The 115,343-nt window shown below is 32.8% G+C and carries 103 protein-coding genes and 1 tRNA gene (2 of these 104 running past the window's edge); 52 read left to right on the forward strand and 52 right to left on the reverse strand.

The window, feature by feature from the left end; genetic code table 11:
- The 19 genes from U5A88_RS07730 to U5A88_RS07820 form a co-directional block, all read right to left on the reverse strand.
- A protein-coding gene (locus U5A88_RS07730) for a GH92 family glycosyl hydrolase (protein ID WP_354205257.1) crosses the window boundary here: on the reverse strand, window positions 1-735 show its beginning. 1,590 nt of this gene lie to the left of the window's left edge; 735 of the gene's 2,325 nt are visible here — the first part of the coding sequence; its start codon is at window positions 733-735; its stop codon lies off the left edge, out of view.
- Window positions 736-880: 145 nt separating this feature from the next.
- Window positions 881-2,995 (reverse strand): FN3 associated domain-containing protein, encoded by a 2,115-nt coding sequence (locus U5A88_RS07735; RefSeq protein WP_354205258.1) that lies wholly within the window; start codon window positions 2,993-2,995, stop codon window positions 881-883.
- Between the two features lie 11 nt (window positions 2,996-3,006).
- Window positions 3,007-3,813: a chitobiase/beta-hexosaminidase C-terminal domain-containing protein gene (locus U5A88_RS07740; protein ID WP_354205260.1), complete on the reverse strand. Its 807-nt coding sequence runs from the start codon at window positions 3,811-3,813 to the stop codon at window positions 3,007-3,009.
- Window positions 3,810-4,862: an NHL repeat-containing protein gene (locus U5A88_RS07745; RefSeq protein WP_354205262.1), complete on the reverse strand. Its 1,053-nt coding sequence runs from the start codon at window positions 4,860-4,862 to the stop codon at window positions 3,810-3,812. Before U5A88_RS07745 ends, U5A88_RS07740 begins: the two co-directional genes overlap by 4 nt.
- Window positions 4,863-4,886: 24 nt before the next feature.
- Window positions 4,887-6,344, reverse strand: a complete 1,458-nt coding sequence (locus U5A88_RS07750; RefSeq protein ID WP_354205264.1) for a DUF1501 domain-containing protein — start codon at window positions 6,342-6,344, stop codon at window positions 4,887-4,889.
- Window positions 6,345-6,348: 4 nt separating this feature from the next.
- Window positions 6,349-8,712, reverse strand: a complete 2,364-nt coding sequence (locus U5A88_RS07755) for a PSD1 and planctomycete cytochrome C domain-containing protein (RefSeq protein ID WP_354205266.1) — start codon at window positions 8,710-8,712, stop codon at window positions 6,349-6,351.
- A 137-nt stretch (window positions 8,713-8,849) separates the two neighbouring features.
- Window positions 8,850-9,755, reverse strand: a complete 906-nt coding sequence (locus U5A88_RS07760) for an endonuclease/exonuclease/phosphatase family protein (protein ID WP_354205268.1) — start codon at window positions 9,753-9,755, stop codon at window positions 8,850-8,852.
- A 48-nt stretch (window positions 9,756-9,803) separates the two neighbouring features.
- Window positions 9,804-10,877, reverse strand: coding sequence for a metallophosphoesterase (locus U5A88_RS07765; protein WP_354205270.1), 1,074 nt, complete (start codon window positions 10,875-10,877; stop codon window positions 9,804-9,806).
- A 41-nt stretch (window positions 10,878-10,918) separates the two neighbouring features.
- Entirely contained in the window at window positions 10,919-12,253 is a 1,335-nt protein-coding gene (locus U5A88_RS07770; protein WP_354205272.1) for a vanadium-dependent haloperoxidase, read from the reverse strand.
- 12 nt (window positions 12,254-12,265) lie between these two features.
- Window positions 12,266-15,529 carry a VCBS repeat-containing protein gene (locus U5A88_RS07775; protein ID WP_354205273.1) on the reverse strand — a complete coding sequence of 1,088 codons (3,264 nt, stop codon included), beginning with the start codon at window positions 15,527-15,529 and terminating at the stop codon, window positions 12,266-12,268.
- A gap of 151 nt (window positions 15,530-15,680) precedes the next feature.
- Window positions 15,681-16,040 carry a hypothetical protein gene (locus tag U5A88_RS07780; RefSeq protein WP_354205275.1) on the reverse strand — a complete coding sequence of 120 codons (360 nt, stop codon included), beginning with the start codon at window positions 16,038-16,040 and terminating at the stop codon, window positions 15,681-15,683.
- Between the two features lie 18 nt (window positions 16,041-16,058).
- Window positions 16,059-17,528 carry a Gfo/Idh/MocA family protein gene (locus U5A88_RS07785; RefSeq protein WP_354205277.1) on the reverse strand — a complete coding sequence of 490 codons (1,470 nt, stop codon included), beginning with the start codon at window positions 17,526-17,528 and terminating at the stop codon, window positions 16,059-16,061.
- A gap of 11 nt (window positions 17,529-17,539) precedes the next feature.
- Complete coding sequence (locus U5A88_RS07790) at window positions 17,540-18,364, reverse strand: 3-keto-disaccharide hydrolase (protein ID WP_354205279.1); 825 nt, start codon at window positions 18,362-18,364, stop codon at window positions 17,540-17,542.
- Between the two features lie 86 nt (window positions 18,365-18,450).
- Window positions 18,451-20,766: a glycoside hydrolase family 20 protein gene (locus U5A88_RS07795; protein ID WP_354205281.1), complete on the reverse strand. Its 2,316-nt coding sequence runs from the start codon at window positions 20,764-20,766 to the stop codon at window positions 18,451-18,453.
- Between the two features lie 2 nt (window positions 20,767-20,768).
- Window positions 20,769-22,976: a GH92 family glycosyl hydrolase gene (locus tag U5A88_RS07800; RefSeq protein ID WP_354205283.1), complete on the reverse strand. Its 2,208-nt coding sequence runs from the start codon at window positions 22,974-22,976 to the stop codon at window positions 20,769-20,771.
- Between the two features lie 6 nt (window positions 22,977-22,982).
- Entirely contained in the window at window positions 22,983-24,053 is a 1,071-nt protein-coding gene (locus tag U5A88_RS07805; RefSeq protein ID WP_354205285.1) for a carbohydrate-binding family 9-like protein, read from the reverse strand.
- Window positions 24,050-25,042, reverse strand: a complete 993-nt coding sequence (locus tag U5A88_RS07810; RefSeq protein ID WP_354205286.1) for a glycoside hydrolase family 130 protein — start codon at window positions 25,040-25,042, stop codon at window positions 24,050-24,052. The genes U5A88_RS07805 and U5A88_RS07810 overlap by 4 nt, the downstream gene beginning before the upstream one ends.
- A gap of 70 nt (window positions 25,043-25,112) precedes the next feature.
- On the reverse strand, window positions 25,113-26,990 hold the full coding sequence (locus U5A88_RS07815) for a sodium:solute symporter family protein (RefSeq protein WP_354205288.1): 1,878 nt from the start codon (window positions 26,988-26,990) through the stop codon (window positions 25,113-25,115).
- Window positions 26,990-29,239, reverse strand: a complete 2,250-nt coding sequence (locus U5A88_RS07820) for a GH92 family glycosyl hydrolase (RefSeq protein WP_354205290.1) — start codon at window positions 29,237-29,239, stop codon at window positions 26,990-26,992. Before U5A88_RS07820 ends, U5A88_RS07815 begins: the two co-directional genes overlap by 1 nt.
- A gap of 148 nt (window positions 29,240-29,387) precedes the next feature.
- Here U5A88_RS07820 and U5A88_RS07825 point away from each other — a divergent pair, with 148 nt between their 5' ends.
- Together U5A88_RS07825 and U5A88_RS07830 are read left to right on the forward strand one after the other, a co-directional pair.
- Window positions 29,388-30,458 carry a sensor histidine kinase gene (locus U5A88_RS07825; protein ID WP_354205292.1) on the forward strand — a complete coding sequence of 357 codons (1,071 nt, stop codon included), beginning with the start codon at window positions 29,388-29,390 and terminating at the stop codon, window positions 30,456-30,458.
- Window positions 30,458-31,156, forward strand: a complete 699-nt coding sequence (locus U5A88_RS07830) for a LytR/AlgR family response regulator transcription factor (protein WP_354205294.1) — start codon at window positions 30,458-30,460, stop codon at window positions 31,154-31,156. Before U5A88_RS07825 ends, U5A88_RS07830 begins: the two co-directional genes overlap by 1 nt.
- Window positions 31,157-31,161: 5 nt before the next feature.
- On the opposite strand, the gene nagB is transcribed toward U5A88_RS07830, so the two are convergent.
- Window positions 31,162-33,075, reverse strand: coding sequence for a glucosamine-6-phosphate deaminase (nagB, locus tag U5A88_RS07835; RefSeq protein WP_354205296.1), 1,914 nt, complete (start codon window positions 33,073-33,075; stop codon window positions 31,162-31,164).
- A gap of 537 nt (window positions 33,076-33,612) precedes the next feature.
- Between nagB and U5A88_RS07840 the strand changes: the two genes are divergently transcribed.
- Both U5A88_RS07840 and U5A88_RS07845 read left to right on the forward strand, forming a co-directional pair.
- Entirely contained in the window at window positions 33,613-34,413 is an 801-nt protein-coding gene (locus tag U5A88_RS07840) for a polysaccharide biosynthesis/export family protein (RefSeq protein WP_354205298.1), read from the forward strand.
- Between the two features lie 13 nt (window positions 34,414-34,426).
- A complete protein-coding gene (locus U5A88_RS07845; RefSeq protein ID WP_354205299.1) occupies window positions 34,427-36,853 on the forward strand; it encodes a GumC family protein in 2,427 nt (808 codons plus the stop codon).
- Between the two features lie 76 nt (window positions 36,854-36,929).
- Here the strand turns inward: U5A88_RS07845 and ppk2 (U5A88_RS07850) are convergent, their stop codons facing one another.
- The 9 genes from ppk2 (U5A88_RS07850) to U5A88_RS07890 form a co-directional block, all read right to left on the reverse strand.
- Window positions 36,930-37,718 carry a polyphosphate kinase 2 gene (gene ppk2 / locus U5A88_RS07850; RefSeq protein ID WP_354205301.1) on the reverse strand — a complete coding sequence of 263 codons (789 nt, stop codon included), beginning with the start codon at window positions 37,716-37,718 and terminating at the stop codon, window positions 36,930-36,932.
- A 3-nt stretch (window positions 37,719-37,721) separates the two neighbouring features.
- Window positions 37,722-38,585, reverse strand: coding sequence for a polyphosphate kinase 2 (gene ppk2, locus U5A88_RS07855; RefSeq protein WP_354205303.1), 864 nt, complete (start codon window positions 38,583-38,585; stop codon window positions 37,722-37,724).
- Between the two features lie 2 nt (window positions 38,586-38,587).
- Window positions 38,588-39,064: a nuclear transport factor 2 family protein gene (locus tag U5A88_RS07860; RefSeq protein ID WP_354205305.1), complete on the reverse strand. Its 477-nt coding sequence runs from the start codon at window positions 39,062-39,064 to the stop codon at window positions 38,588-38,590.
- A 2-nt stretch (window positions 39,065-39,066) separates the two neighbouring features.
- The gene (gene rocD, locus U5A88_RS07865; RefSeq protein WP_354205307.1) at window positions 39,067-40,308 is read right to left on the reverse strand and encodes an ornithine--oxo-acid transaminase; all 1,242 of its coding nucleotides are present in this window, start codon (window positions 40,306-40,308) and stop codon (window positions 39,067-39,069) included.
- A 65-nt stretch (window positions 40,309-40,373) separates the two neighbouring features.
- Complete coding sequence (gene lgt, locus U5A88_RS07870; RefSeq protein WP_354205309.1) at window positions 40,374-41,288, reverse strand: prolipoprotein diacylglyceryl transferase; 915 nt, start codon at window positions 41,286-41,288, stop codon at window positions 40,374-40,376.
- A gap of 390 nt (window positions 41,289-41,678) precedes the next feature.
- A complete protein-coding gene (locus U5A88_RS07875) occupies window positions 41,679-42,389 on the reverse strand; it encodes a head GIN domain-containing protein (protein ID WP_354205311.1) in 711 nt (236 codons plus the stop codon).
- Window positions 42,390-42,413: 24 nt separating this feature from the next.
- Window positions 42,414-43,496 carry a DUF4097 family beta strand repeat-containing protein gene (locus U5A88_RS07880; RefSeq protein ID WP_354205313.1) on the reverse strand — a complete coding sequence of 361 codons (1,083 nt, stop codon included), beginning with the start codon at window positions 43,494-43,496 and terminating at the stop codon, window positions 42,414-42,416.
- Window positions 43,477-44,034 carry a hypothetical protein gene (locus U5A88_RS07885; protein WP_354205315.1) on the reverse strand — a complete coding sequence of 186 codons (558 nt, stop codon included), beginning with the start codon at window positions 44,032-44,034 and terminating at the stop codon, window positions 43,477-43,479. Before U5A88_RS07885 ends, U5A88_RS07880 begins: the two co-directional genes overlap by 20 nt.
- Window positions 44,024-44,542, reverse strand: a complete 519-nt coding sequence (locus U5A88_RS07890) for an RNA polymerase sigma factor (protein WP_451963078.1) — start codon at window positions 44,540-44,542, stop codon at window positions 44,024-44,026. The genes U5A88_RS07885 and U5A88_RS07890 overlap by 11 nt, the downstream gene beginning before the upstream one ends.
- A gap of 177 nt (window positions 44,543-44,719) precedes the next feature.
- Between U5A88_RS07890 and U5A88_RS07895 the strand changes: the two genes are divergently transcribed.
- The 4 genes from U5A88_RS07895 (at window position 44,720) to U5A88_RS07910 (ending at window position 49,534) form a co-directional block, all read left to right on the forward strand.
- Complete coding sequence (locus U5A88_RS07895; RefSeq protein WP_354205319.1) at window positions 44,720-45,208, forward strand: hypothetical protein; 489 nt, start codon at window positions 44,720-44,722, stop codon at window positions 45,206-45,208.
- 268 nt (window positions 45,209-45,476) lie between these two features.
- On the forward strand, window positions 45,477-47,906 hold the full coding sequence (gene lon, locus U5A88_RS07900) for an endopeptidase La (RefSeq protein WP_354205321.1): 2,430 nt from the start codon (window positions 45,477-45,479) through the stop codon (window positions 47,904-47,906).
- A 219-nt stretch (window positions 47,907-48,125) separates the two neighbouring features.
- Entirely contained in the window at window positions 48,126-48,944 is an 819-nt protein-coding gene (locus tag U5A88_RS07905; RefSeq protein WP_354205323.1) for a sterol desaturase family protein, read from the forward strand.
- Window positions 48,944-49,534: a hypothetical protein gene (locus U5A88_RS07910; protein ID WP_354205325.1), complete on the forward strand. Its 591-nt coding sequence runs from the start codon at window positions 48,944-48,946 to the stop codon at window positions 49,532-49,534. Before U5A88_RS07905 ends, U5A88_RS07910 begins: the two co-directional genes overlap by 1 nt.
- 8 nt (window positions 49,535-49,542) lie before the next feature.
- Here the strand turns inward: U5A88_RS07910 and U5A88_RS07915 are convergent, their stop codons facing one another.
- Complete coding sequence (locus U5A88_RS07915; protein WP_354205327.1) at window positions 49,543-50,034, reverse strand: hypothetical protein; 492 nt, start codon at window positions 50,032-50,034, stop codon at window positions 49,543-49,545.
- Between the two features lie 137 nt (window positions 50,035-50,171).
- Here U5A88_RS07915 and U5A88_RS07920 point away from each other — a divergent pair, with 137 nt between their 5' ends.
- The 7 genes from U5A88_RS07920 (at window position 50,172) to U5A88_RS07950 (ending at window position 57,423) form a co-directional block, all read left to right on the forward strand.
- Window positions 50,172-52,115: a BatA domain-containing protein gene (locus U5A88_RS07920; protein WP_354205329.1), complete on the forward strand. Its 1,944-nt coding sequence runs from the start codon at window positions 50,172-50,174 to the stop codon at window positions 52,113-52,115.
- A 2-nt stretch (window positions 52,116-52,117) separates the two neighbouring features.
- On the forward strand, window positions 52,118-53,374 hold the full coding sequence (locus U5A88_RS07925; protein ID WP_354205331.1) for a dihydroorotase: 1,257 nt from the start codon (window positions 52,118-52,120) through the stop codon (window positions 53,372-53,374).
- 40 nt (window positions 53,375-53,414) lie between these two features.
- The gene (locus U5A88_RS07930) at window positions 53,415-53,732 is read left to right on the forward strand and encodes a hypothetical protein (protein ID WP_354205333.1); all 318 of its coding nucleotides are present in this window, start codon (window positions 53,415-53,417) and stop codon (window positions 53,730-53,732) included.
- Between the two features lie 29 nt (window positions 53,733-53,761).
- A complete protein-coding gene (locus U5A88_RS07935; protein ID WP_354205335.1) occupies window positions 53,762-54,091 on the forward strand; it encodes a DUF4870 domain-containing protein in 330 nt (109 codons plus the stop codon).
- 75 nt (window positions 54,092-54,166) lie between these two features.
- Window positions 54,167-54,817, forward strand: a complete 651-nt coding sequence (locus U5A88_RS07940) for an alpha/beta hydrolase (protein WP_354205337.1) — start codon at window positions 54,167-54,169, stop codon at window positions 54,815-54,817.
- Between the two features lie 37 nt (window positions 54,818-54,854).
- Window positions 54,855-55,709 carry a metallophosphoesterase gene (locus U5A88_RS07945; protein ID WP_354205339.1) on the forward strand — a complete coding sequence of 285 codons (855 nt, stop codon included), beginning with the start codon at window positions 54,855-54,857 and terminating at the stop codon, window positions 55,707-55,709.
- A 73-nt stretch (window positions 55,710-55,782) separates the two neighbouring features.
- On the forward strand, window positions 55,783-57,423 hold the full coding sequence (locus tag U5A88_RS07950; RefSeq protein ID WP_354208161.1) for a phytoene desaturase family protein: 1,641 nt from the start codon (window positions 55,783-55,785) through the stop codon (window positions 57,421-57,423).
- 7 nt (window positions 57,424-57,430) lie between these two features.
- Here the strand turns inward: U5A88_RS07950 and U5A88_RS07955 are convergent, their stop codons facing one another.
- The gene (locus U5A88_RS07955; protein WP_354205341.1) at window positions 57,431-58,192 is read right to left on the reverse strand and encodes an MBL fold metallo-hydrolase; all 762 of its coding nucleotides are present in this window, start codon (window positions 58,190-58,192) and stop codon (window positions 57,431-57,433) included.
- An 84-nt stretch (window positions 58,193-58,276) separates the two neighbouring features.
- Here U5A88_RS07955 and U5A88_RS07960 point away from each other — a divergent pair, with 84 nt between their 5' ends.
- Window positions 58,277-59,734, forward strand: a complete 1,458-nt coding sequence (locus U5A88_RS07960) for a TonB-dependent receptor (protein WP_354205342.1) — start codon at window positions 58,277-58,279, stop codon at window positions 59,732-59,734.
- 200 nt (window positions 59,735-59,934) lie between these two features.
- On the opposite strand, the gene bcp is transcribed toward U5A88_RS07960, so the two are convergent.
- Window positions 59,935-60,387: a thioredoxin-dependent thiol peroxidase gene (gene bcp / locus U5A88_RS07965; protein ID WP_354205344.1), complete on the reverse strand. Its 453-nt coding sequence runs from the start codon at window positions 60,385-60,387 to the stop codon at window positions 59,935-59,937.
- Window positions 60,388-60,423: 36 nt separating this feature from the next.
- Here bcp and U5A88_RS07970 point away from each other — a divergent pair, with 36 nt between their 5' ends.
- The gene (locus U5A88_RS07970; protein WP_354205346.1) at window positions 60,424-61,074 is read left to right on the forward strand and encodes an endonuclease III domain-containing protein; all 651 of its coding nucleotides are present in this window, start codon (window positions 60,424-60,426) and stop codon (window positions 61,072-61,074) included.
- A 34-nt stretch (window positions 61,075-61,108) separates the two neighbouring features.
- Here U5A88_RS07970 and U5A88_RS07975 read toward each other — a convergent pair whose 3' ends face one another.
- Both U5A88_RS07975 and U5A88_RS07980 read right to left on the reverse strand, forming a co-directional pair.
- On the reverse strand, window positions 61,109-61,252 hold the full coding sequence (locus U5A88_RS07975; RefSeq protein ID WP_354205348.1) for a hypothetical protein: 144 nt from the start codon (window positions 61,250-61,252) through the stop codon (window positions 61,109-61,111).
- A gap of 58 nt (window positions 61,253-61,310) precedes the next feature.
- Window positions 61,311-61,895 carry an RNA polymerase sigma factor gene (locus U5A88_RS07980; RefSeq protein WP_321976420.1) on the reverse strand — a complete coding sequence of 195 codons (585 nt, stop codon included), beginning with the start codon at window positions 61,893-61,895 and terminating at the stop codon, window positions 61,311-61,313.
- A 264-nt stretch (window positions 61,896-62,159) separates the two neighbouring features.
- On the opposite strand from U5A88_RS07980, the gene uvrA reads away from it, so the two are divergent.
- Complete coding sequence (gene uvrA, locus U5A88_RS07985) at window positions 62,160-64,937, forward strand: excinuclease ABC subunit UvrA (RefSeq protein ID WP_354205350.1); 2,778 nt, start codon at window positions 62,160-62,162, stop codon at window positions 64,935-64,937.
- 41 nt (window positions 64,938-64,978) lie between these two features.
- Here the strand turns inward: uvrA and U5A88_RS07990 are convergent, their stop codons facing one another.
- Both U5A88_RS07990 and U5A88_RS07995 read right to left on the reverse strand, forming a co-directional pair.
- Window positions 64,979-65,800 carry a trypsin-like serine protease gene (locus U5A88_RS07990; protein ID WP_354205352.1) on the reverse strand — a complete coding sequence of 274 codons (822 nt, stop codon included), beginning with the start codon at window positions 65,798-65,800 and terminating at the stop codon, window positions 64,979-64,981.
- An 18-nt stretch (window positions 65,801-65,818) separates the two neighbouring features.
- Window positions 65,819-67,249, reverse strand: coding sequence for a serine hydrolase (locus U5A88_RS07995; protein ID WP_354205353.1), 1,431 nt, complete (start codon window positions 67,247-67,249; stop codon window positions 65,819-65,821).
- Between the two features lie 221 nt (window positions 67,250-67,470).
- Between U5A88_RS07995 and U5A88_RS08000 the strand changes: the two genes are divergently transcribed.
- Genes U5A88_RS08000 through U5A88_RS08010 form a run of 3 tightly spaced genes read left to right on the forward strand, consistent with a single transcriptional unit; the run spans window position 67,471 to window position 68,704 of the window.
- Window positions 67,471-67,797, forward strand: a complete 327-nt coding sequence (locus U5A88_RS08000; protein ID WP_354205355.1) for a DUF6249 domain-containing protein — start codon at window positions 67,471-67,473, stop codon at window positions 67,795-67,797.
- Window positions 67,794-68,357, forward strand: coding sequence for an RNA polymerase sigma factor (locus U5A88_RS08005; protein ID WP_354205357.1), 564 nt, complete (start codon window positions 67,794-67,796; stop codon window positions 68,355-68,357). Before U5A88_RS08000 ends, U5A88_RS08005 begins: the two co-directional genes overlap by 4 nt.
- Window positions 68,354-68,704: a hypothetical protein gene (locus U5A88_RS08010; RefSeq protein WP_354205359.1), complete on the forward strand. Its 351-nt coding sequence runs from the start codon at window positions 68,354-68,356 to the stop codon at window positions 68,702-68,704. The genes U5A88_RS08005 and U5A88_RS08010 overlap by 4 nt, the downstream gene beginning before the upstream one ends.
- Window positions 68,705-68,754: 50 nt before the next feature.
- On the opposite strand, the gene U5A88_RS08015 is transcribed toward U5A88_RS08010, so the two are convergent.
- Window positions 68,755-69,450: a hypothetical protein gene (locus tag U5A88_RS08015; RefSeq protein ID WP_354205361.1), complete on the reverse strand. Its 696-nt coding sequence runs from the start codon at window positions 69,448-69,450 to the stop codon at window positions 68,755-68,757.
- Window positions 69,451-69,759: 309 nt separating this feature from the next.
- Window positions 69,760-69,835: transfer RNA gene (locus U5A88_RS08020), tRNA-His, on the reverse strand.
- Window positions 69,836-70,035: 200 nt separating this feature from the next.
- Between U5A88_RS08020 and U5A88_RS08025 the strand changes: the two genes are divergently transcribed.
- Window positions 70,036-70,740 (forward strand): tetratricopeptide repeat protein, encoded by a 705-nt coding sequence (locus U5A88_RS08025; protein ID WP_354205363.1) that lies wholly within the window; start codon window positions 70,036-70,038, stop codon window positions 70,738-70,740.
- On the opposite strand, the gene bshB1 is transcribed toward U5A88_RS08025, so the two are convergent.
- Window positions 70,737-71,453 carry a bacillithiol biosynthesis deacetylase BshB1 gene (gene bshB1 / locus U5A88_RS08030; protein ID WP_354205365.1) on the reverse strand — a complete coding sequence of 239 codons (717 nt, stop codon included), beginning with the start codon at window positions 71,451-71,453 and terminating at the stop codon, window positions 70,737-70,739. The genes U5A88_RS08025 and bshB1 overlap by 4 nt on opposite strands.
- A 132-nt stretch (window positions 71,454-71,585) precedes the next feature.
- On the opposite strand from bshB1, the gene U5A88_RS08035 reads away from it, so the two are divergent.
- From U5A88_RS08035 to U5A88_RS08050, 4 genes are read left to right on the forward strand one after another with little or no spacing between them, the layout of a single operon-like run.
- Complete coding sequence (locus tag U5A88_RS08035; protein ID WP_354205367.1) at window positions 71,586-72,716, forward strand: efflux RND transporter periplasmic adaptor subunit; 1,131 nt, start codon at window positions 71,586-71,588, stop codon at window positions 72,714-72,716.
- Window positions 72,717-72,718: 2 nt separating this feature from the next.
- Window positions 72,719-75,910, forward strand: a complete 3,192-nt coding sequence (locus U5A88_RS08040) for an efflux RND transporter permease subunit (protein ID WP_354205369.1) — start codon at window positions 72,719-72,721, stop codon at window positions 75,908-75,910.
- Entirely contained in the window at window positions 75,900-77,213 is a 1,314-nt protein-coding gene (locus tag U5A88_RS08045; RefSeq protein ID WP_354205371.1) for a TolC family protein, read from the forward strand. The genes U5A88_RS08040 and U5A88_RS08045 overlap by 11 nt, the downstream gene beginning before the upstream one ends.
- A gap of 2 nt (window positions 77,214-77,215) precedes the next feature.
- Window positions 77,216-77,401, forward strand: coding sequence for a CPXCG motif-containing cysteine-rich protein (locus tag U5A88_RS08050; protein WP_354205373.1), 186 nt, complete (start codon window positions 77,216-77,218; stop codon window positions 77,399-77,401).
- On the opposite strand, the gene U5A88_RS08055 is transcribed toward U5A88_RS08050, so the two are convergent.
- The 9 genes from U5A88_RS08055 to ccsA form a co-directional block, all read right to left on the reverse strand.
- Entirely contained in the window at window positions 77,402-78,397 is a 996-nt protein-coding gene (locus tag U5A88_RS08055; RefSeq protein ID WP_354205375.1) for a sterol desaturase family protein, read from the reverse strand.
- 36 nt (window positions 78,398-78,433) lie between these two features.
- The gene (locus tag U5A88_RS08060) at window positions 78,434-79,231 is read right to left on the reverse strand and encodes an endonuclease/exonuclease/phosphatase family protein (RefSeq protein ID WP_354205377.1); all 798 of its coding nucleotides are present in this window, start codon (window positions 79,229-79,231) and stop codon (window positions 78,434-78,436) included.
- 2 nt (window positions 79,232-79,233) lie between these two features.
- A complete protein-coding gene (locus tag U5A88_RS08065) occupies window positions 79,234-80,010 on the reverse strand; it encodes a hypothetical protein (protein WP_354205379.1) in 777 nt (258 codons plus the stop codon).
- 20 nt (window positions 80,011-80,030) lie between these two features.
- The gene (locus U5A88_RS08070) at window positions 80,031-80,909 is read right to left on the reverse strand and encodes a DUF2911 domain-containing protein (protein WP_354205380.1); all 879 of its coding nucleotides are present in this window, start codon (window positions 80,907-80,909) and stop codon (window positions 80,031-80,033) included.
- A gap of 105 nt (window positions 80,910-81,014) precedes the next feature.
- Window positions 81,015-82,160 (reverse strand): trans-sulfuration enzyme family protein, encoded by a 1,146-nt coding sequence (locus U5A88_RS08075; protein WP_354205382.1) that lies wholly within the window; start codon window positions 82,158-82,160, stop codon window positions 81,015-81,017.
- A 38-nt stretch (window positions 82,161-82,198) separates the two neighbouring features.
- Window positions 82,199-83,608: an MATE family efflux transporter gene (locus U5A88_RS08080; RefSeq protein WP_354205383.1), complete on the reverse strand. Its 1,410-nt coding sequence runs from the start codon at window positions 83,606-83,608 to the stop codon at window positions 82,199-82,201.
- A 158-nt stretch (window positions 83,609-83,766) separates the two neighbouring features.
- Window positions 83,767-84,222, reverse strand: a complete 456-nt coding sequence (locus U5A88_RS08085) for an SRPBCC family protein (protein WP_354205385.1) — start codon at window positions 84,220-84,222, stop codon at window positions 83,767-83,769.
- A gap of 118 nt (window positions 84,223-84,340) precedes the next feature.
- Complete coding sequence (locus U5A88_RS08090; RefSeq protein ID WP_354205387.1) at window positions 84,341-84,955, reverse strand: glutathione peroxidase; 615 nt, start codon at window positions 84,953-84,955, stop codon at window positions 84,341-84,343.
- Window positions 84,952-88,152, reverse strand: a complete 3,201-nt coding sequence (gene ccsA / locus U5A88_RS08095) for a cytochrome c biogenesis protein CcsA (protein WP_354205389.1) — start codon at window positions 88,150-88,152, stop codon at window positions 84,952-84,954. The genes U5A88_RS08090 and ccsA overlap by 4 nt, the downstream gene beginning before the upstream one ends.
- Before the next feature lie 105 nt (window positions 88,153-88,257).
- Here ccsA and U5A88_RS08100 point away from each other — a divergent pair, with 105 nt between their 5' ends.
- The 4 genes from U5A88_RS08100 to U5A88_RS08115 are packed head-to-tail and all read left to right on the forward strand — an operon-like array spanning window position 88,258 to window position 90,937.
- On the forward strand, window positions 88,258-89,019 hold the full coding sequence (locus U5A88_RS08100) for a Rossmann-like and DUF2520 domain-containing protein (protein WP_354205391.1): 762 nt from the start codon (window positions 88,258-88,260) through the stop codon (window positions 89,017-89,019).
- Window positions 89,003-89,530: a KdsC family phosphatase gene (locus U5A88_RS08105; protein ID WP_354205393.1), complete on the forward strand. Its 528-nt coding sequence runs from the start codon at window positions 89,003-89,005 to the stop codon at window positions 89,528-89,530. The genes U5A88_RS08100 and U5A88_RS08105 overlap by 17 nt, the downstream gene beginning before the upstream one ends.
- 6 nt (window positions 89,531-89,536) lie before the next feature.
- Window positions 89,537-90,472: a YihY/virulence factor BrkB family protein gene (locus tag U5A88_RS08110; protein WP_354205395.1), complete on the forward strand. Its 936-nt coding sequence runs from the start codon at window positions 89,537-89,539 to the stop codon at window positions 90,470-90,472.
- Window positions 90,473-90,937 (forward strand): thioredoxin family protein, encoded by a 465-nt coding sequence (locus U5A88_RS08115; protein WP_354205397.1) that lies wholly within the window; start codon window positions 90,473-90,475, stop codon window positions 90,935-90,937.
- A gap of 244 nt (window positions 90,938-91,181) precedes the next feature.
- Here U5A88_RS08115 and rpsA read toward each other — a convergent pair whose 3' ends face one another.
- Window positions 91,182-93,470, reverse strand: coding sequence for a 30S ribosomal protein S1 (gene rpsA / locus U5A88_RS08120; protein WP_354205399.1), 2,289 nt, complete (start codon window positions 93,468-93,470; stop codon window positions 91,182-91,184).
- 316 nt (window positions 93,471-93,786) lie between these two features.
- Between rpsA and U5A88_RS08125 the strand changes: the two genes are divergently transcribed.
- The 3 genes from U5A88_RS08125 to U5A88_RS08135 all read left to right on the forward strand — a co-directional run bounded on the left by U5A88_RS08125 (window position 93,787) and on the right by U5A88_RS08135 (window position 96,429).
- Window positions 93,787-94,644, forward strand: coding sequence for a universal stress protein (locus U5A88_RS08125; RefSeq protein ID WP_354205401.1), 858 nt, complete (start codon window positions 93,787-93,789; stop codon window positions 94,642-94,644).
- A gap of 83 nt (window positions 94,645-94,727) precedes the next feature.
- Complete coding sequence (locus tag U5A88_RS08130; RefSeq protein WP_354205403.1) at window positions 94,728-95,573, forward strand: universal stress protein; 846 nt, start codon at window positions 94,728-94,730, stop codon at window positions 95,571-95,573.
- A gap of 10 nt (window positions 95,574-95,583) precedes the next feature.
- Window positions 95,584-96,429 (forward strand): universal stress protein, encoded by an 846-nt coding sequence (locus U5A88_RS08135; protein ID WP_354205405.1) that lies wholly within the window; start codon window positions 95,584-95,586, stop codon window positions 96,427-96,429.
- A gap of 59 nt (window positions 96,430-96,488) precedes the next feature.
- Here the strand turns inward: U5A88_RS08135 and U5A88_RS08140 are convergent, their stop codons facing one another.
- Both U5A88_RS08140 and U5A88_RS08145 read right to left on the reverse strand, forming a co-directional pair.
- On the reverse strand, window positions 96,489-96,944 hold the full coding sequence (locus U5A88_RS08140; RefSeq protein ID WP_354205406.1) for a pyridoxamine 5'-phosphate oxidase family protein: 456 nt from the start codon (window positions 96,942-96,944) through the stop codon (window positions 96,489-96,491).
- Window positions 96,945-96,962: 18 nt separating this feature from the next.
- Window positions 96,963-97,760, reverse strand: a complete 798-nt coding sequence (locus U5A88_RS08145) for a universal stress protein (RefSeq protein ID WP_354205408.1) — start codon at window positions 97,758-97,760, stop codon at window positions 96,963-96,965.
- 115 nt (window positions 97,761-97,875) lie between these two features.
- On the opposite strand from U5A88_RS08145, the gene hemN reads away from it, so the two are divergent.
- Complete coding sequence (hemN, locus tag U5A88_RS08150; protein ID WP_354205410.1) at window positions 97,876-99,243, forward strand: oxygen-independent coproporphyrinogen III oxidase; 1,368 nt, start codon at window positions 97,876-97,878, stop codon at window positions 99,241-99,243.
- An 18-nt stretch (window positions 99,244-99,261) separates the two neighbouring features.
- Here hemN and U5A88_RS08155 read toward each other — a convergent pair whose 3' ends face one another.
- The gene (locus tag U5A88_RS08155; RefSeq protein WP_354205412.1) at window positions 99,262-99,690 is read right to left on the reverse strand and encodes an RrF2 family transcriptional regulator; all 429 of its coding nucleotides are present in this window, start codon (window positions 99,688-99,690) and stop codon (window positions 99,262-99,264) included.
- A gap of 118 nt (window positions 99,691-99,808) precedes the next feature.
- Here U5A88_RS08155 and U5A88_RS08160 point away from each other — a divergent pair, with 118 nt between their 5' ends.
- The 18 genes from U5A88_RS08160 to U5A88_RS08245 form a co-directional block, all read left to right on the forward strand.
- Window positions 99,809-100,393, forward strand: a complete 585-nt coding sequence (locus U5A88_RS08160) for a fasciclin domain-containing protein (RefSeq protein WP_354205414.1) — start codon at window positions 99,809-99,811, stop codon at window positions 100,391-100,393.
- 57 nt (window positions 100,394-100,450) lie between these two features.
- The gene (locus tag U5A88_RS08165; RefSeq protein ID WP_354205416.1) at window positions 100,451-100,918 is read left to right on the forward strand and encodes a c-type cytochrome; all 468 of its coding nucleotides are present in this window, start codon (window positions 100,451-100,453) and stop codon (window positions 100,916-100,918) included.
- A gap of 26 nt (window positions 100,919-100,944) precedes the next feature.
- Window positions 100,945-102,912 carry a Sec-dependent nitrous-oxide reductase gene (nosZ, locus tag U5A88_RS08170; protein WP_354205418.1) on the forward strand — a complete coding sequence of 656 codons (1,968 nt, stop codon included), beginning with the start codon at window positions 100,945-100,947 and terminating at the stop codon, window positions 102,910-102,912.
- A gap of 132 nt (window positions 102,913-103,044) precedes the next feature.
- On the forward strand, window positions 103,045-103,656 hold the full coding sequence (locus U5A88_RS08175) for a hypothetical protein (protein WP_354205420.1): 612 nt from the start codon (window positions 103,045-103,047) through the stop codon (window positions 103,654-103,656).
- Window positions 103,653-104,087 carry a nitrous oxide reductase accessory protein NosL gene (locus tag U5A88_RS08180; RefSeq protein ID WP_354205421.1) on the forward strand — a complete coding sequence of 145 codons (435 nt, stop codon included), beginning with the start codon at window positions 103,653-103,655 and terminating at the stop codon, window positions 104,085-104,087. Before U5A88_RS08175 ends, U5A88_RS08180 begins: the two co-directional genes overlap by 4 nt.
- Window positions 104,088-104,161: 74 nt before the next feature.
- Window positions 104,162-104,449: a cupin domain-containing protein gene (locus tag U5A88_RS08185; RefSeq protein ID WP_354205423.1), complete on the forward strand. Its 288-nt coding sequence runs from the start codon at window positions 104,162-104,164 to the stop codon at window positions 104,447-104,449.
- 4 nt (window positions 104,450-104,453) lie between these two features.
- Entirely contained in the window at window positions 104,454-105,689 is a 1,236-nt protein-coding gene (locus tag U5A88_RS08190; RefSeq protein ID WP_354205425.1) for a nitrous oxide reductase family maturation protein NosD, read from the forward strand.
- Window positions 105,686-106,405 carry an ABC transporter ATP-binding protein gene (locus U5A88_RS08195; RefSeq protein ID WP_354205427.1) on the forward strand — a complete coding sequence of 240 codons (720 nt, stop codon included), beginning with the start codon at window positions 105,686-105,688 and terminating at the stop codon, window positions 106,403-106,405. The genes U5A88_RS08190 and U5A88_RS08195 overlap by 4 nt, the downstream gene beginning before the upstream one ends.
- Complete coding sequence (locus U5A88_RS08200) at window positions 106,398-107,180, forward strand: ABC transporter permease (protein WP_354205429.1); 783 nt, start codon at window positions 106,398-106,400, stop codon at window positions 107,178-107,180. Before U5A88_RS08195 ends, U5A88_RS08200 begins: the two co-directional genes overlap by 8 nt.
- Window positions 107,181-107,281: 101 nt before the next feature.
- A complete protein-coding gene (locus U5A88_RS08205) occupies window positions 107,282-107,722 on the forward strand; it encodes a c-type cytochrome (RefSeq protein WP_354205431.1) in 441 nt (146 codons plus the stop codon).
- Window positions 107,723-107,732: 10 nt separating this feature from the next.
- Window positions 107,733-109,073 (forward strand): cbb3-type cytochrome c oxidase subunit I, encoded by a 1,341-nt coding sequence (locus U5A88_RS08210; RefSeq protein ID WP_354205433.1) that lies wholly within the window; start codon window positions 107,733-107,735, stop codon window positions 109,071-109,073.
- Window positions 109,074-109,165: 92 nt separating this feature from the next.
- Entirely contained in the window at window positions 109,166-109,945 is a 780-nt protein-coding gene (locus U5A88_RS08215) for a CbbQ/NirQ/NorQ/GpvN family protein (RefSeq protein WP_354205435.1), read from the forward strand.
- Between the two features lie 13 nt (window positions 109,946-109,958).
- A complete protein-coding gene (locus U5A88_RS08220; protein ID WP_354205437.1) occupies window positions 109,959-111,734 on the forward strand; it encodes a nitric oxide reductase activation protein NorD in 1,776 nt (591 codons plus the stop codon).
- A 1-nt stretch (window position 111,735) separates the two neighbouring features.
- Window positions 111,736-112,317: a cytochrome c oxidase subunit 3 gene (locus U5A88_RS08225; RefSeq protein ID WP_354205439.1), complete on the forward strand. Its 582-nt coding sequence runs from the start codon at window positions 111,736-111,738 to the stop codon at window positions 112,315-112,317.
- A gap of 2 nt (window positions 112,318-112,319) precedes the next feature.
- Window positions 112,320-112,571 (forward strand): cytochrome C oxidase subunit IV family protein, encoded by a 252-nt coding sequence (locus tag U5A88_RS08230; protein WP_354205440.1) that lies wholly within the window; start codon window positions 112,320-112,322, stop codon window positions 112,569-112,571.
- Between the two features lie 138 nt (window positions 112,572-112,709).
- Window positions 112,710-114,173 carry a pyridoxal phosphate-dependent decarboxylase family protein gene (locus U5A88_RS08235; protein ID WP_354205442.1) on the forward strand — a complete coding sequence of 488 codons (1,464 nt, stop codon included), beginning with the start codon at window positions 112,710-112,712 and terminating at the stop codon, window positions 114,171-114,173.
- Window positions 114,160-114,816, forward strand: coding sequence for a hypothetical protein (locus U5A88_RS08240; protein WP_354205444.1), 657 nt, complete (start codon window positions 114,160-114,162; stop codon window positions 114,814-114,816). Before U5A88_RS08235 ends, U5A88_RS08240 begins: the two co-directional genes overlap by 14 nt.
- 53 nt (window positions 114,817-114,869) lie before the next feature.
- Window positions 114,870-115,343, forward strand: the 5' portion of a protein-coding gene (locus U5A88_RS08245) for a hypothetical protein (RefSeq protein ID WP_354205446.1). The gene runs 21 nt beyond the window's last position; only the first 474 of its 495 coding nucleotides appear in the window; its start codon is at window positions 114,870-114,872; the stop codon falls past the right edge of the window.

The raw sequence follows: 115,343 nt of genomic DNA on the forward strand, positions 1-115,343 counted from the left end.
ATGTTCGCCTTCGCTAGCGGTTGTATTTTCTCGCAATTTCCAGTCATCAGTCCACGTGTGATTGATTTCAAAATCTTTGTCGAATTCAGCAACGAAATAGTTGTGAAAATTATCAGGCACACCTCCATTATTATTTCTAGCGTAACCAATAATTTTTCGCTCCTTTGGCAGGATTTTGACCATGGATCCTTTATTGAAAGCATCTAAAAGTATATATGATTTTTCCGAATCGGGAAAAGTAAATTTAAAATGGGCCGCTCTTTCGGTAGGCGAAACTTCGGCAGTAACATCATAATCTGCTAAATATACTTTGTAGTGATGTGGACGAACCGTTTCTGCTTTATGTGAAAACCACGAAGCACGTTCATCCTCTTGAAATTTTAAATCACCCGTGGTAGCCATTAAAGAAAAAGCCGCATAATCATTCAACCATGGGCTGGGCTGATGAGTTTGCTTAATTCCTCTGATTTTATACTCATCATATTTATAAGTCCAGCCATCTCCCATTTTAGAAGTCATGGGCGTCCAAAAATTCATGCCCCAAGGTGTGGCAATTGCTGGGTATGTATTACCATTGGACAAACTGAATTCTGAATCCGTCCCCATTAGCGGGTTTACGTAATCGACTAAGTCAATTGAAGGTTGATTGTTTGTAACGGGATTAGTCGATTTGGTTTCTTTTTTACAGGAAACGACAAGTACCAATAGTGATACTATTAGAAGTTTTATTTTCATGTTTTAAATTTGATTTTGCTTTCTATTGTATTGATTTATACTACAAAGTTAGAAATTAAAAAAACTTAAAAGAATGGTAAGAGTTCGAAAACACCCCTAAAGTCCCCTCAAGGGGACAATTCTTCAATTTTATCTTTTTAAAAAGTTACCACACAAAAATTTCATCGACAAAAATCCATGAGTCATTTCCAGCGGCTTCGTGCCATTTTGGTAATTTTTTTGGATTTTCAACTATTACTTTAAAATATTGAGCTTCTGTATTGGGAATGTTCACCGTAAACTTTTTTCGTTTAGCTTCCCGGTCCTGATCTTCTCTAATGATTTTTAACTCTCCAACGGGTTTAAAATTTCCGTTTTTAGTATTGGATGCCAATACTTTTAACCTAGTGGGGAAAAGTATCCAACTTCCTATATTCTCCAAACAATTTATTGAAATATTATCCACTTTCTTTACCGAACCCAAATCTATAGTTGTATTTACGTCATAACCCAAATACCCTGTCCATTTTCCATCATTAAAAAGTGAGCTAGCTTCCTGTAAATCAAATAGTTTTCCCGCATCAGGATAACGGTTATCCGGTCTTTCTTTTATTGTATAGTCTGTAATACGATGATTTATTTTAAAATAATCCTTTTGTAATACTTCACTTGTCAACCATCCCTTTTTGAAAGCCCTAGTTTTTAATATCTCGGTTTTGTCTATAATAATTGGGTCTTTAAAAATAGCCGAAGTAGAATCTGGGTCATCTCCATTAAGTGTATATCTCACCGTAACATTTTTAAATTTACTTGATATCTTAAGTGAAACCGTATCAACAAACAATGTTTTTTCAGGAGTAACCGTTGGCACATCCAATTGACTCATTTCAACAAAGCCTTCTTCAAGTCCGCTATGGATAATCACTTCATGTTCTTTTTGCAGGTTCATTGCCATTTCTTTTGTTACATTCGTTTTCCAAACATAAATATCCTCAGGTTGTATTTGAGCTAATAATTCTTTAAGTCCGTTATCAGTTATGTTGGTATTAAAAAGGTTTAATACTTCTAAATTTTTTATAGCTTTAATATTTTTTATTGCCTTATCAGTTATACTAGAATTATCTAACCTAAGCATTTTCAAGTTCTTCATTTTCTTGAAAATGCTTGTCATATTATCAGTTATATTCACATTACTGAAATCCAATTCTACAATTTGCTCCTTAATGTTGGAAAGTTTGTTTACCTGACCTTTAGTAATATCGCTATTTAAAGCCTTAACACTCAATTCAGGTTCACCCGGAACCAATTCAAGTACCATAAATCCAGCTTCTGTAGCTTCTGCAATATCAGCTTTAGAAGCTTTAGGTATAAAAACTTTATCAAAAACCAAGTATTTGTTCAACAGTTTGCTAAGTGTATCGTTTTGTGCAATGTTATCATAATTCCCTTGAAATTTTAGCCCACTATCTATCCAATGTTTTAACAACCAGATTTCATCCTTTGTTAATTGGGGTTTTCCTTCAGGCGGCATACGGTCTTCATCAGAAATTGGTAATAATAATTGTTTATACAATAAACTTCCATGAGCATTACCCGCTTCTATCACCTCACCGCTTTCACCTCCTTTTAAAATAGCATCCATAGAAACTAACGAGAGCTCTCCTTTTGTTTTTGTCGGATTATGACATTGTATACATTTATCATCCAATATTTTATAAATAACATCATTAAATACTTGTAAGCTATCCACAACTTCAATAGTACGCTCCTTTTTTGGTGGACCTGCATACTCAGTTAAAAAGTTTTCACCGTGAGTTAACACACTACCATAATGTCCTGCTACCGTTAAGCTAATCATAGTAGCGATAAAAACAGGCAAAACGGCTTTTTTAGATGCTAATGTTTTTTTTGTACTTAAAAAGAAAAGCACAGAAGCCAAAATTGCTGTTAAGATTCCAGTGTAATAATGAATATCTAATACTTCTTGACCATAACCACCTTCTAACGATAGAAAATAACCCAAAATACAAGTTAAAATGGCAGTTACTGCTGAAAAACCAAGGGCATAAGTGATAATTTGTTCTGGATAATTTTTTCTTACCCGACCAATTATATCTATAAAAAAAGTAAGTGCTAACGCTCCAATAGGTAAATGCAATAAAACTGGATGGAACCTTCCAAAAAAAAGTAAAATCCTCGGAGCTTCTTCAGTATCCTGAGCACTTACAACTAATCCACTTAATAACAAGCACAATAGCATGAAATATTTTTTATTTATCATTATTTTATTCATCAATTAAAAATCCATTCGTCCATAAACAACCAAGCTTTGCTCCCCGTACCATCGTGCCAATCAGGAATTTGCTCCACATTTTTTACCGTAATGTCTAATGTACTCACTTCGTTATTTATAGGAATATTAAAACTCATCATTGCCTTATCCACCATACCTGTTATAGGTTCTAGCTGAAAAACAAGTTTATTTTTTTTATTATTATTAAGGATTATCTCAATTTCTGATGGAGGAAAAATCCAAGAACCTGGATCGTTTAAGTAACCAATATCAATACTTTTGATAGTTATCTTTTTATCAAATTTTACATTTGCTTTTGCAATAGTATCAAAACCCACCCACAGCGGGCTATTAAAGTTCATTGAGCCTTTTTTATCATCAATTAGGGTAGTTGCACCAGAACCTTCGTATCTTTGGTTAGGATTAGTAAACCATTTAATATCGCTAGCAGTATGTCCTTTTTTATATAACCTAAATGACGCCGTTTCACTAGCTTTAAACTTATTATGAAAAGCTTTAAATTTAAGTTCCTTTGGTTCTTTAATTTTTATTTCTCCAGTAAATTTAGTTGATTGTTCTGTGGGTTCAGTACTGTCGTCTGTGTAAAAGAGCAATGTACCTTCTGTAAGTCTATCTGCTTTAATTGTTACAAACGAATCAATTACCGTAGTTGAAGCTATAATTCTAGGTTGCACCAATTGCACATCTTCTTTTTGTAAATAATCAACCTTAACTTCTTCTTTTTTACAACCAACTACGACTACACATAATAATAGTAGTAGCAATACTAGAACTCTCTGCATCATACTCTTGTCAATTTTATAGGATAGGTCTGACCCGAATTCCATTGTGCAACATATACATTTTCATCTTCATCTATACAAACGTCATGTGGGTATTGAAACAATCGGATAGTCTGATACAATTCGTTTAATTCATTATTTTTATACGTTGGAGCTGTTGCTCCAGGGCAGGAAACGACTTCATTCTTTTCATTCATTATCAATAAAAATCCAGAATCTGCATTCGGTGAATCTTTTGATTTTAAAACTGCAAAATAAATATCATTTTTATGAATTACGGGTCGGCAAATTAGTGCTCCCAGAACTTTAATCGATTCTATAAACTTACCATCTAAACTAAATCGTTTCAATGTATTCATTTCTCTAGCAGAAATCAATAAACTTGTATTGTTAGGGTCTCTATTGTCATAACAAATTCCATGTGCATTTAAAAACTGGCCATCTTCTTTACCCCTACCTCCAAAAGAATTTAGAAGTTCTCCTTTGTGGTTGTAATGCGTAATATATTGGTTTCCATAACCATCTGCCACATAAAAATCACCATTTTCCAGCACAGTGGTCTCCGTAGGTTTATATTCTTCTTTATTTTTGTAATTGCCTGTATCGGCAGGATAATCCAGCTCAAAAATCACCTTTCCATCAATAGTTGTTTTTATGATTTGATGTCGTTCATAATCGGTAATCAATAAAAAATCTTCTCCATTTTCTTTTACCAATGTTAACCCATGTGCTCCAGGATAATCCGTTCCCCAAGTTTCTAACAACTTCCCTGATTTATCATAAATTATCACATTGTTTTTGGTGTGATTTGTCAGTAGCACAATTCTTCCTTTAGAATCTTGTACCATTTCATGACAATCTTGAACAGGAGTTTTTAGAGGGTCCAAGTCGCCCCATTTCATATTGACCTTGTATTGGTGAGAATTGTGGCCAATAATTAAATCATCATACTCATCTGAAGTAAATGCATTCGAAAATGTAGGGTAAGCCATAATACCTAAAGATAAGCAAGAGGATTGTTTTAAAAATTTTCTACGGTTATAGTCGGTCATGATATTTCTTAGTTCTTGATATTATTAAGCCAATACATCATGCACTACATGACCCGAAACGTCCGTAAGTCTGTATCTTCTACCTTGGTGCTTATGTGTAAATTTAGTATGATCTACACCCATTAGGTGCATCATTGTTGCCTGTAAATCATGTACGTGCATTGGGTCTTTTACTATGTTATATCCAAAGTCGTCAGTTTCTCCATAGGTAAACCCGGGTTTTACGCCTCCACCTGCCATAAACATGGTAAAACATTTTGGGTGATGATCTCTACCGTAATTGGTATCTGTTAACGTTCCTTGACTATAATTTGTACGCCCAAATTCACCACCCCAAACAACCAAGGTATCTTCTAATAAACCACGCTGTTTTAAATCCATTATTAAAGCAGCTGTTGCCTGATCTACATCCTTTGCTTGACCTGCTATCTGTGTTGGTAAATTTTCGTGCTGATCCCATCCCATGTGGTACAACTGTACAAAACGCACATCGCGTTCTACCAAACGTCTTGCTAATAGACAATTAGCGGCATAGGTTCCAGGAACGGTTGCATTCGCTCCGTACATTTGAATAATATGTTCTGGCTCGTCATCTACATTCATTGTTCCAGGAACCGAAGTTTGCATTCTATATGCCATTTCATATTGTGCAATTCTGCTATTTATTTCCGGATCACCAAACTCTTCTTCTTGTTTTTGATTGAGCTCGCTTATATAATCGAGCATTTTTCTACGTTGCTCACGAGACATACCTTCTGGATCTTTTAAATACAATACGGGATCTTTACCTGATCTAAACTGAACGCCTTGATGCAACGAACTTAAAAAGCCGTTACCCCAAAGTCTAGAATAAAGTGGTTGCGAAAACGGTCTTCCCGTTCCTCGGGACAGCAATACGGTAAAAGTTGGTAAATTGTGATTTAAACTTCCCAACCCATAACTAAACCATGAACCAATGCTTGGTCTTCCTGGTTGTTGCGAACCTGTTTGGAAAAACGTAATTGCCGGGTCGTGATTTATAGCCTCGGTATGCATAGACTTGACAAAACACAGCTCATCTACAATTTTAGCAGTATAAGGCATCAATTCACTTACCCAAGCTCTGGACTCTCCATACTGCTTGAACTTAAAATTACCGCCTACCAATGGAAAATTAGCCTGACCAGAGGTCATTCCTGTCAAACGCTGCCCTTTTCGAACCGAATCTGGTAAATCTTCGCCCCTCATTTTATTGAGCAAGGGTTTATGGTCAAACAAATCCAGTTGAGAAGGTCCTCCACTTTGAAAGAGATAAATTACCCGTTTTGCTTTTGGAGCAAAATGCGGTAAGTTCATTCCTGCCAAGGGAGAATCGGCAGCCTCAACAATTGAAGAAAAAGGATCTAACATGGAAGCTGCAGCTAAGCCACCGATACCCAATCCCAATTTTTTTAGGAAATGTCTTCTATTATTATTTATAAAATGTTTTGAAAGTTCTTCCATAAGTTTATGCTTTTACAATAGCTTCATCTAGGTTAAAAATTAAACTTGTAGTTTTAGACAATCCGTATAATTTTTCTGCCTTAATAGACTTGTTTTCGTTTACTAACTCTTTTATTTTTGTGGCTTCTTTCTCGTCATACTCTTTTTCAGCATTTGTTAAAAAAGATAACAATTTCTCTTTTTCTTCAAGGTTTGGTATCCTCGATGTTAATTTTCTAAAAATTTGTTCAACACGCTGTTCATCAGTCATTGAATCACCTTCTTTTAAAACATTTAAAGCCACCATTTGTGCAGCCTCAATCAGAACAGGATCATTTAACATAACTAAAGCCTGCAATGGTGTACTTGTTTTCTGACGTTCTACCTCACATAAATCGCGGCCAGCAGCATCAAAAGTCATCATTGAAGGAGGTGGCACCGTTCTTTTCCAAAAGGTATAAAGACTCCTTCTATATTGATTTCCACCAGTATCCATAAAATATTTAGTAAGCCCTTGCCCAGAGGTTGTCTCTTCCCAAATGCCTGGTGGCTGATAGGGCTTAACACTTGGTCCACCAATTTTATTTACTAATAAACCACTTACTGCCAACGCATTATCTCTAATCATTTCGGCGGTTAATTTATCTCTTGAGTTTCTTGCTAGATATATATTATTAGGATCCATTTCCAACAGTTTATCGTCGGTTTTAGAAGTTTGTTGATAGGTGTTTGATAGCACCATACGTCTTATCATTTTTTTCATATCCCAGCCTTCTTCTCTAAACGTTATTGCCAACCAATCTAACAATTCAGGGTGCGATGGTAAAGCACCTTGATTGCCAAAATCTGCACTACTAGCCACAATACCTACACCAAAAATTTGTTGCCACAAGCGGTTTACTGCCACCCTAGATGTTAAGCTATTTTCTTCACTAAAGAGCCATTCCGCCAAGCCCAATCTATTTCTAGGGTATTTACCTTCAAACGGAGCCACCATTTCAGGTGCACCTAATTGCACTTCCTCCGTTGGAGCGTCATAAGCCCCACGATTTAAAATATGAGTTTTACGTTCAGCTTTATTATCACGCATTACCATTGGTTTTGCCTCTTTAATACTATCTGGCATATTTACAAAACTCAAGGCTTCCTTTATTTCTTTTGGTGTTATTGTGATATTAGGTTCAGGAATTTCGTCATAACCAATCAAACCTTTTTCATCAACTTGATTAAAAAAACCATAAAAACTAAAATACTCTCGCTGCGAAATGGGATCGTATTTATGGTCGTGACATTGAGCACATTCCATGGTTAAACCCAACAAAGCTTTTGACGTTGTATTTGCCCTATCCAAGACATATTCCACACGATACTCCTCATCAATAACACCGCCTTCTTGAGTTATTTTATGATTTCTGTTAAAACCTGTTGCCAAAACCTGTTCTAAAGTGGCATCGGGCAGTAAATCACCAGCCAATTGCCATTTTATAAAATCATCATAAGGTAAATTTCTATTAAAAGCACTAATCACCCAATCCCGCCAAGGCCACATAACACGCTCTAAATCATCTTGATATCCATGTGTATCTGCATATCTTGCAATATCTAACCAATTGGCGGCCATTCTTTCTCCATATGCTTCAGAGGCTAGCAGCCTATCTACCACTTTTTCGTAAGCGTCTGGACTATCGTCATTTAGAAAATTATCCAACTCTTCAATACTTGGTGGTAAACCTGTCAAATCAAAAGACACACGCCTGATTAATTTTTCTTTAGTCGCCTTTTCAGAGAGTTCGAACCCTTTTTGTTCAAGGGTTTTTAAAATAAAATTATCAATTTCATTTGCAACCAATTCAGAATTTTTAACTTGTGGAATATCAGCTTTAACTGGAGCTACAAAAGCCCAATGATCTTTCCAAACTGCACCTTGTTGAATCCATTTTGTTAATACTTTTCGTTCGTAATCAGATAAAGATAAATTTGAATTTAAAGGTGGCATTCTTTTCTCCTCATCAGGGTTGTTTATACGAAATACCATTTGACTATTTATTGTATCTCCGGGAATGATAGCATGTTTATCTAAGTCCTTACCAATGGCGGCATAAGCAGTCTCCTTCAAGTCTAATCTGAGTCCTGCCTCTCGTGTACCTTCGTCTGGGCCATGGCATAAATAACATCTATCTGATAAAATTGGTTTTACATCAAAAATATAATCAACTGTTTCGGGAACTTTCATCTCAGCAGTAGCATAACTACTTTCAGATGAATTAGCTAACGCAGTATAACCTTCGGCTTTATCTCTAGTAAAAAATTTAAAGAGCAATACCAATACAAATGGTACAATAAAATAAAGTAACCATTTAGTAGTGTTTTTACTTTTCTTTTCAGACATAGTTTGTGAATTTGACAGCAGTTTAGTAAAAAAAATAAAGTTATTCGCTTTTTTTTCGACCAACGACCTAGTTTTTTGTTCTTAAAGATATAAAATATTAGATAATTGAGTATAAGAATTTTAACTTTATAGGATCTTTATTTATTCATTTCTAAATTAAATTCGGCCATTATAGGATAATGATCTGAAAAGGTTTTTGTTTCTCCTTTGTTATAAATTGTAACATTGGTGCATAATTTAGAAATAATTGGGCTTGTTAATATATAATCTATTCGTTCTCTTGTTTGAATGACCTCATCCATTGTTTTTCTATATGATCCAAGTAAAACAGGAGAAGGAAAAGTATATCTATTACTTATATCAATAAAACTCTGGCTTACATCTATTGCGGGTACCGCTAAGAAAGTTGAAACTACGGAATAATCAAATTCTCCATATCTCAGGTTAGAATACTTACTCTTGTTCTCATTCCTTAGGTATTTCTTATGTAAATTTTCATTCCGTTTAAGTACCTCTTCATCAAATGGAGAATGTGCGTTAAAATCTCCGAGAATTATAAATTTATCATTCTTTATTTTTTTTGCTTTTTCAGCAATAAAACCTGCTTCTTTTAATCTAAATTCAACATCAGCTGGTGACAAATGAACAACAAAAAAATCAATACCATAAGTTTCGCAATGTAAAAGGCCATGCCAAAAATCATCAATAGCACGTTCTTTTAATGTTATCGGTTTATTGGAAGTAAGCCCAACAGGATAACCTTCTGATTTCAAAATTTTAACATATTGATGTCCCCATTTGGCAGCATCAACTTTAAGCTTTTCTTCATCATAACCACATAGTTCTTGAAGTGCAAGTACATTTGGTTTTTTGCTCTTAATCCATTGAATCCAATCTGCATGCCTAATAGTATCTTTACCCCAATTAAAACCATTCCAAATATTGTAGGTCATTACTTTAAAAGTCGATTCGGATTCCTGTGCGGTGACTTTTGTAACACAAAAAATAAGTATTGCGATGCCAATAATTCTAAATGTATTCATACATCGATTCATAATATGATGTTTTACTATATCTAGTCCTAAATAAATTTAGTTCGTTAATTTAATTCTAAAACTATCATAAGGTTCATTACGCCAAGATTTTTCTATCGTAGACGGAGAAATGGCGAAAAAAGGAGAAAAAGTTTTTATGATGACAGTTTGCCTATCTGGAAGAAATTCTAATATACGTAACCAGCCATCACCTCCATTTCCATGCCATCCACCTCCATCCGCTTGAGCATTAAATACCATTTGATGTACATCTTTCTTCCCTGCATTCTTTTCCTTTCTATAACCCACATTTTCTGTAAAACCACCCGTACCTCCTATATGCCCACAAAATACCATTTCAATATTTTTAGATGGAGCAATCAATTTCTCCCATAATTTTTTGCCATGAGTAACGTCCTTTACTTTATATCCTTCTTTCTCAATTAATACATTATCATTTGACATAGATTTCATATAACTATGCGTCAAGATAACTCCCTTATGGTCTTTATACTTCTCTCTTGAGAAAATCTCTTGGGTCAGTTTAACAATAGTATCTCTTGGATTAAACTCTAAGGATGCAATAAGGTATTTGACATTATGAGGAGAGACAAATTCATAATAGGCATTTTCTAATGTTCTCTCACCTGAAAAATTAGGCATCATTCCCGCTAAAATATTGCTTGTAGATTTTATTTGATTTGGAGAAAAATAAGAATTCAGTTGAGAATAACGATTCTCGGCGGATTTACTACCATAATCATGATTTCCAGCACATAGAATGTATGGCACAATAGTATCTAAAGTTGAAAAAGCTTCTCTAACTGCTGTCCATTGCTGATTACTGTTTTGATCTCCATTAATTCCATCACCTACAGGTATGTTATTCTGTTCCACTAGGTCACCTTGGCATAAAACAAGTTCAATATTTAGTTTTTCCTTATTCTGTTTTATCCACCTCGTCATCAGCGAAAAAATAGGCTGATTTCTTTCAAATTTAATATAAGTTTGAGGGTCAGGTAATACAATCATTGTCCATGAATCTTCGTTTTCTAATTTTGGCTGACCCGTTTGTGCATAAACTCCATTATAAAAACTAAAAAAGATTATTATTAGTGTTAAATTTCTCATCGCTTGTATTAAAGTACTTTTACCAAATTGCTCAACAAATTCTAATTTTTCATTCGTAACCGTTTGCTCACTAAGTCACCAACCTTTATACCCTGATCTATACCAACTTCTACGGCTGCTCTATAGTGAATTCCGCCATACATTCTACTTATGGCAGCTTCTTGGGCTGCAGCATTAAATGAAGGGAATGGTCGTGTCGGTAAACCGTAGATTGTTTCTGTATCGTCTAAAAAACTAAAATCGTCTCCAAAAATAGTTGTCAAAACTGTTGACGCAGCTCCTGAAACCACTGAGTGCCCACTAGTATATTCTGGAAATGGTGGTGTTTGCAATATCGGTTTCCAATCGGAATCTATATATTTATTAATCAAGGTTTCTGGTCTTACCAAATTACTTCGATATTTTTCGTCCCAACAGCTAATAAATGCATCCGCAATAGCAATGGAAGATTTTGTATAAGCATAAACCGAACGTCTAAAATCTGCATTTTCTGTTCTACATGCAATTTTTGTAATGCCGATCCAATGAGCACCTGGTGTTATTTTTTTCACAGCAAACATCAAATGCCCTCGTGTTACTGAAACATACGGATTACAATCCCAAAATTGTGCGATTAGTATTTTTTCAGATTCATCACCTTCCTCAGTTATTTGGTTGCTAATATCATAAACCTCCTTAAGCTCTTTGTAAAAATCAGAATCTTTATCCATTGAAAATTTTGGCGGTGGAACCGGTTTATATTGAGCTGCAGCATCAATAACAAAAGGACGTATTTTACCCCAATGCGGTTCTATACCGTCCATATAAGCTGGAGGAGTTGGTTGCCACCGCTCTTCATCTTCAGGATCAATAGTAAATTTTGACATGGTGCGTGTTTGCTTATAATTATCACCATCCATCCAATCTGCAATAAAATTGGCGACTTTAAGCCCATAATTTTTAGAATCTTCAAATTGAGATTGGTTTTTAGTTTCCCAAAGTTGATATAGGCTATCTCGAAAAACTTCTATGAGTTGTTCAGAAAAAATTAAACGCTTACTGACATCAATATGAGCAATTAACGCGGCCAGTTGGTAATTTATGTTTTTCGTCTCGTCAGCTTTAGGTATACTTTTTAAATGTGTTATTTGCCCTTGTAATGAATTATAAGCGGAGTCATTTTGAGCAATAATCTCATAAGCCGCAATATTGGGATAAGCGAAAATACGACTTGCGACAGGTGGTGAAAAAATATCGTGCACCATAACTTCAACAACCTTGTCAACCGATGCATGAAAATCATCTGGTGTTATCACAATCGGCTCTGAATTATCTTTACAAGACACAGCGATTAGGCTTATTAAAGCCAGAAAAATCAATGCTATATTTGATTTCATACGCTAAACATTTTACTTAACAAGTTCATAAACCTGAGCTTTATCGTTATTAATAGTAACTAACAAATAAGGCTTATTCTTCAGATAAATAATATTTAATTTTTTAATGGCTTTATCACTAAAATCTAGCCCTATTTTGTTTCCTAATGTAATATCCTTTTCATTTTTTATAAGTGCTCCTGGTAAAGAACCGAATCTACCATGAAAAGGCGTAACACCAAAATAATTTCCTGCGGCTAATACTTCATCTTGTCCATCAGCATCAAAATCAAATCTTAAAAAGGAAGTTATGGGTGATACTTGCAATTCGTTTTTAAAAGACACAAAAGTAAATTGGTTATTCTCATTTTTTAAGTATCCAGATCGCAATTCTTCAACTTCTAATATGGCGGCCTTATTGACATTATTTTTACCTAAAATGGCTTCAATAGGTTTTCCTGCAAAATCTTTATATGTGGTAAATATTTTATGCAAATTTACCAATTGCCCTGCAAGTTCATCTAAGCCAAGCAATGGATAATATGCTCCATTATTGTAAGTGCATACAATAGTTTCTGTTCGACCATTCTCATCAAAATCAGCATGATACATACGCATTGGATGATCTTGGGATGCCTTAAATTTTGAGTTCGTTCCCCAATTTCCTAAAAGGTAATCTGTGTCACCATCATTATCGATATCAAAAGGTTCAATTTGACGCCAAAGTCCTTTTAATTTTGAATTCGTAACATTTTCTTCGGTAAAAACACCATTATTATTTTTAAAGAATTTTGGAGCCATCCACTCACCCACAACAATAAGATCAATTTGACCGTCGCTATTAAAATCGTCCCAAATGGCGTCGGTTATCATACCTGCTTTTTGTAATGCTTCATTCTGAACTATTGAAAATTTACCCTTATCATTCTCTAAAATATAAGAGTTTGGAATGCTACCAAAATCGAATGACACTGAATTGCTTCCTATAAAAAGATCTAAATCATTATCGCTATCAAAATCATTTGCAATGATTACCGAAGCATTTTCATAAAACTCAGGGAATTCAATATCTTTAAAAGTATTGTCATCTTGAATTAAATAATTATCTAACAATGGTTTTGTTTTATTAGAGAAATCTGCACCTCCAGAACCAATAATAATATCATTTTTATTATCACCATTAAAATCTGCGATAATAGCTTCCACATCTTCTTTTATAGAATCAATAACAAAACTATTTATTCTGTTTTCTGTAAAAGTTGTATCAGTTTGAAAAAATACTTTTGAAGCTTTCGATTTTGAACCGCCAAAATAAACATCTTCTTTTCCATCATTATTTAAATCACCAACTGCTACTGCTGGTCCACGGTCAGAAACGCGATAAGGAATTAACTTTTGCCTATTAAAATCAAGATACTTGTCTTCTTTATGTGTAAAATTAATCCCAAGATTATTAGCTGTTTTTTTAAATATTTTTTTTGATTTAGTTAATAGCGACCCATAATTAAAAGGTTTGGTGTTATTGGGTTTTATAATTAATGTTTGGTTTAAAGCTACGTCTTTAATAGTTTGACTTGTTTTATTTGGCCATATAACTTTAAGAGAATCTATGCGTTGTAAATTGCCAAAACCAAAATGGATTATCGGTTCTGATGATGCTTGAAAACCACGTGCAGTGTAAAGTTCTTTATACTGTAATTTACCTTTATTATAAGCAAATACTTTAGTACCAATTCCAATAGCGTTTGGTTTTGGATAATTAAATTTTATTTTTAGGTAATTGTTTACATTAGTTTCTTGATTGTTAGTTTGATTAACATAAAGTGAGACCTCTTCATTAAGATTACTAACTACAATATCAATATCTCCATCGTTATCTAAATCGCCCAGTGCTGTTGCCCCAGAAACGCGTTTTTCATTTGGCATCCAATGTTCAGAAACATCTTCGAACATGAGATTATTGCTACCTTTAAACATATAGTTACTTACTTTCCCTGAAGGCATTGCGTCGAGTGCTTCTTGATTCATTAATTTAGAATCGCTTCTGTTATTTTGAATTTTATCGTTTGAGAAAAAGTTGGTGAAATCTAAATCATTGGGACGTTTTAAAATACCGTTGGTTATAAAAATATCTTGTTCTCCATCTTGGTCATAATCTGCAAAAAGAGAACTCCAACTCCAATCGGTAGCTGCAACGCCACTCATCAGTCCAGTTTCCAAATAGCTTGAGTTCTGCTGATTAATGTGCAGCATATTTCTTGTAAACTGATAATGATAGCCAAACATTAGTTTCCTCATGTTTTGGGTTTGCAAATTATCATCACCTTGTGAAGATTTTAAAACCACCTCGTCACCTGGAAGCATATCTAAAGTCATAATATCTGGCCAACCGTCATGGTTAATATCGGCAGCGTCGTTGCCCATAGAAAACCGACTGGTATGCCCAAAATAATCTCTTAGTTTTTCAGAAAATGTACCATCGCCATTATTTAAATAATAATAATCATCTTCATAAAAATCATTAGCAACATAAATATCTGGATAGGCATCTTGATTAAAATCTGCAATACTAACCCCCAAACCGTAACCGCTAATACTTCCAATAACACCAGCTATTTCACTTACATCAGTAAATGTACCACCATCATTTCTAAGCAATTTATCTCCAGTTTTCTCATTTCTTTTTTGGCGTATACTAACGCCTTTGTACGAATCGTCAGTATGCACAGCGTGGTTCAAAAGGTAGATGTCTAAATCGCCATCTAAATCGTAATCCAAAAAGGCTGCCGAAGAACTATAAGATTGAAAATCAAGGTTATATTGCACAGCACTTTCAGTAAACGTTTCGTCGCCATTATTAATATAAAGTTCATTACGTCCGCTAAAACCATGTAAGCCAACAACGGCACAAACGTAAATATCTAAAAGACCATCTCCATTAACATCACCCATAATAGCTCCGGTATTCCAAGAGCTGTTTCCAGCAACCTTGGCTTTATCGGTAATATCTTCAAATTTTAAATTTCCTTTATTTAGGTATAATTTATTTTTTACTTGATTTCCAGAAAAGAAAATGTCTGGTAAACTATCATTATTAATATCGCCAAGAGCAACGCCTCCACCATTATAAAAATAGATATAATCCAAAATGTTTAGCTCATTGGTTTCGGTAATGGTATTGGTAAAATTGAGTCCTGTGTCATTAGAAGTAGCACTAACAAACAATCCCTCTTTTTTCTTATTACAAGCTACAATAAGAAGGCTTAGAAGGACTATTATAAACTTAAAATTTTTCATTGATTTATTGATGAAAACTTTTGATTTAAAATTATAAAAAATAACGATTGTTACGATACACTATGTCGCTCAAAAACGCATCGAAATTAGTTATAAAAATTTAAAGGTAGCAAGTTACAATTTTAATGCTCGATGGAAATTTATGTCTTTTTTAAGTCATTTCTTGTATAAAATCCATATTCAAATCTTGATTTTCAGAAAATGATTTGCAAATATATCCAAGAATATTTCCAATTTCAATTAGCTTTTCCTCTTCTTTATTAGTAATTTGAAATCCATCATTTTCATTGTAGTTAGCCCCAAGACTCGATTGAATTAAATATGCCAATTCCCATAATTCAGAACTCATCTGCAAACGCTCAGTTTCTGATAATTTTTTACCATTAAATTTATCAACAAAAAGTATCAGTTCTGCAAATAATCTGTCATCGAAAATTCCGTCTTCATATAGCTTTTCATAAAATGACCCACTAGTCATTTTAATGTTTTCGAGAATTAGATTAATTTCCATAAAAAAGCATAATTATTTCTAAAACTCCCGATAAGGAGCTTCTAACAATGCATTTACCTCCTCTTCCGAAAATTTGGCATTTTCACTGTCCCAGTTTAAGGTTTTATTAGGGAAGCGACCCGCAATAACACCTAACAAAATGGTTTCTGTTAATCTGGAAGCATAAGAAAAAGGAGCTGAACATTCATCTTTACCTAAACAAGCATCTACAAATTCGTGATAATGTTTTTTCCCTTCAGGTCCATAGTCTCTAATGGGTTCGCCTAAATTATGTTCTTTACTTAAAGCAGCAATTTCTTCGGTTATATCAACATATTTACCGTCCACTATTTTTCTCGGTAATTGCATAAAATGAGGCAAGAGTAAACGCCCTTTTTCGCCAATAAACATAGCTCCTTGCTCTGGTAGCTTTCCATCTTCTTCTTTTTTCGTTTCTAGTGACATTTTTTCATCTAACGTTGCCTCTTTTTCTTTGGTAGCTTCAACTTTTACAGCATTAGCTCCAGGTAATTTTAAATCTTCATGGTCTTTTGGAGCTCCAGGTCCATCATACCAAACCCATTTTAAGGTTTCTGTGGTATATTTGGTTTGCGGAAATTCATAAGTCACAATATTATTTTCTGGAAACCCAAAACCCGTTGGTTTTCTACATTCGTTACGTATAGTTCTTGGAACATCAAGTGCTAATGCATTATACGGTGTATCAAAAATATGAACACCCATATCACCTAAAGTGCCACAACCGTAATCTAATAATTTACGCCAATTTCCCGGGTGATACACACCTTCTTTATAGGGTCTTTCGGCAGAAGTGCCTAACCACAAATTCCAATCTAACGTTTCTGGTACAGGGTCTGAACCTTTAGGTTCTGCTCCATCATAACCCCAGTTTTTGGGTGACCATGCTCTTACCGTATGTACTTTACCTATAATACCCGATTGTATTAATAGTGTTGCCAATTTATAATCATAAAAGGAGTGTACCTGAATACCCATTTGCGTAACCAAATTTTTCTCTTCCGCTATTTTTCGCATGGCTCTAGCCTCGGAAACATGATGCGTTAGTGGCTTTTGGCAATACACCGCTTTTCCAGCTTCCATGGCCATCATTGATGCTGGTGCATGTGTATGGTCAGGTGTAGAAACAATAACAGCATCTATTTCATCGGTCATTTCTTTGAACAACACACGATAATCCGCATAGGTTTTAGCATTAGGGTGTAATGCTTTTGCCTCAGCTAAATACTTAGAGTCCACATCACAAAGTGCAACCATATCTACCAATTCATGACTAGAAATTGCTTCCAGATCAGCTGCCCCCATGTTACCCACACCAATATGTGCAACTCTTAAACGTCCGTTTTCATTCAAAGCAATTTTAGCTTCTTCATCTTTCGCGGTCTTTGCTTTACACATCACCAATGAAGGAGAAACTGCCAACCCAAGAGCACCTAAACTACTTACTTTTATAAATTTTCTTTTATCCATGATGTGTAACTTTATAATTTTTTAAGTTTAATATTTCTGAACCAAATTGGACTTGAATGGTCTTGAAAACCAATATAGCCTGTTTTATATTTAGCATAATGTTCTTCTTTTGCCCATTTTCCTGCATTCTTTCTTGCAGTCCAGTCTTCTGACCAAGGCACAAATTCCAACACCTTTTTCCCATTTAACCAATGCTCTACTTTTTCAGGTGTGAAAATAATTCGCGTACTGTTCCACTCCCCCGCCGGATTTAATTGTTTTGCTTTTGGATCTGCTGGGTACATAGCATAATCTGCACCTGTGGATTGCAAAGGATGCAATTCCGAAGGGTTTTCGTATCCTAAACTTGTGTTATATTCGGTAAGGGTAACACGGTGAATTTTAGCGTAATTTTCATCATCAATCAATTGGTACTCTGGCGAAATATTTGCCGGCCCAGCATTTGGAATATTTTCTTTTAGATGATAAAATATACCACTATTACCGCCTTCTGGAATTTTCCATTCAACATACAACTCAAAATTTTCAAATTCTTCCTCACCGTAAATGATGTCCTTACCGCCTTCATAGTCTTGTTCTGAACCTCGTTTCAAACCTACTTCGGTATCAAAAGTTAAGACGCTGTCTTTTACTATCCAACCTGGAGGCATAACTTCACTATTATAACCACGCCAACCTTTGGTGGTTACACCATCAAAAAGTTGAATCCATTCTTCAGATGTTTTGTTTTCAGCTTTTTCGGTATCTTTATTTGGATCCTCCTTTTTAGCTTCTTTCTTACAAGAAAAAGCGATAAATGTAAATAAGACTAATAAAATTGAGATTTGTTTTTTCATTGTTTGTTTAATTTGAATTTTGTTGTAGTGTGAAAACACACCCCTGTCCCCTCTCAAGAGAGGAACTATAACCGTTTGTTAATAATTTACTCTACTAAAATTTCGTCGATAAACAACCACACACTTCCACCTGAAGGTGTCTTACTTAAATTTGTGGCAATTACTTTTACATATTTTGTTTGTTGTTCTTCAAATTTAATGATAAAATCTTTAAGTTCAGATGCTGAGTTTTTAGCATAAGGCCTTTCTGCTTTCCCTACGCTTTTAAAATTCTTTCCATCATCAGAAACAAATGCTTCTATTTTTATTGGATAATAAATTCCAGGACCTTGATTTTCCATTGCACCAACACTTACTTTACTTACCGAAGTTGGTTCGTCCAATTCAATTATAAACTCCATATTATCTTCTAACCATGCTTGCCATTGTCCGTCATGGAAATTTTTTGTACCTCTAAGTGAATTCACTAAAGTGCCCTCTCCAGTGCCTTTATAACTATCGCTATACGGAATTAAATAATTCACTTTTTGTGCTACAGCCTTATGAAATTTAATGGTATCGGTAAAAACTTTACCTATAGGTTTATCATTTTCAAACAAAGAGGCTTTAACAGTAGTTGTTTCTGTAATTTCTATTGGATTACTATATTTTTTAGCTTCATCACTTATTACTCCTTCTCCTAAAACATAACGAATATCAGAATTTGGAAATTCATTTTGTAATGACATTTTAACCGATTTTTTATCTAAATCTACCTCCATATTGGCGGTAACCAGATACGCACTTTTTGCGTAATTGATTCCAAGTTGTTCGTATCTTTTAAATTGTGCTTTTATTCTTCTTGAAAAGTCATCCCAATCTCTTGAAGCTTTAGGAGACCAAACCGTTTCTGATAAAGCCGCTAATCTTGGAAAAATCATATATTCAGAATGCTCGGTAGTTGGAACATATTCTGCCCATAAATTGGCCTGACCTCCCAATACATGATGGGCATTTTCTTCAGCTATATCTTCTGAAATAGGTTCAAATTTGTAAACCTTACTCAATGGTAAATAACCTCCTTGAGCAATTGGCTCATCATTTTGTGGGCCTTGATAGTGATCAAAATAACAATGTGAACCTGGTGTCATAATAACATCATGGCCTTGTTCGGCAGCTTCAATGCCGCCTTTAAATCCTCGCCAACTCATTACAGTGGCTTCAGGAGCCAAACCACCTTCTAATATCTCATCCCAACCAATTAATTTTTTGCCTTTACTGTTGATGAATTTTTCTATACGCTTTACAAAATAGCTTTGCAATTCCTCTACATCGTCTAAATCTTCTGTTTTCATTCTTTTTTGGCAATGTGGACAAGTTTTCCAATTGGTTTTGGTGGCCTCATCACCCCCAATATGAATATATTTTGAGGGAAAAACTTCAATAACTTCCATTAACACATCTTCCAAAAACTCAAAAGTAGTTTCTTTACCCGCACAGTAAATGTCTGTTATTGGCCAAACACCACCTGAGGGAACAGCCACAGGTTTTCCATGACACGATAAATGAGGATAAGCAGCCATTACACAAGTTACGTGTGCTGGCATTTCAATTTCAGGAATTACCTGAATATTTCTCTCTGCAGCATAAGCTACAATTTCTTTAAGTTCTTCTTGTGTTAAAAATCCACCATATGTGCCCTTTTCATTGGGGTCATTAGCTTCCCTTGCATTCCAATGTTTATCTTCTTGATCTACACGCCAAGCAGCAACTTCAGTCAGTTTTGGATATTTCTTGATTTCCATACGCCAACCTTGGTCATCAATTAAATGCAAATGCAATACATTCATTTTGTGCATTGCCAATCGGTCAATAGTTTTTAAAATATAATCTTTTGGAAAGAAGTGCCTTACCAAATCGAGCATCAATCCTCTATAACCAAAACGAGGTTTGTCCTTTATTTCAACCGCAGGGAGAATTAAATCTGCTTTCTCATTTCCATAAACCTCAGCTGGTAATAATTGTAAAATTGTTTGAGTGCCGTATAAAAATCCGCTAATGCTGTTTGCGTAAATTATTACTTTATTATCGTTTATCGAAACTTCATAGGCCTCGTTATCCAATCCTTCTTTGGCTATAAACTCAATACTATTGTTAGATGAGCTTTCACCAAAATCAATATCAGTACCAGAAGTTTTCAATTTATCAACTAAAATACCCGCCACATTTTTTAAACTATCATGAGATACAATTTTAGTACTTCTATTAATGGTAAATGAACCTTTATTTAAAGTAAGTTCGGCAGGTTTTGGTATTATGTTTATATCGTTTTCAGTAAAGTTTTTTGCTTGTTTGTTTTCACAGGATACTGCTAACATAGCAAAAGTTGAGACCAAAAAGAGTATTGATTTTATACTTTTCATTATTAAATTTTATTTGGTTGATTACCCATTTTAATTACTAACTTTCCTCCGCTCATAATATCTGAATGGTGCAATTTTGTAGTATTTACTTTTTCTCCATTTAATGTGATGGATTGGATATACATGTTTTCTTTAGAGTTATTTAATACTTTAATTTCAAATGTTTTCCCATTTTCTAAATTGAGCTTAGCTTCTTTAATAATAGGCGATCCAAAACTATATACACCTTGTGCAGGGTTTACAGGATAAAAGCCCAATGCACTAAAAATATACCAAGAAGACATTTGCCCACAATCTTCATTTCCACAGTGACCATCAGGAGTGTTTTTGTACTGAGATTCTAAAATTTTCCTGATTATTTTCTGTGTTTTATGAGGCTTATCTATGTAGTTATATAAGTAGCCTACATGATGGCTAGGCTCATTGCCATGAGCATACTGACCAGTCATTCCTGTGCTAAAAATAGGTAATTTATCCATTGGTGACGGATTTAAAGAAAACATGGAATCTAATTTTTCTTCAAAGCGTTTGTTTCCTCCAGTAATTTCTATTAGACCCTCTATATTATGTGGCACCGACCAAAAATATTGCCACGCATTACTTTCACAAAAATAGGGTGTATATTCTTTGGGAGCAAAATCTTTTATAAATTCACCGTTTTCCAATTTTGGTCGCATAAAGGTGCTTTCAGAATCATAAACATTACGCCAATACTCCGAGCGTTTTAAGAAATAATTATAATCACCTTCTTTACCTAATGCTTTTGCAAACTGTGCGATACACCAATCGTCATAGGCATATTCCAAAGTTTTGGATACTGACCAGTTTTCATTTTCTTCATCAACAGGAATATAACCCAATTCTCTGTAAACATCAATTTCTCTAGCATTATCCATTGCACTAATCTTACACGCTTCATAAGCTAAGTCAACATCAAAATCCCTAATTCCCTTAAAATAAGCATCAACAATCACGGGCACGGCATGGTAACCAATCATCATATTGGTTTCGTTGCCTTGCATAGACCACACTGGCAATAACCCTGTTTCTTTATAATGGGCCAACATTGATTTGATAAAGTCGGTCACCTTGACGGGATGCAAAATAGTGTATAAAGGATGGGCTGCTCTATATGTATCCCATAGTGAAAACGTATCGTAACGCTCAAAACCATCGGCTTTCATAATAGTATCGTTAGCTCCTTTATAATTACCATCATGGTCACTTAACAAGGTAGGTGCCAACATAGATTGATAGAGCATGGTATAAAAGATACTGGTTTGCTCCTCAGTAAGCATTGTCACCTTAATTTTTTGGAGTTGTTCTTCCCAAATTTCATCTGCTTTTTGGCGGTACTTATCAAAATCAAAATCTGGAGCTTCTATTTCTAATGATTTTTTAGAGCCTTTAATGGTGGCAGTAGAAAGTCCAGTTTTGAGGATTATCTGCTCTTTATCTTTGGTGTTGTAGTTTAAAATTATTTTAGTATTTTTTCCTTTAGTTGAAGATTTAACCAAAGTGTCATTATTGTACAACTCATAAGAATCAAAATCTTTAGAGAGTTGAATTGTAAAATAAACTCGTTGGTCTTTTGCCCAACCTGTTGACTTTCTATACCCTTCAATGGTATTATTATTAACTACTTTGAAATAAGTATCCGTTGGACTATCCCAGTTTAAGGCATAGCCTAAATCGATATGAATTTGCGATAAACTATCTTTTGGAAAGGTATAACGATGAATTCCCGTTCTTTGGGTGGCCGTCAATTCTGCTTTAATGCCATAATCTAATAAGTCAACCCTATAATAACCAGGACTCGCTTCTTCCTTATCATGTGAAAAGCTAGAAAAAGGTTTAAAGCTATTTTCTTTTATTTTTTCGTTGAACCAACTATTGGTCGGCATTACCAAAATGTCATATAAGTCTCCAGCTCCAGTACCTGTCAAATGCGTATGTGAAAAACCCGATATAATAGAATCTTGATAAAAATAACCTGCAATTCTATCCCACCCCGGAACGCCAATATCAGGGCTTAACTGTACCATACCATAAGGAACAGTTGCTCCGGGATAGGTATTGCCTGGGCCATCGGTTCCAATAAAAGTATTGACATAAGCCGTCAATTTTTTATCTGCTATTTGTTCTTGCTCATTACAAGAAAATATGCTTAAAATAATCATGACAACCCATAAAGCATTTTCAAAACGCATGATATATTATTTTGTAATAATTTTACCGTCTTCTTTTATAATTATGGTTTTACCCGTAAAAGGACTTTTAGTACTTATATTATAACCTATTGTATGGTTCTCTAAAGTCAACTTAATATTTTTATCTTTTACAGTAAAACTTGAAAAACCAATTTCATCTAAAGATTCTAAATATTTCTCATTTTTTTTATGATACTCCCTTTGTTTTCTGTAAAGTTCAAATAATTTCCATTTGATCTGTTCATCATCGGGAATGGAAAATTCCGCTTTCTCTCCCGGACTTTTGGTCGAAAAATGGACATAGCCCCATTTTTCGGGTTCGTGCATGTTTATGACACCCATTGGCGACCAAACCCAATTATATTCGTGCTGAAACTCGCCTTTATCATCTTTTTTTCTGCTGTATCTGCCATCGGTTAAATCAAAATCCCAATTGACTCGTGAAAAGTTAACTCTCCAAAATTTATCTCTTGGTACATTATCTTCAAAATAGGATTTTCTAAACGTTTTCCAAGGAATAGCCATTTCTACCGTCCATCCTTTATCTTTATAATTAGGGTTATTTAATGTACCATCAACATGAACTGCTGTTTTTAAACCCGTTATATTCCAATCGTTAAGCACTGGCTGGTTTAGTTCACGATACGGTTTCGTAATAAAAAGGTCCCAAACTGTATTAAAAGCATTTACTTCAATTTCATAATAATTGTGTGTATCTCCGTCTGGATCAATAAATACTTCAATATCATTATTATAAAAAATAATAGTATCACGCTGTTTTAAGGTTGCCCAAACGTGAGGTTCTTCCATTTTTGCAAAAATGTAATAGTAATTTTCATCCCATAACATTTTAACATTGGTCTTATAAGTCGGTCTTTTAACGCCTTCAATATCAATAAAATCTTCTGACCAAGATACCTGTTGCCAAGAATCTTCATTCGCTAAGCCATCAATTAAAATTTCTTCATTTGTGTTATATGCAATATGAGTTCGTGGAAATTCATTCTTTAATTGTGCACAAGCCAATATTGATGTACAAAAACTGAGTATTAAAGTTAATTTTAACAAAAATTTCATATCATATTATTTTCTTTTGTAAACTGAACTACTTCACTTAATTTTCCAAATGCTAATGCCACAACTGTATCCGCAGCACCATAATAAACTGCCAATTTATCTTGTTCTGTATCATGCAAAGCTGCACAAGGAAAAACGACATTTGGCACATCACCAACCATTTCGTAATTAACAGCTGGTCCCAACAAGTAATCTCTAGTTCTGTACTTAACCTTGTCGGGGTTTTTTTCATCTAAAATTGCTGATCCCATAGCATATCTGAATCCATTGCAAGTATTAATTACTCCATGGTAGATCATTAACCAACCTTCATCCGTTAAAATGGGAATTGGTCCTGCCCCTATTTTGGTACATTGCCAAGCACTTTCTTCAAAAGGTGTAGCTTTCATAACCACTCTGTGCTCGCCCCAATATTTCATATCAGGACTGTAACTGATGTAAATATCACCAAAAGGTGTGTGACCGTTATCACTCGGGCGACTTAACATGGCATATTTTCCATTAATCTTTTGTGGAAATAACACGCCATTTCTATTAAAAGGTAGAAAAGCGTTTTCACATTGAAAAAATTCTTTAAAATCAAAAGTATAACCGATGCCTATAGTTGGACCATGATAGCCGTTACACCAAGTAATCCAATACCTATCTTCTATAAAAACCACTCTAGGGTCGTACTTATATGCCGATTCTATCATCTCCGTATTACCAGCTTGCATTTTTATAGGTTCGTGATTAATGTCCCAATTAATACCATCCTTGCTAAAGCCAGCAAAAATATTCATTTGCACTGCTTTATTATCGCATCTAAATACACCAGCAAAACTATCTTCAAAGGGCACTACAGCACTATTGAAAATGCTATTGGAACTCGGAATATCGTATCTATAAATTATTGGATTTTCTGTATAACGCCAAATAACATCGTTACTCCCTTTAGGCTTAGCTTGCCAAGGAATTTGTTGTTTTTTATTTTGTGATTCTGTATTCAATTTTAATATTTTTTTGATATTGTTTTACATAAAAAGAAAAGACAAAGTACTCCACGTCTTTATTAGATAGTTAATCTTTAATTTTCTTTACTTTATCTAACCAAGTAAATTTAAGAATAATGGAGGTAACTATAAAGATTAATAAAGCTATCAAAGTTTTAGGATAATCTCTAATCATAAAATAAATAGGCAACACAATCATACTAGATTGCCAGATAATACCAACAGCAACATTGAGCATATCTAAACCGAAATCTTTATTTTTTTCTATACTATCATTATCTTTTTTTAATTCATTTAATACAGGTTTCCATAAACCCCAAGGTCTTACATTTTTATAAAATGATTTTAATACTTTCATGTCTGTGGGTTTACTCAAATATGTTCCTAAAAACGAACCTAATAATGATACTCCAAAAATTATAGGGAACAGATAAATAGCATGCATGTGAGCCATATCGTGCAGCACAGTTCCTTCAGTAAAATCATCCTTATACTGATCCATAAAGAATTGCAAACTGGCTACAATGAGACCAGATAGCATTCCCCAAAAATAACCCCAGCCGTTAAATCGCCACCAAACCCATTTTAAAAAGTTCGCCGCCACATAACCTCCAAATAGTGCACTAGTAATCCACAGCGTCAATGAATTGATAGAATCTGCAAAAAAACCCATAAACACACCTAATGCTACCACGGCAAAAGAAGCTATATGACTTGCTTTTATATAATGTTTAGGAGTTGCTTCTGGTTTAAAGTATTTCTTATAAATATCATTTACAATATAAGCAGGCCCTGCATTAACAAAAGCCGAAAACGTAGACATAAAAGCAGCCAACAAACCTGCTAAAAGCAGACCCTTTATACCAACTGGGACATGGAAATTAATAACTTGGGGTAAAATAATTTCTAAATCCTTTCCAGTAAAATTTTGATTAGCTATCATTTCTGGGGCTAATACAACCAATGCGATGATTACAATTCCGCCAATTAATAAATACCGTGGTATAAATAAAATTAAATTGGTAAAACCTGCCATATATGCTGCTTCCTTAACCGTTTTGGTAGATAAAATACGCTGCATATCAAAACTAGGAACGGGTCCGGCAATACTTGCAAAAAAGCCTTTGAAAAGACTCATACCTATTAACGCACCAAACATTTTATAACCTTCGGAATCGATAAGGTTATTGAATTCTTGAAACTTTCCGTCCCAATGGGCACCTAGCTCCCAATCGAAAAATATGTTTTTCCATTCTTCAGTAATTACGCTTGATATTTCCACATCACTAAAGGCGAAAAAAGCATATCCAGCCACCAAAAGTCCAGCAATTACCATAATACCATATTGCAATACTTCAGTTGCAACAACAGAAAACATTCCTCCTTTTATGGTGTAAATAGTAGTTAATACAATTATAATCAGTGCATAAGACTGTTCTGAGTTAAATAGAATAGAATTTCCTATTTGCAAGGTCATATCCCAAGGTAAAATTACTGTCATAAACTTACCAACACCTTCAAAAAAGTAAGCTATAAAACCTACCGCAGCTACAATAGCAAATATGGCAACAATTAAGTGCGAAGCCCTACCTGGTCTATCATCTCCAAAACGAGTCAAAATCCATTCAGAACCAGTCATTATATTAGAACGCCTAATCCAAACGGCAAGGAACATCATTACAAAAATTTGGTTCCAAATTGGCCAAAGCCACATAAACATAAAACTCTTTACCCCATATAAAAATAAGATACCCACCATCCAAGCAGTACCAGAAACGTCAAACATTCCCGATCCATTACTTAAACCAAGAAAGTACCATTTGATATTATTACCGCCTAAAAAATAGGAGTCAAGTCCTTTTGATGCCTTTTTTGAAACCCAAATACCAACAAACAATGTCAGTAATATGTAAATAATAATTATGCTTACATCAATTATATTCATTAGTTTTTTGGCCAGTTTTTATTAGGTTCAGCACCCATTTTTAATTCTAGTTTTCCGCCAGCAATTAATTCTTGGTGAGTTATATAAGTTCTGTTTAATTCCTTATTATTCAGCTTAGCAGATTGTATGTAAAAGTTTTTGTCAGAATTATTTGCAGTAATAATTGTAAACTCTGTATTGTTTGATGTCTTTATAGTGGCTTCATCAAAAACGGGGCTTCCAATTTCATATTGACTGGAAGCAGGATTCATAGGGTAAATACCTAGAGAACTCATTACATACCAAGCTGACATTTGGCCTGCATCTTCGTTACCGCTCAGCCCATTTGGAAGAGTACTGTACTGGGTATCTAAAATTTTACGAACCCAATATTGGGTTCTCCAGGGTTGGCCTGCTTTGTTGAACATATACGCAATATGGTGGCTGGGTTCGTTGCCATGGGCATATTGACCGATCAACCCGGTAATGTCCGCAGAGACATTATCGCCTACCAACTCTGAACTTTCTACAAACAATTGGTCTGTCATTTTTACAAAAGCCTCTTTACCACCGTGCAAGGCAATAAGACCATCCGTATCATGGATCACGTTCCAGCTATGTTGCCAGGCATTGCCTTCAGTATAATCAGTATCTTCTAAATGATTAGACATTTTGGGATTAAAAGGTTCACGAAAATCTTTTCCATTTGCCGATTTCCCTCGTAAGAATCCAGATTCTTTATCAAAGAAATTTTCATAGGCTTTTGAGCGATTTAAGAAATAGTTATAATCATCCTCTTTACCCAAATCTTTTGCCAGTTGTGCAACACAGAAATCATTATAAGCGTAGTTCAAAGATATAGAAACCGATTGATGCTCTTTATTATAAGGAATATATCCATACTTTTTATAATGACTTAGTCCACGTTCATCGCCCATCATAGTTTTTTTCATTGCTTTATAAGCTTTTTCAACATCGTAATCCCTAATTCCTTTTAAATACGCGTCAACAATAACAGAAATGGAATGATAGCCTGGCATGGTACCGGTTTCATTACCATACAACGTCCAAACCGGCAAAGCACCGTGTTCGTCGTAATAAGTTAACATGGACTGAATCATGTCATTTAATCTCTGGGAATCTATAATAGATAACAGTGGTGTTTCTGCCCTAAAAACGTCCCAAAGAGATAGTGTGGAATAAGCCTTATAATTTGTGGCTTTTGCAATGCTATCATTTTGTAAGCGAAATTCACCATTAACGTCACTAAATAAAACTGGAGCCACTTGTGAATGATATAAAGCGGTATAAAACATAGTTTTTAAACTATCTCGGTCAGTTTTTATCTTAATTTTAGAAAGTGCTGTTTCCCAATTTTCTTCAGTAATTTTCCTTGTTTTATCAAAATCAGTATTTTTCCCTTTTTTTACAAGATTTTCTAAGGCATTTGCCAAACTTACAGAAGATAAAGCAATTTTAACCTCAACCTGTTTCACTGAATCCTCAAATATGAATTGCCCGCCGGTTTTAATACCTTCAGAAGAATTTACATCAATCAAAATTTCTTTATCTCTAACAAACTTTGAAGATTTTATAGGTTTTGATGTTTGAATTACAAAAAATACCTTTTGGTTTTTTGCCCAACCTGTACTAAAACGTGTACCGGTTATAATATTTTCACCTTCTCGTTTTAGACTAGACGAAGTGACCTTATCCCAATTTATAGCAAACCCTAAATCAATAATGAATGAAGGTATTTCCACATTGTTAAAAGTATATTTATGAAAGGCTACATATTCGTTAGCCGTTAATTCTACTTTTATTTTGTTATTTAGTTTTACACTATAATACCCTGGTGAAGCCATTTCACTTTCATGTGAAAAGTAGCTTGTGTAAGGCAAGCTATCCTTTGTCTTACCAAAAAGACTTAGGTCAACATCATTATTTGTTGGCATTAGTAATACATCCACTAAATCACCAATACCTGTTCCGCTCAGATGCAATTGGCTAAAACCGGTAATTATAGTATCGGTAATGTGATAGCCCGAACACCAGTCCCAACCTTGGGTGCCGTTATCGGGACTAGGTTGTACCATCCCAAAAGGAGCAGTTGCACCCGGGTAGGTATGACCATGACCACCAGTGCCTATAAATGGGTCGACAAATGAAACGAGTAGCTTAGGTTTTGACTTTTCAATATTTTTTTCATTCTTACAAGAAAAAAAAAGAGAAATAATTAAGAATAAAAATATAATTTTAAGATGTTTCATTAGTATTAATAACTATATTTATCTTTTGGGAAAGATAGTATTTTTTTTACGTACTATAAAAATGTATAAATTTAACTGCCCCCTAAATAAAATTAGACGGATAACGCATCAGCAAGGTTAAACATCAAAAAACACAAAAATAATATCGTTGGTCAACCTAAATAACACTTCTAACTCACCATATTATACTAGAATTATCTGGAAATACCATGTTGTTTTTTGGTTGATTTATTTTGCCATTAATACGTTACGTTGGGGGAGTTATTATGGTGATTACTTCTATTCTCTACGTTCAAATTTATTAGGGTTTCCTATACATATGACATTGTGTTATTTAAACATTTATGTACTAATGCCATTTTTGGTATTTCGAAAAAAATACCTAACTTACATCCTAGCGGTTTTTGCCTCCATTTTTACTATGGTATTGCTAAAATTTAATTTAACCTATTACTTATTAAATACAAATGTTTGGCCAGAAGGACCAGTTGTTACAAACTCGTTAACCTTTGATTATGTTGTAGATATGATGATTGGAGAGCTTTATGTAATTACATTTGTTACAGCAATAAAAATAACGATGGATTGGCTTACAGAACACAAGAGGTTAACCGATCTAGAAAAATTGCAACTAGAAACAGAGTTGTTGTTTTTAAAAACGCAAGTGTCACCACATTTCTTTTTTAACACATTAAACAATATCTACTCTTTATCAATAGAAAAATCAGACAAAACTCCTAAGATTATTTTAAAATTGTCTGAGTTAATGAGGTACTTACTCTACGAAACTAAGCGTAAAAGACAAAGCTTAGAAAAAGAAATTATGTGTCTTCAAAATTATTTAGAATTAGAGAGTATAAGGCACGGAACAGATTTAGAGGTAAATATGGATATTAGCGGAGATATTTCTGGTAAAAAAATTGCACCCATACTACTATTATCTTTTGTTGAAAATGCTTTTAAGCATGGAGCCAATAAAAATATAGGAAAAGTTAAAATTGATATCGATTTTAAAATTAAAGAAGATTTTCTTTACTTTACCATCGTTAACCCAACTCCTGCTGATTCCAACTATCAACAACGAATGGATACATCTGGAGGAATAGGATTGAAAAACGTAAAAAAAAGATTGGCTTTAGGTTACAGAAAGGACCAATATGATTTAAAAATTAAAAATGATAATAATTTATTCACAGTAAAATTAAAAATTAAAGTATAATGGACGTAAAATGCCTGATTATTGATGATGAACCTTTAGCCATTAATGTTATTAAAAATTATCTATCACAAATTAATGATATAACTTTAGTAAATACGTTTAACAATGCTGTTGATGGGCTAAACTTCTTAAAAGACAATCACGTAGATCTTGTTTTCTTAGATATAAACATGCCATTGTTAGATGGCTTAAGTTTTATTAAGAGTTTAGATACTAAACCACAAATTATAATAACTACCGCCCATGTGGAATTTGCTGTTGAATCTTTTGAACTTGACGTTTTAGACTATTTAGTTAAACCAATAGCCTTCCCTCGATTTTTAAAAGCAACAAACAAGGTCTTTAAAATATTTAATGATAAAAACCCATATCAGTTAACACAAGAAAAACCGTATATCTTTATAAAGATTGACAAAAAAAAGTTAAAAAAGATTTATTTGGATGAGCTTTTAGTTATTGAAAGTCTTAAAGATTATTTAAAGATTACTACTAATACTGACAGGTACATCATACATCAAACATTAACCAGTTTTACCGATCAGTTGCCTTCAGATAACTTCATACGCATACACAGATCTTACACTATTGCCATTGACAAAGTGGACACTATAGAGGGTAATAGTGTTGAAATTGCCGGCATAAGATACACTATTGGCAGAACCTACATTGAAGATGTTAAAAGTAAAATTTTAAATTAATACCATTAAAATATATAACGCTTAAAGGCCTCAATAGCAGCATAATCTGCCAAACCTAAATCATTATATTTTTGGGCTGTCAACTTATTTCTATCTTCTACTCTGACCCAAAACTCTCTTGAATCATCACCTTGAAACATTACACCGTCTTTTTGAGATTGATGGAAGAAAATAGCTGTTCTTTTTTTCAACACTTGATCTGGACTCATAGGTACCGCCATTTCAATTTCGTGAGTTTCCCACTCGTGCCAAGCTCCCCTGTACAACCAAACCCAACAATCATCCATAAATTTTTTAGGTTTCAATTCATCTAGAGCCATAAATAAAGCATCTAAACACACTTTATGCGTACCGTGTGGGTCAGCTAAATCTCCCGCTGCATAAATCTGATGCGGTTTTACTTTTTCAATTATTGAGGTCATTATTTTTACATCGGCATCAGATAATTTGCTCTTTTTAATCGTTCCAGTTTCATAAAAAGGAAGATCTAGAAAGTGAACATTTTCATCGGGTACACCAACGTAACGTGTAGCTGCTACAGATTCACCTCTTCTTATCATTCCTTTGAGTTTTCTAACCTCAACTGTATCAATACTATTCTTTTCTTTGTTATTGATACTCTCGATTATATTATTTACCGAATCAGAAGAAGTATTTGACATGAACTTGCATACTTCTGCAAACTTTAAAGCCTCGGTATCTGCGACTGCTATATTACCAGAAGTTTGATATGCTATATGCACTTCATGTCCTTGTTCTACCAACCTATCAAAAGTACCTCCCATAGAGATAACATCATCATCCGGGTGCGGACTAAAAATAATAACCCTCTTTTTTGCAGGGTTTGCCCTTTCTGGCCTGTTAGTATCATCAGCATTAGGTTTGCCACCTGGCCACCCTGTAATACTGTGCTGTAAAATATTAAACATCTTAATATTTAAATCATAAGCCGTTCCTTCTTCTACCAACAAATTAGACATACCATTATCATTATAATCTTTGTCTGTAAGTTTTAAAATAGATTTTCCTAATAACTCACTTAACCAAACAACAGCTTTTCTTTTTAGATGCTCGTTCCAAGTTAACGAAGTCACCAACCATGGTGTTTTAACTCGAGTTAATTCCGAAGATGCATCTGTATCTAAAACAAAAGTTGTATTATGATGATTTTGCAAATATGTTGCAGGTATTTGAGAAGACATTTCTCCTTCTATGGCTTTTTTAACTACACTTGCTTTATTAATACCCCATGCCAACAACACTATTCTTTTTGCTTTTCTAATTGTAGCTATACCCATAGTAATGGCTTTTCTGGGTACTTTATCTATACCCAAGAAAGCTGGAGCAGCATCAGCTCTAGTCACATAATCTAAAGTAATGGTTCTTGTACCTGAATTGTAATGTGAGCCTGGTTCGTTAAAACCAACATGTCCTGTTCTACCTATACCCAACAATTGAAAATCTAAACCGCCAACGTCCTCTATTTTCTTATCATAAGACATACAATAATCATATACATCTTTTTCTATGGTTCCATCTGGGATATGAATATTTTCAGGAAGAATATCTATGTGATCAAAGAGGTGATCGTGCATAAAGTAGTAATAACTTTGTATATTTTCTTTTTCCATTGGATAATATTCATCCAAATTAAAAGTAATTACATTTTTAAAACTTAACCCTTCCTCCTCGTGCATTCTCACTAGTTCGTCATAAACCTTAATAGGTGAAGATCCAGTAGCCAAACCTAAAATACATTTTTTGTTTTGTGATTGTTTGTTCTTAATTAAATCGGCAATTTCTTTTGCAACTAAAATTGAAGCATCATTAGAGTTTTCAAAAATTACATTATGAATTTTTTCAAACCTAGTTTCTTCAAATTTTCCGGCCTCTTGATGGTTAATCGATTTTTTTGACATCTACAGTTAGTTTAAATTAGAAGTGCAAAACTAAAAATAAATTACAAAAGTATATTTAAAATTCGACCAACTACCCATATGTAGCTCTTAAATTTATTATTAATTAAATAATTACAATAGACTTGACTTGTTTAATTACTAAATGACATATTTTTTTACTTTTGTGATAAATTACACTAAGAATGTATAATGAATTATAAAATATGGGGTTCTCCATCTCATATGATAGGCGAAGAACTAAATCATATAAGTGTTTCCTTACTGAAAATTGGATTTCTCCCAATTTTAAAGAGTCAATAAAAATAGAACCAATATTTAATTTTGTAGAAAACCGAATATTTTTATTGATATTAAATTTACATCAGAACGTAAATACCAAAATATTATTAACAAATTAAAGAATCGTTACATACATAATTTTATAAAGTTTAAAGTTATATTCGAATATTATGTTAATAATTAACGTTAAATATTAATTGTAAAAAATAAAATAGTATTAAATAACTCTTATTTTTGCAAAATTAAATTATACATAAAATGACAAAAAAATCAATCTCTCACAAATTAATTTGCAAATTATTAATTTTTAGCTTGTTGACAATAACACTAGTATCTTGTGGTTCTAGACAAGATATAGTATATTTTCAAGATGCCGATATTGCTGCAATTAGCAGGCCTATTGAAAATTATAATGCCATTATAAAACCAGATGATGCTTTAACAATAACTGTTTCCTCACTAGACATAGAGCTTGCAAGGCCTTTTAATTTAAGTTCTATTTCTTATACTGATAATGATGGTGGTTTAGGTAGAACCACTTTACAAAGTTATTTGGTTGATGCAAATGGTAATATAGATTTTCCTGTATTAGGTACCTTAAAACTGACAGGACTGACACGAATTCAAGCTACAGCAATGATAAAGGACATGTTAAAAGATTATCTAAAAGATCCCATTGTCAATCTAAGAAACGTAAATTTTAAAGTATCAGTTTTAGGAGAAGTTAATAATCCTGGTCTTTTCACTGTCCAAAATGATAGAATAACTATTTTAGAAGCACTAGCACTTGCAGGTGACTTAACCATAAACGCAGAAAGAAAAAATGTTTTGGTTGTCAGAGAAGAAGGTAATAAAAAAACTTACAACAGGGTCAACCTTACATCAGAAGAGATTTTTAACTCTCCAATGTATTATTTAACACAAAACGATGTTATTTACGTTACCCCAAACAGTTCTAGAATAAAAGGCTCAAATGTAGGCCCTAGTACTAGTGCGACTTTAACTGCAATTTCAATATTAATTACTGCGGCAGCTCTAGTAGTAAGTATTACAAAATAAATAAAAATTATAAATGGAATTTGAAAAAATCAATAATGTTGCTGTTAATGATGATGCAGAAGAAAACAATTTAGATCTAAGAGAGCAAATTGAAAAATATTTAAGACATTGGAAATGGTTTGTATTGGCCGTTCTAGTTTCATTTATATATACTTATTTTAATTTAAACTTTAAAAGGCCGAGTTATCAAGCGATTTCAAAAATAAAAATTAAAGATGAAAAAAGTGGTGATAAATCTACACTGTCCGCTTTCCAAGATATGGGTATAATGAGTGCTACTAAAGATAACATAGATGATGAAATACAGGTATTAAAATCCAAAACTTTAGTAGGAGAGGTCGTCAAATCACTTAAACTTAACATCCAATATCATACCAACAAGAACGGTATAAGTAAATTTTTAGATGACAATCTGGGGTTTAATACTGAATTCTATGAAACAGAAAATTACGAGAACCCTCCATTGAACCTTAATTTTTTCATAAGTGATTCTACATTGTACAAAGTGGGTGCACAATTTTTAATTAAAGTAAATTCGGCAAATCAATATACGTTCAGTACAACCGACAAATCAGTTGTTAAAACCCAGTCTTTCGGTGAAAAAATCACCACCAACTTTGGAGATTTGATTATACTACCCAATGTTGATTTTCAAGAGCAAAATCTTATTAGCTCTAACATCTTGGTCAGTATAATTCCTGTAAAAAACTTGGCTAATGCCTATTTAGGTGGATTGGAAATAGAACCCATGGCACAATACTCAAACGTTTTAAGCCTTTCAATAGAAATTGACCACAAGAAGAAAGCTGAAGATTTTTTAGATGAGTTGGTAAAAAAGTATAACGAAAGAGCAATTCGGCTTAAAGAAGAACTTTCTGAGAAAACATCAGAATTTGTGAGCGAAAGACTACAGAAAATTTCAGTAGAATTGGCAGATGCTGATGAACAAGTGGAAGGGGTGAAGTCAAAGTACGGAGCATCTTCATCGGCTTCCAGTGCAGGTGTGAATATACAAGCAGCTAAACAAGTTGAGCAACTAAGAAATCAAACCAGTATTCAACTTGATCAAATAAAACAAGCAAAAGAATTTGTAGCAACTAAGAGTGATAATGCTTTTATACCTAATGTTGGTGTTAATGATCCCAATGTGACAAATAATGTAGAAAAATATAATCAATTGCTTGCTGAAAAACAAAGAATGCTAAAAAATTCTACTGAAAAAAACCCAACTGTAGTTAACTTGAGCGATCAAATAAAGTCTTTGGAAGAATCCATAAACCAAGGATTGCAAAATGTTGAGTCCTCTACAAAAATTGCTCTCGATAATTTCAATCAACAATATAGCGTTGCACAAGGGAGAATATATGCTGCACCTGTTCAAGAAACACAACTCAGAGATGTCTCTCGAAAACAACAAACTAAAGAGCAATTGTATTTATATTTATTACAAAAAAGGGAAGAAACTGCAATAACACTAGGTGTTGCGGATCCTAATGCAAAAATTATTGATAAGGCCGAGAGCTTGCCATATAAAACGGGGCCAAATAAAAAAATGGGTTTTTTGTTTGCTTTGCTCGCTGGTCTACTTATTCCATTCTCAATATTGTATTTAAGGGATATTCTTGATTCAAAAATACATACACGAGAGGATATTGAAAAAGTATTGAGCATTCCAATTATTGGTGATATCCCCAAATTAGATGGAAAAAAGCCAAGATATCTCATACAAAAAGATGATCATTCAAGCATAGCAGAGGCTTTCAGAATTTTACGTACTAATATTAGTTTTATATTACCAAACAGATCTAGTAAAACTCAAGGTAAGATAATTTTTGTAACTTCAACTATTGCTCACGAGGGCAAGTCTATGGTTTCTACGAATTTGGCAACGGCATTATCACATGCAGGAAAAAAAACATTAATACTGGGATTGGATATTAGGGCTCCAAAAATTGAGCCTTATCTGGGAGTAAGAAGTAAGCAAGGGGTTACTAATTATATTATTAATTCCGATCTTCTACCTGAAGATATTTTAGTTTCTGCCCCTGAGAATAAAAATTTAGATATTATTACCTCAGGTGACTTAGCTCCAAATCCAGCCGAATTGTTAATGAATGAAAGGGTCAAAGACCTCTTTGATTTTGCTAAAGAAAATTATGAATATGTTATTGTTGATACTGCTGCTTTTAGCATGGTTACGGACACATTGTTGTTAAGTAAATTTTCGGATGCATTTATTTATGTAATTAGGGCGAATTTCTTAGATAAGAGAATGTTAAAATATATAAACTTCTTACACAAAGAAAAAAGGTTACCCAATATGGCTTTATTACTTAATGGCTTGGATCATAAGAAATCCTATGGATATGGTTACGGATATGGATACGGATATGGCACTGGACTTGAAAAATCTAAAAAACCTTGGTGGAAATTTAGCTAGTTTCAAAGGAAAATATTTAGCTAAGAGAGGCGGGAAATTTAAATTTTCCGCCTCTCTTTATATTTTAACTCATCTATCAAATTTTCAAATCCTTATCATAAGGTATGGTAGATAATATATGCTGAATAGCATTTACTCTGGCTATAGTCTTTCTATTTGCCTTTATGACTTTAAATGGAATGCCACCATTTTCTGTATTTTTAAACATCATTTTTTTATACTTTGTATATACATCCCAAAGTTCTTGTGCTCTCTCATCTACCGATGTCATCTTCCAATGTTTTAAAGGGTCGCTTTTAATATCATCAAAACGTTCTGCCTGCTCTGATTTTGAAATAGACATATATATTTTTACCAAGATAATACCTGATTCTGTAATCATCCTTTCAAAATCATTAACTTGATTCATAAATATATTATATTCTTCTTCAGTGCAAAATCCATTTACTGGTTCAACAACTGCCCTATTGTACCAACTTCTATCAAAAAAAACGATTTGGCCTGCCCTAGGAAACTGATTTACATACCGTTGAAAATACCATTCAGTCTTTTCCTCTTCAGTTGGTTTTGGTAATGCAACTATTTTAATATGCCTAGGGTTGATACGTTCTGTAATCCTTCTAATTGCACCACCTTTACCAGCAGCATCTCTCCCTTCAAATACTACAATAATACGTTCCTTGTTTTCAATAGCCCAAGTTTGTAATTTAACCAGTTCTACCTGTAGTTTCTTTAATTTTTTTTCATAATTAATAAAACGTATTGCTTTAGCCAAATTATAAGGTTCTTTTGCCAACAAAACCCTTAGCCCCTTTTTAGTACTGAGTTTTTTTACATCTGTTTCTGTTAATTCATATTTTTCCATAAATTAATAATCAATTTGTTCTGCAGATCTATAATATCTCATAATAATATTAGGGTCTGGAAGTAATGTAGTTAAGGCTTTGTCTTTATTAGAATAGTTAAAATGAGAAAGTACGTAACGCATTGTCTCTAAACGTGCAACTTTTTTATCATTTGCTTTAACAATAATCCAAGGGCAATATGTTGTATGTGTGTTACTAAACATTTGTTCTTTGTAAAAAGTATATTTATCCCATAACTCTTGTCCTTTTTGATCTACAGGACTAAATTTCCATCTTTTTAAAGGAGTTTGTAATCTAGCGTCAAATCGTGCTTTTTGTTCTTCTTTAGATATAGAAAACCAAAACTTAATTATTTTCACACCGTCTTCATACAACATATGTTCAAATTCAGGTACTTGCAACATAAATTTTCTATACTGCTCGTCAGTACAAAAACCCATAACAGGTTCAACAACTGCCCTGTTGTACCAACTTCTATCAAAAAAAACGATTTCACCAGGGTTGGAAAGTTCTTTGATATATCTTTGAAAATACCATTGCCCTCGCTCAACCTCAGTTGGCTTGGTCAATGCTACCAAATTCATTGAACGCGGATTTAAATGCTCTGTAAACCGTCTAATATTTCCTCCTTTACCAGCGGCATCCCTACCTTCAAATATAACAACTACACGCTTATTATTCGTTGATATCCATTGTTGTAATTTAACTAACTCAATTTGAAGTTTTCTTAACTCATCTTCATACTTTAGCCTATTTAAAACTGCATCAATATTTTCGCCTTTTTGTTTGATTAAGGCTAAAAGTTCCTTGTTAGAGGATACACTTTCAAAATCTTCTTTTGTAAGCAATGCTTGAGTGTTGTTCATCTTTAATTACAATTTTGTTTTCTTCTGGTATCTACAATGTAAAATATCTTCCATTTTCCATTATCTTTAAACAATTGAAACGAATTTACACCACAGTGGCTGAATTTAGAATTCACGTAAAATTCATATGGCGTCCAAGCATTTGCCATACTTCCATCAACTTTAATACTAAAAGATATTATTTTTTCTTTAATTTTAGTAGTTTCAGGATTTATCGCTGCAATGTTTTTTAAAAAACTATCAAAATCAGCATTCTTCAATCCATAAGTTCCATTTTTAGATTTACCAATAGTCTGCATGATAACATGTTCAACAGTAGATTCTTTTATTTTAAGCGTATCGCTGGAATGCATACCATCAAAAAAAGCATTGATGACTTCTTTTATGTCGTCAACATCATTGGATTGGGCTGCAATAGAATGGAATGAAAATAACAATCCAATCAGAACGAAAAATATTCTTTTTAAGTTCAAGTTCATAATTATTTTTTAAAGTTAATTATTGTTTCACTTATAATAGAAATACAATCATTCAATTGATCTTCTGTCATAACTAATGGCGGAGCAAATCTGATTATATTTCCATGCGTAGGTTTTGCCAACAATCCATTTTCTTTTAAAGCTACACAAATATTCCAAGCGGTAGAGCTATCTTCACTATCATTGATTACAATGGCATTTAACAAGCCTTTACCTCTAACCAACCTTACCAAATCAGTCCTATCCATTAAATTCTGCATACCTTTTCTGAAAATTTCACCCAATCTAAAAGCATTTTCAGCAAGATTTTCTTCTTTTACAACTTCTAAAGCTGCTATGGCAACTGCACATGCTAATGGGTTACCCCCAAACGTAGAACCGTGATTACCTGGTCTTATAACTTCCATAATATGATTATCTGCCAACACTGCTGATACCGGAAAAACTCCACCAGAAATGGCTTTACCCAAAATCAACAGATCAGGTTTAATATTGTCATGATTTACAGCCAACAGTTTACCCGTTCGGGCAATTCCTGTTTGCACCTCATCAGCTACAAATAATACATTCCTTTCCTTACAAAGGGCATACGCTTCTTTTATATAATTTTCATCTGGCACATAAACACCTGCCTCCCCTTGAATAGGTTCTACTAAAAAAGCAGCGACATTGTCATCTCTTAAAACTTCTGACAATGCATCAAGATCATTATATCTAATTGAAACAATACCCGGTGTAAATGGTCCAAAATTTTCAGTAGCAACTGGATCATTAGAAGCAGAGATAATCGTTACCGTTCTTCCATGAAAATTGTTCTGACAAACTATTATTTTGGCCTTATTCGAAGGAATTCCTTTTTTCTCATAACCCCATTTTCTTGCAATCTTTATGGCAGTTTCTACAGCTTCAGCACCTGTATTCATTGGTAATACTTTGTCAAAACCAAAGTATTCTGTAACGTACTTTTCGTACTTGCCTAGTTTATCATTATAAAAGGCTCTAGAAGTTAATGTCAAAGCTTCCGCTTGCTCCTTTAAAGCATTTATAATTTTTGGGTGACAATGCCCTTGATTAACTGCCGAATATGCAGACAAGAAATCATAATATTTTTTACCTTCTACGTCCCAAACATAAACACCTTCGCCCCTATTAAGTACAACTGGTAAAGGATGATAATTTTGAGCCCCATGCTTATGCTCTAATTCAATTGCTTGTTGTGATGATATTTGTTCTTCTAAAACCATCTTTTATAAATTTAATATTAAAAAAATGTAATTCCTTCTTGAAGGAGAGAAATCATCCATTAAAATTATGCTGTTTTAGTTGGTCTAAACATAAAAAATAAACCGACCAATACCAAAGGAATACTCAACAATTGACCTGTATTAAGGTTTACATTGAATAAGGTTTCTATTCCTCCTTGCCATTCTTTGTAAAATTCAATTACAAATCTGAGCGACCAAAGCATCACCATAAAAACACCAAAAATATAGCCTAATTTTTCTTTTTTATCTGTTTTCCAATAGATATACCAAAGTATTAAGAAAGTAATTAGATAACCTATTGCTTCATATATCTGCGTAGGGTATCTATTAGGTACTTCTGCTAATGTTTCTTGAAAACGAGAACTATTTGCAATTAGGTCATAAGCTTTATTTACTTCTTTTGCCCCAGTAATAGCCATAGCTTTATATTCGCTAATGTCATTTCTAATGAATTTAAACCCAAAATCTGTTCCCGTAACTTTTCCTACTATTTCTGAATTGAATAAATTTCCTAATCTTATAAACATAGCACCTAAAGCGGTAGGAATTACCAACCTATCCAGCGTCCATAACAATGGTTTTTTTACTACTTTCTTACTGTAAAAAAACATAGCTATAATTATACCTATCGCAGCACCATGACTTGCTAAGCCTTGAAAGCCAGTATATTCAAATGGGTTTAGCCTGAAGGGCAAAAACACTTCCATTAAGGTGTAATCTTCTTCATAAAAAAGATAATGACCTATCCTCGCTCCTAAAAGCATGGCAATTACTGTGTAGATGAAAATAGAATCTAGTTTTTCTAAAGAAATATTATCTTTTATATAAATACGTTTCATCAATTGTAAACCAACTACAAACGCCAAAACATACATTAAACTATAATATTTAATAGGAAAAGAGCCTACTTTAAAAATATCAGGATTAAAATTCCAATCTACCGCGAGTGAAAAAATCATAAATTTAATTTTGACCGTAAATATAAGTATTGTAAGACAATTAAATGTTGAAAAAATTGAATGATTGAAAAATTCACAGTACTCAGCACGAAATTTGGTCCAAAATGTCAAATTTTAGGCGAAAATTTAAAATTCGTTTAGGGATTTTACATTAAAATGTTAATTATTTGTTAAAATAATACACTTAATGCAACATAACTAAAGTTAAAACGTCTTACTGATTCAAATTAAAAGCAAAAAATTATGAAAACTTTAAAATTAACATTAGAAAATACAAACGGTACTATTTGGAACAGGAAAAGACGTTACAGATAGTAGTACAAATTTGTAAAAAGCAAAAGGGATAAGTTCAATGTGAACTTATCCCTTTTTTTATGTTGCAAATTCGTTTTAGTAAGATCTTATACTACCCGACCCGCTCACTTTACTATTTGTTTTGGGGCTACCCTTATAAGTTACATCACCAGATCCTGAAACTTTGGCATCAAGTTGTTTTTTTGCGTGAACAGAAACATCTCCTGAACCTGCAATACGAACTGTAGCGTTGTCAGTAACCAAATTATTAGCATCCACATCACCGGATCCAGATATAGCACAGTCAAAATTTGTGGCGGTACCGCTCAAATCAATATCGCTAGAACCCGATAAGGCTGTTTTTAGCGAGTTTACCTTTAGTTTAAGTTCAATATCCCCCGCACCGGAAACGGCAATCTTAAAATCCGAAGCTTCGATAACTTCATTGGAAGTTATATCTCCCGAGCCAGATAGGGCAATTTCTTCAATATCTTTAAACGGAACGGTAATTACAGTTTTCTTTGTTGTTCTAACGTTTATTCCCTTTTTCCATTTGATTTTTAAATGTTCTCCTTTAACTTCGGTAATAATATATTCCATTAGGTTATCCTCGGCCTCTATGCTAAGTTTGCCCTCTGTCCCAGCTACTAATTTAACATCAAAAGAGCCAGATACTCCTATTTTATCATAATCTGATACTGTTCTAGTAGTGGTAGTAACATTACCGTTACCCTTTACTTTTTTCCATTGAGCATTTGACGGAATGCTAAATAATACAATTGCGAATAAGATGATTAATTTCTTCATTTTGTTTAGTTTTAAAATTTAGTTTTAGTAAAAAGTTACACTTCCGTAACCCGAATCTATTTTAATTATTGAGTTGGTGTTCGATTTTCCATAAGACCCTTGATAGGATTTAGAAGTCGATTTTACAACTTGACTGGTAAAATTTGTCATAGCATCATCACGTTTAAATCCTCCATATCTTAAGTTAATGTCAAAATTAAAACCTTTGTTTTTCGGCACTCCAATTTTTATTCCCGTATAGCTTCCATCAATGTCAACTAAACTAAACCCATCTAAAAGGTTTTCAATTCTAACGGAACCGTAGCCAGCATCTATCTTTGCAACGTTAGCAATAGTTCCCATTTTTAGTGATAGATAATCTCCATCGCCTTCTATACTCCCACCTTTTTCTATTTTTAGACTACCATAATCACAATTGTAATTCAATGTTTTTACATTTTCAAAAACTGTAGTCGTATAATCTGCATTTAAGTCAATATTTCCTGCTTCTTCTACAGTAAGTTTTGAATAGTCAGCATTTATAGAACCACCATTCATCAAACCAATAGTAGAGTTATTGGTGTAATCTATATTTATTTTGTTATTATTACTATGTAGGTCTCCAATAATAATTGAACCATAATCACAATTGATAGAACAGTCTCCCTTTGTTTCGTTCAGTGTAATGTTACCGTAGTCATTTCTTAAATCTGTATGATTGGTTACGGGCACTTTTACCTTGTAATTGATTTTATAATTTACTTTGCTGTTTTTGCCCCAACCCCAAGACCATGAAGATGATTTCTTTTCGATAACCGTTTTGGCTGAAACTTCACTTCTAGTGGCTTCAAATTCAACATCTATCATACTAAGACGCTTTGTAACCTTATCTACGTCATTACCACTAACAGTAATTTTTACTTCAATTTCAATGGTGTTACCATCCCAAGAGATAACATCTATGTTACCATACTTGTTATCAATTTTTAGTAAGGCATCTGCATTTACAGTATACTCTTTTTTAAGAGTTTTTGATTTTTCGTGTTTATGCCCATCAGTTGCATACGCTTGGATAGCAAACGGAATGCAAATTAAAAATAATAGTGTTTTACGTAATTGTGTCTTCATTTTTGATTGTTTTTAATTGTTCTATTTCATCTAATTGTTTCAATAAAAATTGTAATACATCTATACGTTGCTGAAAATTAGCAATCATTGCATAAATTACACGGTTATCTTTATTGTTGGTTTTAAGGTCAACTGTTAACTGTTGATAATCTTTTTCCAATAATTTAATTTGCTCCAGAGCATCATCAATAACTTGTGTGTTATCTTCATTGCGTTTTAAATCAATCTGTTTTAATTCTTGTTGAATTGTAGAAACAAAAAAGCTTTGCGTTTCTTCCATTTCAGGAGAAACTGCTGACAATTCTAAACCAGTTGATTCTGTTTTAAAATTTCCAAATCCAATACTAAAAACTAGTGCAAGTGATGCCGCTACAGCTATCCATTTCCAATTATTAGGATTCCATTTTGGCTTTTCATAAGTTTGTTTTCCAAGTCTTTCTTCAAACCTGCTAAAGTGTCCCATTTCAGGCTCTTCAGTATCAAACTGACCTTTAAGTTCTAAAAATTTTTGTTCTAATTTATCTTTCTTATCGTGCATAATCCGTCTTTAATAATTTTCTTAATTTATTTTTTGCTCTTGAAATTGTTGTTCTGGAATTCTGATTTGTAATATGCATAATTTCAGAAACTTCTTCATAATCATATCCTTCTATTAGGTTTAAAGTTAGAGCCACTCTATAATTATCTTTTAGTTGATTTATTCCTTTTATAATCACCTTAGGGTTTAAACCTTCATAATTGGCATCATCATTAGTATCTTCAGCTTGTTCTTTTACCGCTTCTAGAGGCACTTCCTGTACTCTATTATTTTTTCTTAATTGTGTTATACTTTTATTAATTACTATTCTTTTTAACCAGGCTCCAAAAGCAACTTCACCTTTAAAAGTGCTCAATTTTTCAAATGCAATCAGAAACGACTCTTGCATTACATCTTCAGCTTCAAAGCTATCTTTTAAGACCCTTACGGCTGCATTATACATTGCTTTGTAATACAACTTATAGATCTCGAATTGAGCACTTTGCTTTCCATTTTTGCACTCACGCAAAAGTTGGGTTATATGTTGATTATTATGTTGCAATGTATCGTTTCTGATTAAAAGACAAAGTACGTTTTAATTTGTTACAGTTTTGTTAAAAAAAGTTATTAAGATGATTGTTAATTGAGGTTTTTAGGGTTATTAATGTGGCGATTTAGGTATATTTGTTTGATATAAAATCTAAAAATGACATATCCATTTATACCTAAATCGAATAAAAAAATAAGCCCCGGTGATTATTGGGTTACAGAATTATCTAATAAATCATACGCAGTTGGAGTTGTTATCGATACACCACCAATAGATTTAAAATTAACTCGGGAAATTGTTATTGGACTATTAAACTGGAATGGTACTGAGCATCCCAAATTACAGGAATTATCTAACTTAAAGATTCTAAAGCAAGGACATGCACATATCAAAACCATTAACGAATATTCCAGTGGAATTTTAGGAAACCTTGACTTTATAAAAGCGAATATTGAACCAAAAATTTTAATTGGCTCTTATGGAGCAAACAATTCACAATGGAGCTTAATGAAAGGTTACAGAATTGTTGGAGAATATAAAAGATCTGATAGAGAAAAGTATAGTATAGTATCATATTGGGGCTACGATTATTTTAACGAGATAGCTGAAAATTTATTCGTATTAAAAAATAATGATTGGTTATAATAAGACCCGTATGCTATTAATATTTGCTTATTTATTAGTTTTTTTGGCAATTGTTTTTAGAACAATTTTTCTCCGCTGTGCAAAGTCCTCTAACTACGCACAATCTTAAACATCAAATCTTCCCCATTGGCACAACTATTGAAATATATAGGTTGGAAATACATTTTTAAATAATTAAGACTCTGATTTTTAGTTAATTAATTTCACTTTAAGAATGTATTATTTTATTGAAACTAACGTTTAATGTCATATTGACCTATATATACTTATGAGTAATCCAAAATTTTTAAATATTGACAGTTTGTCACTTCAACATATGCTTGACGAGGATTCTGAATTGATTCCGTTAATGACACCCGAAGATGAAGAGGAAATAAAAAATGAAGCCATACCAGAGGTATTGCCAATTTTAACCTTAAAAAATACAGTTCTGTTCCCAGGAGTGGTAATTCCTATTACCGCAGGTAGAGACCAATCTATAAAATTGATTAAAGAAGCCAATAAAGGCGATAAAACTATTGGTGTAGTAGCACAAAACAACGAATCGGTTGAAAACCCTACACGTAAAGATTTACATAGCATTGGTACCGTAGCTAGAATTTTACGTGTGCTGAAAATGCCTGATGGAAATACGATGGTGGTTATTCAGGGTAAAAAACGCTTTGAAGTAGGCGAATTTGTGCAAACCGAACCTTACATAAAAGCAACTGCTAAGGAGTTATTGGAAGAAATTCCCGATAAAACCGATACGGAATTCAATGCCATTATTGAGTCCATAAAAGATATTGCGTTAAAGATTATAAAGGAGAACCCCAATTTACCATCTGAAGCTTCTTTTGCCATAAAAAATATTCAAAGCAATTCGTTTTTAGTGAATTTTGTCTCCTCTAACATGAATTTAGGGGTTAAAGACAAACAAGCATTGCTTAATACCAATAGCTTAAAAAAGAGAGCTTTAGAAACCTTAAAAAAGATGGATGCTGAATTACAGCATCTTGAATTGAAAAATGTTATCCATTCTAAAGTCCGTGAGGATATGGACCAACAACAACGCGAATACTACTTACATCAGCAAATGAAAACCATTCAAGAAGAATTAGGTGGTGTTTCTTATGATGAGGAGTTGGAAGAAATGCGTAAAAAAGCGAAAAAGAAAAAATGGAGCAAAGAAGTTGCGGAAACTTTTGATAAAGAGCTAGGCAGATTAAAGCGTATGAACCCGCAAGTGGCGGAATATTCTGTACAACGTAATTATTTAGATTTGTTACTGGATTTGCCTTGGAACGAATTTTCTAAAGATAAATTCGATTTAAAACGTGCGGAAAAAATATTGGATAGAGGCCATTTTGGGCTCGAAAAAGTAAAAGAACGTATTATTGAGCACTTGGCGGTTTTAAAACTAAAAGGCGATATGAAATCACCCATTATTTGTTTGTATGGTCCTCCCGGAGTTGGTAAAACTTCTTTGGGTAAATCGGTTGCTGAATCTTTGGGCAGAAAATATGTAAGAATGTCGCTTGGTGGTTTACGTGACGAAGCTGAAATACGTGGTCATAGAAAAACCTACATAGGTGCTATGCCAGGTAGAATTATTCAAAGTTTGAAAAAAGCGGGTACTTCAAACCCTGTGTTTGTGTTGGATGAAATTGATAAATTATCGCATAGCCATAATGGTGATCCTTCATCTGCTATGTTAGAAGTACTTGACCCCGAGCAAAATAGTGCATTTTATGATAATTATTTAGAGGTAGGTTATGATCTTTCCAAAATTCTATTTATTGCCACAGCTAATAATTTGGGTAATATTCCTTGGGCACTACGTGATAGGATGGAAATTATAAATGTTACTGGATATATTATTGAAGAAAAAATTCAAATTGCCAAGAAGCATTTATTACCAAAACAATTAAAAGCACATGGATTAACTTCAAAAGATATAAAACTCGGAAAGGCTCAATTAGAAAAGATTATCGAAGGATACACCAGAGAATCTGGTGTTCGAACACTTGATAAAATGATAGCAAAAGTGGTACGTTATGCTGCAAAATCCATTGCTATGGAGCAGGAATATCAAGTTAAAATTAGTAATGATGATTTGATAAAAATATTAGGAGCGGCCAATTTAGAACGTAATAAATACGAAAGCAATAAAGTGCCAGGTGTGGTTACAGGTTTAGCATGGACGAGTGTTGGTGGAGACATTTTATTTATTGAATCCATTTTATCAAAAGGTAAAGGTAACCTAACCATCACAGGTAATTTAGGTAAGGTGATGAAAGAATCTGCCACTATCGCAATGGAATTTATCAAAGCAAATGCTGATGAATTTGGTATTAATATTGAAGATTTACAAACTAAAAATGTACATATTCACGTACCCGAAGGTGCTACTCCTAAAGATGGTCCGAGTGCTGGTATTACCATGTTAACATCGTTGGTATCTTCTTTTACAGGCAGAAAAGTAAAAGCCAAATTGGCAATGACGGGTGAAATGACATTACGTGGAAAAGTATTACCTGTTGGTGGTATTAAAGAGAAAATCTTAGCGGCCAAAAGAGCAAATATCAAAGAAATTATTTTGTGTAAAGACAATGAAAAAGACATAAATGAAATAAAAGAAGATTATTTAAAAGGTCTAAAATTTCATTTTGTTGAAACCATGAAAGAAGTTATTGATATTGCGTTGTTGAAACAGTAAGCAATCTCCCCTTTCTTCTGAAAAAATCAGGATTCATTCCCCTCTTTGCTCAAGAGGGGAGCTAGCAAACGATTATATTTTTTCTAAATACTCATAACTATTATATGAAGGCTCCTTCTCCCGAGACCTTGGGATAAAGGGAGGTGAATTTCAACTTTTTCAGTTGGAAGGCGGAGGGATTGCGTTTTTACTTATTATATTTGTAAAAACCCTTAGAAAATGGATTCCTTTTTACAATTCTTTGAGCATATGCCTTCATGGCAAAAATTAGTGTGGATTTTTGTTTGCTTATCATTCAGCTGGTTTTTAGAAGGTATTTACCCTTTAGTTAAACTAAACTATAAGAAGTGGAAGCACGCTGGTGTTAACTTTATCTTTTTAGCTACTAGCTTAACGATAAATGTATTGTTTGGGATTCTAACTGTCGGTGCTTTTGCTTACATTGGCACACATCAATTAGGACTTTTACATTCAGTTGATTTACCCATTTGGGCAGAATTACTCATTGCTATTCTTTTTTTAGATTTTGTGGCTCAATATGCAATACATTATTATTTGCACAAAGTAAAATGGATGTGGAAGTTTCACATGATCCACCATAGCGATACCAAAGTAGATGCGACCACAGGTACGCGGCATCATCCAGGAGATTATATTTTACGGGAAATAGCAGCTTTAATCGCCATCGTAATTATTGGAGCTCCTTTTGCTTTTTACGTAGTCTATAAAATCGTAACCATACTTTTCACCTATTTAACCCATGCCAATATAAATGTCCCCGTTTGGTTAGACAAGCCCTTAAGTTTTATTTTTATTACGCCCAATATACACAAGTTCCACCATCATTTTGAACGACCATGGACTGATACCAACTTTGGAAACATCTTTTCGTTTTGGGATAGAATTTTTGGCACTTTTGTGTATGACAATCCTAGTAAAGTGGTTTATGGACTTGATGTGCTGGATGATAAGCTAGACGAAAATGTGGGCTATCAATTTAAAGTGCCTTTTGATAAAAGGATTAAAACTGATTATTGATGAATATTTTAAATATCATAATTTCTAACATTACAGCAAAAACTATTTCTAGTTTATTCATTTTCATATTAATTGTCGGTTGTTCAACAACTAAAAAAGCTCAACTAGAACAAGATCAAAGTATTTATACGAAAAATTACAAAATACTAAAAGATAGCATTTTCATTATTACACCAGACATTGAAATTAAGGAAAAATCAAAAGGTTTATTTATCGAAAATCCAAAACAAAGAAAATTACTATCTGATTTTACAATCAAAACGATAAAATCAAAACTTCCAAATGCAAGGTATGTAAAAGTTCCATTTTTGTTTGAAGATTATTTGACCATCAATACTGTATTAGAGGGAGAAAAAAAATATAGGAGCAAACAAGCCCCAAAACAACTTTTATTTAATACAAAAAAACATTCAATTTTTATATCTATAAACGGTTATTATGGAGATATTAATGAAGGGCAACTAATGCTTTATCTAATTGACAACAATAATAAAACTTGGAAACTAATTAAAAGATATGAGTTTGATTACAGTCCATTAATTACTTCTAGAATAGAAAAAAGGATAATAAAGGTAATTGAAAAATTATAAAAAATAAATTACATCTTCCCTTTCTGCTCTTCTTCCTTTTCCAACTCCTTTTTATTAGGAAACGTCAATTCGCTACTGTTATAAGTAGTTCCATAAGTTAACGCAGCAGTATATACCTGATTAATAGCACTTAAAATTTCATCTTTTTGTAATTCTTTTAACGGATGTACATACACCGACCATAGTAAATCATCCGCTATGGCATAACGAGCATCTAAAGCGGTATGAAAATTGGCCTCCATCAATTTGAGCAACTCTATATGAGATAATTTTTTCTGCTCGGTAATGGGTGACATAATCCTTAGGCGATTGTTTGTACTGTCTGTGATACAGGCTAACATTCTACCTTTAATCATAAACTGCCAATTGCCTTCTTCGCCCCTAATACTATCAGAAACCACATAAATAATTTTTTCCAAATCACTATTGGTCATGTTTTGCGATTGTACCGAAAATGTAGATACAAAAAAGAACAGTACTAAAATTGCTATATTTTTCATCACTTTAATCGTTATTGAACTATTGGTCTGATATTAAAACGCATCCTTACTCATTTTACTATACCAATACCCATTTTTATTTTGAATGTGATATTTATCCGCAATAAATTATTATTTTTGACAAATCTTTTTGAACAATGCAATTTAAGCATCCAGAAATCCTTTACGCTTTATTTTTGCTGGTCATACCCATTTTAATCCACTTATTTCAACTACGTCGTTTTCAAAAAGTCCCTTTTACCAATGTTAAGTTTTTGAAAGAGGTTGAATTACAAACTCGAAAAAGTTCGAGACTTAAAAAGTTTTTGATTTTATGTACTAGGTTGCTTTTATTTGCAGCCTTAATTTTTGCATTTGCACGACCCTTTATCAGTGCTTCCAATATTAATAACCCTAAACATACCTCAATTTATTTGGATAATTCTTACTCCATGCAAGCTAAAGGCAATGAGGGTGAACTATTAAAAAGAGCAGTACAAGATATTATTGAAAGTACGCAAAATTTAGAGGCCATTAATTTATATACCAACAATGCTACTTATGAAAACCTTTCTGCTAAAGAACTACAAAATACATTATTAGAAATAGACTACTACCCTATTAAAATTGATCTATCCAATATTTTGTTTAAAATTAAAAACAATATAAAAAAGTCAAATACCTTAAATAATATATTTTTAATATCTGATTTTCAGAAATATACATCAGAAAATCAGATAGAAATTGATTCTACCAACACCTATTACATTGCCCAAATTTTACCTCAACAAACTTCCAACATTAGTATTGATAGTGTGTTTATTTCAGATCAGAATAATGAGTCAATACAACTATCCACTATCATAAAAAATTATGGTTTAGATCAAGAAAATGTTTCGGTTAGTTTATATAACAACGATTTGCTATCGGGAAAATCTACGGTAACCATTGCAAAAGACGAATCAGAAAAAATAAATTTCAATATCCCCAATACTGGAAAATTCAATGGCAAACTACAACTGGAAGACGAAAGTCTCACTTTTGATAATGAGTTGTATTTTGTTATCAATAAACCCGAAAAAATAAATGTAACCGCTATTGGCTCTGACAATGGATTTTTATCAAAAATTTATACCAATGACGAATTTAATTTTACATCAACAACAGTAAACGATTTAAATTACAATACGTTAAACAATCAACATTTACTGATATTGAATGAATTAGAGAATATACCCACAGTATTAAATAGCACTTTAAAAACATTTACCGATATTGGTGGTAGTTTGGCTATTATCCCTGCATTAAATGCAGATCTAAATTCTTATAATACATTGCTATCCTCATTAAAAATGGGAAGCTTACAAGGATTGTCCAAATCAGAACTGTCGGTTACTACCATTAAATTTTCACATCCTTTATTAAAAGGTGTATTTGAAAAACAAATCAAGAATTTTCAATATCCCAATGTAAAAAGTAGTTATATAGTTAATTTTAACAACACCTCTTCTATTGTTGATTTTGAAAATGGTAACCCATTTATCTCACAAACAAATACAGTTAAAGGGAAAGTGTATTGGCTTGCAGCATCAATAACTAATGAAAATTCAAGTTTTAAAAATTCACCTTTAATTGTGCCCATTTTTTATAATTTTGCATTGTACAGCCATAACACCTCACAGTTATATTATACTATTGGTAATTTGAATACTATTGAAGTCCCTATAGAATTGTCTAAAGATGAAGTTTTACATCTTGTTAATGATAAAGAAGATTATATCCCATTACAACAAATAAACCCAGACAAAGTAACTATTACTACAGAAACAAATCCTACGAAAAATGGGTTTACAAGAATTGCATATAACGAAAAGGCAATACAACAAATTGCTTTTAATTTTAACAGGTCGGAAAGTGATTTAAAAACCATAACTGTTGAAGAGTATTTTGGAAATGCACCAAACATCAATTTTACGTCAGATGTAAAAGATGCTTTTGTCAATATGTCAAACAACACAAAAATTACAAATTATTGGCAATGGTTTTTAATAGCATCCATACTGTTTTTAATAATTGAAATATTATTGCTTAAATTCCTTTAATTATGAACCTACTTATAAAATCCGCAAAAATAATTGACAGTAAAAGTCCGTATCATTTAAAAAAACGGGATGTTTTAATTGAAAAAGGAAAAATTGCCAATATTGCTTCTACAATAAAAAACCCAAATAAGATAAAGGAAATTAAATTAGAAAATCTCCATATTTCTACGGGATGGTTCGATACGAGCGTTTCTTTTGCGGAGCCTGGTTTTGAAGAACGTGAAACCATAGCAAACGGATTAAAAGTTGCCGCAAAAAGTGGCTTTACCGCTGTGGCAATGAATCCAAATACAAATCCTGTAATCGATAACAAATCTGCTGTTGAATTTTTAGTCAATAAAGCCAAAGGAAATGCTGTACAATTATTTCCGATAGCAAACCTAACTCAAAAAGCAGAAGGAAAAGAATTGGCAGAATTATTTGACATGTACAGTTCTGGTGCTATAGCCTTTGGCGATTATGACAAACCTGTAAACAATGCTAATTTGATGAAAATAGCACTACTTTACGCCCAAAATTTTGATGGATTGGTGTTGAGCTTTCCACAGGACAATTCATTGAGCAATAATGGCGTAGCCAATGAAGGTAAAGTTGCAACTAAGTTAGGTTTAAAAGGCAATCCCGCATTAGCGGAAGAACTACAAGTGGCTAGAGATTTATTTTTATTGGAATATGCAGGAGGCAAATTGCACATACCAACCATTTCCACAGCTAAATCTGTCAAACTAATTGCAGAAGCCAAGAAAAAAGGCTTGGATGTTACTTGCAGTGTAAGTTCACATCATTTGTTCTTAACGGATAACGAATTGAATGAATTCAACACCAATTATAAGGTATCTCCACCTTTAAGGGAAAGAAACGATGTAAATGGGCTAAAAAAAGGGGTTATTAACGGAACTATTGACATGATAACTTCCGATCATAATCCAATTGACATAGAAAACAAAAAAGTAGAATTTGAAAACGCAATGTCAGGAACTATTGGACTTGAGAGCCTTTTTGGGGCTATAAACACCCTTTTCCCCTTAGAAAAAACCATAGATTGTATAACAAATGTACCCAGAAAGCGTTTTAACATTGAAAATCCGACTATTGAGGAAGGTCAGGTGGCAAATATCACGCTTTTTAATCCAGATGTTGAGTACGAATTTACCGAAGAAGATATACTTTCAACATCAAAAAATTCAGCTTTTATAGGCAAAAAATTAAAAGGAAAAGCATATGGTGTTTTTGCCAATAACAAACTCGTAATCAATTAAAATCAATATATTTACAACCAATTAACTAAAACTAAAAATTATGGAACAAAACACAATCGACGAAGGTAAAACAATGGCAATTATTGCTTATATTACTGTAATAGGCACTATCATTGCCTGGTTTATGAACAAAGATAAGAACAATGCGTTTGCTGCATTTCATATTAAACAAGGATGGAAAGTATTTTTCTTTGGACTAGCACTATGGCTAGTATCATTTGTTTTAATTATGGTAACTCAAGTTGCTGCTATCGGTTATCTAGGTTACATTACTTGGATTTTTGTAATCTTAGGTATTATGAATGCAGCTGGTGGCAAAACACAACCACTGCCAGTTATAGGAACTATAGGGGGCTAATTAATTATTTATTTATTTAAAGTAAGAAAATGGAACAAAACACAATCGATGAAGGTAAAACAATGGCAATAATAGCCTATATTACGTTTATAGGTACAATTATAGCTTTTGTAATGAACAATGACAAGAAAAATGCATTCGCATCATTTCATATTAGACAAATGCTTGGCATTATTTTAATAGGTATAGCTTTAAATATAATTTTAAGGTTTTTACCTTTGGGTAGTATTGGATATTTAATAGGATTCTTACCTTTAATACTTATGGTTATGGGTGTAATTGGTGCATCTCAAGGCAAATTATCAAAAGTGCCTGTTTTAGGAGATCAATTCGAAGAATGGTTTAAAGGTATTGGATAAACCAAATTAAAATTAATATTTTTGAACCATCCCGAATACTCGGGATGGTTTTTTTATACAAATAAGTTAAAGTTTATGAATTTATCCTTAGAATATTTAGTCAGACAACCTAAAATTAATATTGAGAAACCACCCTTATTGATTATGCTACATGGCTATGGAAGTAACGAGCAAGACTTATTCTCGTTTGCCAATGAGTTGCCAGACAATTTATTAATTATAAGTGCTAGAGCTCCATTAGCTATGGCATATGATGGTCATGCTTGGTACACTATTCATTTTGATACTACGGATGGCAAATTTTCCGATACCGCTGAAGCTCTAAAATCAAGAGAGATAATTAGTACGTTTATTGATGAGATTCTAGAGAATTATGAAGTTGACCAAAAAAAAGTATTTTTATTGGGCTTCAGTCAAGGTACAATATTAAGCTACTCTGTTGCATTAAGTTATCCTGAAAAAGTGCAATATGTTGTAGGTTTAAGCGGTTATGTTAATAGTGAATTACTTCCTAAAAATTTAGACGCGGTAAACTATAAAAATTTAGAAGTTTACAGTTCTCATGGAACGGTAGATCAGGTTATTCCAGTAGAATGGGCAAGAAAAACCAAACCTTTTTTAGATACCTTAGGTATAAAAAATAGCTATGAGGAATATCAAGTGGGTCATGGCGTGGCTCCTCAAAATTTTTTAAGCTTAAAACAATGGATTGAAAACAGAATCTAATTTTTTATGCTTATTTTAGTAACCTATGTAAATTGAGATGAAAAAATTAGCCATATTACTATTCTTAACCTTGTCAATAACATCCTGTAAAAAATCAGAAGATGTAATTGAAAATCCAGAAGCAAAGACCATCACCTTTACCGTAATTGGAGATGTACCTTACGGTGATACTCAGCGTGATGGACTTATCAATTTAGTTGAAAAACATAATGCTCAAGATGCTTCTGAGTTTGTGGTTCATGTTGGTGATATAAAAAAAGGAGCAGATCCTTGCAATGAAGATGTCTTTATAGATGTCAGTACAATTTTAAAAAAGTTTACAAAACCTACATTTATAATTTTAGGTGACAACGAATATAACGATTGTGATAATCCAAATCAAGCCTTAGGCTTTTGGAATACTTATTTTTTACAATTCAATAAGAATTGGAATTTTACTCATACCGTGATAAACCAACCAAACAGATTGGAAAATTTCAACTGGATTCAAGATAAAGTGCTGTTTATAGGATTGAATATTGTTGGAAGTTCAGTACATGATGAAGACGAATGGCAAACACGCTTAACGGATAATGGCAACTGGGTAAAACAATTACTAGGAACTCATAAAAATACTATTGATGCCGCAGTACTATTTTCGCATGCCAATATGGTGGAAACTGGTCAAAAAAAGTTTGAGCCTTTTACGGATTTATTCAGAGCAGCAGCAGCAGATTTTAATAAACCAACATTAATTATAAACGGAGATGGACATTTTTGGATTAATAATAAACCTTGGCCAGAAAAAAATATTACTCGTATTCAAATTAATGGTGGTGTTGATGCACTTAAGGTCACCATAACCCCAGATTTAGAAAATCCTTTTTCATTTGACAATAATTTTTTAGATTAGTAGAACTCATTATTCATTTAATTAAAAACACAAGCTGAAAAATCTCACCAATTCTAAATTCGACACTATCATTATAGGTTCAGGTGTTGGTGGACTTTCTGCTGCAATTTGTTTGGCCAGAACAGGACAAAAAGTTTTGGTGTTAGAACAACATGATGTTCCCGGGGGTTGGTGTCATAGTTTTTACCTTAACGGATACCGCTTTACGCCTGGGGTACATTATGTGGGCTTGTTAGGTGAAGGAGAATCAACCCGTGAACTTTACGAAGGCCTTGGCATTGCCAATGATCTGGTTTTTTTCAGAATGAACCCAAAAGGTTTTGAGCACTGCTGGATTGGTGATGAACGATTTGATTATCCCTCAAGCCTTGAAGAGTTTAAAAATTTACTCTCACAAAAATTTCCAGAAGAAAAGAAGCAAATACATAAGTATTTGACTTTAGTTGAAAAAGTAACTACAGAACTACAACTTATCCCAAAACTCAAAGGTTTTTGGCAACATTTAACTGTACCGTACAGAACCAGACATATGGGAAAATATGCTCTTTTTAGCCTAAAAAGAGTAATAAATTGGCACATTAAAAATCCGCTATTACAAAAAATATTGAACATTCAATACGGCGATCATGGTTTACCACCATCAAAAGCACCCTTTCCATTACATTGTGCCGTTATGGGTCATTATTTTAATGGTGGTTATTATCCTATGGGTGGTGGTGGTTCCATTGTCAAAGCTATGACCAATAGTATTAAAAAATATGGGAGTCAAGTTAAAACAAAACAAAGCGTAAAATCTATTCTCCTTACAGGAACTAAAAAGAAAAAGGCGATTGGTGTTGAGCTAGAAAACGGAACACAACTGTTTGCGGACAGGGTTATTTCCAATGCCGATCCGGAAATTACATTTTTCAACTTAGTAGGCAAAGAAAATATAAGTACCAAACTTTTAAAAAAGCTGAACAAAACCAAATATTCCTGTACTTCTTTGATGTTGTTTTTGACCGTTGACATGGACGTGAAAAAAGCAGGTTTGGATTCTGGAAATATCTGGTTATTGCCCAATAGAGATATGGATGATTTGTATGAAGAAATGCAAAAAGTTGATATTTTAGAAGGTGATGAATTTCCTGGCCTTTTTATTAGTTGTACTACCCTAAAAGACCCAGCAAGTTTTGATGGTCGTTACCATACTATTGAAGCTATTACTTATATTAACCATAAAGCATTTGATCAATTTAAGAATGAAAAAAACCATGAAAGATCAACTAAATATCTAGCATTTAAAGAACGGTTAACAGAAAAAATAATAAATAGTTTAGTGAGAGTAGCCCCTGGCATTTCTGAAAATATTGTACATAAAGATTTAGGTACTCCTTTAACTAATGAGTATTATATAAACACTACAAAAGGAAGTGTTTATGGTACGGAAAAAAGTTTCAAGCAAATTGGTCCTTTTGCCTATAAGTCAGAAACTGAAATTGAAAACCTTTATTTATGTGGTGCCAGTGTTTTATCTCATGGTGTGGCTGGTGCCAGTTATTCAGGTGTTGAAACTGCTGCTAAAATTCTCGGATGCCAACAGGAAGATTTATTAAAAACTAATGAAAACCAAAACCTAAGAATATACGAAGCAGAAGACGATACCCATTACCCTGAATGGATGCAAAAGAAAATTGAGGTGAAAAAAGCGAGGCAAGAAGCAAAACAACAGTAATCCTATATTATACATTTAATCTCAATCCATCATAAGCTAAAAACACATTTTCTGGCAATTGCTTTTCAACTTCAGAATGAAAACCCAATTTGTGACTTATATGCGTTAAATATGCCTTTTTTGGTTGCAACTCTTCAATAAAATTAAGAGCATCTTCTAAATTCAAATGTGTTGGATGCGGTTCAGTTCTCAAAGCATTAACTACCAAAACGTCTAATTTTTTAAGCTTATTCTTTTCTGCATCTGAAATCGATTTAAGATCGGTTAGATATGCAAAGTTATCTATCCTATAACCAAATATGGGTAGTTTTCCATGTAAAAATTCAATAGGGACTATTTTTTTGTTAGCTAATATAAATTCCTTATTATCAACAACTTGAATACCAGCACTTGGTGCACCAGGATATCGATTTACTTTTGTGAAAATATAATAAAAACGTTGCTCTAAATTACCAATTATCCTTTCGGGTACGTAAAGTGGTACATCTCCCATTTTATGTGAAAATGCCCTAATATCGTCTAATCCTGCAGTATGGTCGGCATGCTCATGCGTAAATACAATTCCATCAATGCTATCAACCTGCTCTCTTAACATTTGCTGTCTAAAATCTGGGCCGCAATCAATCACATAACGATATTCATCCCATTCAATCATTATAGAGCTACGCAACCTTTTATCTTTTGGGTCATCTGACAAACAAACTGGATGATTACTCCCTATTATCGGTATTCCCTGTGAAGTGCCAGTACCTAAAAAAGTAACGTTCATATCAAATCTTTTTACAAAAATAACGTTTAAAATTTAACAAATTTAACGTATAGTTGTTACATTTGTAAAACTAAATAGCTAGAAATGTCAGTTACTTTAAAAGGTGATAAAGAAATTGCTAATATCCCTTCCATAAAAAGGAAATCTTTAAAGATAAATCTTAACGATAATATTTACGGAACGTTTGCTGAAATAGGTGCGGGACAAGAAACTGTACGTAATTTCTTCAGAGCTGGTGGTGCTTCCGGAACTATAGCAAAAGCTATGTCTGCTTATGACAAAGATTTCTCCGATGCCATTTATGGTATTGAACATGATAATAGATATGTAACTCAACCTCGCTTAAAAAGAATGTTAACTCACGAAATTGAGTTAATGGAAGATAGATTAAGTAGGTCTAAGCATCCTGAAAAATTATTCTTTTCTTATGCCAATACAGTTGCTACCATAGATTTTGCCAAAAAATTTAAAGGTCATGGATGGGTTGGTATAAAATTTCAGTTAGATCCTCTTGAAGATTATAATGAAATAGTACTACACATACGCTTTAAGCAAACTGATGCTCGTTTACAACAAGAAACCCTTGGTATATTAGGTGTAAATCTTATTTACGGAGCATTTTATATGAATGACAGACCAAAGGAATTGTTAAAATCTTTCTATGATCATTTGGATAAAGACCAAATTGAAATAGACATGATCAATTTTTCTGGACCACGTTTTATGTACGTGGATAATAGATTGATGAGTTTACAATTGGTGAAAAATGGAATGACAGATGCCGTAATGTTTGGCCCTGACGGAAATAATTTATTACCTGCTCAAGTTTTATACAAAAAAAATATTTTAGCATTACGTGGTAGCTTTAGACCAGTTACCAAAGTGAATATGGATATGTTTAAGAATGCTCAAGAAATGTTCTTGGACGAAAAAACCGTATCTGAAGAGAATGCTAAAATCATATTCGAAATTACCTTGGCAAATCTAAGAGCTGAAGGTGAAATAAATGAACGTGATTTTTTAGATAGAGCCGAATTGCTTTGTTCTTTGGGTCAGAATGTAATGATTACCAATTTTCAAGAATATTATAAATTAGTTGAATATTTTGCTCAGTTTACCAAAGCAAGAATGGCATTGGCAATGGGTGTGTACAATTTAGTTCAGATTTTTGATGAAAAATACTATCGTCATTTAAGTGGTGGAATTCTCGAAGCCTTTGGTAAATTATTCTTTAAAGATTTAAAAGTATATCTATACCCTTTAAAAGATCCTGATACAGGTGAGTTCATTACCAGCGAGACACTTAAAGTACATCCACGTATGAAAGAATTATACAAATTCTTTAAATACAATGGTAAAATGTTAGATATCAAGAACTTTAACCCTGATATATTGGATATTTTCTCAAGAGATGTTTTACAAATGATTGCAGACGGTAAAGAAGGTTGGGAAGATATGATTCCCGATGTTGTAGCAGATTTGATTAAAGATCACCGTTTATTTGGTTATTCTAGCAGAAAATTTGCTAAACATAATAACTAGAAAAACAATCTCTTTCTTCTCGTTTGGCTAAAAAAATCAATGAATCTAACCATTTATTAAATATTATTATTAAAAAAACTTTCGTAAATAAAATTCAAAAATAAAAGGATTATTATTATCGAAAATATCAAAATAGCGAGCTTTGCAAGCTGCTTTTTGTTTCTATTCATTTTAATTTTTCGGTTCATTTTTGTTGGTTTTTAGCTTAAAATTTGGGCTGCGTGATCCTTGGTTTTAACTTTGGTAATTATATTTTCTATTATTCCTTTTTCGTCAATAACAAAAGTAGTCCTATATATTCCATCAAATTCTCTTCCCATAAATTTTTTAGGCCCCCAAACTTTATAAGCATTAATTACTTCTTTATCTACATCAGCTAACAACGGAAAAGGCAATGAATTTTTAGTAACAAAGTTTCCTTGTTTTCTTTCGGTATCTGCACTAACACCCAATAAAGCAAAACCCTTTTCTTTTAAGTTTGAATAATTATCACGTAAGTTACAGACCTCGGCGGTACAACCAGGCGTACTAGCACGTGGGTAAAAAAATAGTATCAGTTTATTTCCTGAGTAATCCTCTAAATTTCTGGTTTCTCCTTCGTGGTCAGTAGCTTTAAAATCAGGTGCTCTCTCCCCTATTTTTAATGTCGTCATTATTATTATTTTTGTTTGAACAAATCTAATCAAAAAATGACGAAAAAAGAAAGTGTGGCTTTTGTGATAAAAACATTGGAAGAATTATATCCAAATCCACCGATACCCTTAACGCACAAAGATCCATATACATTATTAATTTCTGTGCTACTTTCTGCCCAAAGCACTGATAATAGGGTAAATACCATTACTCCACTGCTATTTGAAAAAGCTGACAATCCCTATGATATGATTAAATTAAGTGTAGATGAAATCAGGGAAATTATAAAACCCGTAGGACTTTCGCCGATGAAATCAAAAGGTATATATGGTCTATCACATATATTAATCGACAAACATAACGGAGAAGTTCCTCAAAATTTTGAAGATTTAGAAGCACTACCTGCTGTTGGACATAAAACAGCTTCAGTAGTAATGAGTCAAGCATTTAATACCCCATCTTTCCCGGTAGATACACATATCCATAGATTAATGTACAGATGGAATTTAAGTTCTGGGAAAAATGTAGTACAAACAGAAAAAGATGCAAAAAGACTGTTTCCGAAAGAATTGTGGAATACATTGCACTTACAAATTATATATTATGGTAGAGAATACTCGCCAGCAAGAGGGTGGGATTTAGAAAAAGATATTATAACAAAAAAAATAGGCAGAAAAAGTGTTCTTAATGCCTACTACAAAAAATAAAAAAAGGCTTGCAATTTCTTACAAGCCTTTTCTTTTAATTCAAATTAAACAAAATCTTTTTGTCTTCCTCATTTTTAACTACTTCAACAGATTTGGAGTAATTTAAAATAAATGAGATTGTACTTTCTTTGGGGGCGAATTGCTTATTCAGCAATTCTTCAGTGTAAATTTTCTTCATATATACTAAAATTAAGTGTTAGGGTTGAGTATATAACGAAGAAAAATTTACATTATTGTTAATTAGTTAAAACTATTTTATTTTTTTCAATAATTTTCCTCAAATTAATCAAAGCGTAACGCATTCTACCTAAGGCAGTATTGATGCTAACCCCAGTGTTTTCAGAGATTTCCTTAAAACTCATATCTCTGTAAATACGCATAATTAAAACTTCTTTTTGATCTTCAGGTAGCTCTTCAATTATCCGTCTTACATCAAAATGTATCTGATTTTTGATAATTTCTTTCTCAGCATTTAGCGAAGAATCGCTTAAAACAGAAAAAATATCGAATTCTTCAGTATTTTTGAATGAAGGCATTCTATTGCTTTTTCTAAAATGGTCAATAACCAAATTGTGCGAAATACGCATTACCCAAGGTAAAAATTTACCTTCCTCGTTATAGTTACCTAATTTTAAAGTTCTGATTACTTTGATAAAAGCATCTTGAAAAATATCTTCTGCGATATCTCTATCTAATACTTTTGAATAAATAAAACTGTAGATTTTTTGTTTGTGACGACCAACTAAAATTTCTAATGACCTTTCACTTCCATTAATGTAGTTCCTTACTAAGACGCTATCATCTAACTTTTGTTTTTGCATAATTCCCTTTTTGGTTAATGAAGCTATGAGACTTCGTTAATTAAATTTAAAAAGTAGAACTATACTATACGCGTTATTTTTTAGTTAAGGGGAAACTAGTTCCTGTTATTAATGTGTTCAAATAATCAAAGTGAACGGGGCAAATATAATGACAAACTTTTTAATAAAACAAACTTTTTTTAAAAATATTTTACAACGCACTATATTTTTTTTACAAAAATAAGTCACTATCTTTGTCGCTATTTCATATTTTAAAGGGCTTCCGTGAAGATAGATAACTTAGATCCAAAAGAGCAAATAATTATAAAAAAAGCTGCATTACACAACTTAAAAGATGTAAATGTGGCCATTCCAAGAAATAAATTAGTAGTAATTACTGGTTTGTCCGGATCCGGAAAATCGAGCTTGGCATTTGACACATTGTATGCAGAAGGGCAACGCAGATATGTAGAAAGTTTATCATCGTATGCAAGACAATTTTTGGGCAAACTGAACAAACCAAAAGTTGAATATATTAAAGGTATAGCTCCAGCTATTGCCATAGAACAAAAGGTAAATAGTACAAATCCGCGTTCAACAGTAGGTACATCTACCGAAATTTACGATTATCTAAAACTATTGTATGCTAGAATTGGCAGAACTTTTTCGCCCATTTCAGGTAATGAAGTCAAGAAAAATACAGTAACCGATGTTATTGACCATGTAAAAAAGTATAGTGAAGGGAGCAAACTGTTATTACTTGCACCTATATATATAGAAAAGGGCAGAACCTTAAAAAAGGTATTGCAAATTCTGGAACAGCAAGGATATGCCAGAATAAAAGTTGATAATGAAGTGGTGAGGATTAATGATTTTAAACCAAAAAATCAAAAAGAATTTCAACTAGTAGTAGACAGAATTATAGTAAAAGACGATGAGGATTTTTACAACCGCTTGGGCGATGCCATTGAAACCGCTTTTTTTGAAGGCAAAGGAGAATGTATTATTGAAGATTTATCTAACCATAAACAACACCTTTTTAACAATAAGTTTGAATTGGACGGGCTTTCCTTTTTAGAACCCAATACCCATTTGTTCAGCTTTAACAATCCTTACGGTGCTTGCCCAACTTGCGAAGGCTATGGAAATGTTATTGGTATTGATGCAGATTTGGTAATACCCAATACAGCCTTATCCATTTATGAAGATGCCATAGTTCCGTGGCGAACGGATTCGTTTTTGGAATACAAGGAAGCCTTAATCGATAATGCTTATAAGTTTGATTTTCCGATTCATAAGCCTTATTTTGAATTGACCGAAGACCAAAAACAATTGCTTTGGGACGGCAATAAATATTTTCACGGGCTCAATACTTTCTTTAAACATATAGAAGAAAAAACCTATAAAATCCAATATCGTGTAATGCTTTCGCGATATCGTGGTAAAACAAAATGTACTACATGCAATGGCAAAAGGTTGCGTGAAGAAACGTCTTATATAAAAATTGACAATACAACCATAATGGATCTAGTAAACTTACCAATTAATGAAGTATTGGATTTCTTTAAAGATTTAAAACTCTCCGAACACGATCAAAAAATAGCCAAACGTTTGTTAAAAGAAATTAATAATCGATTACAATTTTTATCGGATGTAGGGCTAAACTACCTAAGTTTAAACCGGGCATCAAATACCCTTTCTGGTGGAGAGAGTCAACGTATTAACTTAGCCACTTCATTAGGTAGCAGTTTAGTAGGTTCTATGTATATTTTGGATGAACCTAGTATTGGCTTACATTCCAAAGATACCGAACGTCTGATCAAAGTTTTGAAAGGGTTACGTGACCTAGGCAATACCGTTATTGTGGTAGAGCATGACGAAGATATTATGAAAGCGGCAGACCATATTATTGATATCGGCCCTGAAGCGGGTACTTTTGGTGGCGAATTAGTAGCTCAGGGTACTTATCAAGAAATCTTAAACTCGGATACCTTAACGGCAAGTTACCTTTCTGGGAAATTAAAAATTGAAGTTCCTAAAGAACGAAGAAAAGTTACGGATTTTATAAAAGTTATTGGTGCAAGGGAACATAATTTAAAGAACATTGATGTTGAATTCCCTTTAAACACCTTAACTATGGTTACAGGTGTTTCTGGTAGTGGTAAAAGTACATTGATAAAAAACATACTCTATCCCGCCTTACAGAAAAAATTGTTCAATTATGGTGAAAAGCCCGGACAGTTTACAAGCATAGAAGGCAATTTTTCTACCGTAAAAAGTGTAGAATTTATCGATCAGAACCCTATTGGACGATCAAGTCGGTCTAATCCTGTTACCTATATTAAGGTATATGATGATATTAGAGCATTATTTACTAAGCAAAAATTATCAAAAATAAGAGGCTATAAGGCCAAACATTTTTCCTTTAATGTGGATGGTGGCAGATGTGAAACCTGTAAAGGTGAAGGCGAAGTAACCATAGGTATGCAATTTATGGCTGATGTACATTTACCATGCGAAACCTGTAAAGGCAAACGTTTTAAAAAAGAAATTTTAGAAGTAAACTTTGAAAACAAATCCATTGCTGATGTATTGGAAATGACCATTGATGAAGCCACTGCATTTTTTAAACAGTATGAACAAAAAAAGATAGTTACCAAATTAAAACCGTTACAAGACGTTGGGTTGGGCTATGTACAATTGGGACAAGCTTCTTCTACCCTTTCGGGCGGTGAGGCACAACGGATAAAACTAGCTTCGTTCTTAGTAAAAGGGACGACAAAAGACAAAGTACTTTTTATCTTTGATGAACCTACTACAGGTTTGCACTTTCATGATATTAAAAAACTGTTGGCCTCTTTTAATGCCCTAATCGAAAAAGGACATACTATTGTGGTTATTGAACATAATATAGACTTAATAAAGTGTGCCGACTATATTATTGACCTTGGCAAAGATGGCGGAAAAACGGGTGGTAATTTGTTGTTTCAAGGCTTGCCCGAGGATTTGGTAAAAGTTAAGGAATCTTATACGGCTTATTATTTAAAAGAAAAGCTGAATTAAAATTCTAGAATTTTAATTCAGCTTTTCTTTATTTATATCTATTAGTAAATAACCGAATCAATCCAGGCATTAGCCTTTGAAACCCTAGCAAGTGCCATAACCGCAGTATATTTAATCTCTCTGTTCAATGCCCCAGAAACTATACCGACTAGAACAAATTCACCATTATCTTCCATAAATACGCCACCACCACTGTCTCCTTTTGACCCTCCAATTTCCAGATCAAGGGGAATAGGAGAACCAAAATGATTGAACTCATTATTCTCAGGGTTATCAAAATCGCATACCATAACACTAGTAGTGAATTCTCTATTTTCAAAAGAACCGCCAATTGCATCAACCACATTTTGTCCACCTAGTTTTTCTTGTTTTCTGGGATTGTCCATACCTACTTTTCCATTACCAATAAATCCATATCCAACTTTAGTAATTGTTTGTCCCAACTCTTTATCTCCGTAATATCGAATTGCCGGTTTTATGTCCAAAACGGGGTTTTCAAGTTCTATCAAGGCCATATCACACCCTATCCATTGGGTTTCTTGAGCATCTGGTTTTAATTCTGGGTGCCTAAATATTCTTTTTGTTTCATAAAAATGGTCACCAAATTTCCATACAGAAGAGTCCTGCACGAAGTGTGCTGCGGTTAACACCCATTTTGGGGCTATTAATACACCTACTGCGTAGTCATTACTTTCTTCAGATTCAGAATATCGACCAACACAATCAAACTCATCACGATTACCAACTTCTCTATATTTTTCAATAGCGACATCATGTCTGATAATTCCCATAAAATTTGAAGTACTAAAACTAAGTAGTATTAAACTAACTGTAACTATTAATAGAATGTTTACTTTTTTCATTTTTATATTTTTGTTTTGTTATAAATCGTTTTCTAATGTTTCAAGTTTTTCTATAGCCCAAGTATTTTTTGGTTCCAACTTCAAGCTTTTTTTATAATTTTCTATGGCAAGTTCTTTATTCCCTTTATCCAAATAAGTATCCGCAAGAATACTGAAACCGAAGAAAGATTCCGGAAATCTAGCTACTACTATTTTTAATAAATCAATAGCTTTATTATGATCTTTAGCATCTCTGTATTTAGATGCAGCGTCCATAATATATCGCTCCGAAAGTTTGTCCTGTAAACTTTCAGATTTAGTTAATGCGGCATCATATCCTTGCGTTTTGTAAATGGATACTAATTCTTCAGAGTTCAAATACATATCCGTTTCTGAGGTGGCACCGGCTAAGGTTTTTCTTATAAAACTCCTAACCTCAACCCAACCGTTTAATGCACTTCTATTAGATAAGGTTACCACAGTATAACCTTTATCTTTATAGACATCTAATTCTGCAGACACGCCATGTGCACCTCCGTTATGGCCATAGACTTCAGTATCATTAAAATTATTAAGACCAAATCCATAACCATAATTATTACCATAATCACTTGAGGTCATTAAAGCAAAGCTCTCTTCTGAAATAAGTGTATTGTTTTTTAGAGCTATTGAAAAATTAAACAAATCATTAGCGGTTGTATATCCACCACCAGCAGAACTTCCCTTCGCTCCTTTCATATAAGTACTCGTTTTCCAGACATTGTTTTCGCCTTTTTTAATATATCCTTCTGCGAGGTTATCTATAGATGAATCAGTCTCATAGTTATCTGTGTCATTCATATTAGTTGGAACGAAAATATGCTCTCTAACATAATTATAATAGTCTTTGTCAGATAGTTCTTCTATTATCAAACCAAGCACAACATAACCAGCATTACTATAACTAAATTGACTCCCCGGAGTAAACAATATGGAATCATCCTTAAAAAAATCAAAATAATCCTTTAATGACCTTACCGTGTGCTTCGCTTTAAACTCAAACTCGTCATTAAAAAAATCTGATAAGCCGGAGGTATGAGTTAATAGTTGATGAATCGTGACACTATCTCTCACCGTTTTATTAGGATAATTTGGAAGTATTTTACCCACGGTATCATCCAAATTTAATTTGTCTTGTTCTTTTAATTGCATTATAGCAACTGCAGTAAACATCTTACTCATAGAGGCGATACCAAATTTGGTTTCCATTTTATTCGGAACTTTATGAGCCAAGTTTGCATATCCATATGCTTTTTGAAATAGTATTTTGTTATCCTTTGCAATGAGAACCGTGCCACTATAACCATCGTTATTCGATATTTCTAAAAGCTTTTTTTCAATTTCCGTAACTTCATTGTTTACCAAGTTATTTTGATTTAGCTTACAACTAGTTACTATTAGTATTAAAATTATAAGAAGTGTATTTTTCATGATTAATGATTTTTAAAGTTAATTTGATGTTTTCCAATTTATTTGTGCACTTTTAATAAATTTGAGATTATAACTGAATATTATTTTTCAATTTGTTAATGTGATACTTCAAAGTTTGAAAAGGTTACAAATAATTAAATTTTTATTTTTTTGGAAATTCTGTAACCTTTTATGAAGTGGGCGTATCCTATTTGTAATAATTTAAACTTAAAATAAAAAATATGAACACACTAGGACCAGGAATAGTAATCACAGCATTACTTGCCGCAGCGGCTTTTACCATTTATTATCTTATTAAAACTAAGCACATAGAACGCATGGCGAAAATAGAAAGTGGTATGATAGATAAGGATTTTAAAGATTCAGGTAATATCCTTTTGAATTTAGCAATTCTCTTTTTTTCTTTAACAGCAGGAATTTTTGTATCCTATCTATTTTCTGCCAACACCAATATCCCTGATTATGTAACTATTCCAGGATTTCTATTATTTTTTGGTGGCATTGGGTTTCTTATTTCTTACCATGTAAATAAAAAGAAGAGCAATTGATTTCTGAATCGGACAAAGTCCACATAGATAAAATACTTTCAGGAGATAAAGATGCCTTTCGATATTTTATTAAGACCTATCAAGGAATGGCATTCTCCATAGCAATATCTATGGTTAAAAATGAATTCAATGCCAATGATGTGGTTCAAAATTCATTTATAAGAGCTTATAAAGGACTAGGTACTTATAGGTCAGATGCTAAATTTTCTACTTGGCTTTATAAAATAGTTGTGAATGAGGCTTTAAAATTTTTGAAAAAGAATAAAAGGTCTCAACAATTTATTACCTTTATGGATGACCCCATTGATTATTCAAGTAGATTCAATGAAGCCGTAAGTGATTTCGAACTTAATGATAAGAAAATGGAAATTCAGAAAACGATGAATTTAATGAAGCCCAAAGAAGCTCTGCTATTGAAATTACACTATTTACATGAAGAATCAATTATAGAAATAGAAAAAATTACTGGTTTTACAAAATCAAACATAAAAGTATTGCTTCATAGAGCAAGAAAAAGCTTTCTTGCCTTATCAATTGAACATAATAATTTTACAAAATGAATACAACAGAAAAGAACATTAAGAAGCTATTATTGAATACTGACGAATTGAAAGGCATTGATGTTAATCTAGAAGACAACATCATGAATAAAATAAATAGTCAAAAAGATTATAAAGCAATTTTAGTCAAGACCAAACGCAAAGCCAAAATAGGAATTTTTACAAGCTTGATACTTTTCGTCGTTTATGGAATTGTAACTTATATTGAGCTATTAGCGTCTAATAGCTATGGAGAAGCTAATTTAACAAACTTCTACCCTACTTTCTTTGCGTCCCTGGTTGTAATAGTGGTCTATATTGAAATTACATTTGGTGTTGTTGTATTCAGAAAGAGTTTATCCAACTAAAAACATCAATTATTCACTATTTTTACCTTTAAGAAATTTAAGGCATTTTTTTACTCCTTCTTTACTTGCTTACCGTCAATTACCGCTTGTATATTTTCTTTTGCTAAGACAAAATCTTCTTGAATTTCAACCGCTTTTTGAAAACTAGCTTTGGCCAGATCCATTTTATCTTGTTCAAATTCAATCAATCCTTTTAAGTTAGAAATGGCGGCCAATAATGCTACTTGCTGTTGGTAATTTTTGTTTACAGCATAGCTTACTTTTATCTCGCCGGTATCTTTTAATTCCTGTGCTTTTTGTATCGCTTTATAAGCCTCATCATATTTTTTCATAGCAAAATATAAGTTTGCCAATTTGTATGCATGGTAGTTATTATTAGACTTTACCGTTAATTTTGCATAAGATTGAGCAGCTTTATCAAAAGCTCCCATATTCTCTAAAGAAATGGCTTGCATTTCCAAAATTTCTTGTTTGTTACCATCTTTACTCAGTACATCAGCACAGACCATAAAACAGGAAGCAAACTTTCTATCATTAAAATATAAATAGGCTAAACTGTCTTTATATGTACTGTTATCACCCTCTTTGGCAATAATATCGTACATGCTTTTTTTGGCAACGTCAACATCAGCATAACGCAATGCTTGCTTTAACACCACTTTATCTAATGTGGTATCGGTAGTGTTCTGTGCATAAAAAGTAGCAACGGCTAAAAATGCACTTAGGGTAATGTAAAAATTTCTCATAGTTTACTTTTTTGAATGTTTGCAAATTTATTGAAATAAATCTTAATAAAATGCTAAAGTTTTGATAGTGGTTAGTCTATCGTCTTTAGTGGTTAGTTGGTAAATAAATAACAATTAACTAATAACTAAAAAAAGCTTCTCTTATCGAGAAGCTTTTTTCTGGGTGGAAGATGGGGCTCCCCGATAGTTATTCTCTGCGTCATTTCATTTACTTAAAAATATACATCGGGACAGGCTTCTCGCCCCTTACATTTTCCATTTTTCAAACTTCTGAAAAAAAAAAGAGCTGATTCTTTCAAATCAACTCTTGGGTGGAAGATGGGGCTCGAACCCACGACCCTCGGTACCACAAACCGATGCTCTAACCAACTGAGCTACAACCACCATTTACAATTTTGGTGCTCTAACCTCCCGATAGCTATCGGGATGAGCTACAATCACCATTTTAATTATATCGCCAACCTTGCAGGCTTAGCGGATGCAAATATAATCTATTTGCAGTAGTGTTCAAATAAAAATTAAAAAATTTGTAACTTTTTGGACAATTTAATCTACTAATTATATATCATAATAAAATTCATCAAAATGAAGCAAAAAATTTTATCATTTACAATATTCTGTTTGTTAATTAGCTGTGCAAAACCTACCAACAGTGATGAGTTTATAGAAAATGCAACCGGACGTTATTTATATGCTTCCGATCAAGTAGTAGAAGTATATTTTAGAGACAAAGTATTACTGATGACATGGAAAGGTATAAAAGATATTGAACCCATGAAATTAGATAATGATGTGTTTTTTGTAAAAGAAATGAACGAAAAAATAACATTTAAAACAGATCCTGATAATCAAGAACACTATTTGGTGTTGATACCAAAAGATGGTGAATCAGAAATACAATATAAATTTAAAAAATTAGAAAAAGACGAATTGACGCCTGGTGAATATCTAGATAAAAATGAATATGAAAAGGCCCTAAAAGGCTATTTGGCTATAAAAGAAAAAGATTCATTGGATCCTTCTATAAATGAACGAGAAATGAACAGATTGGGTTATTATCATCTACGTAATAATAATACTGAACAAGCTATAAATGTTTTAAAGATTAATGCAGCTTTACATCCTTATAGCGACAACGTGTATGACAGTTTAGGTGAGGCCTATTTTAAAAGTGGAGATACTATACAGGCTATTGTTAATTATAAAAAATCATTGGCTATTGATTCTGGAAATAGACGTGCTAGAAATGTTGTTGAGAGATTTGAAAAAAAAATCGATACTATAAATTAAATCAAATCATCTAATTTATGAACTGCCACATAACGTTCTGCTGTAAATCCTTCGCCATAATCCGTACCAATAAGCCTACCCAAATCTTTAGCTCTGTACTCTACACTTTCTAAAAAATTTTTAGTGGCAATTGGCGAAATGGGCTCATCACTGTCCGGATTATAAAATTGTGACTTGTATGCTTTTATGGCTTTTATTTTTTTATCAATAAATCCAGTAACGTCAACAACAAAATCCGGTTCATGATTCTTCCATTGTATATAATGATAAACATGTTTTGGACGCCATGCTTCTTGTGCCTTACCATCCAATTCTGTTTCTATCTTTCGCAATCCCGATAAAAAACAGGCATCACTTACCAATTTGCTTCCTTTTCCATGATCTATATGCCTATCATCTATGGCATTGCACAACACAATGTTGGGTTGGTATTTTCTGATGATTTTTATGACTTCTAATTGATATTTTTTATCATTTACAAAAAAAGCATCGGCAAAAGCAAGATTTTCACGGACTTTAACATTTAATATTTTAGCAGATTCAGACGCTTCTTTATCACGTATCTCGGCAGAACCTCTCGTTCCCAGTTCACCTCTAGTCAAGTCAAGAATCCCAACTTTTTTTCCCAACGAAATTTCTTTCACCAAGGTTGCTCCACAGCCTAATTCTACATCATCAGGGTGTGCCCCAATAGCAAGTATATCTAATTTCATAAACACCTATTTGAAGTCAAATATACTAAAGTATTTTTAACAAAATTTTAAATGGTTACATTAGCAGCTGCATCAATTTTAACATATTTTTGACATTTGATTGTTACGAATTGACTTAACTACTTATAAATCATGAGGAAACTTTTACTTTCAGCTATTGGTATTGCCATTATTGTGCTTGCTTTAGTTGTATCTTATTATATTGTTGAAAACAGTACAAAACCAAAACCTAAAGTAGAAAAAGTTGTCAAAACAGTTTTTAGTGAAGTTATAAAAAACACTACAGTACCAATTATTATTCCAGCTAATGGAACCTTGGTCGCAAAAAATAGATTAGAACTGTTTTCTGAAGTTCAAGGCGTTTTTCAAAGAAGTTCCAAAGATTTTAAAGCAGGTCAGACTTATAAAAAAGGGCAAACCCTAATAAGTATCAACTCAAGTGAATATTATGCTTCTGTACAATCTGCAAAAAGTAATCTTTACAATACTATTACCGCCATTATGCCCGATTTAAGATTGGATTACCCCTCTGTTTTTCCTGCATGGAATACCTATTTGAAAAATTTTGATATGACAAAAAGTGTAGCTCCCTTGCCCGAGACGACCGAAGAAAAAGTAAATTATTTTATTACAGGAAGAGGTATTATCACTGCCTTTTATAATGTTAAAAATTTAGAGCAACGCTTGTCCAAATACAGTATTCGTGCACCTTTTAACGGTGTCTTAACCGAGGCCTTAGTAACCAAAGGTACTTTGATTAGACCGAGTCAAAAACTTGGAGAATTTATAGATACCTCTGTTTACGAATTAGAATTATCTATTGGAAAAGCATTTAGCGATTTATTACAGATTGGTGAAAATGTCCAACTAAAAACACCCGAAGGCAATGCTACTTATACAGGCAAAGTAACACGTATCAACGGTAGGATAGATCAAGCAACACAAACAATAAAAGTATTTGTGGAAGTCCTTGGAAAGTCGCTAAAAGAAGGTATGTACTTAGAAGCTCAATTAGAAGCTAAAGAGGAGCAAAACGCTATAAAAATTTCTAGAAAATTATTAATTGATGAGTCGGAAATCTTTATTATAAGAGATAGTGTTTTAGATATAATTAAAGTTGACCCTGTTTACTTTTCGCCTAAAGAAGTGGTTGTTAAAGGAGTGCCTGATGGCACCAAGATTCTTTCAAAATCAGTTCCTGGAGCCTACGCAGGTATGTTGGTAAAAATATATGATGAATCTAACAATGAAACTGCAGAATAATTATGAGAAAAGTAATTAGCTATTTCATAAAATATGAAGTTGCAGTTAATGTAATTATCATAGCCTTTCTGATTTTTGGTGTGCTAGGAATGTTGCAATTAAAATCTTCGTTTTTTCCATTACAGGAAGCAGAAATTATATCTATAAATGTTGCTTACCCAGGTGCAGCTCCTCAAGAAATTGAAGAAGGGGTCGTCTTAAAAATCGAGGACAATCTTAAAGGTCTTATTGGTGTAGAACGCGTAACCTCTACCTCAAGAGAAAATGGAGGAAATATAACCGTTGAAATTGAAAGCAATCAAGATATCAATGATATGCTTGCCGAAGTTAAAAATGCGGTTGACCGTGTACCAAACTTCCCTACGGGCATGGAGCCCTTAGTAGTAGCCAAACAAGAACGGACACGCCAAACCATTGATTTTGCCATTAGCGGAGATAATATAGAGCTGGCAGCTCTAAAACAGATTGGCAGACAAATAGAAAACGATATCCGTACCATGGAAGGTATATCGCAAATCAATATTAGTGGATATCCTCAGGAAGAAATTGAAATTGCAGTACGAGAGAATGATTTGTTGGCCTATAATTTAACTTTTGCCGAAGTAGCAAGTGCGGTATCGCAAGCAAATATTTTAACTACTGGAGGAAACATAAAAACAGATGCAGAAGACTATTTAATTAGAGCTAGCAATAGGTCTTATTACGGAAATGAACTGAATAACTTAACGGTTAGAGCTAGAGAAGACGGTACTTTAGTGCGTTTACAAGATGTGGCAACAGTGAAAGACAGGTTTTCCGAAACACCTAATGCTTCTTATTTTAACGGAAATGTTGCCGTAAATGTTGAAATAACAAATACCAACAGTGAAGACCTCATGTCAACCGCTGAACAAGTAAATGCTTATATATCGGATTTCAATCAAAAACATACTGGAATTAAGATAGATGTGGTCAGCGACTCGTCAATTAGACTGGAACAACGTACACAGTTACTTTTAGAGAATGGTACTGTTGGTATACTGCTCGTACTTTTCTTTTTATCGTTTTTTCTAAATATACGATTGGCATTTTGGGTAGCTCTAGGTTTACCAATTGCGTTTTTAGGGATGTTTATTTTTGCCCCGTTATTTAATGTTACCATTAACGTATTATCACTTTTTGGGATGATTATCGTAATTGGTATTTTGGTTGATGATGCCATTGTAATTTCTGAAAATATTTATCAACATTACGAAAAAGGGAAACCACGGGTTCAAGCAGCCATTGATGGTACCATGGAAGTTATGCCTGCTATTTTATCTGCTATTATAACTACGGTGTTGGCATTTTCCACATTTTTGTTTCTTGAAGGAAGAATTGGTGCGTTTTTTAGTGAAGTGTCGGTCATCGTAATGCTTACACTTATTGTTTCACTAGTTGAGGCGTTGATAATTTTACCGGCACATATTGCACATTCCAAAGCATTGGTCAAACTTACCAAAACCGAAGAAGAAAAGAAAAAAGGAATTGCTAAATTCTTTCTTAAATTTCGAAAATTCAATGAATGGGGAGATCGTTTTATGAATTATTGTAGAGATAGGTTGTATAGTCCAGCATTGCGGTTTGCACTTCGGCAACGTTTTATTACGTTTTCTATTTTAATAGCTATAATGATTCTTACCGTTGGCTTTTTTAAGGCGGGAATCATAAGAAGTGCTTTTTTTCCAAATATTGCCAGCGATCGAATAAGTGTTAATCTACTCATGCCCGAAGGCACCAACCCTAAACTTACCGATTCTATTATTACTTTAGTGGAGACGGCTGCATGGAAAGTAAATGAAGAATATACTGAAAAACAAACTGGTAATACACAAGTAATAGAAAACATTATTAAGCGTGTGGGACCAGGAAATAATAAAGCAAGTTTAAGTATAAACTTACTACCTGGTGAAGCCCGCGATTTTAGTTCGCGAGAGATTAATAACTCTATAAGGGATGAAGTTGGAGAAGTATATGGCGTTGAACGTTTAAACTTTGGTTCTGGCGGAAATTTTGGTGGCAGTCCAGTTTCGGTATCTTTATTAGGAAACAATACGGAAGAATTAAAATTGGCCAAAGAGGAATTGAGAACGGTATTGGAAAACAATACCCTTTTAACGGATATTGCCGATACAGATCCTGAAGGCATAAAAGAAATCAATATCGAATTAAAGGAATCCGCTTATGCTCTTGGTCTTAATTTAAGAGAGGTAATGAGCCAAGTAAGAGCTGGATTTTTCGGGTTGCAAGCTCAGCGTTTTCAACGTGGCCAAGATGAAATTCGCGTTTGGGTGCGTTTTGATCGTTCAGATAGGGAATCTATTAATGACCTTGACGAAATGCGAATTGTAACACCATCTGGACAACGTGTACCCTTTGGCGAAATTGCGGACTATACCATCAAAAGAGGAGACGAAAGTATTAGCCATTTAAATGGTAGAAGGGAAATTCAAGTAAATGCCGATTTAAAAGACCCTAAAGGCAGTCCAACAGAAATAATGCAGGATATAAAGGATAATGTAATGCCTCAAATTAGTTCTAAATACCCCACGGTAAGTGCTTCTTATGAAGGACAAAATAGAGAAGCGAACAAATTGACCAATTCCGCGAAAATAGTTGTACCCGTAGTAATTTTCTTGATTTATATAGTCATAGCATTTACTTTTAGAAGTTACAGTCAGCCATTATTGCTCATTTTTATGATTCCTTTTAGCTTTATAGCTGTAGCTTGGGGGCATTGGTTTCATGATTTTCCCATTAACATATTATCGGCATTAGGTATTATTGCATTGATAGGTATTATGGTAAACGACGGTTTGGTACTCATAGGTAAATTCAACTCCTTTTTAAAAGCGGGAATGAAATTCGATGATGCACTTTATGAAGCGGGAAGGGTTAGATTTAGGGCAATCTTTTTAACTTCATTAACAACCATTGCGGGTATCGCACCATTATTATTAGAAAAAAGTCGTCAAGCTCAATTTTTAAAACCAATGGCAATTTCTATTGCTTATGGTATTGGCATAGCTACGGTATTGACCTTATTGATTTTGCCTTTATTATTGTCAATAACCAATAGTTTTAAAACGAACAGCAAATGGTTGGCCACTGGCGATAAAGTTGAAAAAGAAGAAGTAGAACGTGCCATAAAAGAACAAAAAATAGATGAACATTAAAATTTTATACGGCATAATATTATTAATTTCTTTGCCAATTACCGCACAACAATTGTTAACAAAACAAGAAGCCATAAGTGTAGCTCTTGATAATAATTATGGAATTAAAATAGCAGATAACAATTTAAAGATAGCCGAAAACAATAAGAGTATCTATAACTCAGGATATTTACCAACTTTAAGTGGAAATGCCGGGGCTACTTATAATTTGGATAAGACTTCAGCTACCTTTACCGACGGAAGGATTACAAACTTAAGCAGTGCTGAAAGTAGTAGATACAATGCTGCACTAAACTTAAATTATGTACTGTTTGACGGTTTAGGAAGGTATTATGATTATCAAAGTCTAAAAGAACAATACAACCTGTCGGAATTACAAGCTAGGCAAACCATTGAAAATACTGTTTTACAGTTATTTTCGGTGTATTATAATGTGGCAAAATTGACCGAAAACTATCATTTATTGCAGCAAAGCCTTGATATTTCTAAGGATAGGCTAGAGCGTGTACAATACCAGTTTGAATACGGACAAAACAACAAGTTAGCAGTGTTAAATGCTGAAGTTGATGTGAATAACGATAGTATTAATTTATTGAACAACAAACAACTGCTAATCAATGCCAAGCGTGATTTATATGTAGTATTGGGTAAAGATGAAACACCAAATTTTACCGTAGATACACTCGTCAATTTTTCCCTTGCCCCTAATAAGGAAGTATTGTTCGAAAAAGTTAAAACCAATAATGTAGTGTTACAACAATTGGAGAAAAATATTACCATTAGTGAATTTCAAATTAAAGCCAATAAATCTGGCTATTTGCCAACTTTGGGTTTAAACGGAACTTATGGGTGGAACAAAAACAACAACAATGCGGCATCATTTTTAACAACCTCTACCAATACAGGGTTGTCAGGTAGTTTAAGTCTTTCATGGAATGTTTTTGATGGGGGAAGAACAAAAACATTAGTAAATAATGCCAAAATAAATCTTGAAAACCAACAATTAATTAAGCAAGAAACAGAGCTTGATATTACCAGAACTTTTAATAATGCCTATGAAGACTATTTGAACAAACTATTTATATTACAAACACAGGAAAAAAACGTACAAACCAATACCAATAACTTTAACAGAACCCAAGAACGTTTTAAACTAGGGCAAGTAACCTCCATAGAATTTAGGCAAGCACAATTGAATCTTATCAATGCCAAAAATGCTAAAAATAGTGCGAAATATGATGCTAAATTGGCTGAGTTGCAAGTATTACAATTGAGTGGTGATTTGTTAGATACCGCTTTTTGAATATGCTAGAACACTTTTTTCAATGCCCTTGCTGTTGGGAAGAAATATCAATACTATTAGATAATTCAATCTCAAATACAACTTATATTGAAGATTGCGAAGTGTGCTGCCGACCAATCGAAATCAACATAAGTTTTGATTTCGAACAAAATTTAGAAAATTTTTCAGCAGTGTATATTGAGCAATAACTAATTATTACCCTTATATTCTTTTAAATAATTACCTCTTACAATCCTAGCGGTATTATGCTGACCTTCGTGATGCCAACCAGGAGGCATAATTATATAAAGCAACTTGTTTTTCAGTCCCGGTGCTTTAAAAACATCTTTGAACAATGCAACAATTTCGCCAAAATAAACATCGAAGAAATTGCCTGAGTCCATTTGGCGGGTAATACCATATTCAATATCAATGCTTTTATCTTCATCCTGAAACGTACCAAAAACTTTATCCCATATATTCAGTAAATTACAAAAATTGGTATCCATATACAACGGATTCCTTGCATGGTGCACCCTATGATGTGAAGGTGTTAGTATAATTTTGTTTAAAAAACCGAGCCTTCCATCTTTCAGCAAATTTTCACCAATATGAATAAAAGCACCGTACGTACCATCAACAAACATAATTAAAAACAACAATTCTGGTTGAATGCCCAACAGGATACAAATGGTAGTTCTGATGGTGTCCGCGTAAGGTGCTTCTAAAAAAAAGTGGGCATGTGTAACAGAAAGATTCATATTTTCAGGTGCATGATGTGTAGAATGCAAACACCAAAAAAGTCGTACTTTATGCCCTAAATAATGATATATAAAATGGGCAAACTCCCAAATTATATAACCATATATAAACCAATACCAAGTAAGACTTGTTTGAAAAGGGGCATATTTTTGAAAAAGTCCAATACATAAGGTTACCATTGCAATGGCTATGAACCTACCTACAAAACGGTTAAAAACATAAATCAAAAAATTAACCTTATACACCTTTGTCTGTGGTTTTTTATAAACCATGCCCAAGATGAACTCTAAAATAAGCAATAGCGGTATAATTGGGTAAACCAAAGAAACAATTCCGTCATAGGTTTTAAATGCACTATAATCTCCTGTTTGCAAAATATCCCAAGCTTGACTAATACCCAAAAAGCCAATAATTTCGTCAAATAGTGTTTGAAGTATTTCCATAACCAATTGTTAATTAGCTATAAATTTAAAAAAATATTATTCATTCAATAATTCTAACGTAACCAAATACGCACAATGATCTGAAGCCACGGTATCTTGAATTACTTTTGTCTCTAACACACGCCATCTGTTTTTGGGATAAAACATTATATAATCTATCTTTTTTATTGGTTTATCAGACGGATAGGTATTCTTAATATTATTTTTATCATATGAGGCAGTCCATATTTCTTCGAGAATATTTATTGGTGTACTATTGGGTTCAGCATTTAAATCTCCAGCCAAAATGGTTGGATAGCTATTTTTAGAAAACACTTCATTTATTTTTTTGACCTGTGCCAAACGATCTTTTTCGTCTTTTAAATGATCTAAATGTGTGCCAATAAACGAAACAGTATCTTTTGATTTGAGTACAGTTGTTATTTCTAACGCAGCCCTAGGTTCATGATCGTCATAAAAAGGCAAAGGCACATTTCTAGTACTTAAAAACGTAGTTTTAGACAACACTCCTTCACCATATTCGCCACCATCATATTCCATTGCTTTACCAAATATGGGACTCATTTTTGTTCTCCAACCTAATTCTGTAACTAAATCGTATTTTTTTGCCCTATTTGTTTTATTATCCACTTCTTGCAACGCCACAAAGTCGGGATTTGCCTCTATGATGGCATTGGCGATTACATCTAAATTAAATTCACCATTTGTGTTGGCTCCATGTAAGATATTAAATGACAGGACACGGACAATTTTTGTGCTGTCAATTTGGGATTGTGACCAGCCAAATGTTACTGTAAATAGTAAGACTAATAAAATTAAGGTTTTCTGTTTCATTTCTATTTTTCTTTTTTAGTTCCCAATAAATAGAGGACTACACCCGGTCCAGACTTTACTTTTCCAATTTCCCAATTAAACTTTTCATTTCCATCCAAACTTTTTACTATTTCATTCATCTCTTTTACAGAATAAGTTCTGAACGAAGATACAATTCCATCCCACAACACAAAAAGTGGTACAATAGGAATTAAATAAGTAAATATAATTCTTCCAATTTTAAAAGGGCGTATAAATGGCGTCGTAAAAAGTACACTCAGTGGTGAGAACACCATTGCCAAAATACTTGCTACACTTCTTTCTTGTGCTTCAAAAACTCCAATTTCACTATTAGAATCAATAGCATTTTGTAATATTTGGATTGCATCATTAGGTTTAAAATGATGTAAAGACAAGAATTGTGTGCGAAACCCTTTTAGTTCTTCAGGCACATTTCTTGCATCAACTGGCTTTGTTACATATTCAAAATTATCAGCCTTTATTTTAGTACGTTTAAAAGCTGGAATATTTGGATAAAAGTCAGTTAAAATTATCTTTAAATTTGGAATATCTTTTAATAATTCAGAGTTCAGCCAAATTAGACCTCCTCCACCCCCAGAGCCAAGGTCAATGATTTTATCGGTTTTACTTTTTTGCAACCCTTTTTTAAGTATCGGGATAATGGGTTTATAAAGTTTCGTTTTATTAGATAAAAATTGTAAAAAATCTGTTCCGTAATTTCTCAAAAAAGAAGGAAACCATTTTTGGTCTTCAAATTCAAATAGATGTATTCTTCCCATATTACTTTGATGTCTAATTTTTATTTCATCAAGTTACTTATTCTTACGTGATCGGATCTTAACTCTCTCATTATATTTTCCTTCTCCTTTTCATTATCATACTTTCTGGATTGAATGTGCTTGATAAATATGTCAACCTCAGCAAGTGCTTCATCATATAATTTCAATTTTTCATAAATTTTAATTCTTAAGCTTCTGGCCCAACCATTATTTTTGTCTAATTCAATGGCAAAACCAGCCAATTTTAAGGCGTCTGAGAAATTACGATCTTGAAAGAGTAAATATTCAGAAGCACCTGCGTAAATACGCGAGTCTTTGCTCTTTTTGGTAAGTAAATCCGTTTCGATAAGCTCTTCTATTTCACTATCAGTAGTTGTTTTTACATCAAAACTAAATTGAATATTTGCCCACGAAAAGAAAATTTTTGCATCATTTGGTAAAATTTCTATATCGAAATTCAATGCTTCATAAAATCGATCTGATTCATTGGGGATTACAATAAATCGAGCTACATCTTTTTTAGCATCATAATCATAACTTCCATATAGTGATGTGTCTGAATTTAAGATTATTGTCCATTCTTTCTGGTTTGGTATTGTAAAAAGTGAATAACTTCCCGCTTCAATTTTTTGTCCTCCAACGATTACACTTTTATCAAAACTTATTCTAGTGCATTTTCCTGCTCCAGTCCTCCAAACTTTATTCCAAGGAACTAAATGACCAAAAATTTGCCTCTTTCTGACTGATGGTCTTTCATAATCAATAGTAATAACTGTATTTCCTACTGTTTGAGAAATAGTACCATTTGGGCTTAATGATGGATAAGGGTAATCACTATCTTGGGCATTAACATAAAAAAATATTATTATTAAAATAAAAGTAAAAATGGTTTTTTTCATTGGTATTGATTTTTATTATTCTTCCCAAACTTATTATGAAAATTTATCTTAAAGTAATATCAATTGTAAAATTATGTCAAAAAAGTGTAAACATTTTTTTTCATGCTAATCTTTTAATCCCAATTCAATATCTTCAATAATATCCTTTATATCTTCAATACCCACAGAAAAACGCAATAAATTATCAGAAATACTTATTTCTTTTCGTTGTTCGGCCGTTAATAATCCGTGAGAGGTTAACGATGGTAATAAAATGGTAGACTCCACTCCTGCCAAACTCATACTAGGTTTAATTAGTTTCAACTTATTTTGAAAATCAACAGCATTATATTTTGACTTTAACTCAAAAGACAACATACCGCCAAAACCGTGCATTTGGTTTTTAGCGATAGCATGATTTGGATGTGATTTTAATCCAGGATAATAAACTCTTTCAATAGCATTATGGTTTTCTAGATATTCTGCAATGGTCTGTGCATTGGCATTGTGTCTATCAACACGTACGCCTAGTGTTTTAATGCTTCGCTCCAATAAATAAGCTATAAAATCGCTCAAATGACCACCTAAATTTTTAGCCTTGTTCCAAATTTTATCGATATTCTCTTGCGTAGAAGCTACAGCTCCGGCTGAAATATCGGAATGACCACCCAAGTATTTTGTGGCGGAATGAATAGAAATATCTATTCCCAATTCTAATGGTGTTTGATTAATGGGCGAAGCAAAGGTGTTATCGATCATCGTCAATACATCGTGTCTTTTAGCAACGTTGGCAACGGCTTCAATATCAGTAATACTCAGTAGTGGGTTTGAGGGCGTTTCTATATAAATTACTTTGGTATTTGATTTTAGTTGCTCTTCAAAATGTTGAGCTTCTATTCCTTTAGTAAAAGAATATTCGATACCCATTTTATCAAATTCTTCAACAATTAAGTTAAAAGTACCTCCATATATTTCATTTTGCAATACCACGTGGTCTCCGTGATTTAGAAAAGCAAATAAGGTTGTACTAATTGCTGCCATACCCGACCCAAAAAGCAAACCGGCTTCGGCATTTTCTAACGCCGCAATTTTACTAGCAACCGCTTGTTGATTTGGTGTGTTAAAATATCTAGGATAACGTTTGGAATCCACATCCATAAAGGGATAAGAAGTGGTCATATAAATCGGGGAAATCGCTCCGCCAAACTGCTTATCTTTTACTTCGCCTGTATGTGTGCAAATGGTATTTACGCCGTGTTTTTTGGTTTTCATTGTTATAAATTAAAATTAGTGTAATTTACGAAAGTAATTTATACAACTGTACTCTTCCACTTTCCTTTTTTGAACAAAACAACACCAATAATGGCAATCAAAGCTTCTGCCAACACTATTGCTAAAAATACACCCATAGGTCCAAAATCTAATGTGATTGCCATGAGGTAGGCAAAGGGCAATTGAAACAACCAAAAGCACACAAAATTAATATAAGTTGGTGTTTTGGTATCTCCAGCACCATTAAAGGATTGAATAACCACCATTCCATAGGCATAGAAAACATATCCCGCTGCTACAACCTGCAAACACAATGCTCCATATTTTATAACTTCCGATTCATCACTAAACCATTGTAGAATTTCATGTGCAAATACCAAATAGACAAAAGATACAATTACCATAAAAATAGCATTGTATTTTCCTGTTTTCCAAACTGATTTTTCAGCTCGGTCGGGCTTTTTAGCTCCCAAATTTTGTCCAACTAGCGTTGCTGCCGCGTTGCTCATCCCCCAAGAAGGCATAAAGGTGAACATCATTACACGAATGGCAATAGTATAGCCCGCCAAGACTTCACTACCAAACTCGGATATAATACGTACTAAAAATACCCAACTGGAGGTTCCAATTAAAAACTGACCTATACCGCCCAGAGAAACTCTCATTAAGTTTAACATAATTGCCCATCGTAGTACAATGTCTTTGACCCTAATTTTCAATTTTCCCCAACCATAAAAAAGTATAAATAGTTGGAATACAACGGCTGTGCCTCTACCAATGGTAGTAGCGATTGCGGCACCTTCAACTCCATATGCGGGAACGGGACCAAAACCAAAAATAAAAATAGGATCCAAAATTATGTTTAATCCGTTAGATAATACCAATGTCCACATAGCGATAGATGCATTACCAGCACCCCTAAAAATTGCATTAATCAAAAACAATAACATGATGGTAATATTACCACCCATTAAAATTTGCGTATATCCATAACCTTCGGCTATCAAATCAGGTTCGGCCCCCATTAATGCTAATATTTCTTTAGGATAAACCACTCCGATGATTCCAATAACAATAGCTACGAGAATTCCAAGGATAATAACTTGTATCGCAGCTTGATTTGCTCCTATAACATCCTTTTCCCCTATTCTACGTGCTACCACGGCCGTTGCTGCCATACTCAAACCGATTGCGACAGCATAAACCAATGTAATTACCGATTCGGTCAATCCAATAGTAGCAACGGCATTTACACTAACTTGAGATACAAATATGATGTCAACCAAAGCAAAGATAGATTCCATGAGCATTTCCAAGATCATGGGAATGGAAAGCATAAATATTGCTTTTCTGATACTACCGCTTGTAAAGTCCTGCTCTTTGCTAGAAAGCGATTGTTTAAAATAAAAAAATAATTTTTTGAATGAAGGTATTGTTGATGTTGGCATGTTGTTTCGTTTAAATAGATATTAATGAGATAAGAAGAAGTTCTGTCTCTCCCAATAGCTATCGGGATAAAAAGGTCAATAAATTCTTATCGACTAATCTGGAAAGTCTATTTAAATAATCATAAGAATGCAAATGTGCAAAAAAAATTGAGATTAGTTTAACTTCTTTCTTCAAAAGGTAAAATGATTCCTTTTTCTAAATAATCCTTTAAACCGTTAAGCAACATTGCCCAACAAAATGAAGATATGCGAAAATGCGAATTACACTCCTGCCAACCTGTGTGAGAAAAGCTAAGCAGGGTTTTATCGTTTTTTTCTTTTAAATCGAACCCAAAGGTTGTAGAATTCCAATCTGAATCAGACTTTGTCATTTCAATATGGAAACTTTTATTTGGGATTAATTTGCTCACTTTTCCGTACCAATCATATTCGGACGTAAAGTAAAAATTACATTCATTACCAATTTCAGGAATTCCCTGACATTTTAAAGGCCACCAATTGATTAAATGTTCTGGCTCTGATACCGCCTCAAACACTTTTTCAATGGGAGTTTTTATAGTCAGGTCGTGGTAAATACCATAACTTTTATCTGAATTTGATTTGGTTGTGTTCATAAAAATAGTTTAACATCAGTTAAAACTTAACATATTCTTTGCTTCTCCCGATAGTAATCGAGATTCACTCTGAATGACAAACAAATTCCCTTCCCTTTGGGAAGGGCTAGGGATGGGCTTACCCTTTTATCCAATTCACAATAACATCATCTGTTGGCAATGTTTTTGGGGAAATAACTTTAACAACATGACCGCTTTCGTCAATCAGGTATTTTTGGAAATTCCATGATACTTCTGAGTCTTCCAGTCCATTTTTTTCTTTTTGCGTTAAAAATTGATACACTGGATGCATATCATCGCCCTTTACAGAAATTTTTGACATCATCGGAAAAGACACGCCATAGTTTTGTTGGCAAAACTCTGCAATTTCAGAATTTGTGCCAGGTTCTTGTTTCCCAAAGTTATTTGCAGGAAAACCTACAATGGTAAAATTATCGTCTTTATAGGTTTCGTACAATTTTTGCAAGTGTTTGTACTGTGGCGTTAACCCACATTTGGAAGCGGTATTGACGACCAATATTTTTTTACCCTTTAGAGAAGAAAAATCAAAATCATCTTCTGTTAAGGTTTTTACTTTAAATTGATAAATATCTTCCATTTCTTGTTGGTTTACAGCCATTGCCGTATGGTCGGCAACAGAATCTTTTTCCGAATTATTTTCTTCTACGTCTTTTTTGGTGTCTTTACAACTTATCAGCATTAAAACTGATAATACTATTGCTAAATTTTTCATCCTTTAATTTTTTTTGATTTTTTATAGTGCTTTTTAAATTTGACATAGGCTAAAATACTGATTATTGCGGAAACGATCAACCAGCCCCATATTTCTTTAGGTATAGGTGCTGCATCACCCACCGCATAAGAGTGCAATCCTGACAGTAAATGATTTACTCCTAAATAGGTCATTAAAATAGAGGCAAACGAAAATACAGCTACCATATTAAAAGTAAAACGGCTTCTTAAGCCTGGCACTAAACGCATATGCAGCACAAATGCATAGACCATAATACTTACCAAGGCCCAAGTTTCCTTAGGATCCCAGCCCCAATAACGGCCCCAACTTTCGTTGGCCCACATACCACCCAAAAAGTTTCCAATAGTTAGCATTACCAATCCAATGGTCAAAGACATTTCATTGATAACTGTAATTTCTTTTATGGCCAAATCAAGTTTAGGTTTATTCTTTTTTGTGGTTACGGCAAATAAAATAAGTGCCAATAACCCTAATACCATTCCAATTGTTAAAGGCCCGTAACTACCCACAATAATCGCCACATGAATCATCAACCAATAAGAATCCAATACAGGTACTAATGTGCCAATAGACGGATCCATCCAATTCCAATGGGCAATCATTAAAATCATAGAAACTACAAAAGTAGTTGCCGCAACAGTTAATGCGGATTTTTTACCGAATAACAACCCGAAAAGCATGGTTGCCCAAGCTACGTATATCATAGATTCGTAACCATTACTCCAAGGTGCATGCCCAGAGATATACCAACGTACACCCAAACCAATAGTGTGGTAAATAAATAAGGCTGCAATAATAATTATACCCGCTTTTACCAACTTATTAACTAGTTTTGAGCTATTAAAAATTTGCACAATCACTACAATAAATAAGAACAATGCTGCATACATATAATACATATACAAACTTTTAAAAATATCGTATTTATTGTAAAATAGCTCTAATTCAATTTTTCTATCCGAGGGCATCACGGCTCCACCAAACTTGTGTTGGTATTTATGAATGCTTTCTAAAAATTCATCGGCTTTAGAATAATCTCCTTCGGTCGTTGCTAGTTTTAAACCATTGGCATATAATGGAATAACATTGGCAACATATAATGAGTCCGTTCCTTTAAATCCTGCTAGTTTATGCTCTACATAAGAGAACCACTTGTTATTTTCATCGCCTTGTAAAGGAAAAAATTTAAAAATACTACTATTTATGATGGCCTGAAACAATAAAGTAACCCTACCATCTATATTCAGAACGCTTTCTTCAAATTTATTTTTAATCTTCTTTTTATAGGCCTTTTCAACTTCATCTCGCAATTTATATTCACCCTTATTCGTAAACATATCTGATAATCGCAAATATTCCTGATCTTCTGGAACACCTAATAATCCACGAACCCTAGTATTTGCAGGCTTCACATAAATAAATGGAACGGACATCCAAATTCTAGGGTTGGTAACCATAGATACCGCAACTTGATTTGCATCTAAACCGTTATACTCATCTTTCTTGCTAACCTTACGCAACAATTCAGAGGTAAAAGTATTAACGGGCTTCATTCTACCATTTTGATCTTGAATGACCAAACTACCAAAGCGTTCAGCATGTTCAACCGAAACTGCTTGTGCGGTTAAAATAGAATCTATTTTTTCTTTAGAAAGCACATGGTTATTGTGATCGTTTTGAGCAAAAGCAATTCCACTAAAAAGCAAAACCAATACAGTAAGGGCCGCTTTTTTCTTTTTAATTTTATTCAACGCTCTACGTAAATCTGCAAAACGCGTAGTTTTAGAAAACAAAATCATTATTAAGCCAGTATATAGAAATGAGTACCCTATATAAGTAACCCATGTACCCACCGAATCATAATTTACAGATAAGTGTGTCTCTTCATATTCATCAGTAATCCTATAACTTGACTGAAAAAATTTGAACCCTTTATGGATTAAAATATTATTCATGAAAATTCTGAAATCGAAGTTTTCGCCATTATCCATTACAGTCACTTCACTAGCATACGATTTTGGACTGTTTGAACCAGGATATCTATCCAATTGAAAATCGTTCAGTTTAATAGAAAAAGGCAATTGCAATTGATTGGCTCCGTATGAAATTCTAAAATTCAACCCATCCATGTTGAACATTTCAGGCGGCGTTGCAGCAAATTTATACCCATATAAATCAACAATTTTTTTATCGTTTTCAGTAACCACTTCAACAGTTAGTTTATCGGCGGGATGTGCCTCTTTGTCATCAGAAGAAACTTCAACCAACTTACCTTTTATTCCTGGAGTTGGTACCACAAATTGAAGGCCAATAATATTATGCAAGGCTCTTAAATTAAAAGTTTGTACAGAATCTTTTACAATATTGCCTTTGGCCTGTGTGGCCATGACCATATAATCTCCAGCAAATGGTGATTGAATTTTTAAAGTATCATTCTCTGTAAAGATATTTACTGCACCTTCGGTTTTATTTTCAAAAGCCACCAAAGCATTATGTATATTGGCTACTTCTCCTTTTTTGATGTAGTGGTCATGCCTTTCGCCTCCACCCGATTCTACAAAATGTAAAAATTCTTCACCTGAGGCATCTTTCTCAAACTTTTCGTAAGCATTTGGCAAATAGCTTACGTAATTTACGGTTACAGGTTTATCTCTAAAATCAGCTTTTAATGAAAAATCATTACCCCCTCTTAAAAAATTAAAAAACCTTGAGACCAACGGTATAAATCTGGTTTCTGACCCAATTTCAGGTGCAAAATAATATAGTTTATGTAACTCCCTTGCTTCTTTATTATCATCTACATGCACATTTAATGTTGTCTTTTCTGACAGCATTAAATTCGTAGTCTCACCTTCTTGTATTGGCATTATTGCTTCATAACTTATATACCTTGTAATACCAGCACCAATCAAAATTAAAATGAAGGCTAAGTGAAACATTAAAACTGAAATTTTCTCTTTACGTAGTAATCTATATCTAAAAATATTACCAATAAAATTAACTACAAAAATGAGCATTATAAGTTCAAACCACCAAGTATTATATACCAGTGCTTTTGAAGCTTGTGTTCCATAGTCGTTTTCAATAAAAGTGGCAATACCCATAGCGGCACCAAATACGATAAACAAAATTGCGGTAAGACGTGTAGAGAAGAGAATATTATATAATTTTTTCATACGGATATAAGATGCAAATAAACTCGTGCGAAGATACTTAATTTTGTGTTGAAATCACTACTTTTAACGTTTTATTGTTAACCTTAAATCTTGCAAAATTAAATTATGATTTCAGTTGTTATTCTTGGGTCGGGCAATGTTGCAAACCACCTAACCAAGGTTTTTTACAAGGCAGATGGAATTCATTTACAACAAGTCTATGCCCGCAATAAATCATCATTAAATTTACTTAACACTGAAATTGAAACAACTGATAATTTATCAAAATTAGCTGATGCAGATGTTTATATCATTGCTATTTCTGACGATTCCATTTCAGAATTTTCCGCTCAACTTAATTTGAAAAATAAGTTAGTAGTACACACATCGGGCAGTGCATCTATAAGTGCATTAAAAGCAACAGCAAATAAAGGTGTTTTCTACCCTGTGCAAACCTTTTCCGTACTCCACAATGTTGATTTTAGTGAAGTCCCTGTTTGTATAGAAACTGAAAACAATGATGATTTGTTATTGTTGGAAAAAGTTGCTAGCTCAATTACAAAGCATGTGTATTTTATTGACTCAGCACAGCGGAAGTATTTACATATTTCGGCAGTTTTCATCAATAATTTCGTTAATCATATTTATAAAGCTGGTTATGATATTTGTGCCAAAAATTCAATACCCTTTCAAATTTTACATCCATTGATTATTGAAACCGCTGAAAAAATTACACATATAAATCCAAGTTCTGTGCAAACGGGTCCTGCAAAAAGAGGCGATAAAAAAACCATAAATAAACATCTTAAATTATTGGATGGTAAAGAAAAAGAAATTTATGACTTATTAACCCAATCTATACAAAAAACTTATGGAAAAAAGCTATAAAGAATTGATGCCCCAGATTACCACTTTTATTTTTGATGTGGACGGTGTTTTAACAGATGGGAAAGTGACAATATTCCCTGATGGGCAACTTATTAGATCCATGAACATTAAAGATGGATATGCCTTAAAAACTGCAGTGGAAAATGGTTATAACGTATGTATAATTTCTGGAGGAACCAATGAAGCCGTTAAATCGCGATTAAGAGGATTAGGAATTACCAATATTTATTTAGGAGCACATCATAAAGTGGATCAATTAGAAGAATATTTAGATATTTACAATATTAAGCCAGAAAATGTATTATATATGGGCGATGATATTCCTGATTATCCCGTTATGGAAATGATAGGTTTACCAACATGCCCAAAAGATGCCGTACAAGAAATTCAGAATATTTCGTTGTATATATCACAAAAAAAGGGCGGAAATGGATGTGTTAGAGACGTTATTGAACAAGTGATGAAGGTGCAGGATAAATGGAACATAAATTTTGATGCTAAGCTAGATTAGCTAAATATGACCACAGAAGAGAAATTATTGAAAATCCCGATAATAGGTTGGTTCGTTACACTTTTTAAAAAGATTAAAGTTCTAGGTTTAGAAGGCATGTCTTTATACAATGTGTTAGAAATGTATGCTTTAGGAATTGTAAGAGGTGCATTAACAGCCAGAGCTGGCGGTATTGCTTTTAGTTTTTTTATGGCATTGTTCCCTTTTGCCCTATTTATTTTAACACTTATTCCGTATATCTCTATTGAAGGGTTTCAAGAAGGGTTTGTAGATTTTATCCATCAAGCATTACCACCACAGACTTTTGAAGCGGTTGACTCCGTTCTAAAAGATATTACCAATAATAAATATGGAGGGTTGCTTTCTTTTGGATTTATTTTTTCTATAATTTTAATGACCAACGGTGTTAATGCCCTTTTTGGCGGATTTGAATATAGCTATCACAAATTACAAACTCGTTCCATAATAAGACAGTTTTTAGTTTCAATGGCCATATCTATTATATTGGCATTATTGTTGTTTGTTACAGTAGCAGTAATTATTTACTTTGAAATTGCAATTAGCAACTTTAAAGAAAAAGGATATGTTTCTGATGATTTATTTTGGATAGACATGGGCAGATATGTTATAGTACTGGCCATGATACTGATAACGGTGGCACTATTCTATTTTTTTGGCACCAAAGAAGGAAGACAAGTTTCTTTCTTTTCTCCAGGTGCTATTTTAACCACCTTATTATTGCTGCTAAATTTTAAAATTTTTGGTATATATGTGCGTAAATTTGCCCAGTATAACGAACTCTATGGAGCGGTTGGAACAGTTTTAGTTTTAATGTTGTTTATATGGCTGAACTCCATTATACTCTTACTGGGTTTTGAACTAAACGCCGCTATTATCGGACTAAAAAGGAATATTAAAGCCAAAAACAGTATTGAGAATTAAATGAGAAAAATAGCCTACATAATAGTTTTAGTTTTAATCTGTTCTGTAACCTTAACTGCACAAAACAAAAAGTCAATTGATTTGAATTGGCAAACTGATTTTGAAAAAGCAAAAGAGTTGGCTACTTCAGAAGACAAGCATATACTCATTTATTTTACTGGATATGACAGGACAGATTCTTGTCAAATGTTAAATGAGGATTTTTTCTATACGGAAAAATTTCAAAAAATAGCAAAAGAACATTTGATATTGGTTAGGGTAAACGAACCTATGAGAGAAGATGCTATTTCTGACCAACAGAAAAAAAAGAACGCTATTTTAAGCAAACAGTATCATCAAAAAGTACACCCAACAGTTGTTTTAGCTGACGCTGAAGGAAAGTTAATTGGAATGATTGAAAGTTACAATTATTTACGTGATACCAGTAAACATTATGGGTTGTTGGAAAAGGTTGTTGAGGAATAAAATCAGAAAAGAGGTTTATATGGGTTTTCTTTCCTAACGAAAGTGACTTATTCATTAATTTTAATTTCCCCTTTCATTTTTGGTATTATAAAGCTAAATAAGGAAATATATCCAAATCTGAAATCCTAATACCCATATCCAAACTCAATCATTTCATATTTAAACTTCTACTTAAGTATTTTTAAACCATAAAAAAACCGTCCTAATTGCTCAGGACGGTTTAAATATTATAAGATGTTAATGATTACTTTTTCTTAGCATCCATTTTATCTTTTAAATCAGCTAACGCAGAAATGTCTCCTAACGTAGCTTTTTCTACATTATCCTCCATTTTCTTTTTAGTTGCTCTTACTGTTTTCGCTTCTTGAGCTTTAAAGATAGACGTGTGAGACACTACCAATCTTCTATACTCTTTATTGAACTCTAACACTTTAAAATCAACCTTATCACCTTTGGCTATTTTAGAACCATCTTCTTTTTCCATATGACGTTGTGGCACAAAAGCCTCAACTCCATCATCTCCAAAAGAAACCAACGCACCTTTATCGGTAACCGAAGTTACTTCACCAGGGTGAACTGAATCAATTTGAAACTTATCTTCATAAGCATCCCAAGGATTTTCAGTAGTTTGTTTATGGCCTAAGTTTAATTTACGTCCTTCTACATCTAATTCCAATACTTCAACAGCCAATTGGTCTCCAACTTTCACAAAATCTGATGGATGTTTAACTTTGGTTGTCCAAGACAGATCAGAAATATAAACCAATCCGTCAATACCTTCTTCTAACTCAACAAACACACCAAAATTAGTGTAATTTCTAACTGTACCCGTGTGCTGAGATCCAACAGGGTATTTAGAAGTTACGTCCGTCCAAGGATCTGGATGTAACTGCTTCATCCCTAAAGACATTTTACGCTCTTCTCTATCCAAGGTTAAAATAACTGCTTCAACCTCATCACCTACATTTACAAAATCTTGTGCTGAACGTAAATGTGTTGACCATGACATTTCAGATACGTGAATCAACCCTTCAACGCCTTGGCTTACTTCGATAAACGCACCATAATCAGCAATTATAGCAACTTTACCTTTTACTTTGTCACCAACTTTAAGTTCGTTATCCAACGCTTCCCAAGGGTGTTTCTGTAATTGTTTTAATCCTAATTGAATTCTAGATTTATTATCGTCAAAATCAAGGATAACCACATTTATTTTCTCATCTAGCTCCAATACCTCACTTGGGTGATTGATTCTACTCCAAGATAAGTCGGTAATATGCACTAATCCGTCAACACCACCTAAATCGACAAACACACCATAAGAAGTAATGTTTTTAACAATACCTTCTAGTACTTGTCCTTTTTCTAATTGACCTATGATTTCTTTTTTCTGTTCTGCAAGATCAGCTTCAATCAATGCTTTATGAGAAACTACAACGTTTTTAAATTCGTGATTTACTTTAACCACTTTAAATTCCATTGTTTTATCTACATACTGGTCGTAATCTCTTATCGGCTTCACATCAATTTGAGAACCTGGTAAAAATGCTTCTATTCCAAAAACATCTACAATCATACCACCCTTAGTTCTGCATTTTATATAACCAGTAACCACTTCTTGAGTTTCATGTGCAGTATTAACACGTTCCCAAGCTTTAATTACTCTAGCTTTTTTGTGCGATAACACCAGTTGTCCGGTGCTATCTTCACGCTTGTCAACCAATACCTCTACAGTATCACCAACTGCTAAACTTGGATTGTATCTAAATTCGTTTAAAGATATTACACCTTCAGATTTTGAATTAATATCGATAATAGCCTCTCTATCAGTTAATCTGATAACTTCACCATCAATAACTTGACGCTCCTCAACAAAACCAACAGTTCCTTTAAGGGCTTCGTCAAATTCTTCTAACTTCTTATCATCGACTGCCTCAATACCTTCTTCGTATTTATGCCAATCGAAATTGTCTAAAAACTCTTGCGTATTTTTTGGAGCAGGCTCAGCTTCTTTTTCTTCTTCAACTTCGGCAACAACTTCTTTTTCTTCTTTAGCAGAAACTTCTTCTACAACTTCTTCTTTCTTTTCTTCCTTTTTCGGAGCTTCTTTCTTCTCTGCTTTTGGAGTCTCTTTTGCTACTTCCTCCTCTTTCTTTTCAGCTTTTGGAGCTTCTTTTTCCTCTTCTTTAGTATCTTCGGCATAAACAGCTTGTGCTCCTAATTCTTCAACCAAAATGGTATAGAAAATTGCTCTGTACTTATTTCTGTTTGAAGAACCAATAATTTCAATAGCTTTTTTGATAGCTTCATCCAATTTTTCAGAATTTTCTAATCCTAATTTTTTGATTAAAAAATTCTTCTTTACAGTCTCTAATTCCTTCGAATCAGAACTTGATACTTTTTCAGCATCTGTTTTGTAAATTGATGGACCTAATCCTTTGGTTACACTTGCTAATAAATCAGTATCTAGTTTTAATCCTAATTTGTTAACCTCTTCGGTGTATTGGTCAATTTTTTCTTGTAGTTTAGACATGTGGTCTAATTGAGTTTGTATTTTATTGAAATTCAGATTATTAACGATAATTTCAATAAAAGAGTTTATATTATTTTTTTCTTTAAAATCCCTTTCTAAATCTGTACTCGTAAAAAGGAGTGCAAAAGTATTGATTTTTTCTTAATCTAACAATAAGAAAGTCAAATAAATATGAGTGATATGTAAAGGATTTAGCCAACAATTGCCCAAATTAATTAATTTACAAATTTTTTATACTAATTTCTATGACAAATATCATTGTATAATTATAGTTTGATTTCTAAATTTATGGACATAATTTTTAAGTCAAACTGTCATGAGAAATATACTTTATGCTACTGATTATTCAAAAAATTCCATTACCGCGTTAAAATACGCTTATCAATTAAGTACTAAAATTAATGCCCAGTTGACGGTAATTCATGTATTTCATTATCCAACCACATTAATTGATATGGTTAGTAATGCTGAACCCAACTTTGGTGTAAACTATTACAAAAAACACACCTCAAAATTACAGCAATTCTGTAATGATTATTTAGGTTATGAACTGAAAAATGTAAACGTAGAAGCCATTGAAAATAATTCAGTACTAAATGCCATTATTACAAAGGCTAAAGAATTAGATCCATTATTTATAGTAGTTGGGACTAAAGGTCAAAGTTCATTAAAAGATTTAATTATGGGTAATACCACAAAAAATTTGATTGAAAATGGTTTATTTCCAGTGCTATCTATACCTAACAAAAAAAGAATCTCAAGTTTTAAAACAATTGTTTATGCTACTGCCTTTGAAGAAGATGATATAAATGCAATTTGCAAATTAGCAGAAATTGCTAAACCTCTAAACGCTGAAATAAAAGTAGTACACGTCTCTTCGGAAAAAGATTATTCTGGTAAGGTTCAAATGGAATGGTTTAAAGAAATGTTAAACAATAAAATAGATTATAAAAATATAAGTTTTGACATTGATATTTCAAATGATATTTTTAATTCACTAAGGTTATACGCAGATAATACTGAAGCAGATTTAATTGCAATGTTAGACCGTAAAAAAGGCGGATTTCTTAAAAATCTTTTGAATAAAGATACGGTACAAAAAATGAATGATTACGGAAAATATCCGCTTATCAGTTTTAACGTAAGTAATTGCTTAAAGTTAAACTTTTATTGATACACAAACAATTAGCCGATATATATCATTTGATTTACGAATCTATTATGGTTATTTTATAGTATCGAAAAAAATAAGACATCATGAAAAATATACTCTTACCTACCGACTTTTCTGAAAACTCTAAAAACGCTATAAATTATGCGTTAGAACTGTTTAAAGACTCTACTTGCACTTTTTACATTTTAAACACATATACACCGGTTATATATAATTATGACTACCAGATGAATACTGGTGGATATTTAGGCGATGTAGTTGATGTGATAAGAAATAATTCACAAGAAAATCTTGAGGAGCTAAAAAAATCCATAAAAGAAAAAAACAAAAACCCTAAACACCAGTTTGAATTAATCTCGTCTTTTAGCACACTAACTGATGAAATAGATTTATTGGTTGCCAAGTACAATATAGATTTAATAATTATGGGTACAAAAGGAGCATCAGGTGTCAAAGAAGTTTTATTTGGCACAAATACCATTCATACTATCAAAAAGGTAAAATGCCCAGTTTTGGCAATACCTGATGGCTTTTTCTTTGAACAACCAAAAGATATTCTTTTCCCGACAGATTATAAGATTGATTTTACGCCTGGGCATATAGACATTCTTGACACAATAAGTAGCCTCTTTAATTCTAAAGTTCACATACTACATGTCTCATCAAACAGAGCATTAAATGAAACAGAAAATACTCATAAAGAGAAATTAAATAATTTATTAAGTGACACAAACAAGGAATTTTATAATGTTAAAGATCAGGAAATTACACAAGCCATAAACGAGTTTCAAAAAACTACATACGTACACTTGTTAATGATGATAAAAAACAAACACACGTTTTTAGAAAACCTGTTCTTTAAAAAAGTGATTCATCAAATCGGATTCCATCTAACAATACCCTTTTTAGTAGTGCCCTCAGAATTTTAAAGTAATTTATATGAAAAATATCTTAATACCTACCGATTTTTCTGATAATGCTTGGGATGCTTTGCTTTATGCTATAAGACTATACGATAACGTTCCCTCCCGCTTTTATATATTAAATACCTTCCAGATTGGTACTTCAAGGACAACTAATAGAATGTCTAGTAAAAGAGGTACAAAACTTTTTCGTGTACTTCAAGAAGAATCTGAAAAAGGATTACAAAAAATTCAAAATTATTTGAATGAAAATTTATTAAATGACAATCATGAATATAAGACCCTATCGAAAACAGGTGATTTATATATTAATTTAAAGCAAATAGTCTCTCAAAATAACATTGATATAATTATAATGGGAACCACTGGTGCTACCGGTGCTAAAGAGATATTTATGGGAAGTAATGCTGTCAAAGTAATCAACAATATTGACCTTTGTCCAGTATTGACTGTACCTAAAAATTATGACTTTAATGAATTGAAAAATATTGCTTTTGCTACAGATTTAAAAAAGAAATTCAGTGCTTTGGAACTATCTAGTTTAATCGAATTACAAACTATTTATCAGTGTGAAATTAGTATTTTACACGTAAAAGAATATGATAATTTAGATGAAAATCAGCTCATAGAATTGGCACATATAAAATCGCTATTCCACAATGAATCATTAACCCATTATAAAGAAATAGGTCTAAATGGTAATGTTGCCAAAACAATCATTGAATTTAGCGAAAAACACAATGTTGATTTAGTTTGTTTAGTAAATCACGAAAAAAAATTCTTGCAAAAATTAATGCAAGAAGCCGTGGTTAAAAAAGTTAATTTCAGAAGTGAAATACCAATATTGACTATACCAATGTGATTTTAAAAATTGAACAATATAAACTCTAGCAGAGGACTAATTTATTTGGTAACAAGATACTACGTTCTTCGTTTTCTACCAGTAATTTCAATATCTTTAACTTGATACACAATAGGCGTTTTTCCTTGATAGGCTTTGCTCGAAAATTCGTTGATGAAATCCATTTTTTTATGTTCTTTTATCCTGATTAGTTCTTTTACACCTCTGGAAAAATCGTGAAGCTTAGCTTTAGAATTAATCCCTTCCAATTCATTAAACCTCCCGTGTACTAAAACTGAATTCCAATCATTTACAGACCTTATTTCAGTAACTAACATTGATACCCAATAATAGTTTCGCATCGCTTTTATTTTATGACCATCGGCCGAGTAAAAAAGTAAATTATTACTATTTCTATCAAAAAAATAAGTAACAGGTACTACATAAGGAGTGTTTTGTGCTATATATGACAAATAACCTATATAGTTATTCTCTAGAATAATAATTGATTCTTTTGTGCCTATTTTTTTTATCATAACCTTTTTTTAAAATTCTTATAAGAACAGTATAGGAGCTTTACTTATGTAAGTTATTTTTGGCGTTGAAGAAGAAGAAAAAATTCTCTCAAAAAATGATTTTATATGTACAACTTTCGCAACTAAATCAATCTTGTTTTCCTTAACAAAATTCTCAATCGTATTTTCAATACGGTCACCCCCTACTTCAAAATAATTTGGTTTTACGCTCTTAAACCAATCGTTACTATTTTTGTTCTTTTTATTTATCGACAATACATATAACTGGGAGTTATATTTTTCTATTAAGTAATTTAATGGTAAAGAAATATTGCTGGCAATTGTACTATCAGTTTCATTAATGAATAAAATTTTATCAGGGATATTAAACTCGTAATTTTCTGGAACGACCAAAATAGGTAAGTCAATAATTCTGACGACCTGAATGGTGTTAGAACCAAAAACTACTTCTTTTACTCCTGAGATACCGTTTGTTCCCATAACAACAAAGTCAATATTTTTTATTTCAATTACCTGTTTTACAGCACTTATAAAACTATCATAATCACATATTCCTTCAAAATAAAAATCTTCTTTATCATACCTCTTTGCTAAATTTTTAACTAAAATATTTATTTGTTCTTTGGGGTTTTTAATAACTGAATCATAAACAGATTTTTTTGGAGTCATTATTAAATCGCTTGTAATGTATCGCGATGCTTTTTGAACATTTAACACATAAAAATTCGTAGCTTCTCCTTTTAACAACTGCGTGGCATATTCAATAGCATTATTAGCATTTTCAGAAAAATCGGTAAGTAAAAGTATATTTTGCATTGCTACTAGCTTTCTTTTATAAAGATACAAAGTACGTGGGATAGAAATATGACAAATGTCATTGTATTGATAATTTAACAGTTCTACTTTTGGAAATTGAAAATAAACGATATCCATGTCAACATCAACATTAATTCAAAAGTATAATGTACCTGGACCCAGATACACTAGTTATCCAACGGTACCCTATTGGGAAGAACAGAGTATTGATGCAAATAAGTGGATACAAACCGTAAAAAATTCTTTTTCTGAAAGTAATTCTTCAAAAGGAATAAGTATATATGTTCATCTACCCTTTTGTGAGAGTTTGTGTACATTTTGTGCTTGCCATAAATACATTACCAAAAGGCATGAGGTAGAAGTGCCTTATATTAATACTTTATTGAAGGAATGGGAAATTTATTTGCAACAATTTGAAAAAAAACCAATACTTAGAGAACTACATCTGGGTGGAGGTACACCTACATTTTTTAAAGTTGAAAATCTAGAATATTTCATCAAATCTATTTTAAACACTGTTGATTTGCACAATGATTTTGAATTTAGCTTTGAAGGACATCCGAATAACACAACTCAAGAGCATTTGCAAACACTCTATAATTTAGGTTTCACAAGAGTTAGTTTTGGCGTACAAGATTATTCGGATAAAGTGCAGAAAGCAATTAATAGAGTACAACCCTTTGAAAACGTAAAAAATGTTACCGAATGGGCCAGAGATATTGGCTATACCTCCGTTGGTCATGATTTGATTTTTGGTTTGCCCTTCCAAACCATAAGCGATGTTATCGATACCATAAAAAAGACAATGGTATTTAAGCCCGAAAGAATTTCATTTTACAGTTATGCCCACGTACCATGGGTCAAAGGCGTTGGGCAGAGAGGTTTCAAAGATTCAGACATTCCAAAAGGTGACGAGAAAAGAAAATTATACGAAATAGGTAAATATATGCTGCTCCGTTTAGGGTATGTAGAAACAGGTATGGATCATTTTGCACTACCATCAGACACACTTTACAAAGCTTTTAATAATGCCGATATGCACAGAAATTTTATGGGATATACCACAAATCCTACACAATTGATGATTGGCTTAGGCATGTCTGCCATTAGCGATTCTTGGTACAGTTTTGCACAGAACAAAAAATCGCTCAAAGGTTATCAAGAGCAAATAGAAAAAGGTGAAATTCCGTTGTTAAAAGGTCACTTATTAACTGAAGAAGATTTAATTATCAGGCAACATATTTTAAATATTATGTGTCATTTTAAAACCTCTTGGAAAAACGATAGTTTAAAATTTAAAGCTTTACCAGAAACGCTAAATCGTTTACAAGAACTAGAAAAAGACGGACTTGTGGTTGTTGTAGACAACGAACTTATTGTACCTAAAAAAGCGAGAGCTTTTGTAAGAAATATTTGCATGGCTTTTGATTTGAGAATGGTAAGAAATAAGCCTGAAACACAACTGTTTTCGATGACAGTATAATCTTATTAATGGCTAATTTCAAAAAAGATGTGTTCTACCCTGGTCTATTTCTTTAGCAAAATTTGCTATGCTTTTATTTGATAATTCATCTATTAATTGTTTTCTTAATGGATATATTAAATGATGTACTGGACAGGGATTCTCGTCACCACATTCTGGCAAACCTAATGAACATGCATTGAACTTTTCCAAACCGTCAATAACATCAACAATTGTTATTAAAGGGTACCCTCTATTTACATCAGTTAGGTAAAAACCACCACTTCTTCCCTTAGTCGAAGAAATTATATTTCGTTTGGTAAGCTGTTGTAATGTCTTCGCTAAAAAAGGAGCTGGTATATTAATAACATCCGCAATTGATTTTGGGCTATATTTTTTTTCCTCGCTAGAATTAGCAGATAAAAACAGGACAGCTCTAATGGCGTATGTACTTGATTTTGATAACATTTTTTATTATGTTTGCATCGCTTTAATAAAAAAGATAAAAATATCTTTTTATATGACAAATATCATATTCTTTAAAGAACAGCAGTACTAATTTTGTACCAAATATAAATCAACAAATATGAAATCAAAAATTTTAATGTCAATTTTACTCTTAGCCATTGTTTTTTCATGTAAAAAGGAAACTAAGACAAATAATGAATCAAGCACAACAACTGAAGAAACTTCAGCACAACCAACAGAGAATAAAGGTCAAGCATCGGTAACGGATGATGTGTCTGCGGCTAATGCCTTACAGGTAGCAAAATCTTTACCTGATTTTACAACGTTGGTTACAGCTATTGAAGCTGCAGGTGTTGAAAACGCAGTGGTAAATGTTGGACCATTAACCATTTTCGCTCCAACAAACGAAGCTTTTGGAAAATTGCCAGAAGGCACTGTAGAAACATTGGTTAAACCTGAAAACAAAGGGAAGCTAGCATTTATTTTAACAAATCATGTTGCACCTGCCAACTATCCTGATACACAATTAGAGAAAGAAGCTAAAAAAGGTCGGAAATTATATATGGCTTCTGGTGAGTACCTAGAGGTAGTTAAAAAAGAAGATGGACTTTATGTTGGCGGTACCAAAATTTTAAAAACGGTACAGGTAAGTAATGGATGGATACATGTTGTTGGCGATGTAATTGTGCCAGCTGAAAAGTAAGTAGTGTTCAATGCTCAAAATAATCAATTGAAACAAATAATAATCAAAACTAAAATAATGAAAAAAGTAATTTTAAGTGTATTGGTATTGTCCCTCACGTTATTTGTGAGTTGTGGTGATAAAGCCAAAAAGGATAGTTCTGAAAAAGAGAAAGTAAAAGAGGAAGTCGTTGAAGAGGTGGCAGAAGTTGATCCAATGCAAAATAAAGGAATTGGACCAATTAAAAGTGTAACCCTTGCCGCTGAAGTTGATAAAGATTTAGCAGCAAAAGGTAAAGAGGTGTATGATCAAATGTGTTCTGCTTGTCATAAAACCGATAAGAAATTTATTGGCCCAGCACCTAAGGATATTTTAGAAAGACGTACACCAGAGTGGGTAATGAATATGATACTGAATCCTGACGAAATGGTAAAAAAAGATCCAATAGCTAAAGCATTATTAGCAGAATATTTATCGCCAATGTCTAATCAGAATTTGACTGAAGAGCAAGCTAGAGCCATTTTAGAATATTTTAGAACTTTATAATAAATCAAACTTTAAATAATAAACTAATGAAAACAACTTTTAAATCAATAGTGCTATTATTATCTGCTACTTTTATATTAAGTGGTTGTGGTAATAACAATAGCAAGTCAGCTGGAAACGACGGTGCTTTAAGAAGCAGTAAAGCTGAAAAAGTATATGTAGCACCAGGCGAGCATGATTCGCATTATGCTTTTATCTCTGGAGGTTATAGTGGTAACGTAACGGTTTACGGCTTACCTTCTGGTAGATTGTTTAAAGAAATCCCTGTTTTTTCTCAATTCCCAACTTCGGGTTATGGATATTCTGAAGAAACGAAACCAATGTTAAACACTTCTTTTGGAGAAATTCCTTGGGATGATGCCCATCACCCAGATATTTCTCAGACAAATGGAGTATTAGACGGACGTTGGATTTTTATCAATGGTAACAACACACCACGTATTGCAAGAATTAGTCTTAAAACTTTTGAGACTGAAGAAATTATTGAAGTACCAAATAGTGCAGGTAACCATAGTTCTTCATTCATTACCGAAAATACGGAGTATGTTGTTGCTGGTACACGTTTTTCAGTTCCCGTACCTCAAAAGGACATGCCCATAGCTGAATATAAAGGAAACTTTAAAGGAGCTTTATCATTTATTAAGGTTGATCCTGAAACAGGTAGAATGGGTATTAAATTCCAAATAATGATGCCTGGTTTCAACTATGACCTTTCGCATCCTGGTAGAGATAAATCTCACGGATGGTTCTTTTTTACTACGTACAATACTGAAGAAGCAAACTCATTGTTAGAAGTAAACGCATCACAAAATGATAAAGATTTTATTGCAGCTATTAACTGGAAAAAAATTGAAGAATATGTAGATAATGGTGGTGGTACCAAAATGCCAGCAAATTATGCACATAACGTTTATGATGAGCATACGCATACGGCTACATCAACTATGAAAAAAGAAGTATTAACCGTAAATCCAGCAGATATACCTGGTGCTATTTATTTATTGCCAACACCAAAATCTCCCCATGGTTGTGATGTTGACCCAACGGGAGAGTATATTATTGGTAATGGTAAATTATCAGCTGATTTAACTATACATTCTTTCACAAAAATGTTAGACGCTATTGAAAACAAAAAATTTGATGGTGACGCTTATGGAATTCCAATTTTAAACTATGAAGATGTATTAGCTGGTGCTGTAAAATCTGGTGGTTTAGGCCCTTTACATACCGAGTTTGATGACAAAGGCAATGCCTACACAACTTTCTTTATCTCTTCAGAGGTAGTAAAATGGAAAGTAGGTACTTGGGAAGTAATAGATAGAAAACCAACGTATTATTCAGTAGGTCACTTAACAATTCCTGGAGGTAACTCTAGAAAACCTTTTGGTAAATACATGTTCGCAATGAACAAAATTACTAAAGATCGTTATTTACCAACTGGGCCAGAATTAGAACACTCAGCACAATTATATGACATTAGCGGTGATAAAATGGAATTACTTTTAGATTTTCCAACACATGGAGAACCTCACTATGCAGCTGCAATTCCAGCAGATATTGTTAAAGGTAATTCTCAAAAAATATACAGATTAGATGAGAACAAACACCCATATGCTGTTACAAATCAAGCAGATGCTAAAGTTACACGTAACGGAAACGAAGTTCATATTTCTATGTCTATGATAAGAAGTCACTTTACACCTGATAATATTGAAGGTATAAAAGTTGGTGACAAAGTATATTTCCATATTACAAACTTAGAGCAAGATTTTGATGTGCCTCATGGATTTGCTATGATTGGTCAAAACACATCTGAGTTATTGATTATGCCAGGACAAACTAAAACTTCAGTATGGGAACCAAAACAGGTAGGTGTTTGGCCATTCTATTGTACAGATTTCTGTTCTGCATTACACCAAGAAATGCAAGGTTATATTAGAGTATCACCGAAAAATTCTAATATAGAATTATCTTGGACTTTGGACGGTGAATAATTGATTATTTTAGTTTGAAAAGGCTGTATTGAAAATTTCAATCCTTTAGTTTCGTACAGCCTTTTTGTTTTACTTCAACTGGAATTATTTGAATTAATTCCTTCTCCTAGTAAGAGATAAAATTAGAAAAAAATGAAAAAGGCAGGTATTATTATGATTATCGGCTCTTTATTACTATTGGGTCTATTCAAATTCCCTTTGTGGAATATTATGTTAGGAGCTCCTCAATATCCTGAACCTTTAGGTTTAGATATTTATATTAACGGCATACAAGGTGCCTCTGAATTTGATTTACAAAATATTGATGGTTTGAACCACTACATTGGTATGAAAACCCTTCCAAAACCAGAAGATATGTGGGAGTTCTCCATTTTTCCGAAAGTAATTGGTGGTATGGTTGCCATAGGTGTATTAATAGGCATTTTAGGGTTTATAGGTAAAGTTTCCTATAAATGGTTTATTGGTTGGTTTATCTTAATGTCCATTTTGGGTATTTTAGGTATGTATGATTTTCATTTATGGTTAATAGATTATGGAAGTAATTTAGACCCAAAAGCTATTTTAAAATTAGTAGATGAGCAGGGGAACCCCATGAAATATGACCCACCACTTATCGGACATAAAATATTATTGAATTTTGATGCCTTTTCATATCCGCATACGGGTGCTTATATGATGTTTGTAGGAATGATGCTTACCATTGTAGCATTTTTTGTTGGTAAAAAAGAATATAAAAAATCATGAAGAAGTTAATTGTACTTTTTTTTATGACCTCTTTAGTATTTGCGTGTTCCATCGAACCATCAAAAATTGAATATGGTAAAGATGCCTGTCATTTTTGTAAAATGGCTATTGTTGAGAAAACACATGCCACTCAAATAGTAACCAAAAAAGGAAAACCCTTTAAGTATGATGCCATTGAGTGCATGGTAAATGATTTACTTAAAAGAGATATTAACGAAATAGAATTGTTTTTAGTTACGGACTACCTAAAGCCTGCAACATTAATTGATGCAAAAACAGCAACTTATTTAATCAGTCCTACCATTCAAAGTCCAATGGGAGCAAATTTATCAGCATTTGCTGCAAAAGAGGATGCTCAAAAATTTGTTAAAACAGATATTGATAAATTATACAATTGGGCAAAAATTCAGAAAGTAAATTTTAAAGAATAAACTAACTCAAATTAGCTAAAGCTGTCTTATGTTTAATTCTAATCTAGGGCAGCTTTTTTACGTAAATAACAATTATGAATAAAAATATAATCTTAGAAACAGAAATAAAAGGCTTAAAAGCCTCAAAAATATTTACTACTGACAGTACGGAAACATTATTAATAACCTTAGAAAAAGACAAGCTCTTTCCTACACATACTTCGCCCAAAACAACATTATTGGTTGTTTTAAAAGGTAAAATTGATTTCCATATTGAAAATAAAACCATTATTTTAGCAAAACATCAAACTTATACCTTTGAAAAGAATGTTGAACATCAAGTTACAGCTCATAAGGATTCTAAATTTTTGATTATTAGATAATAAAATGCTAAGGGTTACTTTTCAACTTTTATTTTTTTTCTGTGTTATTTCTAGTGGTTATTCTCAATCCATTGAAGTATGTACTACTTGCGAAGTAAAAACGCTAACTGAGGCCATCGCTAAGTCAAAATCACATGATAAGATAATTGTACAAAACGGCACGTATTTAGAAAGCGATATTATTATTGATAAACCATTACAAATAATTGGAAAAAACAACCCAATTGTTAATGGTGAAAAAAAAGGCTATGTTTTTATTATAAAATCGGATAGTGTTTCTATTACAGGGTTAACTGTCAAAAACCCTGGACAAAGCTATACTAAAGACTATGCTGCAATTTATATTTCTAAAAGCAATAACTTTTTATTTGAAAATAACACATTAGAAAATGTATTTTTTGGATTTTTATTAGAGAAATCACATCATGGTAAACTTATTGGCAACCATGTTTCTAGTAACGCTGTTGACCAATCTTCTTCTGGAAATGGCATCCATTTATGGAATTGTTCAAATATGCGTATTGAAGACAATGAAGTAAATGATTTACGAGATGGTATTTATTTAGAATTTACAAAAAAGAGTAAGGTCATTAATAATAGAAGTCATAATAATATGCGTTATGGTCTGCATTTTATGTTTTCTAACGAGAATGAGTATCATGATAATATATTCAGAAATAACGGTGCTGGAGTAGCCGTAATGTTTTCCAAATTTATAAAGATGACTGGGAATACATTTAAGAAAAATTGGGGTACTGCCTCTTACGGGTTATTATTAAAAGAAATTTACGATGCTGAAATTGAAAATAATACTTTTGAGGAAAATACCATTGGTATTAATGTTGAAGGGTCTACAAGAATCAATTATTTTAAAAATAATTTTATCAGTAACGGATGGTCCGTTAAAATTGCGGGAGCATGTTATACCAATATCTTTAAAGAAAATAATTTTTTAAATAATTCTTTTGATATTTCTTATAACAGCAAGATGAACGACAACAAATTTGATAATAACTATTGGAGTTCTTATACAGGTTATGACCTGGACAAAAACGGTATTGGCGACATTCCTTACCGACCCGTAAAATTGTTTTCTTACATTGTTAACAAAACTCCTGAAACCATTATATTATTGAGAAGCCTATTTGTAGATATTATTAATTTTTCAGAAAAAGTATCGCCAGTTTTTACACCCAACGAATTGGTAGACAATACCCCATTAATGAAACCCTTTAAATGATTGAAGTACAGAACATATATAAAAAATTCGGAAAAGTTGAAGTCTTAAAAGGTTTGGATTTATCCATTAACGCTAATACCTCTGAAGGAGGTATTTTTGCAATTCTTGGCCCAAATGGATCAGGTAAAACTACACTTATAAAAAGTATATTAGGGATGGTGATTCCTAATAAAGGAGAAATAAAAATTAAGGACAAAAGTGTTTTAAAAAAACATCAGTACCGAAACAACATCAATTACCTACCACAAATAGCAAACTTCCCAAGCAATTTAAGTGTAAAAGAATTGATAAAAATGGTTAAAAACTTAAGGCCAAAACCAGCTGAAGATCAGGACTTGATTAATTTATTTGGCTTAGAACCTTTTTTGGACAAAAAATTAGGCAACCTATCTGGTGGCACCAAGCAAAAAGTAAACATTCTGCTGACTTTTATGTTTGATAGTGAGTTGATTATTTTAGACGAACCAACCACAGGTTTAGATCCTATTTCGTTACTTAATCTTAAAAAAATAATTTTAACTGAAAAGAAAAAGGGTAAAACTATTTTAATCACCTCTCACATTATGAGCTTTGTAGAAGAAATGGCTGATGAGATAGTGTTCTTATTAGATGGAAAAATATATTTTAAAGGAACGCTAACTGCCATAAAAGAGCAAACAGACCAAACCGATTTAGAACATGCCATTGCGGCAATTTTAACCAAAGAAAATGCTTAAAATATTAAAATACAGTTTTTACGATCTTATGCGTAGCAGTTGGAGCTACGTGTATTTTGCATTTTACCTAGCTTTGGGTTTTGTACTCTTGTTTCTAAACAACGACGTATCAAAAGCAGTCATTACTTTAATGAATATTATTGTGGTACTTACACCATTGATAGGTACCATTTTTGGGGTTATGTACTATTATAATTCTCGCGAATTTACAGAACTGCTCTTGGCACAACCGTTAAAAAGATCAACTATTTTTATCGGTCAATATTTAGGTGTGGCTATATCGTTATCTTTAAGTTTGGTAATTGGGTTGGGAATTCCGTTTTTGGCTTATGGTATTTTGCAATCCTCTGATATTTTTAATTTTGCTTCCCTCCTACTTGTTGGTGCTTTTTTGACCTTTATTTTTGTAGCATTGGCTTTTAATATTGCCCTATCTAATGAAAACAAAATCAAAGGCTTTGGCTATGCCATTTTGGTTTGGCTATTCCTAGCAGTAATTTATGATGGCTTGTTTTTGATTTCGTTAGTAATGTTGCAAGAATATCCGCTAGATAAATTTTCGTTGGTTACAACCATGCTTAATCCTATAGATTTATCACGTATTTTAATTTTATTAAAATTAGATATTTCCGCCCTACTTGGTTATACAGGTGCCGTTTTTCAAAAATTCTTCGGCACAAGTATAGGTATGATTATTTCCTTTTTTGTACTTTCACTTTGGGTTGTATTACCTGTATTACGTATCGTGTACAAATCAAAAAGAAAAGATTTTTAACTTTTCTTTAACTTTTATACCATGGATACTTTTTTTTTGTAACTTCGTCAATATAAAGATAAAAACATCTTTTTATTTTATAATCTATTAAATCAACTATTATGTTATCAAAAAAACAAGCACGTGCTTTTTTTCTTGGTGGAACAGTAGTTACATTCCTTGTTTTCATCGGATTAACTATTTTTTCTTTCAGTAAAGCACAAGATCAAAGTAACTACGGAGCAATTACTGAAGAAGTAGTTCGTGGAAAAGCCATATGGGAAGCCAATAATTGCATGGGCTGCCATACTATTTTAGGAGAAGGAGCTTATTATGCCCCAGAATTAACAAAGGTTATTGACCGAAGAGGGGAAGGCTATATTAAAGCCATATTAATGTCACCCGTTGCTTGGCAACCTAACGGGAGGAAGATGGTGGCCTATGGGTTTTCTGAAAAAGAGGCAGAAGACTTAATTGCCTTTTTTGATTGGATTGATGACATAGACCTAAATGGTTTTGAACGAGTAGTATCTCCGCTAGCGAAAGATAAAATTAACAACTAACTAAAACATTATGAAATACAAATCGCAAAAAGTAGCCTATTGGTTTTTCGCATTATCGATGCTATTATTAGTATTACAAATTACCTACGGGTTTATTATGGGTTTTGCCAGAATCGGTATGGATGGCTTACATGAATTTATTCCTTTTAACACAGCAAGAGCAGTTCATACAAATTTATTAGTAGTATGGTTGTTGTCAGGTTTCATGGGTGCTGCCTATTATATAATACCAGAAGAAGCACAACGAGAATTGGTCAATGTAAAATTGGCTTATGTACAGTTAATTAGTTTAGCAGTAGTTGGAGTTATTGCTATTATAGGATATCATTTTAACTATTGGGAAGGAAGAAAGTTTTTAGAAATACCCAGACCATTAGATTACCTTGTTGTTGTAAATGTTCTACTATTTTTAGGCCTTATACTAACTACATTATTTAAAGGTAAAAGAAAAACAACCACTGCTTTGGTACTGTCTATGGGGCTTTTATTTGCTGCCCTACTCTACTTACCGGGTATGTTACCATTTGATAGTCAAGTAATGGATTCTTTTTTCAGATGGTGGGTAGTTCACTTATGGGTAGAAGGAGTTTGGGAATTAATTATGGGTGGTATTTTATCATTTTTATTAATCAAATTAACTGGTGTTGATAGAGAGGTTATTGAAAAATGGCTTTATGTAATTGTTGGGCTGACTTTTCTTTCTGGCGTATTAGGTACAGGTCACCATTATTATTATATAGGAGTTAACAAAATTTGGTTAATTGTTGGTGGCATTTTTTCAGCATTAGAACCATTGGCTTTCTTAGCAATGGCTTTATTTGCTGTAAATATGTATAGAAAAGGTGAGAAAAAACATCCAAATACACTGGCTTTATATTGGACCTTAGGTTCAGCCATAGTATCATTTGTTGGTGCAGGTTTATTAGGATTTGCTCATACTTTGCCACAAACAAACCTCTATACTCATGGAACTTTAGTAACCGCAATGCATGGGCATTTAGCATTTTGGGGAGCTTATGCAATGATTGTACTGGCTATTATAAGTTATGCATTACCTAATTTAACAGGTAGAAAATTATATGAAAGCACGAGAGGTAGAGCTGCTTTTTGGCTTTCAAACATTGGCATGATTGGTATGACTATAGCTTTTGGGGTCGCTGGTGTTGCTCAAGTTTACTTAGAACGAAAAATGAAAATGGAATTTATGGAAGTACAAAATGAGATTAGTATTCATTTTGTAGTATTAATACTTTGTGCTTCACTTTTTACTTTCGGAATAGTACTTTATATAATTGACTTCTATAAGCATGGTAAACCTAACGATGAAGCGTTAGAAATAGAAGCTAATTAACAATTTTTTTGGTTAATTTTAAAAAATTCTGAAGCGTATGATTGATTTAAAATATAATCATTGCTTCGGAATTTTTTTAAAACAGAAAATGAATGATTGAAAAAAAACCATATTATCATCAAATAGGAAAAGAAGTAGAGGTTTTTGAACATTCCTATAAAAATAAAATACCTTTTCTATTAAAAGGGCCAACAGGAACAGGTAAATCCAGATTTATCGAGTATATGGCACACAAATTAGAAAAGAAACTAATTACAATAGCCTGTCACGAAGAAACTTCTTCAACCGATTTAATAGGTCGTTACATCATAAAAGGAGCTGAAACCATTTGGTTAGATGGCCCTTTGACTACAGCCGTCAAAGAAGGTGCGATTATTTATTTAGATGAAATTGTAGAGGCACGTCCAGATGTTATTGTATCAATACACTCACTAACCGATCACAGAAGAGAATTATTTATAGATAAGTTAGGAACTACTATTAAAGCTCATGAAGATTTTATCCTAGTCGCTTCTTTTAATCCCGGATATCAACGTGGTTTTAAAGAATTGAAACCATCTACCCGTCAGCGTTTTATTGCCATGTCTTTTGATTATCCTGAGGCTAAAACAGAACAAGAAATTTTGGTCAATGAAACCCAAGTTGATCAAAGTATTGCTAAAAAATTAGTGAATATTGCCAATAAGATTAGGAATTTGACAGAACTCGGTTTAACAGAAACTGTATCAACAAGATTATTGGTAGATGCAGGAAAACTAATCAAAAGTGGTTTGCCAAAAAGGCTATCAGTAAAAGTAGCCATAGTAGAACCACTAACAGATGATAATGAAATTATTGACGCCTTAACGGATTTATGTAATTTAATGATTTAATTATTAAAATACGATGTTCGAATTTGAACCTGATGAGTACCTGTTTACCAAATTTGCATTCTACTTTAAACGTCGCAAGCGTAAAAAAGAAGAAAGCATGGCCAATGCCGTTAATTTAAGTGATATAAAACCTAAGTTGACCATTTTTGCAAGAGCTATTACAGGTGAATCTATTGAAATTTTTGAAGCCGAAAGAGAAGGCGGTTATAAAAATAACAATTTTTTTATTCCATCAAGATTCTCAGATTTCTCTAATTATGAAGAAAATGTTTCCTTCTATTTATTCAGAGTATTGTACTTGTCCATTCAAAAAAATTTAGGTTTAAACTGGAATAATAGTCAAGAATATGATTTACAAACATCACAACAAAAAGCGGTTGAAAGTGCTCAAAAAGTTCTGGATCAACTCTTTGAACAATTTCCTATAACAGAAAAATATCACCAACAATTCATTCAATTTTATCAAAAAAAAGCAAAAGATAAAAACAAAGTAGATTATTCATTCATTTATGGAAAATGGATGCGGAACAATACCGAAATATCAAATGGAGATATATTAAAAAACTTTTCCGACAAGACAAAAAAAGCTAATGAAGAAAATACTGAAACCATCTTAAAAGCCAATGCTGTAGAAGAAATTATTTCTGTACAAGTTGATCTCAAACAACAAGAAGATGCTGTTTTGCAACACCAATTCGAAAAAGTGGAAACTGCTGAAGAGTTTGGAGGTAACTTTCGTGATTTTGATGGTGACGACGACTTAGACGACCATAGTAATGCCCTAGATGAAATTAACATGAAATATACTGTGCGAGTTGATGATACTGCACATTCTGTATATCAAGCTGAATTTACAGAAAATACAACTGTTAATGAAAGTGCCGAAGCAGAAACCAATGCATATTTTATAAATTATGACGAATGGGACTATACCAAAAGAAAATACAAAGAGAACTTCTGTAAAATATATCCTAAATCTATCCTAGAGAAAGATGTTGCCTATTATAAAAAAACAATTGCTGAAAATAATTCTACATTAATGGGGTTACGAAAAATGTTAACCACCGTTAACAACAAATACCAACAACAACGCAGACAGACCGAAGGTGATTCTTTTGACTTAGACGCCATAACCGATTTGTTTGTTGATATAAATTCTGGTCATACACCCTCTGAAAACATCTATTTATCAAAACGAAAAAAAGAAAAAGACTTATCCATTTTATTATTACTGGACATCAGTTTATCCAGTGATGGTTATGCTGCAGGCAACAGAGTAATTGATGTAGAAAAGCAAGTATCAATTTTATTTGGTGAAATTTTAAATGAATTTAATATCGATTTTTCGATAGATTGTTTTTATTCCAAAACCAGAAACCATGCTAGTTATTTAACCCTAAAAGGTTTTGATGAAGACTGGCATAAAGCCAAGTTCAAGGTAGGTGCTGTGGAGCCAAGTGGTTATACAAGAATTGGAGTAGCCTTACGTCATTCTGGTGCTTTACTTGATAAACGGAATACCAAAAACAAGTGGGTAATACTTATTTCTGACGGTAAACCTAATGATTATGACAAATATGAAGGGAAGTATGGTATTAATGACGTAAAACAGGCCTTACGTGAACTCAATCAAAGACGAATCAATTCTTATGCCTTGGCCATAGAAGCTCAAGCAAAATATTATTTACCACAAATGTTTGGGCAAAATCATTATCAAATTCTTACTACTCCTGTCGAATTACTAGAATCTTTGGTAAAATTATATGAAAAAATAAAACACCAAAGCTAAAATGGGGTCTGGACAAATTGATTATAAAAATGTTTATTATCCACCCGGAGGTATCTTAATGTGGCTACTTATTTTTTTAGAACTATTTACCTTCGGTGCCGTCTTAATTGCATTAGTAATCAGCAGCAAAGAGAATCCAGAAGTTTATCATCAATCGAGATTACATCTTAACACTACATTTGGAACAATTAATACTATATTTTTATTGGTAAGCGGATTTTTTATGGCAACTACGGTTCATTTGTTTAAGGCTAATAATATCTCAAAAACGTTATTCTATTTAAAACTGACCATGTTGGGCGGTCTTTTATTTTTAATACTAAAAGGCATAGAGTACTATTTAAAAATACAAAGCGGTTTTACCATGGGTTATGATTCCTTTTTTACCTATTACTGGTTGTTAACTGGTTTTCATGTTATTCATGTAATTGTTGGTTTGGTAATTTTACTATTTATGTTTTATGGTATTAAAAAATTAAATAAACAAACCAAACTTGAAGATTTAGAAGCTAGTGCAGCATTCTGGCACATGTGTGATTTAATTTGGTTGCTGCTCTTTCCAACTCTTTATTTGATTTTATAATTATGGAGAAAAAAAATATCTTTACATTAGGTTTTCTTATTCTATTGACCTTATTAACAGCATTTTTCTCTAACAATAATAGCAACCTTTTTTATATTGCAACTATCATTTTAGTATTGTCAACTATTAAGTTTTTGTTAGTAGCTTTTAATTTTATGGAATTGGCAAAAGCAAATATCTTTTGGAAAGTTATACTGGGTGTATTTTTAGCTTTTTTTATGATAATAATTTCAATAGTCAATTTTCATCAATAAACTCTATTAAAATTTCGACAAAACAGATGTGATTTTAGCCTTAAAGAGTTACTAATTATTACCTATCTCTTATTGCTTTTTAATAAATTTGTAATATTCATCATTTTCGTTGAAAACAATTAAAATAGTGAGCAAATAATGCATAAAAATATACTAAACACCAAAGATCTGCCTTTAACCTTATCAAAAGAAGAAATGCAGCAATATGGCTATAAAATAGTTGATTTATTAGCCTCTCATTTTGAGAATTTGAATTCAGAAAAATTAGTAAGTTTAGCTGACAGAAAACAAATGGATGCTATATTTCAGCAACCCATTCCAACAGAACCTAACTCACCTAACGATGTACTACAAGATGTTATTGAAAATGTATTGACAAATGTAGATTTTCTTACACATCCAAAATTTTATTCGTTTGTGCCAAGCCCTAGTAATTTTATTAGTGCCATGGCAGATGCCATTGCATCGGGATTTAATATTTTCTCAGGTGGATGGTCAACTTCTCCAGCTGCAGCTGAATTAGAAATTGTGGTTATTAACTGGCTCTTAGAAATGTTTGAGTTCCCTATCCAAGAAGGTGGTGGTATTTTAACCAGTGGTGGGTCTATGGCAAATTTAACTGCCCTAACAACAGCAAGACGCATAAAATGTAAAGATGATTATTCTAAAGGGATAATTTATTTATCAGATCAAGCTCATTCCTCAAATATAAAAGCCATAAGAGTATTGGGTTTTAAAAAGCGTCAAGTACGGATAATTCCCACAGACATAGAATTTAAGATGTCTTTAAACAAGCTAAAAAATGTTATTGCAAAAGATAAGTTAGAAGGCTACCAACCTTTTTGTGTAGTTGCCTCAGCGGGAACAACAAATACAGGAACGGTTGATCCTTTAGAGGAAATTGCAGCTATTTGCAGCAAAGAAAATTTATGGATGCACGTTGATGGTGCTTATGGCGGAGCGGCCATTTTATCCGATAGAGGAAAAAACTATTTAAAAGGTATTGAAAAAGCAGATTCCCTAACGGTTGATCCCCATAAGTGGTTTTTTCAACCTTATGAAATTGGTTGTTTATTGGTGAAAAATCACAAATGGTTAAGCAAAACCTTTAGTGAAAAACCTGTTTATTTAAGGGACATTGAAGGAAACGAATCTGAAATCAATTTTTATGACCACGGCATTCAGCTCACCCGTGGTTTCAGAGCCTTAAAACTGTATATGTCTATCAAAACATTTGGCCTTAATGCCTTTAAAGAAGCTGTACAATCTGGAATTTCACTAACCGAAAATGTAGAGGAACTATTGCGAAAGAGTCCAAAATGGGAAGTAGTTTCACCAGCTACTTTAGCAATTATCAATTTCAGATACAATCCGATAAAGCATAATTTGACTGAAAAAGAACTGGATAAAATAAACCAATATATCTCAAAACAAATTATAACTTCTAGAAGTGCGGTATTGGTTACTACTATTTTGCAAGATCAAGTAGTAATTAGAATGTGCTTAATAAACCCAAGAACCACATTAGACGACATAAAAAGCACCTTGGCATTATGTGAAAAATTTGCGGCTTCATATTTAAAGAAAAATGAAAACAAATAAATTTTTAATATTACTTTTAGTTATTGCAATTGGCTGTACAAAAAAAACAGTACAAATTCCTGTACTTAACGTAGCAGGAATTCAAGATACTATTTACGACAATTCTCAAATTTGGATTTTTTTGGAAGTCAAAGATAGCGACACTTTAGCTACCTTAAACCGAAAAAACAGTATTGCCACTACCAATTGGATCTACAATATTGATAAAAACCTACCGATGCGTTTGGTTGTACCTCATTTACAAAAATTAATAGAAAAAAGAGAGCAACCAACTATGCATCCTAAGGATGAAGATGATTTTAATTATTTCTCTTATGTAGATTCCAAATCTAATTTACTCTCAATGGTACAATTTGATGTTATTTATTTTACGGACAAACCTTTTACTACTGCTCAATTTAAAAATGATACGCTTGCTAAACATATTGTTATAGATTACAAAAACAACCGACTCCTTATAAACGATAGCCTAATACTACAAAACGAATTGAATAACTATCTGGATGACCTACCCGTAGAAAAAAAAATAAATTTGCATTTGAATTTTGACAAGAATATAAAATATCAAAATTATTTAGAGTTAAAGGCACAATTACAGAATGTAAAGCATATTGCGTTGGACACTACCGAATATGTAAACTAAAAATAGTTATATTTATAGGCATTAAGTATATAAATACAATTGTTGTAACCAATATGAAAAAAACTGTAACAAAAAGAAAATGGAGGATTAATTTGGTTGTTTCTTACCAAAATCAAAAAATTGCTGAAATTAACAGAAATAGTGTTTCTGGATTTTTAAAAAACTTATCCTCGATTTACAAGCTTGACTATGCAATCTCTGAAAATCATCAATTCAATTATGATAAAGAATTTGAAATTGAGCATAGTAAAACAAAATGTGATATTTTCTACTTTCGCTCAAATAAAAATACTCGGATTAATGTAAAGGAATTGAGAACGACAATAAACAGTTTGTTTCCTTACACTTATGGAGCTTATTATGATAGAGTGGAATTTTTCACGCAAATGACAAAGGCTTTAAAGAAATTTCCTTTTCCAAAAGACTATTATAGACCTTTAAAATATCCTTATGTGGAGTTTTACAATGGTTCTGAAATGAAGCTGATGGTGCCACATGAAGAAATGATGAAAGTTATTGAAAAGGAG

The organism is Aureibaculum sp. 2308TA14-22, from assembly GCF_040538665.1.
Classification (GTDB): domain Bacteria; phylum Bacteroidota; class Bacteroidia; order Flavobacteriales; family Flavobacteriaceae; genus Aureibaculum.

Excerpts from the sequence above, each read along its gene's own strand:
- U5A88_RS07820 (WP_354205290.1), bottom strand. The coding sequence starts at position 29,239 with ATGAAACATCTTAAAATTATATTTTTATTCTTAATTATTTCTCTTTTT.
- U5A88_RS08220 (WP_354205437.1), top strand. The coding sequence starts at position 109,959 with ATGTTCGAATTTGAACCTGATGAGTACCTGTTTACCAAATTTGCATTC.
- U5A88_RS07955 (WP_354205341.1), bottom strand. The coding sequence starts at position 58,192 with ATGAACGTTACTTTTTTAGGTACTGGCACTTCACAGGGAATACCGATA.
- U5A88_RS08090 (WP_354205387.1), bottom strand. The coding sequence starts at position 84,955 with ATGAAAAATTTAGCAATAGTATTATCAGTTTTAATGCTGATAAGTTGT.
- U5A88_RS08205 (WP_354205431.1), top strand. The coding sequence starts at position 107,282 with ATGTTATCAAAAAAACAAGCACGTGCTTTTTTTCTTGGTGGAACAGTA.
- U5A88_RS07920 (WP_354205329.1), top strand. The coding sequence starts at position 50,172 with ATGCAATTTAAGCATCCAGAAATCCTTTACGCTTTATTTTTGCTGGTC.
- U5A88_RS08015 (WP_354205361.1), bottom strand. The coding sequence starts at position 69,450 with ATGAGAAATTTTTACATTACCCTAAGTGCATTTTTAGCCGTTGCTACT.
- U5A88_RS07935 (WP_354205335.1), top strand. The coding sequence starts at position 53,762 with ATGGAACAAAACACAATCGATGAAGGTAAAACAATGGCAATAATAGCC.
- U5A88_RS07800 (WP_354205283.1), bottom strand. The coding sequence starts at position 22,976 with ATGCGTTTTGAAAATGCTTTATGGGTTGTCATGATTATTTTAAGCATA.
- bcp (WP_354205344.1), bottom strand. The coding sequence starts at position 60,387 with ATGACGACATTAAAAATAGGGGAGAGAGCACCTGATTTTAAAGCTACT.
- U5A88_RS08125 (WP_354205401.1), top strand. The coding sequence starts at position 93,787 with ATGAGAAATATACTTTATGCTACTGATTATTCAAAAAATTCCATTACC.
- U5A88_RS07875 (WP_354205311.1), bottom strand. The coding sequence starts at position 42,389 with ATGAAGAAATTAATCATCTTATTCGCAATTGTATTATTTAGCATTCCG.
- U5A88_RS07760 (WP_354205268.1), bottom strand. The coding sequence starts at position 9,755 with ATGAATACATTTAGAATTATTGGCATCGCAATACTTATTTTTTGTGTT.
- U5A88_RS08165 (WP_354205416.1), top strand. The coding sequence starts at position 100,451 with ATGAAAAAAGTAATTTTAAGTGTATTGGTATTGTCCCTCACGTTATTT.
- U5A88_RS08155 (WP_354205412.1), bottom strand. The coding sequence starts at position 99,690 with ATGTTATCAAAATCAAGTACATACGCCATTAGAGCTGTCCTGTTTTTA.
- U5A88_RS08195 (WP_354205427.1), top strand. The coding sequence starts at position 105,686 with ATGATTGAAGTACAGAACATATATAAAAAATTCGGAAAAGTTGAAGTC.
- U5A88_RS08105 (WP_354205393.1), top strand. The coding sequence starts at position 89,003 with ATGGAAAAAAGCTATAAAGAATTGATGCCCCAGATTACCACTTTTATT.
- U5A88_RS07895 (WP_354205319.1), top strand. The coding sequence starts at position 44,720 with ATGACATATCCATTTATACCTAAATCGAATAAAAAAATAAGCCCCGGT.
- bshB1 (WP_354205365.1), bottom strand. The coding sequence starts at position 71,453 with ATGAAATTAGATATACTTGCTATTGGGGCACACCCTGATGATGTAGAA.
- U5A88_RS08145 (WP_354205408.1), bottom strand. The coding sequence starts at position 97,760 with ATGCAAAATATACTTTTACTTACCGATTTTTCTGAAAATGCTAATAAT.
- U5A88_RS07780 (WP_354205275.1), bottom strand. The coding sequence starts at position 16,040 with ATGGAAATTAATCTAATTCTCGAAAACATTAAAATGACTAGTGGGTCA.
- U5A88_RS08000 (WP_354205355.1), top strand. The coding sequence starts at position 67,471 with ATGAACACACTAGGACCAGGAATAGTAATCACAGCATTACTTGCCGCA.
- U5A88_RS08055 (WP_354205375.1), bottom strand. The coding sequence starts at position 78,397 with ATGGAAATACTTCAAACACTATTTGACGAAATTATTGGCTTTTTGGGT.
- U5A88_RS08180 (WP_354205421.1), top strand. The coding sequence starts at position 103,653 with ATGAAGAAGTTAATTGTACTTTTTTTTATGACCTCTTTAGTATTTGCG.
- rocD (WP_354205307.1), bottom strand. The coding sequence starts at position 40,308 with ATGGTTTTAGAAGAACAAATATCATCACAACAAGCAATTGAATTAGAG.
- rpsA (WP_354205399.1), bottom strand. The coding sequence starts at position 93,470 with ATGTCTAAACTACAAGAAAAAATTGACCAATACACCGAAGAGGTTAAC.
- U5A88_RS07765 (WP_354205270.1), bottom strand. The coding sequence starts at position 10,877 with ATGAGAAATTTAACACTAATAATAATCTTTTTTAGTTTTTATAATGGA.
- U5A88_RS08160 (WP_354205414.1), top strand. The coding sequence starts at position 99,809 with ATGAAATCAAAAATTTTAATGTCAATTTTACTCTTAGCCATTGTTTTT.
- U5A88_RS07770 (WP_354205272.1), bottom strand. The coding sequence starts at position 12,253 with ATGAAATCAAATATAGCATTGATTTTTCTGGCTTTAATAAGCCTAATC.
- U5A88_RS07880 (WP_354205313.1), bottom strand. The coding sequence starts at position 43,496 with ATGAAGACACAATTACGTAAAACACTATTATTTTTAATTTGCATTCCG.
- U5A88_RS08060 (WP_354205377.1), bottom strand. The coding sequence starts at position 79,231 with ATGAAACAGAAAACCTTAATTTTATTAGTCTTACTATTTACAGTAACA.
- U5A88_RS07845 (WP_354205299.1), top strand. The coding sequence starts at position 34,427 with ATGGAATTTGAAAAAATCAATAATGTTGCTGTTAATGATGATGCAGAA.
- U5A88_RS07790 (WP_354205279.1), bottom strand. The coding sequence starts at position 18,364 with ATGAAAAAACAAATCTCAATTTTATTAGTCTTATTTACATTTATCGCT.
- U5A88_RS08210 (WP_354205433.1), top strand. The coding sequence starts at position 107,733 with ATGAAATACAAATCGCAAAAAGTAGCCTATTGGTTTTTCGCATTATCG.
- lon (WP_354205321.1), top strand. The coding sequence starts at position 45,477 with ATGAGTAATCCAAAATTTTTAAATATTGACAGTTTGTCACTTCAACAT.
- U5A88_RS08010 (WP_354205359.1), top strand. The coding sequence starts at position 68,354 with ATGAATACAACAGAAAAGAACATTAAGAAGCTATTATTGAATACTGAC.
- U5A88_RS07970 (WP_354205346.1), top strand. The coding sequence starts at position 60,424 with ATGACGAAAAAAGAAAGTGTGGCTTTTGTGATAAAAACATTGGAAGAA.
- U5A88_RS08035 (WP_354205367.1), top strand. The coding sequence starts at position 71,586 with ATGAGGAAACTTTTACTTTCAGCTATTGGTATTGCCATTATTGTGCTT.
- U5A88_RS07815 (WP_354205288.1), bottom strand. The coding sequence starts at position 26,990 with ATGAATATAATTGATGTAAGCATAATTATTATTTACATATTACTGACA.
- U5A88_RS07925 (WP_354205331.1), top strand. The coding sequence starts at position 52,118 with ATGAACCTACTTATAAAATCCGCAAAAATAATTGACAGTAAAAGTCCG.
- U5A88_RS07885 (WP_354205315.1), bottom strand. The coding sequence starts at position 44,034 with ATGCACGATAAGAAAGATAAATTAGAACAAAAATTTTTAGAACTTAAA.
- U5A88_RS07995 (WP_354205353.1), bottom strand. The coding sequence starts at position 67,249 with ATGAAAAATACACTTCTTATAATTTTAATACTAATAGTAACTAGTTGT.
- U5A88_RS08230 (WP_354205440.1), top strand. The coding sequence starts at position 112,320 with ATGGAGAAAAAAAATATCTTTACATTAGGTTTTCTTATTCTATTGACC.
- ppk2 (WP_354205301.1), bottom strand. The coding sequence starts at position 37,718 with ATGGAAAAATATGAATTAACAGAAACAGATGTAAAAAAACTCAGTACT.
- U5A88_RS08045 (WP_354205371.1), top strand. The coding sequence starts at position 75,900 with ATGAACATTAAAATTTTATACGGCATAATATTATTAATTTCTTTGCCA.
- U5A88_RS08110 (WP_354205395.1), top strand. The coding sequence starts at position 89,537 with ATGACCACAGAAGAGAAATTATTGAAAATCCCGATAATAGGTTGGTTC.
- U5A88_RS08130 (WP_354205403.1), top strand. The coding sequence starts at position 94,728 with ATGAAAAATATACTCTTACCTACCGACTTTTCTGAAAACTCTAAAAAC.
- U5A88_RS07755 (WP_354205266.1), bottom strand. The coding sequence starts at position 8,712 with ATGTCTGAAAAGAAAAGTAAAAACACTACTAAATGGTTACTTTATTTT.
- U5A88_RS08235 (WP_354205442.1), top strand. The coding sequence starts at position 112,710 with ATGCATAAAAATATACTAAACACCAAAGATCTGCCTTTAACCTTATCA.
- U5A88_RS07980 (WP_321976420.1), bottom strand. The coding sequence starts at position 61,895 with ATGCAAAAACAAAAGTTAGATGATAGCGTCTTAGTAAGGAACTACATT.
- nosZ (WP_354205418.1), top strand. The coding sequence starts at position 100,945 with ATGAAAACAACTTTTAAATCAATAGTGCTATTATTATCTGCTACTTTT.
- hemN (WP_354205410.1), top strand. The coding sequence starts at position 97,876 with ATGTCAACATCAACATTAATTCAAAAGTATAATGTACCTGGACCCAGA.
- U5A88_RS07785 (WP_354205277.1), bottom strand. The coding sequence starts at position 17,528 with ATGGATAAAAGAAAATTTATAAAAGTAAGTAGTTTAGGTGCTCTTGGG.
- U5A88_RS07930 (WP_354205333.1), top strand. The coding sequence starts at position 53,415 with ATGGAACAAAACACAATCGACGAAGGTAAAACAATGGCAATTATTGCT.
- U5A88_RS07975 (WP_354205348.1), bottom strand. The coding sequence starts at position 61,252 with ATGAAGAAAATTTACACTGAAGAATTGCTGAATAAGCAATTCGCCCCC.
- U5A88_RS07805 (WP_354205285.1), bottom strand. The coding sequence starts at position 24,053 with ATGAAATTTTTGTTAAAATTAACTTTAATACTCAGTTTTTGTACATCA.
- U5A88_RS07735 (WP_354205258.1), bottom strand. The coding sequence starts at position 2,995 with ATGATAAATAAAAAATATTTCATGCTATTGTGCTTGTTATTAAGTGGA.
- U5A88_RS08115 (WP_354205397.1), top strand. The coding sequence starts at position 90,473 with ATGAGAAAAATAGCCTACATAATAGTTTTAGTTTTAATCTGTTCTGTA.
- U5A88_RS07940 (WP_354205337.1), top strand. The coding sequence starts at position 54,167 with ATGAATTTATCCTTAGAATATTTAGTCAGACAACCTAAAATTAATATT.
- U5A88_RS07960 (WP_354205342.1), top strand. The coding sequence starts at position 58,277 with ATGTCAGTTACTTTAAAAGGTGATAAAGAAATTGCTAATATCCCTTCC.
- U5A88_RS07795 (WP_354205281.1), bottom strand. The coding sequence starts at position 20,766 with ATGAAAAGTATAAAATCAATACTCTTTTTGGTCTCAACTTTTGCTATG.
- U5A88_RS07860 (WP_354205305.1), bottom strand. The coding sequence starts at position 39,064 with ATGAACTTGAACTTAAAAAGAATATTTTTCGTTCTGATTGGATTGTTA.
- U5A88_RS08050 (WP_354205373.1), top strand. The coding sequence starts at position 77,216 with ATGCTAGAACACTTTTTTCAATGCCCTTGCTGTTGGGAAGAAATATCA.
- U5A88_RS08190 (WP_354205425.1), top strand. The coding sequence starts at position 104,454 with ATGCTAAGGGTTACTTTTCAACTTTTATTTTTTTTCTGTGTTATTTCT.
- U5A88_RS07840 (WP_354205298.1), top strand. The coding sequence starts at position 33,613 with ATGACAAAAAAATCAATCTCTCACAAATTAATTTGCAAATTATTAATT.
- U5A88_RS08135 (WP_354205405.1), top strand. The coding sequence starts at position 95,584 with ATGAAAAATATCTTAATACCTACCGATTTTTCTGATAATGCTTGGGAT.
- U5A88_RS08185 (WP_354205423.1), top strand. The coding sequence starts at position 104,162 with ATGAATAAAAATATAATCTTAGAAACAGAAATAAAAGGCTTAAAAGCC.
- ppk2 (WP_354205303.1), bottom strand. The coding sequence starts at position 38,585 with ATGAACAACACTCAAGCATTGCTTACAAAAGAAGATTTTGAAAGTGTA.
- U5A88_RS08200 (WP_354205429.1), top strand. The coding sequence starts at position 106,398 with ATGCTTAAAATATTAAAATACAGTTTTTACGATCTTATGCGTAGCAGT.
- U5A88_RS08100 (WP_354205391.1), top strand. The coding sequence starts at position 88,258 with ATGATTTCAGTTGTTATTCTTGGGTCGGGCAATGTTGCAAACCACCTA.
- U5A88_RS08225 (WP_354205439.1), top strand. The coding sequence starts at position 111,736 with ATGGGGTCTGGACAAATTGATTATAAAAATGTTTATTATCCACCCGGA.
- U5A88_RS08065 (WP_354205379.1), bottom strand. The coding sequence starts at position 80,010 with ATGGGAAGAATACATCTATTTGAATTTGAAGACCAAAAATGGTTTCCT.
- U5A88_RS08085 (WP_354205385.1), bottom strand. The coding sequence starts at position 84,222 with ATGAACACAACCAAATCAAATTCAGATAAAAGTTATGGTATTTACCAC.
- U5A88_RS07775 (WP_354205273.1), bottom strand. The coding sequence starts at position 15,529 with ATGAAAAATTTTAAGTTTATAATAGTCCTTCTAAGCCTTCTTATTGTA.
- U5A88_RS08080 (WP_354205383.1), bottom strand. The coding sequence starts at position 83,608 with ATGCCAACATCAACAATACCTTCATTCAAAAAATTATTTTTTTATTTT.
- U5A88_RS08040 (WP_354205369.1), top strand. The coding sequence starts at position 72,719 with ATGAGAAAAGTAATTAGCTATTTCATAAAATATGAAGTTGCAGTTAAT.
- U5A88_RS07910 (WP_354205325.1), top strand. The coding sequence starts at position 48,944 with ATGAATATTTTAAATATCATAATTTCTAACATTACAGCAAAAACTATT.
- U5A88_RS08075 (WP_354205382.1), bottom strand. The coding sequence starts at position 82,160 with ATGAAAACCAAAAAACACGGCGTAAATACCATTTGCACACATACAGGC.
- U5A88_RS07915 (WP_354205327.1), bottom strand. The coding sequence starts at position 50,034 with ATGAAAAATATAGCAATTTTAGTACTGTTCTTTTTTGTATCTACATTT.
- lgt (WP_354205309.1), bottom strand. The coding sequence starts at position 41,288 with ATGATTTTTTCACTCGCGGTAGATTGGAATTTTAATCCTGATATTTTT.
- U5A88_RS08070 (WP_354205380.1), bottom strand. The coding sequence starts at position 80,909 with ATGAAAAAAACCATTTTTACTTTTATTTTAATAATAATATTTTTTTAT.
- nagB (WP_354205296.1), bottom strand. The coding sequence starts at position 33,075 with ATGTCAAAAAAATCGATTAACCATCAAGAGGCCGGAAAATTTGAAGAA.
- U5A88_RS08175 (WP_354205420.1), top strand. The coding sequence starts at position 103,045 with ATGAAAAAGGCAGGTATTATTATGATTATCGGCTCTTTATTACTATTG.
- U5A88_RS07945 (WP_354205339.1), top strand. The coding sequence starts at position 54,855 with ATGAAAAAATTAGCCATATTACTATTCTTAACCTTGTCAATAACATCC.
- U5A88_RS08025 (WP_354205363.1), top strand. The coding sequence starts at position 70,036 with ATGAAGCAAAAAATTTTATCATTTACAATATTCTGTTTGTTAATTAGC.
- U5A88_RS08240 (WP_354205444.1), top strand. The coding sequence starts at position 114,160 with ATGAAAACAAATAAATTTTTAATATTACTTTTAGTTATTGCAATTGGC.
- U5A88_RS07745 (WP_354205262.1), bottom strand. The coding sequence starts at position 4,862 with ATGACCGACTATAACCGTAGAAAATTTTTAAAACAATCCTCTTGCTTA.
- ccsA (WP_354205389.1), bottom strand. The coding sequence starts at position 88,152 with ATGAAAAAATTATATAATATTCTCTTCTCTACACGTCTTACCGCAATT.
- U5A88_RS08215 (WP_354205435.1), top strand. The coding sequence starts at position 109,166 with ATGATTGAAAAAAAACCATATTATCATCAAATAGGAAAAGAAGTAGAG.
- U5A88_RS07740 (WP_354205260.1), bottom strand. The coding sequence starts at position 3,813 with ATGATGCAGAGAGTTCTAGTATTGCTACTACTATTATTATGTGTAGTC.
- U5A88_RS07830 (WP_354205294.1), top strand. The coding sequence starts at position 30,458 with ATGGACGTAAAATGCCTGATTATTGATGATGAACCTTTAGCCATTAAT.
- U5A88_RS07905 (WP_354205323.1), top strand. The coding sequence starts at position 48,126 with ATGGATTCCTTTTTACAATTCTTTGAGCATATGCCTTCATGGCAAAAA.
- U5A88_RS07990 (WP_354205352.1), bottom strand. The coding sequence starts at position 65,800 with ATGAAAAAAGTAAACATTCTATTAATAGTTACAGTTAGTTTAATACTA.
- U5A88_RS08140 (WP_354205406.1), bottom strand. The coding sequence starts at position 96,944 with ATGATAAAAAAAATAGGCACAAAAGAATCAATTATTATTCTAGAGAAT.
- U5A88_RS07750 (WP_354205264.1), bottom strand. The coding sequence starts at position 6,344 with ATGGAAGAACTTTCAAAACATTTTATAAATAATAATAGAAGACATTTC.